This is a genomic window from Saccharothrix algeriensis (genome assembly GCF_016907655.1).
Classification (GTDB): domain Bacteria; phylum Actinomycetota; class Actinomycetes; order Mycobacteriales; family Pseudonocardiaceae; genus Actinosynnema; species Actinosynnema algeriense.
Map to the genome: position 1 here is coordinate 3182502 of NZ_JAFBCL010000001.1, position 113713 is coordinate 3296214.

The following is a 113713-nucleotide window of genomic DNA, read 5'->3' on the forward strand; positions in this document are numbered from 1 at the left end:
CGGGCCGTACGAGGTCCTCGCCGAGCACCCGTTCCTGGCCGGCACCGGCCTGACCGCCGGCTCGCGGTTCGGCCACACCGGGCGCAACGGCCCGGCGAGCGGCTGGGAGGTGGACGCCACGCCGCCCGGCCTGCCCGGCGCCCGGGTCGTCGCGAGCGGCGTGCAGGAGGGCGGCGCCGACATGGTGCACTTCACCAGGGGCAGCGGCTGGGCGTTCGCGGTGGGCTCGCTGACCTACGTCGGCGCGCTGGACGACCCGGTGGTGTCGCGGGTGCTGCGCAACGCCCTCACCGCCGCGCTCGCCTGAGCGCCCGACGACCGCGCCGGCCCGGTCCCCCGGGCCGCGCGGTCCGGTCAGCCCTCGACGCCGAACCCGCGCAGCATGTCGAGGGCGACCTTGAAGCTGCTCATGTCGATGACCTGGTCGGTCTCGAACTGCACGTCGAACTCGTCCTCGATGGCCGCGACGAGGGCCATGTGGCCGACCGAGTCCCACTCGTCGATGTCGCGGTACTTCAGGTTCTCGACGTCCGCGCCCTCGGGCAGGGACAGGGACTCGACGAAGACGTCACGCAAGCGGTCAGACAGCGCCATGGACTCTCGATCTCCGTTTCGCGGGGTCAGCGGGGTCAGTGGTCGAGCGGGGCGCGCTCGGCCCACGCCTTCAGCATGGCCGACAGGTCGGCGGGCAGCGCGTCCGCGGGCAGTTCGCCCTTGCCCTTGAGGAAGGGCTCCAGCGCCGCGATGGTCCGCTCGTCACAGCCCCGGCGGCTCAGCCCGACGGTGTTGATGCCCGCCGCGCGGGCCGGGTTGCCGACGGTGATGGTGAACGCGTCGACCTCCTTGCGCACGGCGGAGCCCATCCCGATCATCGCGCCGGGGCCGATCCGGCCGTGCTGGTGCACCACCGTGCTCATGCCGACGTTCACGTGCGACCACACCTCGGTGTGGCCGCCCAGCTGCACCGAGCAGGCCAGCACCACGTTGTCGCCGAGGGTCACGTCGTGCCCGACGTGGCTGCGCACCAGCAGGTAGCAGTCGTCGCCGACGGTGCTGGCGCGGTGGGTGCCCTGGTGCACGGTCACGTACTCGCGGATCCGGTTGCGGTCGCCGATCACCACGCCCTCGCCGGCCGACTCGCCCTCCCAGGCGACCGGGTGCGGCCCGCCCCGGTCCTCGGCGGGCGTGCCGATCGTGACGTGCGGGCCGATCCAGTTCCCGTCGCCGATCCGGCAGGGGCCGACGACGACCGAGTACGGGCCGATGACGTTGTCGTCGCCGAGCTCGACACCGTCGCCGATGATCGCGGTGGGGTGAATGCGGTTGGCCACGTGGTCCGTTCCTGCTGCGAGCGGTGGGTATCCGGTCCGCCACCCGGCGAGGGCCGGCCGCAGGCTCGGCGGGGGTCGGCGGGTAACGTGTGGCCCGCGTCAGGGCGGGACGACCAGTCACTGTACCCGACGCCGCCCAACGTCTCCGGAGCGAAAGACTGCCGCATGATCCCCATCACTGTCGTCGATGTAGCCGACGCGGAGCGCCTCGTCGTCGAGGTCCTGCGGTCGGGCTCCATCGCACAGGGCCCGATGGTCAAGCGCCTTGAGGACGCTTTCGCCGCCGTCACCGGCGTGCCGCACGCGATCGCCGTCAACAACGGCACGACCGCGCTGGTCGCGTCCCTCCAGGCCCTCGACCTCCAGCCCGGCGACGAGGTCATCACCTCGCCGTTCACCTTCGTCGCGACGCTCAACGCGATCCTCGAAGCCGGGGCCACGGCGCGGTTCGCCGACATCCGGTCGGACGACTTCAACCTCGACCCGGACTCCGTGGCGGCGCGGCTCACCGACCGGACCAAGGTCCTGATGCCGGTGCACCTGTACGGGCAGACCGCGGACATGGGCCGGCTGGAGCCGTTCGCGCGGGAGCACGGCCTGGCGCTGGTCGAGGACGCGGCGCAGGCCGTCGGCGCCACCTTCGAGGGCCGGGCGGCGGGCAGCTTCGGCACCGGTTGCTTCTCGCTGTACGCGACCAAGAACGTCACCACGGCCGAGGGCGGGATGATCACCACCTCGGACGACGCGCTGGCGGACCGGCTGCGGGTGCTGCGCAACCAGGGGATGCGCGCCCGCTACCAGTACGAGATGGCCGGCCACAACTACCGGCTGACCGACCTGCACGCGGCCGTGGGCATCCCGCAGCTGGAGAAGCTGGACAAGCGCACCGAGGCGCGGCAGCGCAACGCCGAGGCGCTGTCCCGGGGCCTGTCCGGCGTGGCGGGCCTCACCGTCCCGACCGTGCTGCCCGGCCGCACCCACGTGTGGCACCAGTACACCGTGCTGGTCGGCGACGACGCCCCGGTCACCCGGGACGAGCTGGCCGCGCGGCTGACCGAGCGGGGCATCGGCAACGGGATCTACTACCCGCGGGTCGTGTTCGACTACGACTGCTACCGCGACCACCCCGGGGTCGTCGCGGACGAGGCGCCGGTCGCCGAGCGGGTCGCCCGGCAGGCGCTGTCGCTGCCGGTGCACCCCAAGCTGACCGAGGGCGACGTGGACACCATCGTGGCGCAGGTGCGGGAGGTGTTCGGCGCGTGACGGCGAAGCACCGGGTCGCCCTGATCGGGACCGGCTCGATGGGCTCCCTGCACGCCAGGGTGCTGTCCCAGTCCGACCGCGCCGAGCTGGTCCGGGTGGTCGACCCGCGCGAGGACGCCGGCCGGGCGGTCGCCGAGCGGTTCGGCGCGGCGTGGACGCCGGAGATCGACTCGCTCGCGGACGTGGACGCCGTCGTCCTCGCGGCGGCCACCGAGGCGCACCACAAGCTCGCCCTGGAGGTGCTCGACCAGGCGACCCCGCTGCTGGTGGAGAAGCCGGTGTGCGACGACCTGGCGGCCAGCGAGGAGGTCGTCGCGCTGTCCGAGCGCCGGGACGTCCCGCTGATGTGCGGGCTGCTGGAGCGCTACAACCCGGCCGTGATGACGGCGCTGCAGCTGATCAGCGAACCGGTGCACGTGATGGCCCGGCGGCACGGCCCGTACGCGCCGCGGATCCGGACCGGGGTGTCCTGGGACCTGCTGGTGCACGACGTGGACATCGCGATCCAGTGCTTCAGCGGCGTCGAGCCGACCAGGGTCGCCTCCGGCGTGGGCTACTTCCACCCCGACTCGGTGCCGGGCGCGGAGGACAACGTCGAGACGGTGCTGACCTTCCCGACCGGGCTGGCCACGGTGTCGGCCAGCCGCATCGGCCAGCGCAAGGTGCGGTCGCTGGTGGTCTCGGAGATCGACCGCCTGATCGAGATCGACCTGCTGCGCCGGGACGTGACGATCTACCGGCACGTCTCGCACGACGCGGTCACGCCGGACGGCCTGGGCTACCGGCAGCAGACGGTGATCGAGATCCCGGAGCTGGTGTCGGCCCGCGAGCCCCTGGCCACCCAGCTCGACCGGTTCCTCGACCTGGTGGAGGGCCGGGTGGACGCGGCGCAGGAGCGCCGGTCGATCCTGCCCGCGCACCGCGTGGTCGCCCGCGTGCTGGAGACGGCCGCCGGCTGAGGGCCCGCGTGGCGCGAGAAGGGGGCGGGGCCGTCGCGGCCCCGCCCCCTCGCGTTCGTCCCCGACGCGTCAGCTGATCACGTCGTTGGTCTGCCAGCCCCAGCCCAGCAGGACCGGCGCCTGCAGGGTGGCCAGCGGGTTGGCCGGGTTCCACGTCGGCGCGTGCGGGTAGACCACCAGGTCGCCGTTGTGCCGGCGGCCCATCACGTCGGGGCGGCCGTCACCGTTGACCTCGGTCACGGTCACCGCGTTGAGGGTGTCCCAGCCGTAGCCCAGGTCCCACTGGTCGCCGAGCGGGTAGCCGTTCTCGTCCGGCGGGCCGTCCATGAACGAGAACACGCCGAGGGTGTCGGCGGGCTCCAGGTAGACGAGGTCCGGGACGCCGTCGAGGGTGATGTCGGCCAGGTTCATCTCGACCGTGTTGCGGACGCCCTCCAGGAGGGTGATCGGCGCCTTGAACGTGCTCACGCCGTTGTACGCGCCCGAGTGCTCGTACAGGTAGGCGTAGTTGCCGCCCCGGCCGCGCGCCACGATGTCGTCGTAGCCGTCACCGGTGAGGTCGCCGAACGCCACCAGGTCGTTGACGTTCCAGCCGTAGCCGACGACCGTGGGCGGCGCGAGCGTGGCGGTGCCGTTGAACACCCCGCTGTGCGGGTAGACCCGCATCGTGCCCTGCTGGTCGATGGAGACCACGTCGGCGTTGGTGTCGGCGTTGATCCGGCCCTGGCCGACCCAGCGGAACCCGCTCCAGCCGTAGTTGATCGCCACGGCCGGCTGGTAGGTGTAGATGCCCTGGAACGAGCGGCTGTGCGGGTACACCTTCAGCGTGCCGTCGTTGCCCTGGCGGGCCATGATGTCCGGCACGTAGTCGGTGGTGAAGTCGCCGCTGCGACCACCGCTGGTGGCCGACCGGTGGCCGACCTCGCCCGGCGCGGCCTTCGCCGGCCGGAAGTCGCCGACGACCCGGATGCCCTCCCCGGTGCCCGCCGGCTCCGCCGCGGCGGACGCGCCGGCCGACACCAGCGAGCCGGCCAGGGCCGCCGCCGTCGCGACGGCGAACAGGCGCAGCTTGTGCTGCATCAACAGTTCTCCTGCTTCTCTTCGCGCAGAGAAGGGTGCCGCCGCCGCGGGTGCGGCTGCGACAGTCAGGCCCCCCAAGACACCGCTTGGATAGTGCGACGCGAGATCATCCCCGCCCCCCGTGATCTATATAGCCGCGGGCCGCCTGATCGTTTCGCGAGCACTGCACATTTCTCCGGGGCGTGAGAACAACACGGTGGGTGACGAAATCCGCCACCCACCGTGTCCGCGAAGAAAACGGGTTTTCAGGGCTTGCGCTGCTCCGCCAGCCCGGCCAGTACTTCCAGGTGCTTGTTCAGCACGGCCTCCATGGTGAAGCACCGGTCGACGAGTTCCACCGCCGCCGCGGAGATGTGCTTCGACTCCTCGGGGTCGGTGATCGTCTCGATCAGCCGGTCCGCGATCGCCTTCGTGTCGCCGAGCGGCACGAGGTGCACGGTGTGCCGGTCGACCAGCTTGATGTCGAGGAAGTTGTCCTCGCGCACCGCGGCGACCACCGGCACGCCCGCCGCCATGCTCTCCAGGCTGGCCGTGCCGAAGCCGTAGCCCTGCATCTCGTGGCACTCGACCTGGGAGGCCGCCAGGTAGTGCGGGATGTCCGACTTGGGCACGGCGCCGGTGGTGATCACCGACTTCTCCACGCCCAGCTCGGCCGCGCGCTTGAGGAACGCGTCGAAGTACACCCCGCCCACGACCAGCAGCTTCGCGTCGGGCACCGCGCGCAGCACGGCCGGCATCGCCTCGACCAGCGCGAGCCGGTCGCGCAGCGGGATGACGTGCCCGGTCGAGAGGATGACCGGGTCGTCGCCCAGGCCGTGCCGCTCCCGGACCAGCCGGCCGTCGCCGCCGCGCACCCACTCCGGCTCGACGCCGACCGGGATCGGCACCATCCCGGAGATCGCCCGCTTGTACTTGCGCTTGATGTACTCGTCCATCTGGACGTCCATCACCACGTACGTGGGCTTGAACCGCCGCAGGAACGGGGCCACCACGAACCGGTCGAGCTGGTTGAACACCAGCTGGTAGAGCTTGCGCGGGCTCTGGAGCCGGGTGTGCACCGACAGCAGCGTGGGCACCTTGCGCTTGCGCGCCCACAGGCCGCTGAACCAGGTCAGGTCGAAGAACTGCCCGTGCTGGTGGATCACGTCGGGCTGGAACTCGTCCAGCACCCGGCCCAGCCGGCGCGGCAGCGACGGGCGCATGGTGAACGCGATGTCGAAGTTGATCGCCAGCCGGGTCTCCGGGAGCCGGAAGGCCGGGAAGCGGACCACCCGGACACCCTCGTGCACGGTGTCCATCGGCTCCTCGGCGTGCTCGGCGGTGAGCACCAGCACCTCGTGCCCCGCCGCCGCGTAGCCCTTCGCCAGCGCCTCCGACAGGTGCGCGCTGCCGCCGACGCGCGGCGGGTAGAAGTTGTTGACGACCGCAATCCTCATGCGCGTTCCCCAGCCTCGTGCCGAATGCGGACGTCCGGTCCGTCGATGTCCACCGTGCCGATCGGGCGGGCCGGCACCCCCGCCACCACCGTGCGTGCCGGCACGTCCCTCGTGACGACGGCGCCGGCCGCGACCACGGCCTCGTCACCGATCGTCACGCCCATCATGACCACCGCGTTCGCGCCGAGGAAGACCCGGTCCCCGATGGTGACCGGCGCCCGGTCCACGTTCGGGTAGGCCCGCCCCGACACGCAGCGCTTCATCGAGCTGTGCGTGTAGACCTGCACACCGCTGCTCACGTCGCACCCCGCGCCGATGCGCAGCCCACCGGACCCGTCGAGCACGGTGAACGCGCCGATCCAGGTGCCCGGCCCGATCTCCGGCTCACCGCCGATCCACGCGTGCCGGTTGTACGGGTTCGGCGGCAGCCCGTGCCACTCGTCGAGCCCGTCGGGCGCGGCCCCGGTCACGGTGCCGACGCGCGGACCAGCTCCGCCATGCCCTGCTCGACGGTGATGGTCGGCTCCCAGCCCAGCACCTCGCGGGCCCGGGTGATGTCCGCCGCCCGCCGCGAGACCAGCACGTCGCGCGGGTTGAACTGCGGCTCCACGTCCACGCCCACCGCGTCGATGAGGATCTTCGCGAGCTGCGCGACCGAGGTGTCCACCCCGGTGCCGATGTTGATCGGCAGGTTGGCCTGCTCGCTCTCCAGGGCCAGCACCACGGCCAGCGCCAGGTCGTGCACGTGCACGAAGTCCATCGACTGCTCGCCCTTGCCGTCGATGATCGGCGGCTGGCCCTTGCGCAGGCGCTGGATGAAGTGGTTGATCACCGAGGTGTAGTACGCCTCGATCTTCTGGCCGGGGCCGTACACGTTGAAGAACCGCAGCGCGTTCCAGGACAGGCCCTTCTGGCGCTGGTAGAAGCCCAGCAGGTCCTCGCCCGCCCGCTTGGTGATGCAGTACGGCGTCAGCGGCTGCAGCCGGTCGTCCTCGTGCATCGGCAGCCGCTCGGGCTCGCCGTAGACCGACGCGGTGGAGGCGAACACCAGGCGCTGCACGCCCTCGTCCGCGGCGGCGGCGAACACGTTGTGGTTGCCGGTCATGTTGATGTCGACCGACTCGTGCGGGTCGGCGACGCTCTTGTTGATCGACACGGTGGCGAAGTGGATCACGTGGGTGCAGCCGCGCATGGCCTCGCGGACCGCGCCGCCGTAGCGGACGTCCTTCTCGACCAGCTCGACGTTGCCGCCCGCGACCAGCTCGTTGACGCGCTCCCGGTCGCCGCGCGACATGTTGTCGAACAGGCGCACCTTGTAGCCGCGCTCCAGCAGCAGCGGGATGACGTGCATACCGATGAACCCGGCGCCACCGGTGAAGAGCACGGTGCGGTCGGACATGGCGGTTACTCCTTGAGCTAGGGGGACCTGGCTGCGGTGTCAGGCCAGTTCGGCGACGACCTCGCGGACCGCCTCGGCGGCCCGCTCGACCTGCTCGTCGGTGAGGTTCGCGTGCATCGGGATGGCCAGGTGCCGGCGGAAGACGTCCGCGGACACCGGGCAGGGCTCGGTGGCCCCGTAGATCGGCTGGACGTGCGAGGCGTACGTGCCGAAGTTGCACTGGACGCCGCGCTCGCGCAGCCGGAGCGCGACCTGGTCGCGGCTGATCGACGGGTCGATCGTGATGATGTAAGCCTGCCAGGGGTGCGTGCGGTCCGGCAGCACCACCGGCAGCTCGATGCCCTCGACGTCCTTGAGCAGCTCGCCGTAGCGCTCGGCGACGCGCGTGCGGGCCGCCAGCAGGTCGGGCAGCCGGTCGAGCTGGACGTTCATGATCGCCGCCTGCACGTCGGACAGCCGGTAGTTCCAGCCCAGCTCGTGGAACGACGGGATCGGCAGGGTGTTGCTGCCCTCCCGGCCGAGCGCGGGCTCGATGCCGTAGGTGTGCAGCTTGCGCGCCCGCGCGTCCCACTCGGCGTTGTCGGTGGTCAGCGCGCCGCCCTCGCCGGCGGTGATGCCCTTGCGCCCGTGGAAGCTGAAGGTGGCGATGTCGGCCAGGCTGCCCGCCGGGCGGCCCTGGTAGGTCGCGCCCGCCGAGCAGGCCGCGTCCTCGACCAGGAACAGGCCGTGCTTGTCGGCGATGGCCCGCAGCTCGGCGTAGTCGGCCGGCTGGCCCGCGAGGTCCACGGCCACGATGCCCTTGGTCCGCGGGGTGATGGCGGCCTCGACCGCGGCCGGGTCGACCGTCCAGGTGTCCGGGCGCACGTCGGCGAACACCGGCTTCGCGCCGGTGTAGAGCACCGCGTGGCCGGTGGCCGGGAACGTGTAGTCGCCAACGACGACCTCGTCGCCCGCCTGCGCGCCGAGCACGTGCAGCGCCAGGTGCAGCGCCGAGCCGCAGCTGCTGGTGGTCAGGGCGTGCGCGGTGCCGACCGCGCCGGCGAACCGCTCCTCGAACCGACGGCAGGTCGGTCCGGCGCCTGCCAGCCACCCGGACTTGAAGACCTCTGCGATGGCTGCCAGCTCCTCGTCGCCGACGGTGGGCTGACCAAGGATGATGGGCTCAGACATGACTCTCCCTGCGTGGACCGCGAACGAGTCTAATAGGTGCGTTTACCGGTCACGCCCACGGCCCCGTACGCTTCCGGCGACGAACCACCGGCTGGAGAAGACGAGGACGGCACGTGCGGCACATCGTGGTCATCGGCGGAGGCATCATCGGTCTGGCGACCGCCCACGAGCTGGCCGCGCGGGGTGATCGCGTCACGGTGCTGGAGAAGGAGTCCCGCTGGGGCGCCCACCAGACCGGGCACAACAGCAACGTCGTGCACGCCGGCCTCTACTACAAGCCGGGCTCGCTGAAGGCGCGGATGTCGGTGGCGGGCAACGCCTCGATCGTCGACTTCGCGCGGGAGAACGACGTCCCCGTCGAGGTCTGCGGCAAGCTCGTGGTCGCCACCTCCGAGGACGAGGTCCCGCGCCTGGAGGTGCTCGCCGAGCGCGCCGCGGCCAACGGCGTGCCGGCCAAGCGGATCACGCCGGAGGAGGCGCGCGAGCACGAGCCGGAGGTCGCCTGCGTCGCGGCCCTGCGGGTGGAGAGCACCGGCATCATCGACTTCCCGGCGGTGTGCGCGGCGCTGGTCCGCAAGCTCACCGCGCACGGGGCCGACCTGCGGCTGGACACCCCGGCGCTGGCCATCCGCGACGCGCGGACCGGCGGCGGCGTGGAGGTCGCCACCCCGCGGGGCGTCGTCCGGGCCGACGCGCTGGTGAACTGCGCGGGCCTGCACAGCGACCGGGTGGCCCGGCTGGCGGGCCTGCGGCCGAAGGCGACCATCGTCCCGTTCCGCGGCGAGTACTACGAGCTGCGGCCGGAGCGCGCGCACCTGGTGCGCGGCCTCATCTACCCGGTGCCCGACCCCACGCTGCCGTTCCTGGGCGTCCACCTGACCCGGATGCTCGACGGGAGCGTGCACGCGGGCCCCAACGCGGTCCTCGCGCTGCGCCGGGAGGGCTACCGGTGGCGGGACGTGTCGGCGGCCGACCTGGCCGAGGTCGCCCGCTTCCCCGGCTCCTGGAAGCTGGCCCGCCGGTTCGCCCGGACCGGTGTGGAGGAGGTGCTGCGCTCGTTCTCCCGCAAGCGGTTCGCCGCGAGCCTGGCCCGGCTCGTGCCCGCGGTGCGCGAGGAGGACCTGGTGCGCTCCGGGGCGGGCGTGCGGGCGCAGGCGATGCTGCCGGACGGCTCGCTGGTCGACGACTTCCTGATCGAGCACGCGCACCGGCAGGTGCACGTGCTCAACGCGCCGTCGCCGGCGGCGACCTGCTCGCTGGAGATCGGCAAGCAGGTCGCCGACCGGGTCGCCGAGCAGTTCTGAACCGGGCGGTCCTGAACGGGGCGGTCCTGAGTCGGGCGGTCCTGAACGGGGCGGCTCCGGGCCGGGCGGTCCGCGGCGGCGGGGCGGTGGCGACCACCCCGCCGCCGCGCCCCTAGCGCGGGGTCAGCACGTCCAGGCCCAGGAACGGGCGCAGCGCCTCCGGGACGGCGACCGACCCGTCCGCGCGCTGGTGGTTCTCCAGGATCGCGACGAGCCAGCGGGTGGTGGCCAGCGTGCCGTTGAGCGTGGCGGCGGTCTGCGGCCTGCCGTTGTCGTCCCGGTAGCGCACGTTCAGCCGGCGCGCCTGGAACGTGGTGCAGTTCGACGTGGAGGTCAGCTCCCGGTACGCCCGCTGGGTGGGGATCCACGCCTCGCAGTCGAACTTGCGGGCGGCGCTGGTGCCCAGGTCGCCGGCGGCGGTGTCGATCACCCGGTAGGGGACGTCGACCGCGGCGAGCATCTCCTCCTCCCAGGCCAGCAGCCGCGCGTGCTCGGCCTCGGCGTCCTCGGGGCGGACGTAGGAGAACATCTCCACCTTGTTGAACTGGTGGACGCGGATGATGCCGCGGGTGTCCTTGCCGTACGAGCCCGCCTCGCGGCGGTAGCACGACGACCAGCCCGCGTACCGGCGCTCGCCGTCGAGGATCTCGTCGGCGTGGTAGCCCGCCAGCGGCACCTCCGACGTGCCGACCAGGTACAGGTCGTCGTCGCGCAGCCGGTAGACCTCGCTCGCGTGCGCGCCGAGGAAGCCGGTGCCGGCCATGACCTCCGGCCGGACCAGCGTGGGCGTGATCATCAGCGTGAAGCCGGCGGCCGTCGCGCGGGCGACCGCCATGTTCAGCAGCGCCAGCTCCAGCTGCGCCAGCACGCCGGTGAGGAAGTAGAACCGCGAGCCGGACACCTTCGCGCCGCGCTCCATGTCGATGCCGCGCAGCCGCGTGCCCAGGTCCAGGTGGTCCAGCGGCTCGAAGTCGAACTCGCGCGGCTCGCCGACGTGCTTGAGCACGACGAAGTCGTCCTCGCCGCCGGGGGGCGCGTCGGGGTGCACCACGTTCGGCACGGCCCGGTGCAGCTCGTCCAGCTCGGCCTCGGTCCGCGCCTGCTCGGCCTCGGCCGCCTTGACCTCGGCGGCCAGCTCCTTGCCCTGGGCCAGCAGCGCGTCCCGCTCATGCCCGCGGGCCCGGCCGACCTGCTTGCCGAACGCCTTCTGCTCGCCGCGCAGCGCGTCCGCCCGCGCGATCGCCGCCCGGCGCCGCTCGTCGGCGGACAGCAGCGCGTCGACCACGGCCTCGTCCTCGCCACGCGCGCGCTGCGACGCGCGGACGGCTTCCGGGTTCTCGCGCAGGGCCTTGAGGTCAATCACGGGGCAAGAGCCTACCCATGCCGGTGCGCCCGCCCGCACGCGCGCGCACGGACCGGCCGGACGCGGCGGGGCCCCGACCCGGGCGCGACCGCCCGGACCGGGGCCCCGGTCGGTCAGCTGATCGCGACCGCGACCACCAGGCCGAGCGCGACGTGCGCGCTGGCGACCACGACGCTGGCCGGCGCGAACCGGTCCGACTCGATCAGCGAACCGATGTCCAGCCGGGTCACCCACTCCAGCAGCCGGACCGCCAGCACCTGCACGACGATGCCCGCGAAGCCGAAGATGAGCGCCGTCAGCAGGCCCTCGTCCAGCTTGCCCGCCGCGTTGTAGATCGCCACCACGACGATCAGCGCCATGCTGACCAGGCCGGCCGACGTCACGATGACCGCGTTCGGAGCACCCGCCCGCACCAGGCCCGACAGCTTGCCGGGCGTGGTGAAGTCGATGGCGTAGAAGCCGACGACCATCAGCACGAGGCCGACCACGGCGTACAGGGCGATCGCGCCGACGCCCCGGCCGATCGCGGAGCCGAAGCCCGGGTCCAACGCGAGTTCGCTGATCACTGCCACTCCATTCATTCGACAATCCGATGCGGGACGAACGCCGCGCCATCGTCGGTCACCAGGCCGACCGTCTCGCGGATGCCGAGCCCGGCCGCCGCGTCACCGACGACCCACGCGCCCAGCGCGGGCCGGTAGCCGTCGAACTCGGGCAGCGGGTCGAACAGCTGGTAGACGAAGCCTTCCTTGCCGTACACGCCGCCGGTCTGCGTCTCGTAGCCCGGCGCCACGATCTGGATGTTCGCGCCCTCGCGGCCCAGCCGGGGCTTGCGCACGTACTCGGTGAGCAGGCCGGGGTCGTCCAGGAAGGCGGGCAGCAGGTTCGGGTGCCCGGGGTACATCTCCCACAGCACCGCCAGCAGCGCCTTGTTGGACAGCAGCATCTTCCACAGCGGCTCGATCCAGAGCGTGCCGGGCAGGCTCTCCACCGCGAAGCGGCCGAACTGCTCGTCGGTCACCCACTCCCACGGGTAGAGCTTCACGACCGTGCCCATCGGGGCCTCTTCGAGGTCGACGAACCGCTTGAGCAGCGAGTCCCAGCCGATCTCCTCGATCGCGAGCCCGACCGTGTCCATGCCCGCCTCGGCCGCCGTCTCCTGCAGGTAGGCCACCGTGACGTGGTCCTCGCCCGACGGGTCGGCCGCCGACCAGGTGAAGTGCAGCTCGTTGGACGGCAGCCGGTCGCCGACCTCGGCCCACCGCTCGACCAGCTTCTCGTGGATCGAGTTCCACTGGTCGTCGTCCGGGTGGACGTCGGTCTTCCAGTTCCACTGGACGACCGACGCCTCCAGCAGCGACGTGGGGGTGTCGGCGTTGTACTCCAGCATCTTCGCCGGGCCGCGCCCGTCGTAGCGCAGGTCGAACCGCCCGTAGACGTGCGGGTCGCGCCGCTTCCACGACTCGGCGATCGCGGGCCACAGCCACTCCTGGATGCCGAAGTCGCGGTAGCGCTCGGTGAGCACCACGTTGTCGACGGCCTCCAGGCACATGCTGTGCAGCAGTTCGACGTCCGCCTCCAGGGACAGCACGTCGCTCATGTCGAACACGTAGTGCGCCGACTCGTCCCAGTACGGGCGGGGGCTGCCGTCGGCGGCCCTGGCCGGCGCGCCGAACACGAGCCCCTGCTCGGACACGGTGCGCTGCCAGTTCGGCCGGGGCGCGGAGGTCTCGCGACGCATCAGCCGCCCACGCCCTTGCTGTTGGAGACGCCGAAGCCGCCGCGCTGGATCGTCGTGCCGGACTTGGTGGTGACGTTTGCGCCCTTGGGGATCGTGTAGCTGCCGCCGCTGACCTTCTGGCCGACGGGCACGCTCGACCCGCCGTAGTGGTAGCGGTAGGAGGTGCCGCCGATGTAGATGAACCCGCCGCTGCTGTACCCGCCGTGGGAGCGCGCGTAGTTCTCGTCGCAGTACTGGTCGTCGACCACGACGCCGTCCTGCGTGCACTGGGCCTCGACGTCGTCGGGGCTGGCCGCGGCGTACCAGATGGCCACCACGCCCACGACGCCGACGGTGACGCCACCGCCGATCAGCAGCCGCTTGCGGAGCTTCCTCCGGCGGGCCTCCTCGGCCTCCTGCTCGAGCCGCTCCTGCCGCTTGCGCTCGGCGGCGGCCGTCCGCGCGCGCTGCTCGGCCAGGCTCGGCGGCCGGGGCTGCGTGACGCCCGGCTCCTGCCGCCGGATCTGCCCGCGCCTGCCACCGGCCTGCCCCGGCTGGTCGGGCCGCGCCGGTTCCCCGGCCCCGCCCGGCGCGCCCTGCGGTGGCGCGGGCGGCGGCGCGTACGGCGGCGGGGTCGCGCCCCCGCCGGGCGTCGGTCCACCGGCCCCGGCGGGGCCGCCGGTCCGGTCGTCACGGTCGTTTCGGTCGTTCTCAGTCATCAGCCACTCCCGGCGGGGACGGTACAGAGGTCGGCCGCCATTTGGGTGACGAGTGTCCCAAAAGCAACAGTCTCCACCCGCCCGAAGGGTTCCGGCGTCGGCCCAGGCATCATGGAGTGGATGTCGACGAGCGCCCGATGGTTTCGCCGTGGTGACCAACTGGTCATGCTCGGCGCGTTCGCCGGTGCCTTCGCACTGCTCGCGCTGAGCGCGTTCACGTCGTGGCCGATGGGCTCCAGCCCGGCCCCCTCGACCACGTCCGAGCAGGTCAACCCGGCTTACGAGGTGCAGGCGGGCGACTGCCTGGACTGGTCGGAGCGCGACCTCTCGGATGTGACGAAGGTCGACTGTGCCGCTCAGCACATGTTCGAGGTGACGGGCGCGGTGGACATCGGCGCGGCGTTCGGCCCGCAGGCGCCGTTCCCGACCGACGAGCAGTGGCAGGAGATCAGCCAGGAGCGCTGCGCGCAGCCCTCGCTGGACTACCTCGGGGGCCGGTTCGACCCGTTCGGCAAGTACACGGTCGGCCCGCTCAACCCCGGCGAGCGCCTGTGGGGCCGGGGCGAGCGGACCCTGCGCTGCGGGTTGCAGGTGGCGGGCCCGGCGGGCGGGCTGCTGCCCGCGTACGGGACGGCCCGCACCCAGGACCAGTCCGACGTCTACGACCCGGGCGTGTGCCTGGGCATCACCGAGGCGCGCGGCGTGGGCGACCCGGTGGACTGCGCGCAGCCGCACACGTTCGAGATCGTCGGGGTCGTCACCCTGCCGGCCGGCCCGTTCCCGGCGGTGGAGAAGCAGGACGAGGTCATGTCCGTCGAGTGCGCGCGGCTCGCGGCCGAGTACAGCGGCGGCGTTGACTTCCGGGCCAGGGGCCTGATCGTGGCCTGGGACACCAGGGCGCCGGAGAGCTGGGCGGCCGGCTCGCACCGGGCGAACTGCAAGGTGGGCGCCACCCCGGCCCCGGACAACACCGGGCTGACGGCGTGGGAGAAGAGCGTCCGCAACCCGAACGCGCCGCCCCTGACGACGGTCAACCCGCCCCAGACGACGGCCGTGCAGCAGGACGAGCCGACCGGGGCGCCGCTGCACTCGGCGTCCAACTCCGGCACGAGCCCGGCCACGACGTCGGCGTCGGTGTCGGGGACGACCACGACGACCACCACCGCCGCCGAGCCCCCGCCTTCGAGGTGATCCCGTGCCGGTGGAGATGTCCCGACAGCGGTTCGACGAACTCGTGGGCGAAGCCCTGGACCTGATACCGCCGGAGTTCGCAGCGGCGATGGACAACGTGGTGGTGCTGGTCGAGGACCGCCACCCGGAGGAGCCGGACCTGCTGGGCCTGTACCACGGGATCGCGCTGACCAGGCGGACGTCGGACTACGGCGGCGTCCTGCCGGACCGGGTGACGATCTACCGGGAGGCCATCCTGGACATCTGCCTGACGGAGGACGACGTGGTGGAGGAGGTCGCCATCACCGTCATCCACGAGGTCGCGCACCACTTCGGCATCGACGACGCGAAGCTGCACGAGCTGGGCTGGGGCTGAGCGGCGCGGGCCGCCCGCCTCCGAGCCGCCCGCCTCCGAGCCGCCCGCGCCGGTCCCGCCCGCGCCGGTCCCGCCCGCGCCGGTCCCGCCCGCCGGTCAGGCGAGCGCGTCCACCCTGGTCCACGACGTGCAGACCCAGCCGGTCCCGGGGTTCTCCAGCACCACCCGGCCGGTGTTGGGCAGCAGGCCCGCCTCGGCCAGCGCCGGCTGCACGTTGGTCGCCAGCGCCAGCGCCGCCATCCGCAGCGCGCCGCCGTGGCTGACCAGCACGAAGGTGTCCCCCGTCGCGTGGCGCGCGGCCACCCCGTCCACCGCGGCCACGAACCGGTCGACCACCTGCCGGCCGGTCTCCCCGCCGGGGATGGCGACGTCCAGGTCGCCCTCCGCCCACGACCGCACCACCGCGAGGAAGACCTCGAACGCCTCCCGGTCGTGCCGGCCCTCCAGGTCGCCGCAGAAGATCTCCTGGACCCCGTCCAGCACCTCGACGCCGAGCCCGAACGCGCGGGCCACCGGCGCGGCGGTCTGCTGCGCCCGCACGGCCGTGCTCGCGTACACCGCGCCCACCGCCTCGGCCTCGGCCAGCGCCGCCGCCAGCGCCGCCGCCTGCGCCTGCCCCGCCTCGGTCAGCGGCGGTCCCGGCGGCAGCGAGTCGAGCGCCATCTTCAGGTTCGACGCGGTCTCGCCGTGCCGCACCATGATCAGCTTCACGCCCCGCGCCCCTCCCGCACCGAGGCCACCCACTCGGCGGCGGCCACGAACCCCTCGTTGCCCGTCTGCGCGCCGCCCGCCTCCGCCTTGGGGTAGGAGCCCAGGAACCGGGTGTCCGGCGAGTGCCTGCGCAGCGCCGCCAGCGCGTCGGCCACGCGCGGTTCGGCGACGTGGCCGTCCAGGTCGACGTAGAACCGGTACTCGCCCAGCCGCCCCTTGGTGGGCCGCGACTCGATGCGCGTCAGGTTGATCCGCCGCAGCGCCAGCTCGGCCAGCAGCTCCGACAGCGCGCCCACCCGGTCGACCGCCGTCACCACGACCGACGTCCGGTCCTGGCCGGTGGGCGCCGGCAGCGGGCCCGGGCGGCGCAGCAGCAGGAAGCGGGTCTTGGCGTCGCGCACGTCGGCCACGTCGGTCGCCAGCACCTCCAGCGGGTAGTGCCGCACGGCGACCGGCGCGCTCACGGCCGCGTCGAACTCGCCCGCCAGCACGGACCGGGCCGCGGCGGCGGTGGACGTCGTCGCGACGACGTCGGCGGACGGCAGGTGCTCGGCGAGCCAGCGCCGCACCTGCGCGAGGGCGTGGGGGTGGCTGGCGACGGTCTTCGGCTCGGTCCCGCCGGGCCGCACCAGGACGCTGAACCGCACCGGCAGCACCGCCTCGGCGACGGCGACGAGCGGCCCGTCCTCGGCCAGCGCGTCCATGGTGGCGGGCACCGCGCCCTCGACCGAGTTCTCCACCGGCACGCACGCCGCGTCGGCCGCACCGCTCCTGGTCGCGGCCAGGGCGGCCGGCACGGTGTCGAACGGGACGAGGTCCTCCGCGCCGGCGAGCGAGCGCGCGGCCTGCTCGGTGAACGTTCCCTGCGGTCCGAAGTAGGCGAGCACGGCCGCAACGATACGAGGACCCCGCCGGCGGCCTTCCGCTGAGGCGAGGATCACCCGACGGACGGGTGCCCGCCCCCGTTCCACCGGACCCCCGTGTCCTGGAATGCTTGCGGGCGTGTCCGCCGATACGGAGGGTGGGATCAGCGCTCCGGCCGCTGTTCCGCGTCTGGTGCTCTGCGCCGTCGACGAGCCGCTCGCGACGGCCTGGCTGGGTGTCGCGGCCGGCCGGCACGGTGTCGAGGTGCACCGGGGCTCGGTGCTCGACATCGTGGCCGAGGCCGTGGTGAGCCCGGCGAACTCCTCGGGGTGGATGCGCGGGGGGATCGACGCCGTGTACGCCCGCGCGTTCCCGAACGTCGAGGCGCACGTGCGCAGCGCGGTCCTGGCGCTGCACGGCGGCGAGCTGCCGGTCGGCGAGGCGCTGGTCGTGCCGACCGGCGAGGTGCAGCCCGAGTGGCTGATCAGCGCGCCGACGATGCGCCGGCCCGGCGAGCACCTGCCGTCGGACACCGTGCACCCCTACCTGGCGGCGCGCGCCGTGCTGCGGCTGTGGCGGGACGGGCGGCTGGACGACGGGCGGCCGGTGCGCGAGGTGGTCCGCACGGTGGCCATGCCGGGGTTGGGGACGGGTGTGGGCGGCGTCGCTCCGGGGACCTGCGCCCGGCAGGTCGCCGCCGCCTGGGACGAGGTCTTCAGCTCGCTGCCCCGCCGGTGACCGCACTGGCGCGGAGAAAGTCCGTTATCCGGATCACACAGGTTGTGCACAGCTCTGTGGACAACCTGCCCGGTCCCTGTGGACAACTACCTCGGCGCGATCCATCGTTCCAGGTCCAGCTCGTCGGTGATGGGGATGCCGTACTCCCCGACGGACGGGATCTCCGGCTTGAGCCGGCGTGACTCGCGCACCGCGTCCGGCCGCAGCGCGGTGAGCCGGAACCCGCGCCGCTGGTAGAAGCGCAGGGCGTCGAGGTTGTCGTTCGTGGTGGTCAGCCGGACCCGGGAGCAGCCCAGCTGCCGGGCGCGCTGCACGGCCGCGTCGACCAGGGAGGTGCCGACGCCCCTGCCTCTTCGCAGCGCGTCGACCGTGACGATCTCCAGCAGGCCGTCGGAAGCGGCGTAGGTGAGCAGGCCGACGATCTGCTCCTGGTGCTCCACCAGGAAGCCGGGCAGGCTCGCGGGGAAGAACACCTGCCCGTGGGCGACGGCGGTGTGCGCGCCCCACAGCTCCAGCACCAGCCGGCCGACGACGATGCGGTCGGCTTCCTCGATCACGCGTACGAGCATGCCTTGCACTGTCTTGGCGTCCACGTGCGGCCGGTACCGGCATTCGCCCTATGGTTGGTTCGTGCCCGTGCGCGTGTTGCTGGTAGACGACCACGAAGTGGTCCGCAGGGGACTGCGCGAACTGCTCGACGACGAGGACGACATCACCGTGGTCGCCGAGGCGGGCGGGGTGGACGAGGCGTTCGTGCGGGCGACCGCGACGGGGCCCGACGTGGCGGTGGTGGACGTCCGGCTGCCCGACGGGACGGGCGTGGAGCTGTGCCGGCGGCTGCGGGACCTCGGTGTCCGGTGCCTGGTGCTGACCGCGTTCGACGACGAGGAGGCCCTGGTCGGGGCGATCATGGCGGGCGCGTCGGGCTACCTGCTCAAGCAGGTGCGCGGCCAGGACCTGGTGGTGGCGGTGCGGGAGGTCGCGGCGGGCCGGTCGCTGCTGGACCCGCAGACGACGGCCCGCGTGCTGGACCGGATGCGCCGCCCGCCGGAGGTGGACGTGCTCGACGCGCTGACCGAGCAGGAGCGGCGGGTGCTGGACCTGATCGGCGAGGGCATGACCAACCGGCAGATCGCGGAGCGGCTGTTCCTGGCGGAGAAGACGGTCAAGAACTACGTGACGTCGGTGCTGGCGAAGCTCGGCATGGAACGCCGCACCCAGGCCGCGGCCTGGGTGGCCCGCCGCTCCCGCTGACCGGCGCCGCTCCCGGCGGGCACCGCGCCGACCGGACACCGCTCCCGGTGGGCACCCGCGCCGACCGCCCGTGCCCCGGACCGCCCCTGCGTCACCCGCCCCGCGCCCCGACCACCGCCCTGCGCCGACCGCCTCGCACCGCCCGCCTCACACCGCCCGCCTCACGAGCGGGCCGCCTCGTGAGGTGGGCCGCCCGGTCCCCTGCGCCCGGTCCCCTGCGCCCGCTCCCCGGGCCCGTCACCGCAACGGCACGTGCCAGGTGATCGTCGTCCCCGTGCGCGGCGACGACGCCACCTCGCACCCGCCGCCGGCCGCGAGCGCCCGCTCCTCCAGGTGCCGCAGCCCGCGCCGCGCGACACCGCGCGGGATGCCGCACCCGTCGTCGGCGACCCGCAGCACCAGCCGCGCGGCGTCCTTCGCCACCCCGATCTCGACCTGCCGGGCCCCGGAGTGCCGCACCACGTTGGACAGCGCTTCCCGCAGCGCCGCCCGCGCGTGGTCGGCCAGCTCCGGCGGCACCTGGCCCAGGTCGCCGTCGATCCGCACCTCGGGCTCGAAGCCGAGCAGCTCCCCGGCGGTGTGCGCCTCGGCCAGCACCGAGCCGCGCAGGTCGGCGTCGCCCGGCTTGCCGGGGTCGGCGCTGCGCAGCGCCCGGACCGTCGCCCGCACCTCCGCCATGGTCTGGTCGAGCTGGTCGACCACGTCGGCCAGCCGCCTGGCCTCCCGGCCCTCCAGCCGCAGCCGCCGGTCCAGCAGGTCGAGCTGGACCCCGGTCGCGTAGAGCCGCTGGATGATCACGTCGTGCAGGTCGCGGGCGATCCGCTCGCGCTCCTCGTACACGGCGATCCGCTGCCGCGCGGTGAACCCCTCGGCGAGCACCACGGCGAGCCCGGCCTGCGCGGCGAACGCGGTCAGCACGTCCACGGTGTCCGGGCTGAACGGCGCGGCCCCCTTGCGCCGGTAGACGGCCAGCGCGCCGATCCGGCGCTCCCTCGTGCCGAACGGCGCGACCGCGAACGGCCCGTAGCCGCGCAGCGCCTTGGGCACGAACGGCGCGGTGCGCGGGTCGGTGGTGAAGTCGTCGGCGACCACCGGCACGCCGGTCCGGGCCGCGCGGGCGGCGGAGGAGCGGTCGGACAGCACGATCCCCACCGGGTCGTCGCCGCCGGAGGAGGCTTCGACGGTGAGCGTCCCGTCGTCGCCGGTGACCATGGCGAGCCCGAGGTCGGCCTCGGCCAGGGACACCGCGCGGCACACGACGAGCGGCAGCACGGCGTCCGGGTCGTCACCGGCCAGGGCGGCGGTGGTGATCTCGGTCGACGCGGCGAGCACCAGGGCGGGGTCCACGGCCGTCAACGGTAGGCCCCGACCCCGACCCCCCGCCGGGACACCTCCAGCACCAGGTCGGCCCGGGCGGCCTCGTCGGGCCGGTGGGTGATGTGCAGGACGGTCCGGTCCAGGCCGTCGACCAGGTCGAGCAGGTCGCGGGCGGAGGTCTCGTCCAGGTGGGCGGTCACCTCGTCGAGCAGGAGGAGGTCGGCGTCGTGCAGCAGCGCCCGGGCCAGCGCCACGCGCTGCGCCTCGCCGCCGCTGAGCAGCGACGGCCCGACCACCGCGGCCGGGTCGAGCGCCAGCCCGACCTGCGCGAGCACCTCGCGCATCCGGGCGTCGGTGGCGCGCGGGTCGCCGATGCGCAGGTTCTCGCGCAGCGTCGTGGAGACCAGCACCGGCTCCTGGGGGCACCAGGCGATCCGCCCCGGCCGCCGGACGACGCCGGCGGAGTGGTCGACGAAGCCCAGCAGCAGCGCGAACAGCGTCGACTTGCCCGCTCCGGACGGCCCGACGAGCGCGACCTTGGCCCCCGGCGGAACGCTCAGGCTGACGTCCTCCAGCACGGGCGCCGCCGCTCCCGGCCACCCGACCGTCACGTGCTCCAACTCCACCGCGCCCGCCGGCTCGGCCGGCGCCACGCCCACCGGGCCGCCACCCACCGGAACCCGCTCGGCCACCGCACCGGGCCGCGCCCCGCTCCTCTCAGCTCCACCGACCGAAATCGTCGGTGCCCTGTGCTTGGCTGGAATCGGGGGGTCCCCAGGCCCGGACGACCCCACGACCACCACCGCCCCGGACCCCGGAACACCCCTCTCAGCTCCACCGGCCGAAACCGTCGGTGCCTCGTGGTTGGCTGGAATCGGGGGGTCCCCAGGCCCGGACGAGGTGGCGCCGGGCGTGCTCGCGGAAGGCGCCGCGATGGCCGCGATCCGCCCGTGGGCCTCCCGCAGCGCCCCCCAGTGCTGCGCCGCCGCGGGCAGCGCGCCCAGCGACTCCGCCAGCGCCAGCGGCACCAGGCCGAGCAGCGGCACCAGCAGCGGGTCGACGCCGGCCGCCACCGCGGTGCACGCCACGACCGCCGCGCCCAGCGCCAGGTGCACGACCCCGGTCGCCGCGCCCGCGCCGAACGCCTGCCGCCGCGCCAGCCGGGCCAGCTCGGCGTCGTGCCGGGCCAGCTCGGCGCGCACCTCCCGGTCCGCCCCGAACGCGATCAGGTCCGGCGCGGCGGTGAGCAGCGTCAGCACCTCCTCGGACACCTCCCGCCGACCGCGGGCCAGGGCGGTGCTCGCCCGGCGTTCCGCCACGACCGCGACGAGCGGCGCGAGCGCCCCGCCGACCACCACCGCCACCCCCAGCGCGAGCCCCGCCCACGGCGACACCAGCGCCAGCAGCACGACGGCCGCCGCGGCGGTGCCGGCCGCGACCAGCGGCGGCTGCAGCACGCGCGGCACGAGGTCGCGGACGGTGTCCACGTCGTCCACCAGGCTGGTCAGGTCGGCGCGCCCCGGCCGCAGGCCGCGCCACAGCCGCACCCGCAGGCCCTCCGCGAACCGGAACGCCGCGTCGTGCGACACCAGCCGCTCCAGGTACCTCAGCACGCCCTTGGCCAGCGCGAACGTCCGCACCCCGACCACCAGCACGGACAGCGTGAGGATCGGCGGCTGGGTGGCGGCCTTCGCGATCAGCAGCGCCGCGAGCGCGGTCAGCGCGACACCGGCGGCCGAGGCGGCGACTCCCAGCGCCGCCCCGGCCACCACCCGGGCGGTCGGCCGGGGCGTCCGAGGCGCAGCCACCCCACCGACCTCCTGGTCCACGGTCACCGCCGGGACGGCGGTGTCGTCGGCCTCCGCGACGGTCCGGTGCGTGGCCAGCAGGACGCTCGCACCGCCGTCGGCGGCCCGCCGCACGGCGGCCATGACCTTGGCGGCGGTCGCGGGGTCCAGGTGGGCCGTGGGCTCGTCCAGCAGCAGGACCGTCGCGCCGTCCGCCACGCGGGTCAGCGCCCGCGCGACGGCCACCCGCTGGCGCTCGCCGGTGGACAGCTCCGCGACGGGCCGGTGCACCAGCCGGTCGGCGGCGACCGAGGCCAGCACCGCCAGGTCGACCCGGCCGGTGGTCAGCTCCAGCTCGTCGGCGACGGTCCGCCCGGCGAACGCGGGGCGCTGCGGCACCCACGCGATGGCGTCGCGGTCGACCACGACCTCCCCGCCGTCGGGTTCCACGAAGCCGAGCAGCACGTCGAACAGCGTCGACTTGCCCGCCCCGCTGGGCGCGTCGAGCCGGTGCACCTCGCCGGGCCGCACGAGCAGGCTGATGCCGTCGGGGGCGAACCGGCCGCGCCGCCGCACCCGCAGGTTGCGCACCTCGACGCCGACGATCCCCCCGGCGCCGCCCGCCGCGCCCGGCGTCCGGATGGTCATGCGCCCGATCGCCCGCGCACCGGCCGGCCGGGCCCCGCCGGGCCGGCGCGGCGCGGGCACCGGGACCTCCGCGACCCGCCGCACGGCCTCCACGCCGTCCTCGGACGCGTGGTGCGCCGCGCCCGCCGCCCGCAGCGGCAGGTAGCACTCGGGCGCGAGGATCAGCACGACCAGCCCGGCCAGCAGGGTCATCTCGCCCGACACCAGCCGCAGGCCGATGCCCACGGCGATCAGCGCCACCGACAGCGACGCCGCGATCTCCAGCACCAGCGCCGACAGGAACGCCACCCGCAGCGTCCCCATGGTCGCCCGGCGGTAGCGCTCGCCGAGGTCGCGCACCACCGCGGCCTGGCCCGCGGCCCGCCCGAACGCCGTCAGCACCGGCAGCGCCCGCACCAGCTCCGCCAGCCGCCCGGAGAGCCGCTCCAGCGCCGTGGCCGCCGCCGCGACCCGCGCCGAGGTGAACTTCCCGATCAGCACCGCGAACACCGGGATCAGCGGCAGGGTCACCGCGACCAGCACGGCCGAGGTCGGGTCGGTGACGAGGATCCACGCGCCGACCAGCACCGGCACGACGGCCGTCGTCACCAGCGCGGGCAGGTAGCGGGTGAAGTAGGCGTCCAGGGCGTCCAGGCCCCGGGTCGCGAGGACCGCCAGCTCGGCGGGCCCCCGCGCGGTGATCCACGCCGGGCCGAGGCCGAGCGCCCGGTCGAGGACGGCGGCGCGCAGCTCCTCCTTGGCGCCCGCCGCCGCGCGGGCCGCGACGGTCTCGGTGGCCCACGCCAGCGCCGCCCGCGCGCACACGGCGGCGGCCAGCGACCACAGCGGGCCGTCGGCCACCAGCGCGGACGCCAGGGCCACGGCCTGCCACACCAGCGCGCCCGCCGACAGCGCGGCGAGCCCGCCGCACAGGGTCAACGCCCGGCGCGCCGAAGGCGAGAGCGCCGGCAGCGCGCCGAGCGGACCCCTCCCCGGCTTCTTGGCGGAAGGGGCTCCGGGGACGTCCACGAGACGACAGTAGGTCCCGGCTACCCGCCCCGATCAGGTACGACGGTCCCGTCCGCGGCAGGACCTAGGTCCCGCACCGCCGTGGACCGTCCGGACGCGCGCGAAAGCCCCCGTGCGCGAAAGCCCCAGCGCGCCGAAGCCCCAGCGCGCCGAAGCCCCGTGCGCCAAAGCCCCCGTGCGCCGGAGACCCGGCACACGGGGGCACGCGCGGGCAACGCGCCTAAGGCACGTGCACCGACGGGATGTGCCGCGTGCCGATCCGCTTGCGGAACACCCAGTAGGTCCACCCCTGGTAGACCAGCACCGCCGGGGTGCCGAACGCCGCCACCCACGTCATCACGGTCAGCGTGTACGGGCTGGAGGCGGTGTTCGCCACGGTCAGCGTGAAAGCGGGGTCCAGGGTGGACGGCAGGACGTTCGGGTACAGCGCGCCGAACAGCGCCACCACCGAGCACGCCACCGCCACGCCCATCAGGGCGAACGCCTGCCCCTCGCGCCGCAGCGCCAGCCGCGCGTACGCGCCGAACGCCGCCAGCGCCACGCCGATCGCCGCCGCGTACGTCCAGGTCGTGCCGAACCGCAGCTGCACCAGCAGGAGCAGCACCACCAGCGGCAGCAGCGCGACCGGCGCGGCCCGCAGCGCCAGCGCGCGCGCCCGCTCCCGCACCTCGCCCTCGGTCTTCAGCGACAGGAACACCGCGCCGTGCACGAGCGCGTACCCGGCGATCGCCAGCGCCCCGAGCAGGCTCTCCGGCGTGACCGCCGCGAACGGCGACCCGACGCGGTCGCCGGCGGCGTCCAGCGGCAGCCCGAACACGGTCGTGGTCAGCACCAGCCCGACGCCGAGCGCCGCCACCCACGACCCGGTGAAGATCACCGCGTCCCACACCCGGCGCCACCGCGCCGAGTCCACCTTGCCGCGGTACTCGAACGCCACCCCGCGCCCGATCAGGGCCAGCAGGAACAGCGTCAGCGGCAGGTAGGCGGAGCTGAACAGCGAGGCGTACCAGCCGGGGAACGCGGCGAACGTCGCACCGCCCGCGACCAGCAGCCACACCTCGTTGCCGTCCCACACGGGGCCGATGGTGTTGATCAGCACCCGCCGCTCGGCCTCGTCCCGGCCGAGCACCGGCAGCAGCATCCCGACGCCGAAGTCGAACCCCTCCAGGAACAGGTAGCCCAGCCACAGCAGGGCGATCACGCAGAACCAGAACGTCTCCACGGCTCCCCCTCTCAGTAGGCGAACGACAGGACGTCGTCGTCGGTCCTGGCCTTGCCACCGGATCCACCGCCGGATCCACCGCCGGGCCCGTCACCGTGCCCGTCACCGGGCCCGTCCGGCCCCCGATCCGGCAGCACGCCCGCGACGCCGCCGCGGACGTACCGCCGGAGCAGGAACACCTCGACACCGGCCAGCACCCCGTAGACCAGCGTCAAGGCGACCAGCGACGTCAGCACCTCGCCCGGCGTCGAGTTCGAGACGGCCCGCGCGGTGAACATCCACACCCCGTCGACGCCGCTCGGGTTCGGCACCACCACGAAGGGCTGCCGCCCCATCTCGGTGAAGATCCAGCCGAAGCTGTTGCCCAGGAAGGGGGTCGCGATGCTGCCCAGCGCGAGCAGGCGGAACCACCGGCCGCGCGGCGTGCGCCCGCCCCGCGTCAGCCACAGCACCAGCACCCCGACCCCCGCCGAGATCGCGCCGAAGCCGATCATCAGCCGGAAGCCCCAGTAGGTGACCGGCAGCACCGGCACGTAGTCGATCGGCTTGCCCGACAGCTCGCCCAGCCGCTCGTCCACCGGGTAGTTGGTCCCGTACTTCTCCTGGTACAGCGGGACGAGGTCCTCGACGCCCTTGACCTCGGAGGTGAAGTCGTTGTGCGCCAGGAACGACAGCAGCGCGGGCACGGTGACGCTCTTGACGTTCTCGCAGTCCGGCCGCGACACGTCCCCGATCGCGAACACCGAGAAGCTCGCCGGCGACTCGGTGTGGCACAGGGCCTCGGCGGCGGCCATCTTCATCGGCTGCTGCTCGAACATCAGCTTGCCCTGGAGGTCGCCGCTGATCGCCAGCCCGGTGAACGCGACCACGCCCACCCACGTGCCCAGCTTCACCGACGCGCGCCACACCGGCTCCTCGGCCGACCGCCGCCACAGCTGCCAGGCGGCGAGGCCCACCAGGAACCCGGCGGCCACCGCGAACGCGCCGAAGATCGTGTGCGGGAAGGCGGCCAGCACGGTGCTGTTCCCCAGCACCGCCCAGATCGAGGTCAACCGCGGCCGGCCGTCGACCATCTCCACGCCCACCGGGTGCTGCATCCACGAGTTGGCGGCCAGGATGAAGTAGGCCGACGCGATGGTGGCCAGCGAGAACGCCCACGCGCACGCCAGGTGCACGCGGCGCGGCAGCCGGTCCCACCCGAAGATCCACAGGCCGAGGAACGTCGACTCGACGAAGAACGCGACCAGGCCCTCCATCGCGAGCGGCGCGCCGAACACGTCGCCGACGAACCGCGAGTAGGCGCTCCACGTCATGCCGAACTGGAACTCCTGCACGATGCCGGTGACCACGCCCATGGCGAAGTTGATCAGCAGCAGCTTGCCCCAGAACCTGGTCATCGCCAGGTACTTGCGGTCGCCCGTGCGCACCCAGGCCGTCTGCATCCCGGCGACCAGCAGCGACAGGCCGATCGTCAGCGGCACCATCAGGAAGTGGTAGACGGTGGTGATGCCGAACTGCCACCGCGCCAGGTCGAGGACGTCCACGGCACGAAGGTAGGTCCGGGCGCCCGCCCCGGCTCAGGTACGACGGTCCCGTGGGGCCCGGGACCAAGGTCCCCTCCCGGTCCGGCGGCGCGGGCCGGGGGCGCCCGCGGCGCGCGCCGCCCGCGGCGCTTCGGCGACCCGGAGCACGGGGCCTGCTCCGATCGGCCCCGCCCGCTGCGGCCGGCGTCACGTCGACCTGCGCCGATCCCGTCCACTAGCATCGGTCCCGCCAGAGGGGAGTAGTTCCCGCGACCGCGTCGTGCCGAGCGGTCCGGCGAGGTGATCGACATACTGATCCGCCCACGAGCGGATCCGGTCCCTCACCCGTCCCAGCGACGGGCGAACGAGACCTCCGGCCGGGCAGCGCGACACGCCCGGTCGGGGTCGTGCTGCCTCCGTCCGGGTTTCACGGACGTGGAGGTACCCCGTGGCACCGGAACTCATCGCCCTGGCAACGGCCTTCGGCGTCATCTTCCTGGCCGAACTGCCGGACAAGACGATGGTCGCCACCCTCGTCCTCACCACCCGCTACCGCGCCTGGCCGGTGTTCGCGGGCGTGACCGCCGCGTTCGCCGTGCAGTGCGTGGTGGCGGCGACGTTCGGCGGCGTGCTGACCCTCCTGCCCGACCGCCTGGTGGCGGGCGTGGTGGCCGTGCTGTTCGGCGTCGGCGCGTTCCTGCTGCTCAAGGAGAGCTTCGGGGGCGATGGCGACGCCGGCGGCACGGCCGCCGCGGCGACGGCGGTGTCGTTCCGGCGGGCGGCCCTGACCTCGTTCGGGGTCCTGTTCGCGGCCGAGTGGGGCGACGCGTCGCAGCTGGCCACCGCCGCCCTGTCCGCCCGCTACGGCGCCCCGGTGGCCGTGGGCCTGGGCGCGTTCCTGGCGCTGGTGGCGGTCGCCGGCATCGCGGTGCTGGTGGGCCGCAAGGTGGCCGGCCGCATCCCGACGCACCTGATCCAGCGGATCAGCGGGACGATCTTCGCGGTGTTCGCCGCGGTCGCGGCGTGGCAGGCGGTCGCCTAGCGACCGGCGACCCCGACCGCCCGCAGCACCCACCGGCCGGCACCCGCCCGCCGGCACCCCGCCGCCGGCGACCGCCCGCAGCGCCCACCCACAACACCCGCCGCCGGCGCCCACCCGCAGCACCGACCGCCGGCGCCCCGCCCGCAGCGCCGCCCGTCAGCACCGCCCGCAGCGCCGGCCGTCAGCACCGGCCGTCAGCGCAACGCCTCGGCGACCTCCTGAGCCGCCCGCAGCACCTGGGGCCCGACCACGTCACCGTCGAGCTTCTCCAGGGCCACCACGCCCACGCTGGCCCGCAGTCCGGGCACCCCGCGCACCGGCGCGGCGACGCCGAACGCGCCCGGCTGCAGCTCACCGGTCGAGTGGACCCACTGCCGGCCCTCCGCGGACAGCCCGATGGCCTTGCCCGCCGCGCCCCGGTGCACCGGGTGGCGCGAACCCACCCGGTAGGCGACGTGGTAGGCCGTCCAGGACGGCTCGACCACCGCCACGGCCTGCGCCTCCGCGCCGTCGGCCACGGTCAGGTGCGCGGTCGCGCCCACCTGCTCGGCCAGCGTCCGCAGGGCCGGCTGGGCGGCCAGGCGCAGCTGCGGCAGCACGTTGGCGGCCAGGCGCAGCACGCCCAGCCCCAACCGCACCTTCGACCCCTCGCGCCGCACGAGCCCGCGCGACTGCAGCGGCACGAGCAGCCGGTACACCGCCGCGCGCGACGCGCCGATCGCCGCCGCCAGCTCGCTGATCGACGGCGCCTCCGACTCCGCGTCCGCCACCGCCTGGAGCAGGGCCAGCCCCCGCTCCAGGGTCAGCGAGCTCTCCTTCGACCCGGCGGGCAGCGGGACTCGGCCGCGCGGGTCCGGTCTGGCCACCGGCGTCCCTACCTTTCCGACTCGGCGGGCGCGACCGTGCCGACCACCTCGGCCAGGCCGACGAGCGAGCCGTTCTCCCCGGGGGCGGTCGCGGTGATGCGCACCGTGTCGCCGTCCTCCAGGAACGCCCGCTCCTCGCCCGCCACCACGACCGGCTCCTTCCCGCCCCAGCTCAGCTCCAGGAACGAGCCGCGCTCGCGGGGGGACGGTCCGGACACGGTGCCCGAGGCGATCAGGTCGCCGGGTCGAACGGTAGCGCCGTTCGCCGACAGGTGCGCGAGTTGCTGCGCGAACGTCCACGACATCTCGCGGAACGGCGGCCGGGACACGACCTCGCCGTTCCACTCGACCTCGATCCGGACGTCGAGGCCCCACGGCTGCTCCTCGGCCAGGTAGGGCAGCACGTCGTTGCCCAGCGGCGGCGGCGTCACGCGGGCCACCGCGAACGCCTCCAGCGGCGTGATCCAGGCCGCGATCGAGGTCGCGAACGACTTGCCCAGGAACGGGCCCAGCGGCTGGTACTCCCACGCCTGGATGTCGCGCGCCGACCAGTCGTTGACCAGCGCCACGCCGAACACGTGGTCCACCGCCTGCGACGGGCTCAGCCGGGAGGCCACCGGGCCGCCGCACACGAAGCCGACCTCGGCCTCGATGTCCAGCCGCTGGGACGGCCCGAACACCGGGCCCGCCGAGGACCGCCGCTGCCCGTGCGGGCGCACGACGGGCGTGCCGGAGACGACGACCGTGCCCGCGCGGCCGTGGTAGCCGATCGGGATGTGGGTCCAGTTGGGCAGCAGCGGCTCGCCGTCGGGGCGGAAGATCCGGCCGACGTTCTCCGCGTGGTGGCGCGACGAGTAGAAGTCCACGTAGTCGGCCACCTCGAAGGGCAGCACCGCGCCGGCCGGCGACACCAGCGCCGCGCCGCGCGGCGCGGAGGTCGCGGTGACCAGCTCGAACAGCCGCGCCCGCAGCTCGCTCCACGCCGTGTGCCCGGCCGCCAGCAGCGGGTTCAGCGTCGGCGCGGACACCAGGTCGGCCAGCCGGCCGAAGTGGTCGGCGATCGGGCGCAGCGGCAGCGCCCGGTCGCCCACCCGCACCGCGATGCCCTCCGGCAGCACGCCGTAGGGCAGGGTCTGCGGCCCGAAGGGCGCGTCGGCGGTGAACGCCGGGTCATCGATCCAGGTCACAGCAGGCCCAGCTCTTCCAGGTCGGTGATGGGGTCGTCCAGCGAGCACGAGCCGTAGGAGGCGAACACCCCGCGCACGGCGTGCGAGGCTTGGTCGGACAGGCCGTCGGCCTCGGCGGCCAGCGCCTCGGCGTCGGAGGACGACAGCGCGCCGCGCACGTCGCCGCCGGACAGCGCCCGCGCGGTGGCCACGAGCAGGTTCAGGAACCCGTGGTGGGTGAACCCGGTCTCGGTGTCGGTGTAGCGGACGGCGTGGTGCAGCCCGGCGGTGGCCTTGAAGGCGACGCCGCCGCCCGAGACCACCGACAGGAAGTCGGCGACCTCGTCCACGCTCGGGAAGTTCTCCCTGGAGAGGCCGCCGCAGCGCAGCTTGGGCCAGCTGCCGTGCTCGATGACGCGGCGCACGCCGTCGAGCCACTCGGCCCCGCCGCGGCGCGGTTCCACGACGCGGATCACGTCCTCGGGCACGAACTCGGAGACGCGTTCCAGCCACACCTCGTCCACGTCGGACGGCGCGGGCATCTCGACCATGCGCAGCGCGAGCAGCTCGCTGCGTGATTCGACGATCGACACGGCTTTGGGCACACCACCCAGGCCGGTGTCGATGACCAGCGAGAGGGCGATCGGCTTGACCGGCTTCACCTTGATCAGCTCGGTGATCAGCTCGGCGAGACGGGACGCGGGGCACAGGAACAACCCCACCGCACCCGCCCAGTCCCCGACGCGTGCGTCGAGGTGACCGCGAACCGCGTCGGGCATCGTCGCGTTGCCCGGCGGGAACAGCGCGGCGTCGTCGACGAGCCTCGCGAGCAGGGGCGGAGTGCCGCGTGGACCGGGCGCACGGAGTTCGAAGGCGCTTGACACGGCTGACACGCTAGTGGCGTACCGGTCAATGAACAAAGATGTCCGACTACCGAACGCCCGGAGTGAACGATGGCGTACTACCGCCAGGTGGGTGAGATCCCCCGAAAGCGCCACACCCAGTTCCGCACCCCGGAAGGCGGGTTGTACGCGGAGGAGCTGATGGGCGTGGAGGGCTTCTCGGCCGACTCGGCCCTGCTCTACCACCGCCACCTGCCCACGGCGATCGTCGACGCCGTGACCGTCGAGGACACCAGGGGCGCCCTGACGCCGAACCTGCCGCTGAAGCCGCGCGCCTTCAAGACCCAGGACCTGACCTGGTCGGGCGACGTGGACGCGGTCACCGGCCGCCGCCGGCTGTTCGGCAACGCGGACGTGACGATCGGCTTCGTCGCCGCGAACGCGCCCAGCCCGCTCTACCGCAACGCCGCCGGCGACGAGCTGCTGTACGTGCAGACGGGCGAGGGCGTCGTGGAGACCATCTACGGCGCGCTCGCGGTCGGCGAGGGCGACTACGTGGTGCTGCCGACGTCCTGCACCTACCGCGTGGTGCCGTCCCGGCCGATGAACATCCTCGTGCTGGAGGCCACCGGGCACATCGGACCGCCGAAGCGCTACCTGTCGGCCAAGGGCCAGTTCCTGGAGCACTCGCCGTACTGCGAGCGCGACATCCGCGGGCCGTCCGAGCCGCTGCTGGTCGACGGGGAGGACGTCGAGGTCCTCGTGCGGCACCGCGCGGGCCTGACCAGGTTCACCTACGCCAACCACCCGTTCGACGTCGTGGGCTGGGACGGCTGCCTGTACCCGTGGGTGTTCCACATCCGCGACTTCGAGCCGATCACCGGCCGCGTGCACCAGCCGCCGCCGGTGCACCAGACGTTCGAGGGCCCCAACTTCGTGGTGTGCTCCTTCATGCCGCGCAAGGTCGACTACCACCCGCTGGCCGTGCCGGTGCCGTACAACCACGCCAACGTCGACTCCGACGAGCTGATGTTCTACGTGGGCGGCAACTACGAGGCCCGCAAGGGCTCCGGCATCGGCGTCGGGTCGCTGTCGCTGCACCCGTCGGGCTGCACGCACGGGCCGCAGCCGGGCGCGGTGGAGGCGTCGCTGGGCGCGGAAGCCTTCGACGAGACGGCGGTCATGGTCGACACGTTCCGCCCGCTGGACCTGGGCGAGGCCGCGCTCGCGGCGGAGGACCGCCGCTACGCGTGGTCGTGGGCCCGCAGGGGTCCCGACCTGGGGTGATCCGCTCCTTGTCGGTGCTCGCCGCTACCTTCGGCGGTCATGGACGCACAGGCGGTTCTGGGACTGGCCCCGGACGACCGGGTGGCGAGCAGCGCCGCCCGGTTGGCGGGGTCGTCCGGCTGGTCGGGGTCCGGCCGCAGCGCCGCGGCCCTGTGGGGGCTGTGCGCGGGCAGCGGCCGGACCCCTTATCGCGTCTGCGTCGACCTGGCCGACCGGGCGACGAAGTGCTCCTGCCCGTCCCGGAAGTTCCCGTGCAAGCACGCGCTGGCGCTGCAGCTGCGTGACGCGCGCGAGCCGCTGGCCCCCGGCGAGCCGCCCGACTGGGTGGCCGAGTGGCTGGGGCGGCGGCAGCGGGCCGAGGCGCCGGCCGACGCGTCGCCGGAGGCCGGGCTGCGCCGGGCCCGCGCGAAGGAGAAGACGGCCCGCGACCGGGCGGAGGCGGTGCGCGGCGGCGTGGCCGGCCTGGGCGACTGGCTGGCCGACGTCGCGGGCGCGGGCATCGCCGGGCTGCCCGCGCGGGACGCGGCCTGGTGGCGCGCCATCGGCGCGCGGATGGTCGACGCGCAGGCCAAGGGCCTGGCGTCGGCGGTGGAGGAGCTGCGGTCGGCGGTCGCCGCGGGCGGCCCGGGGTGGGCGCACGAGGCGGCCGACCGGCTGGGCGGGCTGCACCTGCTGGTGCGGCTGGCCGGCGGCGAGCCGGCCGCCGCGTCGGAGGTGGTGCGCCGTCGGCTCGGGTTCTCCGTCGCCGAGGAGGAGGTGCGGTCCGGGCCGGGCTGGTCGGACCGCTGGCTGCCGCTGCTGCGCCTGGAGACCGACGACGGCCTGGTGCGCACGGTCCGGCAGTGGGTGTGGGGCCGGGCGCACGGCTGGGTCGTGGCGGTGCGGCACGCGGGCGGCGGCGCGCGGCCCGTCCCGCCGCTGCCGCACGGCGTGGAGGTGCGGGGCGTGCTGCACCCGTACCCCGGCGCCGCGCCGCTCCGGGTGGCGGTGGGCGAGCCGGTGGCCGAGGTCCCGGCCGAGCCGGTGGCCGCGCCCGCGGACTGGCGGTCGGCGCTGGCGGGCGCGGCGGAGCGCCTGGTCGCCGACCCGTGGCTGCGCCTGCACCCGCTGGGGTGCGGTCCGGTGCGGCTGACGGCGGGCGCGGAGCACCTGGTGGACGGGACGGGGCGCGGCCTGCCGGTGCGCGCCGACCCGGCGCTGGACCAGGCGATCGCGATGACCGGCGGCGAGCCGTTCGACGCCTGGGGGCTGTGGGACGGCCGCGCGCTGCGGCTGGGCGCGGTCGCCGAGCCGGGCCACCCGCCGGAGGTCGTGGGATGACCACCCGCCGCACCGCTCCGGGCGCCACCCGCACCGGTCGGGGGGCCGCTCCCGCACACCACCGGGCCTGCCGGCCCACCGCGCCGGGCGCCGCCGCCGACCACCGCGAGGCAGCTCCGACGCGCCACCCCGCGCACCGGCCCACCACTCCGGGCGCCGCCGCCGCACACCACCGCACGACCACACCGGCGCACCACCACCCCCGCGCCACCACGCACCCCGACCCGCGCCACCCCCGACCCGACGCGCCGGTCACCGCGCACCACCGCCCGCACCACCCCCGACCCACCTCGCCAGGCACCACGCACCACCACCCGCGCCGCCCCCGACCTGCCGCGCCGGTCACCGCGCACCATTACCCCCGCACCGCCACGCCGGTCGCCACCCGCCCCGGAGGCGGCGCGCCGGCCACCGGGACCACCCCCGCCGACCACCGGGAGGCAGCGCCGTGAGCACCAGGACCGAGTGGGACGAGGCGGTGCAGGCCCTGCTCCTCGGCGCGCACCGCTCGGGCGTCGAGCCGGCCGAGCTGCTGGACCGCTGCGCGGCCCTGGGCGTCGCCGCGCACGCCGCCCGCCTGCCGCCCGTCGTCGACGCGCCGCCGCTGGCCCCGGCCCCCGCGGCCGCGGACCGGGTGGCCGACCGACCGGCCCGCGCCGTGCTGGCGCAGGTCCTCGCCCTGGACGACCAGATCCTGCTGACCGAGTGGTGCGGCGCGGCGGCCCGCGCGGGCCTGGTCGCCGCCCCCCGGGAGCTGCCGACCCTCCTCGGCCTCGCCACCACCCACCCCGGCCTGCGCCAGGCGGTCGCCGGGGTCCTCGGCGCGCGGGGCCGCTGGCTGGCCTCCGTGCGCCCCGGCTGGGCGTGGGCGGCCGAGGCCGCGGTCGCCGACCGCGTCGACCTGGAGGCGGCGCTGGACCTGCCCGGGGCGAGCCGGCTCGCCGCCCTGCGCCGCGCCCGCCTCGCCGACCCGGACGCCACCCGGCGCTTCCTCGCCGGGCAGTTCGCCGCCCAGCGCCGCGCGACCGACCGCCAGGCCCTGGTCGGCGCCCTGGAGGCCGGGCTGTCCCCGGCCGACGAGCCGCTGCTCGAACAGGCCCTGGACGACCGCGCGATCGGCGTGCACGACGAGGCGCTGCGGCTGCTGCGCGCGCTGCCCGGCTCCGGCCTCGCCGCGCGGGCCGCCGAGCGCCTGCACCGCGGCCTGTGGCTGACCGCCGACGGCTTCGACGTGCAGGACGACGAGCTGTGGACCGAGCCGGCCCCGGAGCCGGACGAGGCGCGCGACCTGATGCGCGACGGCTCGGAGACCGGCGTGGCCGGGCGGCTGCGGGGCGCGGCGGCCAGCGTCCCGCCCGCCCACTGGACGACCCGCCTGGGCGTCGACGACCGCGGCGCGGCCCGCGAGCTGGAGCGCGGCCCGTGGGCGTCGGCCCTGCTGCGGGGCGTGGCGCAGCGGCTGCGCTCGGCGGTGGACGCCACGCCGTGGGCGGTGGCCGCGACCCGCGCGCTGACCGGCATGGAGCAGCTGGACATGCTGGCCGCGCTGCCGCCGGACCTGGCCGCCCGGACCATCGCCGAGGTCTCCCGCGACTGGAACTACGACCTGCTCGACCACGCCTGCTCGCAGCTGCCGGGCCCGTGGTCCGCGCGGGCGACCGAGGACCTGCTGGACCGCTACGCCCGGACCCGCGACCCGAGGTGGCGGGCGGGCCGTCCGCCCGCCGTGCTGCTGGCGCGCGGCGACGCGGAGGTGCTGGGCGCGCACTGGTCCCGCATCACCGGGCGCTGGCCCGAGCACACCTCGGACCTCGACGTGCTCCGCCTGCGGATGCAGCTGCGCGACGCCTTCGCCACCCGACCGGAAGGACCACGACCGTGACCACCGAGACCGTGCTGCGCCCCGCCGCGGAGCAGCAGTACGCCGCCGAACTGGCGGCCCTGGCCGAGGCGGACGACCGCCCGCGCCCGCCGCGCTGGCGGATGTCGCCGCAGGCGGTGGTCCGCTACGTGCTGGGCGGCGCGCTCCCGGACGGCACCGTGATCACGCCCAAGTACGTGGGCGACCGCCGCCTGGTGGAGATCGCCGTCGGCACGCTGGTCACCGACCGCGCCCTGCTGCTGATCGGCGTGCCGGGCACCGCGAAGTCGTGGCTGTCGGAGCACATCGCGGCGGCGGTGAGCGGCGACTCGACGCGGGTCGTCCAGGGCACGGCGGGCACCGGCGAGGACGCCGTCCGCTACGGCTGGAACTACGCCCGGCTGATCGCGGAGGGCCCGAGCGAGGACGCGATCGTCCCCAGCCCGGTGATGACGGCGATGCGGCTGGGCGCGGTGGCCCGCGTCGAGGAGCTGACCCGGATGCCCGCCGAGGTGCAGGACTCGTTCATCACGATCCTGTCGGAGAAGGCGCTGCCGGTGCCGGAGCTGGGCATCCAGGTGCAGGCCGTGCCGGGCTTCACGGTCATCGCGACCGCCAACGACCGGGACCGGGGCGTCAACCAGATGTCCTCCGCCCTGGCCCGCCGGTTCAACACCGTCGTCCTGCCGCCGCCCGCCAGCGAGGACGACGAGGTGCGCATCGTCTCGACCCGCGCCGCGCAGCTGGGCCGCGCCCTGGAGCTGCCGGCCGAGCCGCCCGCGCTGGAGGAGGTGCGCCGGGTGGTGCGGATCTTCCGCGAGCTGCGCACCGGGACCACCGCCGACGGCCGCACCCAGCTCAAGCGGCCCAGCGGCAGCCTGTCCACGGCCGAGGCGATCTCCGTGATCACCAGCGGCATGGCGCTGGCCGGCCACTTCGGCGACGGCACGATCACCGCCGACGAGCTGGCGTCCGGGCTGCTCGGCGCGGTGGTCAAGGACCGCGTCTCGGACGCCGCCGCGTGGCAGGAGTACCTGGAGGCGGTCGTGAAGGAGCGCGCCGACTGGCGCGACCTGTACCGCGCGTGCCAGGACCGCTGATGGCCCGGGACCTGCCCGGGCGGGTGACGCTGCTCGGCATCCGCCACCACGGCCCCGGTTCGGCCCGCATGGTCGAGGCGACCCTGCGCCGCACCGCGCCGCGGCTGGTCCTGGTCGAGGGTCCGCCCGAGGGCGACGCGCTGCTGGCCCACGTCCCCGACCTGACGCCGCCCGTGGCGCTGCTGCTGCACGACGAGGCGGAGCCGGCGAGCGCGGCGTTCTGGCCGTTCGCCGCCTTCTCCCCGGAGTGGCGGGCGGTGGTGTGGGCGCACGCGAACGGGGTGCCGGTCCGGTTCTTCGACCTGGCCGCCGCCGCGACCCTGGCCGAGGAGCCGGGCGGGCGCGGCCGGGCGTCGCTGGACCCGCTGGGCACGCTCGCCGAGGCCGCGGGCTTCGACGACCCTGAGCGCTGGTGGGAGGACGTGGTCGAGCACCACACCGACCCGGCGGACCTGGCGGAGGCGGTCGCGGAGGCGATGACGGCGCTGCGCGAGGAGTTCGCCGACGAGGTGGACGACCGGACGCTGCTGCGCGAGGCGGCGATGCGGCAGAACCTGCGGCGGGCGCTCAAGGACACCGACGGGCCGATCGCGGTGGTCTGCGGCGCGTGGCACGTGCCCGCGCTGCGCGCCCTGCCGCCCGCGTCGGCCGACGCCGCGCTGCTGAGGGGCCTGCCGCGCAGGAAGGTCTCCGGCACCTGGGTGCCGTGGAGCCACGGCAAGCTGGCGACCGCGTCCGGCTACGGCGCGGGCGTCGCCTCGCCCGGCTGGTACGAGCACCTGTGGGAGTGCGCCGAGCGGGGCGACGCGGTGGCGCGCTGGTTCTCCCGCGCGTGCGCCGTGCTGCGCGCCGAGGACCTCCCGGCCTCCACCGCGAGCGCGGTGGAGGCGGTGCGCCTGGCCGACGCCCTGGCCGCCCTGCGCGGCCGGCCGTCGCCCGGCCTGTCGGAGGTGCTGGAGGCGGCGCGCGCCGTGCTGTGCGACGGCGGCCAGGCGCCGCTGGACCTCGTGCACGACCGGCTGGTGGTCGGCGAACGCCTCGGCGAGGTCGGCGCGGACGTCCCGACCTCCCCGCTGGCCGCGGACCTCGCCCGGCTGACCAGGCGGCTGCGGCTGCCGCCGAGCGCGACGCCCCGGCAGGTCCGCCTCGACCTGCGCAAGGACACCGACCGCGAGCGCTCCCGGCTCCTGCGCCGGCTGGAGGTCCTGGACGTCCCCTGGGGCACGCCGGACACCACCAGGACGATCGGCACGTTCGCCGAGGCGTGGCAGCTGCACTGGCGGCCGGAGTTCGCGGTCGCCCTGGCCTCCGCCGCCCGCCACGGCACCACGGTGGAGGCCGCGGCGGGGCGGGTCCTGGAGCTGCGCGCGGCCGGCGCGACGCGGGTGGTCGACGCCGCCGGGGCCCTGGGCCGCGCGGTGGGCTGCGAGATCCCGTCGGCCGTCGCCGCGGCCCGCGCGGCCCTGGACCGCTGCGCCGCGGCGGCGACCGACGCGCTGGAGCTGCTGTCCGCGCTGCCGGACCTGGCGACCACCGTCCGCTACGGGTCGGTGCGGGGCACCGACCCGGAGCTGCTGCGGGTGGCGCTGCACGGCCTGCTGAACCGGGGCGCGGTGGGCCTGCCGACGGCGTGCCGGAACGTGGACGACGACACGGCCGAACGCGCCGTCGCGGTCGTGGACGGCGCGGACGAGGCGGTGCGCCTGGCCGCCGACGACGCGCACCGCGAGACCTGGCGCCGGGCCCTGGAGTCGCTGGTGGCCATGCCGGGGGCGCACGGCCTGCCGACCGGCCGCGCGACCAGGCTGCTGTGGGAGTCCGGCGCGCTGGACTCCGACGCGGTGGCCGCCCGGCTGCACCGGGCGGTCGCCCCGACCGCCGGCGCGACCGCGTTCGTGGCGGGCTTCCTCCGGGGCTCGGCCGCGCTGCTCACCGCCGACCCGAAGCTGTTCGGCGTGGTGGACGACTGGCTGAGCGGCCTGCCCGCACCGGACTTCGAGGCCGCGCTCCCGCTGCTGCGCAAGGCGGTCGCGGAGTTCAGCCCACCGGAACGCCGGATGCTCGGCGACCGCGTCCGGGGCGCCGCCCGGGGCGCGGTCGCCGACGCCGACTGGGACGAGGACCTGGCCACCCGCCTGGCCGACCACGTCCGGGCCCTCCTGGCGGGCGCCCGCCCATGACCCGCCACCCGCCGCCCGGCCGGCGCGCCGCACCCCGGCGCCCGGCGCCGGGCCCGCCGGCCCGGCCCCACGCGACGCGCGAACACCCGACCATGCCCCACGCGACGCACGAGCACCCGGCTCGACCTCACACAACGCGCGAACACCCGACCGGGTCCCACGCGACGCGCGAACACCCGACCAGGCCGCAGGCGACGCGCGAACACCCGGCCCGCCCCCACACGACGCGCGAACACCCGACCGGGTCGCGGGCGACGCGCCGGCCCGCACCGCGGGCCCCGGGCCGGGGGCGCGGAGCCCCACCCCCGCCCGCCGGCCCCCGACCCCGACCGCGCCCCGGTGCGCGGACGAGCGCCGGGGGCTCCCCCGCCCCCACCCGCCACCGGACCGAGGAGACGCCGTGACCGAAGACCTCGAACGCCTCCGCCGCTGGCGCCTGCTGCTCGGCGGGGCGGCCGGCGACCTGGGCGGCCCCCTCGGTGAGGACGACCGCCGCCGCGACGCCGCCCTCACCGGCCTCTACGGCGGCGGCGCGCCGTCGGACGCCCCGGACGCCGGCGGCAAGCGCGGCGCCGGCCTCGGCGGCTCCTCGCCGGTCCTGCACCGGTGGCTGGGCGACATCCGCGCGTACTTCCCGACCTCCGTCGTCCAGGTCATGCAGCGCGACGCCGTCGACCGCCTGGGCCTGCGGCAGCTCCTGCTCGAACCGGAGCTGCTGGCCGGCGTCGAACCGGACATCGGCCTGGTGGGCACGCTGGTGTCGCTGTCCTCCGCCATCCCCGCCCGCACCAGGGAGACCGCGCGGGCGGTGGTGCGCAAGGTCGTGGAGGACATCGAGCGCAGGCTCGCCGACCGCCTCCTGGCCGCCGTGCACGGCGCGGTCGACCGCTCCCGGCGCACCAGCCGCCCCCGCCCGGCCGACGTGGACTGGGCCCGCACGATCCGCGCGAACCTCCGGCACTACCAGCCCGAGCAGCGCACGGTCGTCGTCCAGGACCTGGTCGGCAACACCCGCCGCAGCCGCGCCGCCGCGCTCAAGGACGTGGTCCTGCTGGTCGACCAGTCGGGGTCGATGGCCGAGTCGGTGGTCTACTCGGCGGTCCTGGGCGCGAGCCTCGCGTCGCTGCGCTCCGTCGACACCAGGCTGGTCGTGTTCGACACCGAGGTGGTCGACCTGACCGAGCAGCTGAAGGACCCGGTGGACCTGCTGTTCTCGACCCAGCTCGGCGGCGGCACGGACATCAACCGCGCGGTCGCGTACGGGCAGTCGCTGGTGCGCCGCCCGTCGGACACGGTCATGGTGCTGATCAGCGACCTGTACGAGGGCGGCGTGGCGCAGGAGCTGCAGCGGCGGGTCCGCGAGCTGGTGCGGAGCGGGGTCGCGGTCGTGGTCCTGCTGGCCCTGTCGGACAGCGGCACGCCCGCCTACGACCACGAGCTGGCGGCGAAGCTGTCCGAGCTGGGCGCGCCGGCGTTCGCGTGCACCCCGGACCGCTTCCCGGACCTGCTGGCGACGGCGCTGCGCAAGGAGGACGTCGCCGCCTGGGCGGAGCGCAACGACATCCCGGTCGGCCGCTGACCCGCGCCGGGCGCGCCGACGCCCGGTCCGCCGATCACCGCCGCCGGATCAGGACCACCGGATCAGGACCGCCGGGTCACCGCCGCCGGATCAGGACTGCCGGATCACCGCGCGGCGCCGCCCGGCCACCGCTACCGGATCACGACGCGGCCGAGGGTCAGGAACGGCGTGCCGCGGGTCAGCACGGCGGTCCGGCCGCGGTCGTCCGGCCCGGCCAGCCACAGCCGCCCGGTGCGCCGCACCTGCTCGCGCACGCGCTCGGGCATCTCCGGCAGCCGCAGGAACGTCCGGTCCGAGTCGGCGGTCTCCAGGAAAGCCTGCCGGCCCACCCGCGTCCTGCCGGGGACGAACGACACCGCCACCTGGTGCCAGGGGAACGCCCCGGCGAGGCGGCGCACCGCGCGCCTGCTGAAGAAGTGCCGCAGCCCCGGCGCCGCGAGTTCGACGCACAGCGGGGACAGCACGAACACCCAGTGGGAGCCGATCCGGAGCGACACCAGCCACAGCACGACGAACGACAGCAGCGCGAGCCCGATGAACCCCGCCGCGCGCTGGTCGGCGCGGGTAAGGCAGCGCTTGGTCCACTCCTCGCCCACCACTGCTCCCACACAACCAGAAGTTCCCGTCACCGACCCGGGTAGCCGGAGAGATGATCACCAAAACCGATCGGGGGGAATCTCACCCTCACCGCCGCCGCACCCGCGCCGGGAACAGCCGCGGCACGCCCCGGAACGTCACCACCGTGTTGCCCGCCCGGTCCGGCGCGACCAGCCACGCCCGCCGGTGCCGGCTGATCCGGCCGCGCACCAGCGGTCCGGCGCTGACGTCCAGCACCGCGGGCCGGGCGCCGTGCACGACGAGCAGCCCGTTGCGCCAGTGCACCCGCGCGTACTGCCACTCGCGGTCGGCCATCACCCGCGCGAGCGGTTGCCGGCGGGTCGACGCGAGCACCAGCACGGCGACCGACAGCACCAGCAGCACCGCGGGCAGCTCGGACGACACGTCGGCCAGGAACACCAGCGCCAGCTGGCCGAAGAACGCGAGCACGCCGAGGAGGACCCAGCCGAACGCCCGTCGACCCGCGGTCTCCAGGCAGTGCAGGGTCCACTCGTCGTCGAGAGCCGCTCCTCCGGTGGACGGCTCGTCGGGCACGGCCACGGCCACCTCCGCCCAGGCGGCACCCAGATTAGGACCGCGGGGGCCGCGCCGTCAGCGGGCGGGGGCGAACCGGTCCGTCGATCGTGGGACTTCCGCCCGTGCCCGCTCCAAGTTAGGCTCGCCTAACTAGAGGAGGTGAGCGGTGACCGAGAACCGTCGACCGCCCGCCCCGCACCCCGCGGAGCGCGCGCGCACCATCGCCGCCAGGGGCGGGCGCGCGGCCCTGCTGCCGTCGGACGGCACGGACGACCGGGTCGTCCCGGTGCTGCACCACGTGCACGCCGCGGGCGAGGTGACGCTGCTGCTGCCCGAGGAGCACCCGCTGGCCGCGGCGGCGGGCGGCGCCGAGATCACCGTCATGCTGGAGGTCGCCGACCACGCGCCCGTGCCGCTGCGCGAGCCGGTGCGCGGCCTGCTGTGGATCACCGGCTGGCTGCGCACCCTGAACGCGCGCGAAGCCCGCGCCGCGAGCCTGGAGGTGGCCGACGAGCGCCCGGACCCGCGCCTGCTGGACGTGGGCCACGGCGCGGCCGTGCTCCGGCTGTCCCCGGCGTCGCTGGTGGTGGCCGACGCCGAGGGCACGACGTCGCTGCGCCCGGAGCTGTTCGCCCAGGCCGACCCGGACCCGTTCCACCACCACGAGGACCACTGGCTGCGGCACCTGGAGCTGTCGCACCGGGACGTCGTGGGCCTGCTCGCCCAGCACCTGCCGGACGGGCTGCGCGGCGGCCACGTCCGGCCGCTGGGGCTGGACCGGTTCGGCCTGCGGCTGCGGGTGGAGACCGCCGACGAGGACCACGACGTGCGGATCGCGTTCTCCCACCCGGTGGCGACGCCGGGCGAACTGGCCGTGGAGCTGCGCCGGCTGATGGGCTGCCCGTTCCTCGCGCAGCGCTGACCCGGCGCCGCCCCGACCCACCGCCCACCCACGCCACCGCCCCGCGCCACCGCCGCCCCGACCCACCGTCCGTCGCGCGGCCGGCGCGGTTAACCTGCGCGAGTGATCGAGGAACCGGCCCACCGCGGGTACGTCGAGGGACCGGCCCGCCGCGGGTACCAGGTCGAGGTCCTGCTCGTCTTCGCCGTCACGCTGGGCCTGTCGGGGCTGCGCAGCCTGGTGCGGCTGCTGGACAGCCTGCTCAGGCCGCAGCCGCTGAACCAGCAGTCGGTGGCGATCAACGTGCCGCAGGCCCGGTTCGACCTGCTGGACCTGCTCGCGCAGCTGCTCGGGGTGGTGCAGCTGGCCGCGTGGGGCGGCCTGGGCCTGTACCTGCTGTGGCGCAGCGGCACGCGGCTGCGGGCGCTGGGCCTGGACCGGGCGCGGATCGGCCCCGACGCGCTGGGCAGCCTCGGGCTGGCCGCGGTGATCGGCATCCCCGGGCTGGCCTTCTACCTCGTCGCCTGGAAGCTGGGCCTCAACCTGGCCGTGCAGCCGTCCACCCTGGACGAGTCGTGGTGGCGCAGCGTCGTGCTGGTCCTGTCCGCCGCGGGCAACGCGTGGGCGGAGGAGGTGCTGGTCGTCGGTTACCTGATCACGCGCCTGCGGCAGCTCGGCTGGCGGGACGACACGGCCCTGGTCGCCAGCGCTGTCCTGCGCGGCTCCTACCACCTGTACCAGGGCTTCGGCGGGTTCGTCGGCAACGTCGTCATGGGCCTGGTGTTCGGCAAGGTCTGGCAGCGCACCAACCGGTTGTGGGTGCTCGTGATCGCGCACGCCCTGCTCGACGTGGTCGCGTTCGTCGGCTACACCGCGCTGCGCGGGACGGTGTCCTGGCTCCCCTGATCCTCCTCGCGGAGGACCACGGCTCAACCGACAGGCCGACGCGCGCGCGGACCTCCCCTTGCCAGCATGGGGCGCGCCGCCACGAAGAGGGGATCCACCGTGTCCACAACGCACAGACGCGTGCTCGGCCTGACCGCGGGCATCGCGGTCGCCGCAGCCCTGCTCGCCCCACCGGCCTCCGCCGGGACCACCGGGGTGCAGCTCACCACGCCGCCGCTGAGCGGCCGGCACCCGGTCGGGACGGTCGACCTGCACCTGGTGGACAGCCGCCAGGACCCGTGGCGGCCGGCCGACAAGCGCGAGCTGATGGTCACCGTCACCTACCCCGCCCACCGCGACGGGCCGCGGGCCACCTGGATGACGCCGGGCGTCGCGGGCGTGATCGACGGGGTGGCCTCCAGCCCCGACCTGCTCGACGTGCCGCGCGGCTCCGTCGACTGGGGTTCGGCCAAGCGCCGAGCCCGCACCGGCGCCACCGCCGAGCGCACCCGCGGCGGTTGGCCGGTCGTGCTGTTCTCGCACGGCCTCGGCGGTTCCAAGGAGCTGAACGCGGGCCTGACCGACGACCTGGCCAGCCGCGGCTACGTCGTCGCGTCCCTCTCGCACACGCACGAGGCCGCCGCCGTGGAGTTCCCCGACGGGCGCGTGGCGGTCGGCAGCGTCGACCCGGAGGACGCGGCGGCCCGCAAGACCGCGATCGACGCCAGGGTCGCCGACAGCCGGTTCGTGCTGGACCAGCTGACCCGGCTCGACCGGGGCGACAACCCCGACGCCGAGCGCGACCCGCTGCCGCGCGGGCTGGCGGGCTCGCTGGACCTGTCGCGGGTCGGCATGGCGGGCCACTCCTACGGCGGCTACACCGCGGGCGAGACGATGCACCACGACCGCCGGTTCGACGCGGGGGTCAACATCGACGGCGCGATGGGCTGGGGCGAGGTCGGCGAGGTGGTGGAGCACGGCCTGGACCGGCCGTTCATGCTGGTGGGCGGTGACTTCGTGGACCCGGGGACCGGCGGGAAGCTGGAGCACTCGCACGTCGACACCCGGCTGGACCCGACCTGGGGGCAGTTCTGGCCCAACCAGCGCGCCTGGAAGCGCGACCTGCACTTCGACCGGTCCACGCACTACAGCTTCACCGACCTGCAGTTCATCACCCCGCAGGTGCGGGCGCTGCTCAAGCCCGGCCGGGAGGAGGAGCTGGTCGGCCGAGTCGACGCGCGCCGCTCGCTGGCCGCGCAGCACGACTACCTCGCCGGTTTCTTCGACCTGCACCTGAAGCGCCGCGACCGCGGCCTGTTCGACCGCGGGCCCGCGCGGCACCCGGACACGAGGTTCATCGCCTGACCTGCGGCCCACCTAGGGTGGACCCATGCTGACCCTCGCCGACGAGCTGGCCCTGCTGGCCCACGACGACGACGGCGCCCGCCGGCTGGGCCGTCCAGCCCTGGACTACGGCCTGGCCGGCGCGGTGCTGGTCGAGCTGGCCATCGCGGGCCGGATCGACGTGGTCGACCGGCGGGTGGCGGCGCTGAGCACCGCGCGGATCGGCCACGACGTGCTGGACGAGGCGCTGACCCGGATCGCGGACGACCGGCTGCGCAAGCCCGAGGAGTGGGTCGAGCGGCTCGCCAAGGGCCTGGTCGACCGGGTGCTCGACGGCCTGGCCGAGGACGAGGTGCTGCGCCGGGAGCAGGACCGCGTGCTGTGGGTGTTCCCGCGCACCCGCTTCCCGTCGCCGGGCGGCGTCGAACCGCCGCTGGAGACCGAGGTGCGCCGCCGGCTGGTGGCGGCCGTCGCGACCGACGCCCCGGTGGACCCGCGCACGGCGGCCCTGTGCGGGCTGATCAAGGCGGTGCGGTTCGACCGCGAGGTGTTCGCCGGCCGGCCCCGCGACCGCGTGAAGGCCCGGCTGGAGGCCGTCACCGGGGGCGAGTGGGCCGCCGACGCGATCCGCGAGGCGATCGACCGGCTCCAGGCGGCCCTGACCACCGTCATGGTCACCGCGGTGGAGCCGACGGCCTCCGGCTAGGCCACCAGCAGGAAGCGCTCGGCCGTCCGCGCGGCGGCGGCGACCACGGCGCGGGCCGTCCCCGCCGAGTCGATCAGCCCCGGGTCGAGGTCGCGCGGCTCCACCGCCGAGTTCCCGGCGATCCGGCGGGACGGCTCGGCCAGCGCGCCGGCCAGCGCGCGCCACCCCGCCGCCTCGGCGGGCGGCCCGGTCGCCGCGCCCGCGAGCCGCTCGCCCAGCTCCCGCAGCCCGACGCCCGCGCCGCGCAGCACCCCGTCCCGCGCCGCGCTGCGCACCGCCCGCACGGTCCGCCGCACCCGTGGCACGTCCGCCGCCGGCGCGCGGATGATCCCGGCCGCGGCGACGCCCTCCCCGGCGCCGGCCGTCCCGATCACCGTCGTGTCCCCCTCGGTCACCACGACCCGCGCCGCGTGCCCGAACGAGCCCTCGTCCGCCCCGTGGAGCGTGTCGGAGTCCTGCACCCGGCAGCCGACCACGGCCGGCAGCCCCGCCGGCACCCCGCCGGCCACCACGACCACCCGACCGCCCAGCCGCGACAGCAGCCGCGCCGACACCGGGTCGGGCACCTCGGCGCACACCACGAGCAGGGCGAGGTCGTCCCCGTTCCCGAGCCGGTCCAGCGCCTCCAGCACCCGCTGCGGCAGCACGCCCGCGAACAGCAGCACCCGCGCGTCGGACAGCACCGCCTCCCGCCGCGCGCGGTCGGTCGCGAACCACGCGGAGGCGTAGCCCTGCTCGAACCGCAGCCCGGCGGTGAACTCGTGGTGCAGCCCGGGCCGCGGGTTCTCCCCGACCAGCACCGCGCCGCGCCACCCGGTCACCGCCACCACCCGGTCCACCACGTCGCCGATCTCCGCGCTCCCGGCGGCGGCCGACGCCAGCCGCGCCACGTCGGCCGGCTCCAGCGGGGCGGCCGCCCGGAGCAGCGCGTCCGCCGCGCCCGCCGCCGCTCGCACGCCGTGCAACAGCCGGACGGGGTCGTGCCCGTCCCGCATCGCCCCGATCAGCCGCGTGATCGCGCCCTGCGCCACCGCGACCGCCGACGCGCCGCCGTCCCCGCACGCCAGGTGCACCTCGGAGACCAGCTCGCGCACGTAGGCGGCGCCCAGCGAGTCGCGCGGGTCGTCCGGCCGGAACGCGGCGGCGATCGCGGCGGCGTCGGCCAGCTCCACCGGCCGCCCGTCCACCAGCACGACCGACCGCCTGCCCCACGGCCCGAGCGTCCGGCACACCGGCTCGGCCGCCGCCCGGAACCCGCGCGCCACCAGCAGCTGGCCGGGGGTGTAGGAGGCCGAGCGGCGCACCGCCGCGGGCGCCGACCCGCCCGCGCGGGCCAGCCGCAGCGGCGGGCCCGCGGACTGCGCGAAGAACTGCGGGGTCTGGTCCGAGCGGCGGGCGCGGACCTCCCGGAACGCGTACGAGAACAGCTCGTTGACGTCGACCCACCCGTCGCCGTCGAGGTCGGCCGCGCCGCCGGCCAGCCCCTCGATCACCACGTCGGTGAACAGCGACGCCCGCGGGGCCTCCAGCGACAGGGTGTCCTCCTCGAAGGCGTACTCGTAGGCGTTGGACGCGGTGAGCACCACGTAGCCCTCGCCCACGTCGTCCAGCACCGCCGACGAGGCGTCCTTGAACCCCTCCACGTACGCGCCGCTGAAGCAGCAGTCCAGCACCAGCACGCGCCCCGCCGCCCGGCAGTCCTCCAGCTGCTCGTTGAGGAACGACCGCGAGACCGCCGTCCCGGCGGGCCGGTCCTGCACGGTGTTGGTCGCCGCGAAGTACAGCCGCCGCGACGCCGTGGTCAGCCCGTGGCAGGAGAAGTACAGCAGCACCAGGTCGTCCGGCGCGCGCGCCGCCAGCACGTCCTCCACCGCCCGGCGGATCTCGTGGTCGGCGGCGTCGCGCAGCACCCGCACCCCGGCGAACCCGCCGACCTCCGGGTCCTCCAGCAGCGCCGCCAGCCGCTCCACGTCCTGCGACGGCGCGCGCAGCCGGTTCAGCCGGACGTCCTCGTACTCCCCGGTCGCGACCAGCAGCGCGTACCGGCCCACCTCACCCCTCGCCGGTCGGCGCGCCGTGCTTGGCCAGCCAGTCCGCGACCAGCGCGCGCTGGGTCCGGGCGTCACCGCCCTGCACGGTGATCGACTCCTCGCCGGACCTGATCACGACTTTGCGGGCGCTGCCGCGCTGCACGAACGCCGTGACCACGGACGCCACCGCCGCCGCGACGGCCGCGGGCACCGCGCCGTTGAGCAGCAGCTCCGAGATCGCCATGCCGGCGCCGCTCTTCGCGCCGGGCGGCGGCGCGGCGGGCGCGCGCCGGGCGTCCACCCGCGCGCCCCGCACCAGTTCCCCGATCAGCATGTCCGTCGCGACCGCGCCGTCCGGCGCGTCGACCGTCAAGTGGAACAAGCAGCCCTCCCCGGTAGGACTCCGATCATCCCAGCAGCGGCAAGGCCAGTCCACGCCACGACGCAACGTTTGACCGCCTGAACCCCCTTCTCCCTTAACGATTTACCGCATTAGGCCGTTCATGCGATCGAGTTGTGCTGAGCTAGGCCACTCAGAGCTGCATGTTTCGCTGAGCACGGGTTACCCTCGTTCACGTGACAGCGCACATCACCCGGACGGAGTCCCGCGACGGAGCGCCGGAGCCGGCGCCCCGCGTCGACAGCGAGGTCGGCCCCCTGCGCACGGTGCTGCTGCACCGGCCGGGCGCCGAGTTGAAGCGCCTGACGCCGCGCAACAACGACCAGCTGCTGTTCGACGGCGTGCCCTGGGTGGACCGGGCCCAGGAGGAGCACGACGCGTTCGCCGAGGTGCTCCGCGGCCGGGGCGTCGAGGTGCTGCTGCTGTCGGACCTGCTGGTGGCGGCCCTGGCGGACGACCGGGCGCGGATCGCCGGCGTCCACAGCGCGGTCAACGAGCGCCGGCTGGGCATCGACCTGGCCGACGTGCTGCGGTCGCACCTGTCGTCCATCGGCCCCGACCAGCTCGCGACCGCGCTGATGACCGGCATGACGTTCGAGGAGCTGCCGGCCGCCGAGGGCGCGTCGCTGGTGCGCAAGATGCACCACCCGCACGACTTCGCCGTCGACCCGCTGCCCAACCTGCTGTTCACCCGCGACTCGTCGGTCTGGGTGGGCGACCGGGTGGCGATCACCTCGCTCGCCCTGCCCGCCCGCGACCGCGAGACGGCCCTGACCGACCTCATCTACGCCTACCACCCGAGGTTCCGCAAGACCGGCCGCGCCTACGGCGCCCACTCCGCGCCCGTCGAGGGCGGCGACGTCCTGCTGCTCGCGCCCGGCGTGCTGGCGATCGGCGTCGGCGAGCGCACCACCCCGGCCGGCGCGGAGTCCTTCGCCCGCTCGGCCCTCAGCGACGGCCTGGCGCACACCGTCCTGGCGGTGCCGATCACCCAGGAGCGCGCCACCATGCACCTGGACACGGTGTGCACGATGGTCGACCGCGACGCGGTGGTGATGTACCCGGCGGTGCGCGACAACCTGTTCGCCTTCCCGGTCCGCTCGGACGGCGACGGCGGCGTCGTGGTGGCCGACCGCGCCCCGTTCCTGGACGCGGCGGCCGAGGCCATGGGCATCGACAAGCTGCGCGTGATCGACACCGGCCTGGACCCGGTCACCGCCGAGCGCGAGCAGTGGGACGACGGCAACAACACCCTCGCCGTCGGGCCCGGCCTCGTCGTCGCCTACGAGCGCAACGTCGAGACCAACGCGCGCCTGGAGGACGCCGGCGTCGAGGTGCTGCGGATCAGCGGCTCGGAACTGGGTTCCGGCCGGGGCGGCCCGCGGTGCATGTCGTGCCCGATCGACCGCGCCGCGCTGGTGTGACAGGAAAGGTTTGCCTCAACGCAGCTTAGGCAAACCATGCCATTATTAGCCTTACCTGCGGTGCATTCAGCAGCACTTCCGACTAATGTCCACGACATGGCCATCAACCTCAAGAAGATCCCTGCCCGCACGTCCAAGTTCCACGACCTGCTCCAGGCCCAGGTCCGGAACGAGCTGACCGCGTCCCAGCAGTACTTGGCCATCGCGGTGTGGTTCGACGGCAACGACCTGCCGCGCCTGGCGGCGCACTTCTACAAGCAGTCGCTGGAAGAGCGCAACCACGCCATGATGATCGTCCAGTACCTGATGGACAACGACCTGAAGGTCGCGATCCCGGGCGTGGACGAGGTCCGCAACGACTTCACCACCGCCCGCGAGCCGGTGGAGCTGGCCCTGGGCCAGGAGAAGGCCGTCACCGAGCAGGTCGTCGAGCTGGCCCGGACCGCCCGCGACGAGGGCGACTACCTCGGCGAGCAGTTCCTCCAGTGGTTCCTCAAGGAGCAGGTGGAGGAGGTGGCGTCGATGACCACGCTGCTGACCGTGATCGACCGCGCGGACGGCAACCTGTTCCACGTGGAGAACTTCCTCGTGCGCGAGGCCGTGGGCGAGGACGCCGACCCGACCGCGCCGCGCGCCGCCGGCGGCGCGCTGTAGGGCACCGCGCGCACGGGGGGCGGGCCGGTCGCCGGCCCGCCCCCCGGCGCATTCACCGGGCGGCGCCGGGAACGGCTCCCGGGCGATTCCTCAGAGCGCGCACGACAACTCCCGGCTGATTCCCATGCTCGTCAGCGTGTCCCCGGCGTTCATGAAGTGGAATTTGTACCGCACGTCACCGCCGACCGCCGCCGTGAATCCGTGCTGGTTCCACTCCACCCCGGGGTGCAGCCGCCGCATCCGGTCGCGGGAATCGCCGATGCGCAACCCGGCCGGGGTCCGCGCGCCCGCCTCGACCCGGATCTCGGCGGCCACGCCGCCGTCCACGCCGACCCACCCGCGGACGCGTTCCAGGGAGCGCACCGGGCACGAGGCCGTGGGCAGCTCGACGGCGCCCCCGACCTCCCCGGTGGCCTCCAGCTCGGCCAGGGTCATCCCCAGCCGGACGCGCCCGACGCCCTCCGGTCCCAGCACGGGCACGTCGTCCACCACCACGGTCTCCACCACGGTGGTCGGCGTCGGGCGCGGCAGGTCCTGCACCCGCCCCGCCGTGCACCCCGCCACGGCGGAGCACCCGGCCACCACCGTCAGGAGCACCGCGGGGACCACCCTCACGAACCTTCGGGACCGCACTCGCTCCCCACCCGCTCGATCCGCACCGCCGTCACCGACCCGCCCGCCACCGGGAACACGTACCGCCAGTCCTCGCCCATGAGCACCACCGCCCGGTCGCCCTCGACCGCCACGCCCGGGTAAGCCCGCCGCACCTCCTGGAGCGAGGACCCCGCGCCGATCCCCGAGGGCGTGTAGCCCAGCGGCGGCAACGTGATCCGCACGACGCCCGATCGGGGCGACACGATGACGGCGTCCCCGGCGTTGTCCTTGGTCGAGTAGGCGACGCACTTCCCCGCGTGGCCGGGCAGCACCAGGGCCCCGGTGGCCCGCGCCTCGGCGTCGGTCATCCCCAGCCGGAAGTTCGCGTGGGCCGGCGGCTCCAGCGCCTGCGGCCCCACCGACACGGTCACCGTCGCCGGGCCGGGCGGCGCGCCCGCCTCGGAGCCGGGGAGGCGCAGGCCGGCCGCCCCGACCGCGCCGCCGAGCAGCACCACCGCCGCCGCCGCGCCCGCCACCCCGACCCGGACCTGCCGCCGACGCCGCGCGCCGGCCACGATCCGGGTGTCCGCGCCGGGCCGCACCGGGAGGTCGAGCCGGTCGTCCCGGAACAGCTCCCGCAGCCGGTCATCCAAGTCCACCCGGCTCACCCCCCGCCTCCAGCCGCCGCCGCAAGGTCGCCATGGCCTTGCTGTTCTGGCTCTTCACCGTCCCGGTCGAGACGCCGAGCGCGTCGGCGATCTCCCGCTCGGAGAGCCCCTCGTAGAACCGGAGCACGACCACCGCGCGCTGCCGCGGCGGCAGCGCGCGCAGCGCCTGCCACAGCGGCTCGTGGTCCAGCCGGTCCTGGCCCGCCGCCGCGACGACGTCCGGGAGGTCGGCGACGAGGTGCTCGCGGCGGTGCCGCCGCCACCGGCTGATGTGGGCGTTGGCCATCGCCCGCCGCGCGTACGCGAGCGGGTCGACGCCCCGGCGCAGCACCGCGGCCCACCGGGCGCCGACCTTCTCCAGCACGGCCTGCACCAGGTCGGCCGCGTCGTGGGGGTTGCCGGTCAGCGCGTGGCCGTAGCGCAACAGGCCCGGCAGCGACATCCGGACGAACTCCCCGAAGTCGTCCCGCACATCCGCCCACCCGGCCGGCAAGACCGCCGTCACCCCGCTCCCCTTCCCGACGGGCCCCCGCGCGCCGTCGGTGGGTTCACGCCCGGAGCGGCCCCCCGGTTGCCCGGCCGGACATCACGGAACGGACAACGACCGGTCGCGCCGGTCCGGCGGCGTCACCGGCCCGGCGCCGCCGGGCGGTCAGAGCACGGGCAGCGGCCGGAACACCCCGTCGGCGTCGGGGGTGAACTCCTGCACCGCCACCACCGCGTCGGCCGGCACCGGGCCGTAGACGTGCGGGAACCAGGGCCCGGACTCGTCGCCGTCGCCCGGTTCCCACAGCACCGGCAGCCCCTCGGGGTCGATCATCAGCACCACCAGGTCGTGCCGCCCCGGGTAGAAGCGGTTCGCCGGCAGGTGCACGGTCCCGGGGTCCGAGCAGTGCACGAACCCGTCCGGGTCGAGCGGGATCGAACCCGACTCCCGGGCGCGGGCCCACTCTTCCCTGGACGAGATCCGGAACAGCATCTGCCACTCCCTGGGGACACGACGGCCGAGTTATCCACAGCCTCCTGTGGACAGACTGGGGGAAAATTGTGGACAACTCACCGCAGGGTGATCTGCCGCCCGCGCAGGCCGTCCCGGGACCGCCGCTCCGCCTCGGTCAGCGGCTCGTCGTCCAGGCTGCCCAGCGCGTCCAGCAGGCGCTTGCCCAGCGCCTCCGCCGGCCCGGCCCACTCGCTGGAGTGCTGCTCCCGGTCCAGGTCCCACACCGGCACCAGCAGCCCGTGCGCCCGGAACGACCCGGCGTAGCGCGAGCCCTCGCCCAGGTCCAGCTCACCGCGGACCGACAGCCGGGCCAGCGCCGCCAGCAGCGTCTCCTCGGGCTCCGGCCGCACCCACCGCAGGTGCGCCTTGTCGCCCGCGTCCACCCAGTACGCGGCCCGCACGCCGGGCGCGGACACCCGCTCGGTGGGCAGGATGGCGGCGTTCGCCCGCTCCAGGGACAGCGCCACGTCGCCGGTGGCCTCGTTCTCCGGCGGCATCCACCACGCGAAGTCGGTGTGCAGCTCGGGCTCGATGTCCGCGTCGACGTCCAGCAGGTCCTGCAGCCGACCCGGGTTCGCGCCGTCGTCGGGGCCCACCACGGGCAGCGCGTCACCGGTCTCCGCGGTCAGCGCCCACTGCACCGCCCGCGCCAGGTCCCGGCTGAGATCACCCGACCGGGTCTGCACCTGGAGCCCGACGAACGCCGTGCCGTCGGCCCGGACCAGCCCGGCGGCGGCCATCGGCAGCACCGAGGCGAGGGTGATCTCGCGCGGCGCGTCCTCCAGCGGCAGCCGGACCGTTGCCGACGGGACGAACTCGCGCAGCGCGATCAGCTCCGCCTCGGCGGCGAGCCCCTGGAACGGGCGGGAGACGATGACGTCCGCCGCTCCGCCGGCCGCGCCGTGGCAGGCTTTGTAGCGCTTGCCGGAGCCACACGGGCACGGCCGGCGCGGGTTGACGCCGTCGGTGGGCTTGTTCTTCACGGCCGTCCGCTTCGCCACCGCCGCCTCCTTCAAGTCAGGGCTGGTCGGGCGTCAAGTTAGCCCCCAGCACCCCGCGCGCCTGCGCCGGGTTGTTGGTCGCGAGGTAGCGCACGCCGCGCTCGGCGCACAGCGCGATGTCGGCGGGCTCGTCCACCGTCCAGCAGTAGGCGCCCGCGCCGCGCCCCGGGTGCCGCTTGAGCAGGCGCAGCCCCGGCCCGGCGAGGTCGGCGAACGGCGGCAGCCGCTCGGGCCAGGAGCGGCCGAGCAGCAGCACCGTCGGGACCCGCGGGGCCAGTGCCTTGAACCGGCGGACCGCCGACGCGGAGAACGACATCATCACCGCGTCCACGCCGCGCCCGGCCAGCGCGGCGGCCAGCCGCCGCTCCACCTCCGCACCCTGCCGCACGGGGTGCTTGGTCTCCACGAACAGCCGCACCCCGCTGCCGGCGACCAGCTCCAGCAGCTCGTCGAGGGTCAGCACCGGCGCGGGCACGCCGCCGTGCCAGCTGCCGAAGTCGTGCCGGCGCAGCTCGGCCAGGGTCAGCGCGCCGACCGCGCCGCTGCCGTCGCTGGTGCGGTCGACGGTGCGGTCGTGGACGCACACCAGGTGCCCGTCCCGGGTCAGCCGGACGTCGCACTCCACCCCGTCCGCGCCCTGGGCGATCGCCAGCTCGTACGCGGCGAGGGTGTGTTCGGGTCGGGCGTGCGACGCCCCGCGGTGAGCGACGAGTTCCGGTGGCACAAGGGGGGATGCTCCTGGTGGAGCACCGAACGGGTCAACCCGGCCACTCGTGGTCACGGCTCGTCCGACCCTTGCCGGAACAACACCGCGGCATTGGACGCGAGCCCTGCTCACCACCTACGGTCCGTGGCCGTGGCCCCCTTCGACCAGCACGACCCGGCCTTCGTCGCCGACCCGTACCCCACCTTCGCGGCGCTGCGCGCCGAGGCCGAGGTGCACCGGCACGAGGAGATGGGCGTCGCCCTGGCGGTGTCCCACGCGGCGGCCTCCGCCGTCCTGCGGCACCGCTCCCTGGGCCGCCTCTGGATCGACGCGCGGCCCGTCGAGCAGTTCACCGGCTTCAACCTCCTGCACCGCAACTCCCTGCTGGAGAACGAGCCGCCCACCCACGGCCGGCTGCGCCGCCTGGTCGCCGCCGCGTTCGGCCGCGGCCACGTCGAGCGCCTGCGCCCGTGGGTCGCCGCCCTGGCCGACCGGCTGGTCGACGGGCTGGTGGAGCGGGTCCGCGCCGAGGGCCGGGCCGACCTGCTCGCCCACGTGGCCGCGCCGCTGCCGGTGGAGGTCATCGCGGAGCTGCTGGGCGTGCCCGCCGGCGACCGCGCGCTGCTGCAGCCGTGGTCCAACGCCATCGTGAAGATGTACGAGTACGACCTCGCGCCGGACAAGCGGGCGGCGGCCGAGCGGGCGTCCACCGAGTTCGTCGCCTACCTGCGCGAGCTGGTCGCGCTGCGGCGCGCGGCGCCCGGCGACGACCTGGTGTCGGACCTGGTGGCCGTCACCGACACCGACGGCGGCAGGCTCAGCGAGGACGAGCTGGTCGCCACCGCGGTCCTGCTGCTCATGGCCGGCCACGAGGCGACGGTCAACGTCATCGGCAACGGCGTGAACGCCCTGCTGACCCACCGCGAGCAGTGGCAGCGCCTGGTGGCGGACCGGTCCCTCCTCCCCACGGCGGTCGAGGAGCTGATCCGCTTCGACTCACCCCTCCAGCTGTTCGAGCGCACCGCCACCGCGCCGGTGGAGATCGCGGGCTTCCGCGTCGAGCCGGGGCAGAGGATCGCCGCCCTGCTCGGCTCGGCCGCCCGCGACCCGCTCGCGTTCGAGCGGCCGGACGACCTGGACGTGGGCCGCGCCCCCAACCCGCACCTGGGGTTCGGCATGGGCATCCACTACTGCCTGGGCGCGCCCCTGGCCCGCATCGAGGTGCAGGCCGCCCTGTCGGCCCTGACGCGCAAGCTGCCCGGCGCCCACCTGGCCGCGCCGGCGCGCCGCCGCGCCGAGTTCGTCATCCGGGGCCTGCACGAGCTGCCGCTGACGGGCTGAACCCGCGCCCGGTCAGCGGTGGGCCCGGTACTTCCGGGGCAGCGGGAGGCCGCGCTCGGCCAGCACGGCGCGCAGCCGGTCCGGGTAGTCGGTGATGATCCCGTCCACGCCGTCGTCGATGAGCTTGCGCATGGTGGCGGGGTCGTTGACCGTCCACGGCACCACCTCGATCCCGCGCGCGTGCGCCTCGTCCACCAGGGCCTTGGTGGTGAAGGGCACGTAGCCGGGGTCGCCCACCGCGCCGTTCTGCGGGTTGCCGTGCACCGGCGAGAGCGCCGACGCGCCGAAGCTGCGCACCGCCTCGACGACGCTGCCCCCGAAGTCCGCCAGGTCCAGCCCGCCGGTCCACGGCGAGCCGGGGCGCAGGAACTCGGGCTGGGTCAGCGCGACCAGCGGCAGGCGGGGCTCCACCCGCCGCCACAGCATGAGCGTGCCCCAGTCGAACGACTGGATGGTCACGTTGCGGGCGAAGCCGGACCTGCGGACCTCCCGCGCGGTGACCGCCACGAACTGCTCGCGCGGCGCGGTCTCGTGCGGGGCGGCGGCCTCGACCTTGGTCTCGATGTTGAACCGCACGTCGTGCGCCCGGTACCGCCGGGCGAGCGCGAACACCTCGGCGAGCGTCGGCATCCGGGCGCCCGGCGACAGGGCCTGGTCCGGGTACTGCGCCCACCGCCGCGACCCGCAGTCCAGGGTGCGGACCTGGGCGAAGGTCAGGTCCTTGACGTAGCGGCCCGCGTAGGGGAAGGCCGGGTCGCCGGGGAACGCCGGGGCCGTGTCGACGCACTTGGCGGGGTTGGTCCGGCGGTCGTGGGTGACGACCTCGCGGCCGTCCCTGGTGATCTGCACGTCCAGTTCGAGCGTGGTCACCCCGACTTCCAGCGCCCTGGCGAACGCGGCGAGCGTGCTCTCGACCGTGAGCCCGATCCCGCCCCGGTGCGCCTGGAGGTCGAACCCGCGCTTCGGGCGCGCCTGCGCGACACCGGACGCCAGCAACGACAGCACGACAACCGCGACGAGTGCCCGCATGGCACCCCAGGCTGTCAGACCGCCCGGCCCGCCCCCAGCCCCGACGGGGGTACGCGAGGTGAACAGCCGGCGATCAGGAACCCAGGCCGCGCAGGAAGAGCGACCACCGGGCGGCCGGGAACGCGAGGAGGCCGGCGCCCGGGTTCTTGGAGTCCCGCACCGCCACGGCCGACCCGGCGACGGCGACCTCGACGCAGTTGGCGTTGCTCGCGCCGTTGCTCCGGCTGCTCTTGCGCCAAGTCGCACCGGAGAGGTCCACAATGGACACAGCCATCGCCTCTTTCACTCGGCCGGAATCCGCTCGATCAGGGCCACCGACCGCTCAGGGCCCAACGCCCGCGAGGCCAGGTGCTCGAACGTCAGTCTAGCTTCCTTGACCTCCGGCTCGTCCTCGATGTGCAGCGCACCGGTCAGGTACTCGATGTAGAGCACATCCGGCTCGGGAGCCTCGAAGGCCAACCGGGTGAAGGCGGTGACCATGCCGTCCAGGATCCCGGCTTCGTTGGGCACCACCTGCAAGGTCACGTTGGGCAGCTCGACCATCTCGCGCAGGTGCGCTAGTTGCTCGCGCATCACACCCGGGCTGCCCACCGCTGTGCGCAGCGCGGCCTCGTGGACGATCGCGTGCAGTCGTAGCGGGTGCTCCGGCTCGGTGAGCCGCTTCTGCCGGATCCGCCGGACCTTTATGTCGTTCTCCAGCCAACGCTTCGTGCGCTTCAGGCGGTGCGCCTCGAACATGGCGCGCATGTACGCCGTCGTCTGGAGCAGGCCGGGAATGATCATCGGCGACAGGTCGTAGACGTGGGTCGCCTCGGTTTCGACGTCGATGTAGCCCTGGTTCTCGATGCCGAAGGTGGTCCACCACCCCTTCTCCCGCGCCTTGATGGTCTGCTCGATCAAATCCGGGTCGAAGCAGTCGTAGACATCCATCATCGACTTGACCAGGTGGACGTCGACCAGCGTCTCACCCCTCTCCATCCGGTGGAGGGCGGACCTGGTCTTGAACAGCGCAGTGGCTGCCTCTTGGAGCGTCATGTGGGCGTCGGCGCGCATCTTCGCCAACTTCCGCCCCAGGCGGCGTCGGCGGAACGGTGGTTGTGTGGGCACAACACCATGATGCCAGTGGAAAATCGAAATGGGGGATTCCCGAGGTTGATCACCTCAAAGTGTGTACGTCCCGCCCGCACAGTGGGCGGCATGGAAGCGAACCTGTTCTCCCTCGTGTCCCAGGCGGACCCGTCGCGGGTCTTCGCGTGGGGCATGGAAGTCCTGGACGACGACCGCACCGCGGCCGTGATCTACCGCCGCGACCCCGACACCGGGCGCAGCCTCGTCGGCCGGCACGACTCCGCCGAAGCCGCCCTCCGCCGCTGGGGCCGGCGCGTGCCGCTGCGCCTCGTCTGGGAGTTCGACGGCGACCTCGGCGACCTCGGCGACGACCGCGACGACGTGTCACCCGTCACTTGAGCAACAGAACGGCGCCGGGCCGCGTGTAGTCAGTGCGCGCGGGCATGACGAGGAGCGGAGACCGGGATTGGGCGACACGGCGTCGTTCGACCAGTTCGTCCACGAGCACCAGCAGGCGCTGATCCGGTACGCCGTGCTGCTCTCGGGCAGCCGGGCGGACGCCGAGGACCTGGTGCAGGAGGTGCTGGTGCGGATCTACCAGCGGTGGGGCGAGCTGGCGGCTTCCACCGGGTCGCCGTACGCCTACGTCCGCCGGGCCGTCACCAACGAGCACCTGTCGTGGCGGCGGCGGTGGAGCACCCGGCACATCCGGTCGGTCGGGACCGACCTGCCCGAGGGCGAGCACCTCGACCGGCGGGACGAGCGCGACGAGCGGCTGTGGCGGCTGCTGGCGCAGCTGCCCCGGCAGCAGCGCGCGGCCGTGGTGCTGCGCTACTACGAGGACCTCACCGACGCGGAGATCGCCGAGGTCCTGGGCTGCCGGCTGCCGACGGTGCGGTCGCACGTCAGCCGCGGGCTGGCGGCCCTGAGGTCGGCGATCGGGATGCCGGAACGCGCGTGGAGGAGCCATGGGTGACTTCGAGGACGACCTGCGCCGCCTGCTCGCCGCCCGCGCCGACCGCGTCCACTCCCACCTGACGGGCCCGGCGATCCGGGCGCGCGCGGCGGCCCGCCCGCGGCGGGGCGCGCTGCGCCGGGGCGCGCCGCTGGTGTCGGCCGCCGCGGTGCTGGCGGTCGTGGCGGTGAGCCTGCTGCTGATCCCCCACGGCCCGCGTTCCTCCGAGCCGGGCCGGCCCGCGACGTCCGGCACGCCCACCACCACCGTGCCGGTCACGCCGACGACCGGCTCGCCGCCGGTGCTGTCGAGCACGACCAAACCGTCCATTCCGGACACCACGACCCTGGCCCCCACCACGACGCCGACCGGAGCGCGCCGCCCCGGCGCCGCCACGACGACCGAAGCGCACCGCAGCAGCACCTCCACGACGACCACCACGTGGCCCGGCGCGGAGTCGGCCGACATGTCGTCGTCGGTGCGCCGGAGCACCACGGGCGGCGGCGTGCCGACCACCACGCCGCGCGGCGGTGGCTGAGCCCCGGCGCGGTGCAACAGATCCGCGCCGGGCCGCGTGGGAATGGCGTGGAACCGCCGGGGTCGGCACGACCGCCGGCGGTCGTCAACGAGGAGGACCCCCATGCGTTTCCCCACCGTGCCGCGCTCCCGCCGCGGGCTCGTCGCAGCCGCCCTGTCGGTCGGCGTCCTGGCGGCGGGCGGCGTCACGATGACCGCCCTCGCCGCCCCGTCGACCGGCACGCCCGCCGTCGGCGGCAGCGTCGCGACGAGCCCGGACCGCGAGCCGAGCAGCACCGTGACGGGACCGCCGTCGACCACGAGGTCGAAGCCGCACGGCGGCACGACGACCAGCAGGCCGAGCAGCCCGGCGCCCAGCAGCACCGTCACGGGCAGCCCGGCGCCGAGCAGCACCGTGACGAGCAGCCCGGCGCCCAGCAGCACCGTGACGAGCAGCCCGGCGCCCAGCAGCACCGTGGCGACCAGCCCGGCGCCGAGCACCTCGGTCGAGGTGACGCGCACGACCCGGCCCGGCATCCCGTCCACCACGAGGACCGCGATCCCGACGACCCCGTCGGCGACCTCCACGACGTGGTCCCGGCCGAACGCGTGACCGACCCGGCGTGACACCGGTCCCCGGCGGCCGGGCGGCTGCCGGGGACGGCCCCGGCCGGCGGGGCCCCGGCTAGCGGGGCGAGGCGTGGGCGCGGACGGCGCGCAGCGCCGGTTCCGGCGCGTCCTTCACGCCCACCACCCGCATCCGCCGCAGCGCCTGCGCGGGCATCGGCAGCAGCGCGGCGGTGAGGCGGCGGACCAGCACGGCGGTCGTGAACGCCACGGCGGCGGCCAGCAGGTCCGACACGGCGTGCAGCAGGACGCCGTCGGCCAGGGCCTGCACGCCGGAGCGGAACGACCAGGCGAAGGTGAACAGCCCGAACAGCCCGGCCACCACCCACAGCCCCCACCACCACCGCACCAGGCGGGACGGCGACGGGCGGGCGTCGGCGGGCAGGCGCAGGGCCGCGTGCTCCAGCTCGGCCGCGACCGAGCCGGGCACCACCAGGTTCAGGCCCGGCACCAGCACGCCGACCAGCACCTCGGTGTCGGACCGGGACGGGGCGTAGCCGGCGGCCGATGCGGCGGCGGCGCGGGCGCGGCGCAGCCACAGCAGCGTCAGCACCAGGGCCGTGGCGGCGGCGACCAGCGCGACGGCCGACGACGAGCCCACCATGGCGTCGGAGACGTCCACGGTGCCCGCCGACAGCGCCCCGTAGCGGCTCGTCGCGAGCAGGGCGTAGCGCCAGACCTCGCTGCCCGCGGCCCACAGCGCCGTCAGGCCCGCGAGCCCCAGGGCGTGCGACGCGGCGCGGGCCTGGCGCTGGACCCGGTCGACGGCGTCGGCGGGCGCGCCGTCGGTCGCCACCGACGTCGGCCAGCGCCACGCCAGCAGCGGGAAGCCCCACCGCGGCGGCACCGGGTAGGACGGCGGGCCGGCGTACGGGCGGCGCGGGGCGGGCGGACGGGGGCGCGGCTGCGCCCCGGGCGGCGGGGACGCCACCCAGTCCACGCCCATCGGCCGCGGCGCCACGTCAGATGACCTCCGGCTCCGCGCCGTCGACCCCGCCGACCAGCGGCCGGCCGGCCGCGGCCCACACCTGCATCCCGCCGTCGACGTTCGTCGCGTCCCAGCCGTTGGCGTTGAGGTACTGCGTCACCCGCGCCGAGCGCCCGCCCGCCCGGCACACGACGTAGAACTCGCTGTCGCCGGGCAGCTCCTCCAGCCGCTGGGCCAGCTCGCTCATCGGGACGTGCAGCGCGCCCGGCGCGTGGCCGGCCGCCCACTCGTCGGCTTCGCGCACGTCGAGCAGGACTTTTCCGGCGGGCAGCTCCGCGGGCACCGCTGACACTTCAACGCTGGGAACGGTCACGCCCCCATGCTGCCACGCACCCCCGTGAGCGGGGGATGAAGGCCGGGCCGCCTCCCCCGGTCGACGGACGGGGAGGCGGCCCGGGCGGGGTGGCGCGACTAGTGCGCCGTGGCCTTCTCCGCGCCCACGCCGGTCAGGGCGCGGACCTCCATCTCGGCGTACTTGGCGTCGTCGCGCTCCTTGGACAGCACCGTGCCGAGGTAGCCCAGCAGGAACGACAGCGGGATGGACACGATGCCGGGGTTGTCCAGCGGGAACCAGTGGAAGTCGACGCCCTGGATCATCGACGGGCTCTTGCCGGTGGCGTCCACCGGCTTGCCGGACACCACCGGGGAGAACACGATCAGCACGATCGTGGACGCCAGGCCGCCGTAGATGCTCCACAGCGCGCCGGAGGTGTTGAACCGCTTCCAGAACAGCGAGTACAGGATGGTCGGCAGGTTCGCCGACGCCGCCACCGCGAACGCCAGCGCGACCAGGAAGGCGATGTTCTGGCCGTTGGCGAGGATGCCGCCGAGGATCGCCACGACGCCGATCACCACGGCCGTGATGCGGGCGACCCGCACCTCCTGCGCCTTGTCGTCCACCGCGCCCTTCTTGATCACGTTGGCGTAGATGTCGTGCGCGAAGGAGGCCGACGCGGTGATCGTCAGGCCGGCCACCACGGCGAGGATCGTCGCGAACGCCACCGCCGCGATGATGCCCAGCAGCACGGTGCCGCCCAGCGCGTAGGCCAGCGCGGGCGCGGCCGAGTTGACGCCGCCGGGCAGGCCCTTGATCACGTCCGGGCCGACCAGCGCGCCCGCGCCGTAGCCCAGGACCAGCGTGAACAGGTAGAAGATGCCGATCAGCCAGATCGCCCACACGACGGAGCGACGGGCCTCCTTCGCGGTCGGCACGGTGTAGAAGCGCATCAGGATGTGCGGCAGGCCCGCGGTGCCCAGGACCAGCGCGAGGGCGAGCGAGATGAAGTCGACCTTGCCCAGGCCCGTCTTGCCGTACTGCAGGCCGGGGTTGAGGATCGCCTCGCCGGTCCGGCCCGCCTTGGACACGGCGCTGTCGAGCAGCGAGGACAGGTTGAAGCCGAACTTGCCGAGCACCCAGGCGGTCATCAGCGCGGCGCCCGCGATGAGCAGCACGGCCTTGATGATCTGCACCCAGGTGGTGCCCTTCATGCCGCCGACCAGCACGTAGAAGATCATCAGCAGCCCGACGACGGCGATGACCAGCGCCTGGCCGGTCTTGTCCTTGATGTCGAGCAGCAGGGCGATCAGGCCGCCCGCGCCGGCCATCTGCGCCAGGAGGTAGAAGAACGACACGGCGAGCGTGGACGTGGCCGCCGCCGCGCGCACCGGGCGCTGCCGCATCCGGAAGCTCAGCACGTCGCCCATCGTGTACTTGCCGGTGTTCCGCAGCAGCTCGGCGACCAGCAGCAGCGCCACCAGCCAGGCCACCAGGAAGCCGATCGAGTACAGGAAGCCGTCGTAGCCGTTGACCGCGATGGCGCCCGCGATGCCCAGGAAGGACGCGGCGGACAGGTAGTCGCCGGAGATGGCGACGCCGTTCTGCGGGCCGGTGAACGCGTGGCCGGCGGCGTAGTAGTCGGAGGCCGTCCGGGTGTTGCGGCTGGCGCGGAACACCACGACCAGCGTCACGACGACGAACAGGGCGAAGATGCCGATGTTGAGCAGGGGGTTGCTGTTCACCGGTCGGCCCCCTCGACCTCGTGGCGGATGCGGTCGGCGATCGGGTCGAGCTTCCGGTTCGCGTGCCGGACGTACAGGGTGGTGATGACGAACGTCGACGCGAACTGGAGCAGGCCCAGCAGCAGGCCGACGTTGACGCTGCCGAACACCTTCGTGGACATGAAGCCGCGGGCGTAGTCCGCGAGGAGGACGTAGAGCACGTACCAGGCCAGGAAGAGCCCGGCCATGGGGAACACGAAGGTCCGCAGCCGGCGGCGCAGCTCGACGAAGTCGGGACCGGCCTGTACTTCAACCCAATCGGGGGTCGCTCCAACGGGGGTGGCGCCCCCTGACGCGTCTTCGGCAGTGCTCACGTTCCCCTCCTCGGACTTGTCGACGGTGTGAACGCCACGTAATCCCTCCTGGTGCGTTCGATACGCGCAGCACCGTAAGGAGACGTAGGTCACCCCTGAAAGACCCCGTCCGTGGACTTGCGCTCAACAGTCGGGTGATGCGATGAGCGGTAGGAATACTGAGACGAGCAGTCACCCGCTTGAGGTAGTGCGCCGTTCACCGGATCGAATGGTTTTCTGCCACACCTTCTTGTGCTGTCCTACCGCTCGCGGTCGGGGCGCGGGGCTGAACGGGTGGAGCGGGCCGCACCCGCGCCACCCGGCAGGGGCAGCGGGGTCACCGACCACCGGGCGCGACCGCGGCGATGGGCCGTGGCGAAGAACACACCGCGGGCGCGCGGATCGCCTTTCTTCCGCAGGAGGCGGGAAAGTTCCATCGCCGATCCATGGAATGCGCGCCGACCGCGGGTGATCCCGCGCGACGCCCGGTCAGGACCGCGGCTGGTCGCGCCGCTCGGCGAGCCGGGCCTTCTCCTCGGCGGTGCCGAACCGCTGCACGTCGCGGTCCCGCATGAACCCCAGCGGGTCGGGCGCGTGCAGGCGCAGCAGGATCCGGCTCACGTCCTCCGGCCGCCGCCGGGCGGTCAGCTTGCTGATCAGCACCATGGTCAGGAACGCCACCGGCACCGTGACCAGCGCGGGCTGCGCGAACACCGAGGGCGCCCACCACCCGGTGTAGGAGCTGACCACGGTCACCGCCTGCGACCCGATCACCAGCCCGCCGCCCACCACCAGCCCGGCGATCGCGCCCACCCAGGTCAGGCCGCGCCACCAGATCCCCAGCACCAGCAGCGGGCAGAACGTGGACGCCGCCAGCGCGAACGACATCGCCACCGTCAGCGAGGCGTCCGAGCGGGGCAGCACCAGCGCCAGCCCGATCGCCACCGCGCCGGTCAGCACCGTCGCCCACCGGAAGTCCCGGACCTTGCCCGGCAGGATGTCCGTCGACACCACCCCGGCGACGCTCACCAGCAGCCCCGACGACGTGGACAGGAACGCCGCGAACGCGCCGGCCGCCACGATCGCCCCCAGCACCTGCCCGAGCACGTTCGGCTGCATCGTGCTCGGCAGCAGCAGCACCGCCGCGTCCGTCTTGCCGGTCACCAGCAGCTCCGGCAGGTACTGGCGGGAGATGATGCCCAGCACCGTCGGGAAGATGTAGAACAGGCCCAGCAGGTACAGCACGTGCAGCGCCGTGCGGCGGGCCGCCTTGCCGTCCGGGTTCGTGTAGAACCGCACCAGCACGTGCGGCAGTCCCATGGTGCCCAGGAACGTCGCGAAGATCAGCGAGTAGGTCTCGAACAGCCCGCCGAGCCCGCCGGTCTGGGGTTCGAGCCACCGCTCGTTGTCCGTCGGCGAACCCTCCACCACCGGCACCGGCGACCCGGCCCCGAACCGCAGCTCGGTGTCCTTGGCGACGGTGTACGTGCCGGGCGTCCAGTACACCGCGCCGTCCGCGCGGGCGCCGTTGACCCGGCCGTCCGCCGTCAGCTCCATCGGCAGCGCGACCTGCACCCGCACCTCGTCCACCGTGGTGACGGCGACGTCCTCGTGGAACCGCAGCACGCCCTCGGCGTCCACCGCCGGACCCCGGTCCCCCGGGCCGGTCAGGAACACCGCGAACAGCACGAACGTCGGCGCGGCGATCGCGAACAGCTTGCCCCAGTACTGGAACGCCTGCACCAGCGTGATGGCGCGCATCCCGCCGCCCAGCACGTTCACCACGACGATCACCGTCACCGCCGCGCCGCCCAGCCACGCGGGCAGCCCGGTGATCGTGTTCAGCGTCAGGCCGGCCGACTGCAGCTGCGGCACCAGGTAGAGCACGCCGATGCAGATCACGAAGAACGTGCAGACCCGGCGCAGGTTCGTCGACCCCAGCCGCGCCTCGGCGAAGTCCGGCAGCGTGTACGCGCCCGACCGGCGCAGCGGCGCGGCCACGAACAGCATCATCGCCAGGTAGCCCGCGGTGAAGCCGATCGGGTACCAGAGCGCGTCGATGCCGTCCTTGAGCACCAGGCCCGCGACGCCCAGGAACGACGCGGCCGACAGGTACTCCCCGGAGATCGCCGCCGCGTTGCGGGTCGCCGGGATCGCCCGGCGCGCCACCAGGAAGTCCGGCGTGGTGTTGGCCCGGCGCGAACCCACGTAGCCCAGCAGGAACGTCATCGCCGCGACGACGACGACCAACCCCAGGCTCCAGAGGTTCTGGATCACCGGTCCACCGTGCTGACGAAGTCGTGCTCGTGGCGCTCCGCGAGTCTTCGGTAGGCGTAGCCCACGCCGTAGCACAGCGGGAACGGCAGGATGCCCAGCAGCAGCCACGGCAGCCGCACGCCCAGCAGCTCCACCTCGCCCAGCCCCGGCGCCAGGAAGAAGACCACCGGCAGCAGGGCGAGCAGCAGCAGCGTGCCGCCGCCGAGCAGGAACGCCGTGCGCAGCTGCTGCCGGATCAGGTCGCGGATCAGCTTCTCGCCGACGCTGGTCTGCTCCTCCAGCTCGATGATCGTGCGCAGCACCCGGCCCCGGCCGCGCGGGTCGGCCAGCACGACCCGGCGGCGGCGGTTCTTGCGCGTCGCCGCCGCCGGCCAGGCGTCCCGCTCCCCTGGCTGCGGCTGGTCGGGCTGCCCCGGCGGGCCGGAGTGCTTGCTCATCCCCAGCTGCTCTTGGGCGGGCGCACGATCCGCTCCTTCAGCTCGCGGGTGTGCCGCCGGCTGACCGGCAGCTCCTTCGCCGCCTCGCCCGAGCCGATCACCACCGCGTAGCCGTTCGACGTCATCCGCAGCTCGGTCACCAGCGGCAGCGCCACCAGGAACGAGCGGTGGATGCGCACGAAGCCCGCGTTCTCCCAGCGCTCCTCCAGCTGGGCCAGCGGGATGCGCACCAGGTGGCTCTGGCCGTCGCCGGTGTGCAGGCGCGCGTAGTCGCCCTGCGCCTCGACGTACCGGACGCTGGCCCTGGGCACGAGCTTGATGGTGCCACCCAGCTCGACCGGGATGACCTCGTCGTCGGTCGGCTCCTGCGGCGCGGGCTCCGGTGTCGCGGCGGGCGCCGCCGCGACCCGCTCGACCACGCGCGAGATCGCCTTGTTGATGCGGTCCTCGTTGATCGGCTTGGTCACGAAGTCCAGCGCGCCGACCTCGAAGGCCACGACGGCCTCGGAGTGCTCGACGCCGGTGACGAAGACCAGCGCGGGCGGGGCGCGGAAGGCGCCGAGCACGCGGGCGAGGTCCGTGCCGCTGAGCCCCGGCATGTTGATGTCGGCGAACACCGCGTCCACCGGCGGCAGGCCCGCGCGGGTGCGCTCCATGACGTCGGGGTCGTAGTCGCCCCGCAGGACGCGCAGGGCCTCCGCGGCGTCGAAGGCGGTGAGCACGCGGCGGATGTGCGGGCTGCTCTCGAGCAGGTACTTGATCTCGCTGAGACCGGGCGCCTCGTCGTCCACCGCCAGGACGAGGAGGCCGGTGTTGTCCTGGATACTCACTGTGCCGCGCATCTTGCCCATTTACGCCGGTCCGTGTCTACGCGGACCGGCCGGTGTCGACGCGACCGTGACCTCGACCGGGTGTCACAAGCCGAATCGCGACCAGCGCGCCCGCTCCTCCAGCGCCGCCAGCGCGGCCGGCAGGAAGTCGCCTGAACGGGTGGAACTCCCGGCGAGCCCGAGGCGGGCGAGCAGCGGTCGGCGGGGCTCGGCGACGGTGATCTCGGCGTCCGGGTACCGCTTGGCGACGACGGACCGCACCGTGCCGATCGCGTCCACCAGCCCGAGCTCGACGGCCCGCGCCCCGGTCCAGACCTCGCCGCTGAACAGGTCGGCGTCGGCGTGCAGCCGGTCGCCGCGCCGCTCCCGCACCCAGTCGACGAACTGCGCGTGCAGGTCGCCGTGCAGGCCCTTGAGCCACTCGACGTCCTCGGGCTTCTCGGGCTTGAACGGGTCGAGCCGGACCTTGTGCTCGCCGGCGGTGTAGACGCGGCGCTCGACGCCGTGGCGCTCCAGCAGCCCGTTGAGCCCGAACCCGGCGCTGACGACGCCGATCGAGCCGACCAGCGAGGTGCCGTGGGCGTAGATCTCGTCGGCGGCGCAGGCCAGCCAGTAGCCGCCGGACGCGGCGACGTCCTCGCAGAAGGCCAGCACCGGGACGCGCTTGCGGGCGGCCAGCTCGCGGACGCGCTCGGCGATCAGCGCGGACTGCGTCGGCGCGCCGCCCGGCGAGTTGACCAGGAGGGCGACGGCGACCAGGCGGTCGTGGTCGAACGCGCGGGTGAGGGCGCTCTCGACGTTCTGCGCGTTGATGGTGTTGCGGGCCATCGGCGTCGGCGTCGGCGTGATCACGCCGTGCAGGCGCACCGCCGCCACCACGGGCCCGCGCTCGGCGCGGTCGCTGACGATCTTGGGCAGGCGGGCCGCGATCTTGTCCGTCACGCTCATGGGTCGACCTTACGTGTGCCCGCGGGAACGGCGTGGCGGAGCTAACATCGGCCGGTGACGTTCAACCCGATCCGGTGGCTCGAACGCTACGTCGAGTGGTGGGACGACCGGGGCAGGCAGAACGCCGACGGCCCCGGCCCCATGCACGTCTACTGGATGTGGATCGTCTGGTCGATGTGCGCGGTGATGATCGTGGCGGTGCTGGCCATCGCCGCCGGCTGATCCCCGGCGCCAACCGACCCCCTGCTGCCCTGCGCTCCCGACTCCCCCACGTCACACCTCGGGCCGAACCCCACACCTCAGACCCCACCTCACGCCTCAGGCCGATCCCCGCACCTCGGGCCGACCCCACACCTCGAGCCGACCCCGCACCTCGAGCCGATCCCCACACTTCGGGCCCCACCACACGCCTCGGGCGAACCCCACACCCCCACACCTCGGGCCAATCCCGCACCTCGGGCCAATCCCGCACCTCAGGCGAACCCGTACCACGGGCGGATCCCGCACCCAGGGCTTCCGCTTCGCACCTCGGAACTCCTCAAGCCCCCGGCGCCGATCCCCGCCGTCCGGTCCCCCGGCTCTCAAGCCCCCGCCGCAGCCACCGCCGCCCGGCGGCTCCCCGATCCAAGCTCCACCCCGGCCCAGGCTCCTCGATTCGATCGCCGGCGGCTCTCCGAGCCTCGCTCGCCCCTCAGGGACCCGCTCGTCAGGGACCCGCTCGCCCTCGCCGCGGACGCCCAGCAGATCCCGATCGCCCCGCAGGCACCCGGCTTTCTCCGCTCAGCGCCCCCGCGTCCGTGTCCGGGTCCGCCGCCCCGCATGTTCGCCGCGCGCACCGCACCCTCCGCGCACCGCACCCACCGCATCCGACCGCCACGCACCATGCCCGCCGCACCTGTCCACCGCGCCGCGCCCGCCCCGCCATGCCGCCACGCGCCATGCCCGTCGCACCCGACCGCCACGCACCGCGCCCGTCCGCGACCGCGGATGCCCACCGCGCCCGTCCACCGCGCCGCGCCTGTCCACCGCGCCGCGCCCGCCCACGCCCGTCATGCCCGCCGCGCGCGGCACCCGTCCGCCGCGCACCATCACCAACCGCGCGCACGCCGCCACCAGCGCGCCCGAGTGCCTTGGCGCCTCGCCGTGGGGGCCGCTTCCTTACGTTTACGGCAACGAAGTCCCCGGCGGAAAAGTGCCGGGGCACACGTACCTCGATCAAGTGATCGCCCAGGGCGGTCAGGTGCGGATCGCGGGTTGTTCCGCCGTCTCCTCCAGCCTGGGCGGCACGAGGGGCAGGTTGGTGCGCACGCCCGGCGAGTACTTGGGCACCTTCAGGATGATCTTCATCCCGGCGTCCGGCGCGGTTTCGACGACCAGGGCGTAGTCGTCGCCGAACACCGCCCTCATCCGGTGGTTGATGTTGCCCAGGCCCACGTGCGCCCCGGTCTGGTGGGCGTCCTTCAAGTCCTCGAACAGCCGGTCCGGGTCCATGCCGACGCCGTCGTCCTCCACCGAGATCAGGGCCTCCGCCCCGTTGTCCTCGGCGAGGATCGTCAGCAGCCCGCCGCCCGGCTTCTTGGCCAGCCCGTGCCGCACCGCGTTCTCCACCAGCGGCTGCAGGACCAGGAACGGCAGCACCACCTGCAGCACCTCGGGCGCGATCTTCAGCCGCACGTTCAACCGGGGCCCGTAGCGGGCCTGCTCGATGGTCAGGTAGCGGTGGATGTTGGTCAGCTCGTCGGCCAGCGTCGTGAAGAACCCGTCGGTCCGGAACGAGTAGCGCGTGAACTCCGCGAACTCCTGCAGCAGCTCCCGCGCGTGCGACGGGTCGGTCCGGATGAGGGACGAGATCGTGTTCAGCGCGTTGTACACGAAGTGCGGCGAGATCTGCGCCCGCAGCGCCCGCACCTCCGCCTGCGCCAGGGCCTGCCGCGACTTCTGGAGCACCTCCAGCTCCAGCTGCGTCGAGACGAAGCGGGCGGTCTCCTCGGCCATCCGGATCTGCCGCTTGTTCGCCACCCCGCTCACCACGATCAGCGTCCCGGCGACCTCGGACTCGACCAGCAGCGGCACGATCACCGCCGAGTGCAGCGCGCACGGGCCGGGCAGCTCGCAGTCCAGCTTCCGGTGCTCGACGTGCTCCTTGTGGAACTCGCCGATGGCCCGCTCGATGTACGGGCGCAGGAATTCGTAGTGGTCGTTGGCGCCGCCGTCCCACGACAGCAGCGTCCCCTCGTGGTCGGTGATGCCCACCGCGACGCACCGCAGCATCTCGCGCAGGTGCGGTGTGGCCTTGTCCGCCGCGTCCTGCGTGAGCCCCTCCCGCAGGTCCGCCGACGCCTTGGACATCCGGTGCAGCATGTCCATCACGGCGTCTTCGACCGATGTGCTCACCCTGCGGGCGCGGCAGAGCATCACGAAGAGGCCGAGCACGGCCAGGGTCGCGATGACGCCGAGGACCGCGCGCTCGGTCAGAAGGTCACGCACGGCGTCCATGCTGTGCCGTGCGGTGCTCTCTCGGCAAGGGGTGGTCCTGGATCGGGTAGACATCCGATGAATTTGGGCGCAGAGTGTGCGCCGTGGAGAAGGTCGCGCTGTTCGCCACCTGCCTGACGGACACGCTGCACCCCGCCACGGCCCGCGCCACCACGCGGTTGCTGGAACGGCTCGGGTGCGGCGTCGACTTCCCGATGGACCAGACGTGCTGCGGACAGGCGCACTTCAACACCGGTTACCGCCAACACGCCACTGACCTGGCCAAACGCTTCCAGCGGGTGTTCCGGGGCTACGACGCGGTGGTGACGCCCTCGGGGTCGTGCGCGGCCATGGTGCGCGACGTCCACCCCCGGTTGGGCGCGGGGACGCCGCGCACCTACGAGCTGTCGGAGTTCCTGGTCGACGTCCTGAACTTGACCGATGTGGGTGCATACTTCCCCCATCGGGTGACTTATCACCCGACCTGCCACTCGCTGCGCGCGCTGGGCGTGGGCGGGAAGCCGCTGCAGCTGCTCCGGGCGGTGCGCGGGATCGACCTGGTCGAGCTGCCCCGCGCGGCCGAGTGCTGTGGTTTCGGCGGCACGTTCGCGCTCAAGAACGCCGACACCTCCACGGCGATGCTGGCCGACAAGATGCACTGCGTGCTCGGCACGGGCGCGGAGGTCCTCACCGCCGGCGACAACTCGTGCCTGATGCACATCGGCGGCGGCCTGTCCCGGCTGCGCGCCGGGGTGCGCCCGGTGCACCTGGCGGAGATCCTGGCGAGCACGGAGGAGGAGCCTTGGGCGCCCGCAACCCGGTGACCTGGCTGGGCAGCCCGGCGTTCCCGGAGGCGGCCCGCGCCGCGCTGGCCGACACCCAGCTGCGCCGCAACCTGCGCAACGCCACCACGACGATCCGGGGCCGCCGCGCCGAGGCCGTCGGCGAGCTGCCCGACTGGGAGGAGCTGCGCCGGGCCGGCGAGGCGATCAAGGACGAGGTGCTGCACCACCTGGACACCTACCTGGAACGGCTGGAGGCGGCCGTCGTGGCGCGCGGCGGCGTGGTGCACTGGGCCCGCGACGCCGCCGAGGCCAACGCGGTCGTGCGCGACCTCGTCGGGGACGCCGAGGAGGTCGTGAAGGTCAAGTCGATGGCCACCGCCGAGATCGGCCTGAACGAGGCCCTGGAGGCGGCCGGCGTGCGCGCGGTGGAGACCGACCTCGCCGAGCTGATCGTGCAGCTGGGCCACGACCGCCCGTCGCACATCCTGGTGCCCGCGATCCACCGCAACCGCGCGGAGATCCGCGCGATCTTCCGCTCGGCGGGCATCGAGGCCGACAGCGACGACCCGCGCGCCCTGGCCGAGGCGGCGCGGGCGCACCTGCGGCGCAAGTTCCTGTCCTGCGACGTGGCGATCTCCGGCGCGAACTTCGCCGTCGCCGACACCGGCTCGGTGGTGGTGCTGGAGTCCGAGGGCAACGGCCGGATGTGCCTGACGCTGCCCAAGAGGCTGATCACCGTGATGGGCATCGAGAAGGTCGTGCCCACCTGGCAGGACCTGGAGGTCTTCCTGCAGCTGCTGCCCCGCTCGTCCACGGCGGAGCGCATGAACCCCTACACCTCGGTGTGGACGGGGGTCGCGCCCGGCGACGGGCCGCAGGAGTTCCACCTGGTCCTGCTCGACAACGGGCGCTCCAGGACCCTCGCCGACCCGGTCGGCCGGCAGGCGCTGCGCTGCATCCGCTGCTCGGCGTGCCTGAACGCCTGCCCCGTCTACGAGCGGACCGGCGGCCGGTCCTACGGGTCGGTCTACCCGGGCCCGATCGGCGCCATCCTCACCCCGCAGCTGGTGGCCGACCCGCACGACGAGCAGGCCGCGTCGCTGCCCTTCGCGTCGTCGCTGTGCGGGGCGTGCTTCGAGGTGTGCCCGGTGCGGATCGACATCCCCGAGGTCCTGACGCACCTGCGCGCCGAGGTCGTGGCGGCCAGGGGCCGGGACGCCGAGTCGGTCGCGATGGCCGCCGCCGCGTGGGTCTTCGCCTCGCCCGAGCGCTACGAGCGCGCCCAGCGGCTCGGCTCGCTGGTCCGCTTCCTGGCCCGCGACGGCCGGCTGTCGCGGCTGCCCGGCCCCGGCGCGGCCTGGACGTCGTCCCGCGACGCCCCGGTGCCCGCCCGCGAGTCGTTCCGCCAGTGGTGGCGGAGGAACCGTGGCTGACGCCCGCGCGCGCATCCTGGCCGACGTCCGCGCGGCGCTGGCGGACCGCCCGCCGACGCCGCCCGTGCCGCGCGGCTACCGCCGGACCGGCGCCGCGTCGGTGGAGCTGCTGGCCGACCGGGTCGCGCACTACCGGGCCGCGGTGCGCGTCGTGGAGCCGGCCGGGCTGCTCCCGCTGCTCGGGGACGTGCTGGCGGGCAAGCGGGTGGTCGCGCCGGCGGACCTGCCGTGGGACGTGCCGGGCGTGACCTGGCTGCGCGACGACCCGCCGCTGGACGTGCGGCAGCTGGACGGGTCCGACGGCGTGCTGACCGGGTGCGCGGTGGCGATCGCCCAGACCGGGACGATCGTGCTGGACGCCGGGGCGGCGCAGGGCAGGCGCGCGCTGACCCTCCTGCCGGACCTGCACGTGTGCGTGGTGCGCGAGGACCAGGTCGTGGGCACGGTCCCGGAGGCCCTGGCCCGCCTGGACCCGACGCGCCCGCTCACGTTCGTCAGCGGCCCGTCGGCCACCAGCGACATCGAACTCGACCGCGTGGAGGGCGTGCACGGCCCGCGCTCGCTGGTCGTGGTGATCGTGCGGGCCGGCTGAGCCGCCGGGCCGGGCTACTTGAGCAGCCGCGACATCCGGCGGTCGGCGAGCGGCCGGCCGCCGGTCTGGCAGGTCGGGCAGTACTGGAGCGCCTTGTCCGCGAACGACACCTCGCGGACCGCGTCACCGCACACCGGGCACGGCAGGCCGGTGCGGCCGTGCACGCGCAGCCCCGACCGCTTCTCGCCCTTCAGCCGCGCCGCCGACTGGCCGACCGACCGCGCCACCGCGTCGGTCAGCACGCCGACCAGAGCCTCGTGCAGCCGGTCCAGCGCCTCGTCGGACAGCCTGCCGGCGGTCGCGTAGGGCGAGAGCCGGGCGGTGTGCAGGATCTCGTCGGAGTAGGCGTTCCCGATGCCCGCCACCAGGCCCTGGTCGGTCAGCGCCGTCTTTAGCCGCTCCGCGCGGCCCGCGAGCAGCCCGCCCAGCCGCTCCCGCGTCAGCGACAGCGCGTCCGGGCCCAGCCGGGCGATGCCCGGCACCTCGGCCGGGTCCGCGACGACCCACGCGGCGAGCCCCTTCCGGGTGCCCGCCTCGGTCAGGTCGAACCCCGGGCCCCCGCCGGGCGGGCCGAGGTGGACGCGCAGCGCCAGCGGGCCCCGGCCGGGCCTGGGCGGCGCGGCGGCGAGGGTGTCCGACCAGCGCAGCCAGCCCGCCCGCGCCAGGTGCACCACCAGGTGCAGCCCGTCGCAGTCCAGGTCCAGGTGCTTGCCGAACCGGGCGGCGGCCGTCACCGGGCGGCCCCGGAGGTCGGTCCACGGCGGTGTGAACGTCTTGAGGACCTGCGGCGACGCCACGTCGACCCGGTGCACGACACGTCCGACGGCGTGCGCGCGCAGGTGGTCGACCAGCGCCTCGACTTCGGGTAGCTCCGGCACCGGACCAGTGTCACCCGCGGCGGCGAACCGGTCGACCTCCGCCACCGCGCGCGACCACCCGGGCGGCGCACCGCGAGCCGTCGACCGGCGCCGGTTCAGTCGACCGGCTGCAGCGGCCCGTCGAGGTCCGGCAGCGAGTACATCTCGATCTTGCGCGCCACGTTGGCCACCTCGTTGCGCACGGTCAGGAACCCGCGCACCGAGCCGACCCACCGCTCCGGCGGCAGCTCGTCGGTCTTTTTCGACTCCGCCGCGACCAGCCACGGCCGGCGCACCGCCCACCGCGCCGGGAAGAACAGGAACACCAGCACCAGGGCGATGATCAGCCAGCCGGGCACGACGACCTGCTCGGGCGTCCACGCCACCAGGATCACGGCCATCGCGATGACGATGGCGAGCATCAGCACGCCGGGGCCCTGCCCGCCGCTCACGTCGTGCTCGAAGTCGGCGTCGGCCGACGGGTTGCGCCACTCGATCTGGCTGCGCACCGTCCACATCCGGCCGTCCGCGCCGCGCACCAGCCGCGTCATCACCGTCTCCTCAAGGCGTCGAGCGATCACTCCGCGCCTGCAACGCTACCGGCAAACCCCTGCGACCAGCGGGTGAACCCGCCGGTAGCGGGCGGTGATCAGGCGGGGTCCATGCAGGGCGGCGTCGGCCGCAGCGTCACCGTGGTGGGCGTGATCGTCGGCGTCGGCGCGACCGTGGTGCTGACCAGGGCGGTGTGCGACGGGGAGGTCGTCGCGGTGGTGGTCGCCGACGGCTCCTCCGCCGGGTCCCGCAGCGCCCGGTAGTCACCGGTGCGCGGGACCCCCGCGAACGACGGCGCGGACGAAGACGCGGACGAAGACGGCACGGCGGGCGGGGTCGGGACGACGGTCCGAGGGGGCTGCGCGACCACCGGGGGCCGCGCGCCGGTGAGGTGCACGTGCTGCGCCGGGGGCGGGGTCGGCGACGTCTCGCTGGTCGCCGTGCCGGTCGCGGTCGGCTCGGTGGAGCGCAGCGCCAGCACGGTCCCGCCGCGCGGCGCGTTCGGGTCGGGCTGGATCAGCCCGGGGCCGGGCCCGCCGGTGAACGTCCCGGCCAGCACCCCGAACAGGCCCACGGCCGCGGCGGACGCGGTGGCGGCGAACACCAGCTTCACCCGGCCGGACAGCCACGCGGCCTTGCCCAGCGCGGCCGGCGCGACCAGCGCGGTCGCGACCACCGGCACGGCGATGCCCGCCGCGTGCGCCCGCAGCGTCGAGCAGACCTCGGCCAGCTCGGCGTGCAGGGAGTTGCAGGACGAGCAGGTCCGCAGGTGCTTGCGGATGCGGCGGTGCTCCGCGCCCTGCACGCCGCCCGCCGTGTAGGTGCCCAGCTTGGCCACCACGGAGCTGCACGCGCGCGGCCCGGCGTCCTCCGCCAGGTGCGCCTGGAGGTAGGCGGCCCGCAGGCCCTCGCGGGCGCGGCGGGCCAGCGCGGCCATCGCGTTCGGGCTCAGGCCGAAGCTCGGCGCGACGGCGGCGGGCCGCTCGCCCTCCACCTCCACCTGCCACAGCACGCTGCGCCAGCGCTCCGGCAGGCTGGTGAACGCCCGCGAGATCAGCGCGTGCTCGGGGCGCGAGGCCGTCACGTCGGGGAACGGCTCGACCCGGCGGGACAGCTCCTCGTCCTCCACCGGCACGTCGCGCCGCCGCCCGCTCCACTCCCACGCCACCCGGCGCGCGACGGTCAGCAGGTAGGTCCGCACGTGGTCGGTCGGGCCGGTGCCGCGGCGGATGGCCTGCAGGACGCGGAAGAAGGCTTCGGCGGTGAGGTCGTCGGCCTCGGCGTGCTCGCGCACGTGCCGCAGGGCGAACCTGCGGACGGCGTCCGCGTGGCGGGAGAACAGCTCCCCGAACGCCGAGTCGTCGCCGGACCTGACCCTGGCGAGCAGTTCCCGGTCGAAATCGGCATCTCCGGCCATCCCGCCCGGCACCTCCCGCCCCGCCTCGTGGTCCGAGGTCAAGATGCCACAGCTGGATCGAACCGCCCCGAAGCGATAGCGACCCGATACCGAAGACCCTACGGACGGCGTGGGCCGTTCGGCGCAGCCGGGCGCGGTGCGCGCGGGGCCGGTCGCCGGCGCCGCCGGGTGACGGGGCGGTCACGGGAGGGCGTCGGCTGGTGGCGGTGGGCGCCCCGTTGGACCGTTCGACCGGTAGTGTCCTGGCACGTGGGCGATTGGCGCACAAGGGCTTCCGCCCTCCTCCCCGAGCTCGGCGCGGTCCTCGAGCGCGAGTCGTGGTCGTGCCACGTCTTCCTGTCGGAGCTGTGGCAGCTCGCCCTGGAGGCGCACCGGGACGGCGCGGAGGAGGTGCTGCGGCGGGTGTACGGGTTCGCGCACTGGTGCTTCCGGCAGCCCGAGCAGTTCCTGTCCAACGCCTCCGTCGTGAGCTTCTACGAGCACGTGTTCGACGAGTGGGAGCTGCGCGACGCGGTGGCGCCGTGGCTGCCCGCCGAGGTCGTGGACCGGGTGCGCCCGCTGTGGGAGTGGCGGTGGCCGGCGGAGCGGTTGTCCGAGGTCGACCGGCTGTTGGCGGGATCACCACCCCCCGGTCGCAACGCGGTTTGAGGCATCGGCTATAGTTCTTCGTGTCAGGCGGATGTAGCGCAGTTGGTAGCGCATCACCTTGCCAAGGTGAGGGTCGCGAGTTCGAGTCTCGTCATCCGCTCGGTGAAGAGGCCCCGGTGCACACCGGGGCCTTTTCGCATGTCAGGGATCCCACGTCGACATGGAGATTTCGCACATGGCCACCACCCGCAAGGCGACCACGCACTGGGAAGGCAACCTCCTGGAGGGCAGCGGCACCGTGTCGCTGGAGTCGTCCGGCATCGGCACGTACGCGGTGTCCTGGCCCTCCCGCGCAGAGGAGGCGAACGGCAAGACCAGCCCCGAGGAGCTGATCGCGGCGGCGCACTCGTCCTGCTACTCGATGGCGCTGTCGCACGGCCTGGCCCAGGCGGGCAACCCGCCCCAGCAGGTCGACACCTCCGCCGAGGTGACCTTCCAGCCGGGCACCGGCATCACCGGCATCCACCTCACCGTGCGGGCCGTCGTGCCGGGCCTGGACGAGGCGGGCTTCGCCGAGGCCGCCGAGAACGCCAAGCGGAACTGCCCGGTCAGCCAGGCGCTGGCGGGCACGACCATCACCCTCACCGCCGAGCTCGCGGGCGCGTGAACCCCGCGGGTGCCGGCCCGGCGGCGCGAGCGCCGGGCCGGCACCCGTGCCACGGCGGTCGCCGCGACCGCGAATCGGCGGCCTACCACGGCGGCGCGCACGACGACAACCACGACGACTCGGCCATGTGGGCTCATTTTCCGCCGATTCACCTGCCGATGACTTACGCTGCGTGGTTTGGCAAGATCAAGCCGTGACGTTCAGCCAGGAGCCTGACCAGCCCCCGCAGAGCAAGTTCCAGCCGAGCAACGACGCACCCACCCTCCGCATCAAGCCCGCCGGGTCCCCGGTGATCGCCCCCGCGAGCGCGGCACCGGCCGCGATCTCGGGAATCCTGACCACCGCGGCCATGCCGGTCCTCGCCGCGACCCCCGCCCTCTCCCCCGCCGCCACCGCGCTGAAGCCCGCACCCATCTCCGGACCCATTTCCGCGCCCATCTCCGGCGTCCTCGCCACCGCCGCCCCCGCCACCGCGGCCAAGCGCACCACGGCGGGCGACGTCCGCACCGCCCCGGCGGCCACCGTCCCGGCCCAGGCCCAGGCGCCCGCCCCGGCGGCGCCGAAGACGCCCGCGGACACGTCACCGGCCACGCCCGCCACCCCGGCCGCCGCACCGCCGACCACCGGCCGACCGGCCACCCTCGCGGCACCCGCGGACCCGGCGGCGCCCGCCACCCCCGCGGCACCCGCCGTCCCCGCGCCGTCCGCCACCCTCGCGCCGTCCGCCCTCCTCGCGGCGCCGGCGAGCCCGGCGGCGCCCACGTCCCTCACGGCGCCCACGTCCCTCACGGCGCCCACGGTCCTCACGGCGCCCACGGTCCTCACGGCGCCCACGGTCCTCACGGCGCCCGCGCCCTTCGCGGCACCCGCGAACCCGGCCGCACCGACCGTCATCGCGGCACCGGCGAACCCCGCCACCGCCGCACCGGCGATCCAGGACGCGCTCTCCCCGGCGTCCACCGCGGACGAGGCGACCAGGCCGGCGTTCCCCCCGGCCCCCTTCCACCCCGCGCCGGCCCCGACGACGGCGGTTCAGCCCACCCCGGCCCCGGCCGCGCCGCTCCAGCCCACGCCGACTCCGGCAGCCGCACCGGCACCGGCGGAACCGACGGGCGCGCAGCCGACCCCGCCCCGGCAGAAGAGCCGGCTGCGCCGCATCGCGCGCAGGATCGTCGGCCCGACGATCCTGACCAAGAGGAACTGACAGGCGGCCCCGCGCCGGGGGCCGCCCCCGGTCGCAAGTCGTCCGCCCGCCGCGGCCACTGCGGGAAGTGACGGCGCCGGTCACTTCACGGTGAACAGGACCACGTCGCCCGTTTCGGTCCGGGTCAGCGGGTAGCCGGTGGTCGGGCGGGCGGTGGTGGAGGCCCACGGGGTGCCCGCCGCGGCGGACTTCACCACCACGAGGGCGCGGATGCCGTGGCGGTCCAGCACGTCGATGCTGTGCGAGTCGGGGAAGCGCTTGGTCGCCTCGACCAGTTCCGCGTGGGCCGGGGGGAAGTTGCCGGAGTTGCCGTTCGCCAGCGTCGGCCACCCCCGCGTCGACCACAGCAGGTGGCGGAACTCGGCGGCCAGGTCCATCGGCACGACCACCATCGGCACGCGGACCTGCTCGAACACCTCCGCCAACCCCGGCGGCACGTCCGGCACGCGCGGGTGCGGTCGCACGGGCAGACCTTCGAGCAGGGTGAACGCCGCGGGCACGACCAGCGCCGCCGCCACCGGCGCCCGACGCCGCCCGCCCACCCGCCGGCCCAGCCCGGTCACCGCCCCTGCCGCCAGGAGCGACAGCAGCAGCACCGTCCACAGGACCAGCCGCCCCGGCGCGCGCAGCGCGTCCCAGCCCGGCAGGAACTCCCACAGCGGCCGGTACGTGTACGCGCCGCCCAGGACGCCCGCGCCGAGCGCCGGCACGGTCACCGCGACCGCCGCCACCGCGAGCACCACCCGCACCCGCACCGGCCACGCGCTGACGAACAGCCCGACGAACGCCGTCACCAGCAACGCCAACCCCGGGAACAGCAGGTTCTCCCACGGCGCGACCGGCGACAGGCCCGCCTGGTCGTCCAGCGCCGACCCGCCCCACAGCCACGACGAACCCGGCACGGCGAGCAGCCCGGCCGGCGGCGCGGACAGCGCCGACACCTCGCTCCACGGCCGGGTGAAGCCGTAGCGCTCGACCACCCGCAGGTACGGGACCGCCATCAGGGCCGTCACGGCCAGGAACACCGCGCCGCCGACCGCGTTCGCCAGGACGACCCGCCGACCGGACTCCCCCCGCCGCCGCAGCAGGAACAGGCAGACAACCGCCCCGACCCCCGCCATCAGGTAGAAGAACGGGATCCCGACGGCGAAGCCGAGGGTGATCTGCCACGCGCCGATCAGCCAGCCCGCCAGCACCCAACCGGGCCGGGCCGCCCGCGGTCGCGCGCCGGGGCGCAACGCGTACCCGTGGCCCCGGGCCAGGGCGAACAGGGCGAGCGCGATGCCGCCGGTGGACAGGACGTTGAGGTGCCCGCCGTGCGCCAGCCGCCACGGCGCCCACGCGGCCGCCGCGCCGGCCAGCGCCGCCGCCTGCCAGTTCCCGCCCAGCTGCCGGACCAGGAAGTACGCGCCGATGAACGCCAGCGCGCAGGCGAGGAGGTAGGCCGTGTTGTACCGCAGCACGGCCGCGTGCGGGCCGTCGCCGAACAGCAGGGCCAGCGGGGAGTAGCCGAGCAGCGAGTCGGAGAACGCGAAGGCGTCCTGCGCCGGGAAGAAGCTGTTCGCCGTCCAGAAGTCGCCGCCCCGGGTCAGGAAGCGGCGGTGCCAGGCGAGCTGCCAGGTCTGCAGCAGCGGGTCGCCCAGGTCGGCGGCGACGGTCGTCCGGGGGTGGCGGATCAGCGGCAGGTTGAACGCGGCGGCCAACGCGAACCCGAGCAGCACGACCAGGACGGGCTCCCGGCGCCACCACCGCGGGCGGGCGGGCGCGGCGGGCGCGGACCGCGCGGGGAGGGACTCGGTGATCAACGTTTCCTCCCCGGCGGGCCACGCCCGACGACCGGCGCTGCGGCGCAGCACGATACCCCGCAGCGATCATCAGGCGTTAGTCCGACCAGCCGTGCGCATTGCTCCACATGCAGCAGGAAACCGCACTGGTGCCGGGAGGGTGCGGAGGGGTGACGGCAACGACAGCATCACAAGTGCCGGATGCCCGAAACCCCCGCCGGGGCATAGGCCACAATGGCGGTCGCGTGCGACTTTGGAGGGGCGGATGGCCTGGCAAGAGGACCTGGCGGAGCTGGACAGGACGTTGGCGGAGGGTCGGATCAGCGCCGACGAGTACCGCAAGCGTCGTGACGAGCTCCTGGCTTCCGCCTCGGGCGCCGGCCCGCAGCAGCAGCAGCAGCAGCCCCAGCAGGGCAACGGCCCGTTCGGCGCGCCGTTCCGGTGGGAGGCGTCCCAGCCCGGACCGCCGAACCCGGAGGCGACGCAGGTCGTGAACACCGGCCAGCCGCCGGCGCCGCAGAACCCGAACCCGGACGCCACCCAGGTGGTCCCCGGCCGGCGCGGCGGCGACGCCGACCGCACCCAGTACGTGCGCCCGGTCGCGCCCCCGCCGAACCCGAACCCGAACCAGCTGCCGCCGCCGCCCCAGCAGGGCGGCTGGGGCGGCGGCCCGCCGGTCAACACGCCGCCGTGGGGCAACGACCAGGGCTTCGGCGTGGTCGGCGAGCAGTCGCCGAGCTGGATCGCCCAGGGTCCCGAGGTGTTCGACGAGAGCGGTGGCGGCGGCGGCAAGAAGTGGCTGGCGATCGTCGGCATCGTGGTGGTGCTGGCCCTGGTCGGCGGCGGCATCTGGTTCTTCACCGCCGGTTCGGGTGGCGGGCAGGCCGCGCAGACCACCGGTCAGACCGCCAGCGCCGCGCCGACCACGACGACCACCAAGCCCAAGGACGGCCTGGAGGTCGCGAAGCTGCCCGGCGTGTCGCAGGACCAGTCGGGCGTGAAGAACTTCGCCGACGTCGTGTCCGCGAAGCTCCTCACCGCCGACGAGAACGCGGCCTTCGAGGCGGCCGGCGCGGGGCGCTGCCGGCTCGGCGGCTCCGTGGTGACCGGCGGCTCGATCTTCACCCAGGTCCTGACGGTGCGCACGAACGGCGCGGTCGAGGCCAAGACCGCCCGGGACGCGCTGGGCGTGCTGCAGTCGAAGTTCAAGATGGAGCCCTACACCGGCACCGTGCCGACGGGCGTGACGGCGTTCCAGGTCGCCCCGAACGGCGAGAACCTCGGCGCGGTGCGCGCGCACTACGTGTCGAAGGACGTCGTGGTCCGCGTGCAGGTGGCGGGCAAGGACGCGGCGCAGATCGCGAAGACCTTCGACCAGGTGCTCAAGGACCAGCTCGAACAACTCGCCGCGGATGCCTGACCGGCGGGTCGCGGCGAGCACGGTAGTAGTCGGCGGCGGGCCGGGCGCGGCGAGCGCCCTGGCCCGCTCCTACCTGGACCACCACCCCGACCACGCCTTCGTCGTCCTGGTCGCGGACGCCTGGACCGCGCCCGGAGGGCCCGGGGGCGCGACCCCCGGCGCCGGACCGGTCGCACCGGGCCCGACGCCCGACGCCGCGCGCGAGCCGCGCTTCGCGCCGGGGCGGGTCACCGTCCTGGCCGCGGGCGACCTCGGGACGCCGGCCGACGAGTACTTCCTGATGGCGACCTGCGGCACCGCCGCCGAGCTGGTCCGGGCCGCCGCGCCGCTGCTGGTCCGCCGCCTGCTCGGCGCCCACGACCTCGTCGTGCACCTCGCGGCCGGCACCGCGGTCCGCGGGCCGCTGCCCGACTTCGGCGCCGGCCTCACGCTCGTGCCCCGGCTGCTGGCCCCGCTGCCCGACGACGGCCGCCACCCGCGGCACGTCGGCGGGTTCACCGAGAACTTCGTCGCGGTCGGCCGGGACGCCGCCGGGTTCGTCGACTTCTGGGCCGACCGCACCCGCGCCGACCTGCTCGCCGAGACCCCGCGGGGCTGGGCCGCCGACGCCGCCGCCCTGTTCGCCCACCACGTCGCGCGCGACCCCGGGCTCGGCGTGGCCGCCTGGAACCTGCACGAGCGCGAGCCCTCCGCCGCCCGGCTGGTCGACTTCACCGGCCACGACCCCGAGCAGCCCTGGCTGGCCGCCCGCGGCCACGACCGCGTCCTGCTGTCCGAGCACCCCGGCTGGCGGGAGGTCTACGCCGCCGCGCCGCGCACCGCCGCCCGCTCGGCGTTCGACGCGTTCGGGGCGGACGCCGAGCCGATCACCCCGGTGATGCGCGCGGTGGTCAGGGACGCCCTGCGCACCGCCGCCGAACCGGACCCGCTGGGCGCCCGCCCGGTGGACCCGCCGCCGCACCCGTTCGACGGCGACGGCGGCGCGTTCCGGGCCTGGCTCACCAGCCCGGCCACCCCCGCCGAGCGCGCCTCCGGGATGAACCGCCTGCTGCACGGCCTGTGGCGGTCCCGCGTCGACCTGCGCGTCGCGTTCCCCCACCCGCTCGACGCCGCCGACCCCGGTTTCCGCGACTGGTGCGCGCGGCACGGCGTCCACGAGGGCGTGCCGACCTGGGCGCTGCCCGCGCCGCCCCGCGGGGTCGCGCCGCCCACCGCCGCGTTCGGCGTCAACGTCGCCGGCTACCACACCGCCGAGCTGGGCATCGGCGAGATGGGCCGGGTCCTGCTCGGCGTGGTGGCGGCGGCCGGCATCCCGCACGTGTCGGTGGTGGAGGAGCAGTCGGTCCTGGGCACCGCCCGCACCGGGGTCGCCGCGCCGGCCTCGGTGGGCCGCCCGGTGCACCCGATCAGCCTGATCACGGTGAACGGCGACTTCACCCGCGCCCTGCTGGAGGCCGACCCGGAGGTGGGCCACGGCCGGTACCGGATCGGCCTGTGGGCGTGGGAGCTGGCGGAGTTCCCGCCCGCCATGCACCACTTCGACCAGGTCGACGAGGTGTGGACGGTCAGCGACTTCGTCCGCCGCGCCGTCGAGCCGCACTCGCCGGTGCCGGTGCGGACCGTGCCCGTGCCCGTGGTCGAGCGCGCCGCGGCGCACGACCGCCCCCGACGGCCGGGCGAGCCGACCGGCTTCCTGTTCGCGTTCGACTTCAACAGCACCGCCGGGCGCAAGAACCCGTACGGCGCGGTGACCGCGTTCCAGCGGGCGTTCCCCGGCCGGACCGACGTCGAGCTGGTCGTCAAGTCGACGAACGCCCACCTCCACACGGCCGCCGCCGAGCGGCTGCGGCTGATGGCCGCCGACGACCCGCGCATCACGCTGGTCGAGCGCTACCTGGGCGCGGACGAGCTGGCCGCGTTGTACGCGCGCAGCCACGCCTACGTGTCCCTGCACCGCAGCGAGGGCTTCGGGCTGACCGTGGCCGAGGCGATGATGCGGGGCCTCGCGGTGGTGTCCACCGACTACGGCGGCACCACCGAGTTCGTCACCGCCGACGTCGGCTGGCCAGTGCCGCACACCACGACCCGAGTCGGTCCGGGCTGGCCGCCGTACCAGCCGGACGCCCACTGGGCCGACCCCGACCTGGACGCCGCCGCGACCGCGCTGCGGGAGATCGCCGACGACCCGGTCGAGGCCCACCGCCGCGGCCTCGCCGCCCGCGAGCACCTGCTGCGCACGCGGTCGCCCGAGGCCACCGCCGCGTGGCTGCGCGAGCGGCTGGCCGAAGCCCACCGCACGTGGCTCGCGCGCACCGCGCCGCCGCGCCGGCCCCCGCTGGTCCGCGCCGCGCGCCGGGTGCTGGGCCCGGCGGCCGGCCCGATCCGCCACGCGCTGGGCCGGGTGGAAGCCATACTGGACCGGCGATGACCGCCCACGAGGAGCACCGCCCGGAGGCGGCCCGGCCCGTCCTCCCCCCGGTGCACGAGTCCCTGCTGCCCTCCGAGCACGCCCTGCACCGCCCCCGGCACGGTGCGACGCAGCGCCTCTCGCTGGTCTGCGCGGTGGTGTTCCTCACGCTGCCCGCCGTCGCGTTCGCGCTCGGCGTGCGCCCGCGCGAGTTCGAGAACCGGGCGCTGACGGAGTTCCCGGGCATCACGGAGATCAGCCGGCTCCAGGGCTGGGCCAGCGACCACCTGCCGCTGCGGGAGCAGGCGATCGCGCTCTACGACGGCATCAGCCGCGCCGTGTTCGGCGAGCCGCCCGCGCGGCCGAAGGCCGACCAGGGCGGGCCGCCGATCCCGACCGAGACGAGCAGGCAGCCCGGGCCCAAGCGCCCGCCGGTGCCGTTCCCGGACGTCGTGGAGGGCACGAGCAGCTGGCTGTACCTGGGCGAGGAGCTGTCCAGCCACTGCAACCAGGCGGTGCCCACCGACGAGGTGGTGCGGCGGCTGCGCGCCCTGCGCGACGGGGTGACCGCGTCCGGCCGCCGGTTCGTCGTGGTCGTCGCGCCGGACAAGGCGACGCTGTACCCCGAGCACCTGCCCGCCGACCTGCCCGGCCGGGAGTGCCACCGCGAGGTCGTCGACGAGTTCTGGGCGGCCGTGTCCGGCGAGGACTACGTGCTCGACGTGCGCGAGGACCTGGAGGACTGGGGCGAGCGGCTGGGCGCCCCCGTGTACGGGCCGGTCGACGCGCACTGGGGCGAGGAAGGCGGCGTGGTGATGGCCCGCCGGGTCGCCGAGGCGCTCCAGCCCGGCATCACCGCGTCGTGGCGGGTGGACGAGGGCCCGGCGTGGCAGGCGGCGGCCGACCTCCCGCCGCTGATCGGTCGCACCGGCACCACCACCGGCCTGTCCTACGCGATCCGCCCCGACGGCAGGACCAACCAGACCCGGGACGCGCCGCGCGAGTTCACCACCCCGGTGCGGCTGACCACGGCCACCGGGCCCGGCACCTACCAGCCCCGGGTGGGCTTGCTCGGCGACTCCTTCACCATCCGCAGCACCAAGTACCTGGGCAGCGCGTTCCGCGACGTGACGATCGCGCACCTGAGCGGGCTGGCGCCGGACCGCGGCCGGTCGCTGGGCCGGGTGCTGGGCGAGAACTCCGCCGTCGTGGTCGAGGTCGCCGAGCGCAGCCTGGTCAACGGGACCCTGGGCCTGCTCAACCCGGTCATCGTGGACAACCTGGTCGCGGAGCTGAAGGCCAGGCCGATCCGCTGAACGGCCGGTTGCGGCGATCGGCGCCGAGCGGTACCGCGCCTGCCCTAGACTTCGACCAGCCGCTCTGCCGGCGCCCCCGCCCGCACCCCTGTCGTTGGACGGTCCATGTCGCAAGCACGCCTGGCCGATGCCATCATCCGCCTGGAGAAGCACCGCAACCTCAACCTGCCGCTGCGCTCGCGGGACCTGCTCGGCAGGTTCCTGCTGCGCCTGCTGTGGAAGCGCCAGCTCAAGTGGCAGGTGGACTTCAACCTCGCGGTGCGCGACGCGGTCGACGCCCTCAGCCAGGGCGGCGGCAGCGCGGGCGGCGGCAGCGCGGGCGGGCGGGACGACGACCTGGCCGGCGAGGTGGAGAAGCTGCGCGCCGCCGACCAGAACATCATGGCCGGCCTCAACCAGCGGCTGTACGCGGCGATCGGCGGCATCCGCACCGAGGTGACCGACCTGCGGCTGCGGCTGGTCGACCGGGAGACGGCGGCCGACGACGTCGCGGACCGGCTGGACCGGATCGAGCGGCGGCTGGCCGAGCTGGACTCGGCCGCGCTGGACACCCGGCTGCGGCACGCGCAGCTCGACCTGTTCCTGGACCAGGCGCGGGCCACCGCGCCGCAGGTGGAGGTCACCGCCGCGCCGGACCGCTCGGCGGCGCTGGAGCTGCCGGTGGCGCACCTGCTCGACGGGCCGGTGGACCGCACGCGCACCGCGCGCGCCGCCCACCTGCCGGTGGTGCGGGCCGCGCACGGGCCGGTGCTGGACGTGGCGCCGGGCCGCGGCGAGTGGCTGGAGGTGCTGCGGTCGGCGGACGTGCCCGCGTCCGGCGCGTCGCCCAACCCGTTCGTCGTGAAGCACTGCGCCGAGCTGGGCCTGGCCGTGGCGGAGGCGGACCCGCTGGACGTGCTGGCGCGCACCGACAAGCGGTCGCTGGGCGCGGTGACGGCGTTCCGGTTCGCCGAGCGGCGGGACGCGGCGGCGCTGTCCCGGTTCTTCGACCTGGCGGGCCAGGCCCTCAAGCCGGGCGGCGTGCTGCTGCTGGAGACCGTCGACCCGGACGGGCCGGGCATGGCCGACTTTCACGTCGACCCGTTCGCGCGCCGGCCGGTGCACCCGACGTTCCTGCGGTTCCTGGCCGAGGTCGCCGGGTTCTCCCGGGTCGAGGTCCGCCACCCCGAGGCCGGCCCGCTGGACGGCGGGTCCGCGGCGTCGGGCGCGGACCCGGCGCGCGCCGGCCGGTACTACCTGCTCGCGTGGGTGTGACGATGCGGGTCGGCATGTGGAGCCCCCTGCCGCCCGAGCGCAGCGGGATCGCGGACTACACCTACGAGCTGCTCGGGCCGCTGGCCGACGAGGTGGCCGTGACGGCGGTGACCCGCTCGGCGCGGGCCACCGCGCCGGTGCCGCTGGTGGGCCCGGCCGAGGCGAGCGGGCTGCCGGTCTACCAGATGGGCAACCACGCGGGGGTCCACTCGTGGATCTACCGGCAGGCGCTGGCCGTGCCGGGCGTGGTCGTGCTGCACGACACCTCGCTGCTGGACTTCGCCCAGGGCTACCACGGCGGGCTGGGCTCGCCGGAGTTCTACGCGGAGGTCGCCTTCGCGCACGGCCCGATGTGGGGCGACCCGCAGGACCCGGCGCTGCTCGGCGGGTGGCCCGCGGTCGAGGCCGACGGGCCGCGGCACCTGGACGCGATGACGCTGACCATGGAGCGGCGGCTGGTGTCGGCCAGCCGCGGCGTCATCGTGCACGACCCGTACTCGGCCGACCGGCTGCGCGCGCGCTACCCCGGGCTGCCGGTGTCGGTGGTCAACTCCGGCGCGCCGGTCCGCGACGACGCCGACCGGGCCGCGGTGCGCTCCCGCTTCGGGTGGACCGACGACCACGTGGTGTTCGGCGTGTTCGGCGGCTTCAACCGGATCAAGCGCATCCTGGTCGTGGTGCTGGCGTTCGCGCAGGTCCGGCGGCGGTGGCCGAACGCCCGGCTGCTGATCGCGGGGCACGTGGACTACCCGGACGTGCTGGCCGACGTGGAGCTGGCGCTGGAGCAGTACGGGCTGCGGCACTCGGTGCGCATGGAGCTGAGCCCGGCCAAGGGCGACTTCGAGCGGCTGATCGGCGCGACCGACGCGGTGGTGAACCTGCGCTGGCCGACGGCGGGCGAGACCAGCGCGGTGATGATGCGGGCGTTCGGCGCGGGCCGGCCGGTGATCACCAGCGACCTGCCGCAGAACCGGCACTACGACGAGGCGTTCTGCTGGCGCGTGCCGACCGAGCCGCGCGCCGAGGCCGAGGCCCTGGCGGCGCTGCTGGAGCGGGTCGTCACCGAGCCGGGGGTGGCGCGGACGGCGGGCGGGCTGGCCCGCGACTGGGTGGCCCGGGCCGCGTCCTGGCCGGAGGTCGCCCGCCAGTACCGGGAAGCGCTGGAGGCCGCCGCCGACGGGGCCCACGCGCCGGAGGCCGTCGACGGGCCCGCGCGCAAGCCGGTGGAGGTGGTCGAGCGCTCGGCGCCGGGGGTGAACCTGTTCGCCGACACGCGGGCCACGACCGGGCTGTCCGAGTCGTTCCGGCGGGCCGGCACGGCGCTGCTGGGCACCGACGTGGGCCTGACCTACACGGAGTTCAACTCGCGGGCGCCGGTGCGGACCGTCACGCCGCCGCGCGCGCTGACCGAGCTGCGGGGCGGCAAGGACTACCCGGTCGACCTGTGGATGGTCAACCTCAACGAGTTCCAGCTGATCCCGGACGGCTCGCTCGACCGGTACACGATCGCGCTGTGGGCGTGGGAGCTGCCCGAGATCCTGGACTACACCCTGGTGCAGCTGCCCCGCCTGGACGAGCTGTGGGTGGTGTCGTCGTTCGTCGGCGACGCGTTCCGGACCGTCACCGACATCCCGATCACCGTGGTGCCCAACGTGGTGCCCGAGGTCGACGCCGCGCCGGACCGGGCGCGGTTCGGGCTGGCGGAGGACGCGTTCGTGGTCCTGTTCACGTTCAGCTCCTCCTCCAGCGACGCGCGGAAGAACCCGTGGGGCGTGATCGAGGCGTTCCGCCGGGCGTTCCCGCCGCACGAGCGCGGCGCCCGCGCGCACCTGGTGATCAAGGCGGTCGACCTGGACATCTTCCCGCTGATGGCGACGGCGCTGGCGGACGCGGTGGCGGCCGTCGGCGGCACGCTCATCGCCGAGGACCTGACCCGGTCGGAGATGGACTCGCTGCTCGCGTCGTGCGACGTCTACGCCTCGCTGCACCGCTCCGAGGGCTACGGGCTCGGCATGGCCGAGGCGATGGTGCTCGGCAAGCCGGTGGTGGCCACCGGCTACGGCGGCAACACCGACTTCATGCCGCCCGGCGCGGCGGCGACCGTCGGGTACGACATCAGGCCGATCACCGCACGGGACCACCGGTACGACAACCGGTTCGCCGACTGGTACCGGCCCGGCCAGCTGTGGGCGGAACCGGACGTGGCGCAGGCCGCCGCCTGGCTGCGCAGGCTGGCCGACAGCCCGGGGCTGCGGGCGCGGATGGGCGCGCGGGCCCGGGAGGCGATCCGCGCGCACAGCGGCGAGGAGGCGGTCGGCGCGGTGATGCGCGACCGCGTGCACCGGATCTACCGCGAGGGCCTGCACCTCGGCGGCGTCCACCGCAAGTAGTCGCACCTGGCGCGGGGGCGCCTCCCGTGAGGGGGGCGCCCCCGCGTTCCCGGTCGACGGCGTCCCGCGCACGGGCGAAGACGGCCCCGGATCAGCGGCGTCCCCGCACGGGCGAAGACGGCTCCCGGTCAGCGGCGTCCCGCGCACGGCGGCCCCGACCGGGCGGCCCCGACCGGGCGGCGACGGGCGCGCCGGCGGCGGTCCGCCGGGCGCGGCGTCCCGCGCTCAGCCGTGCTCCAGCTCCACCAGGCGCGCTTCCAGCGCCGCCACCCGGCGGTGGGCCCGGCCGAGCCGGCCCTGCGCCTCGTGCAGCGCGCCCCGCAGCTCCTCCAGGTGCGCGGCGTCCTTGACCCGCGCCTCCTGCGCCTCGCGCACCGCGTCCTCCAGCCGCCGGATGTAGCCGATCTCGGCCACCCGCACCGCGTGCCGGTCGGCGAACTCCGCCCGCACGTACTGGTCGAACACGTTCGCGGGCGCGGCGAGCACCGCCAGCGCCTCCGCGTCGTCGGCCGACGCGTAGAACCGGTTCAGCCCGTCGAACAGCGCGCACCGGTAGCCCGCCGCGAGCATCAGCGGCTCCCAGCCCTCGTGCGCCGGGGTCGGCGAGCCGGGCGCGGTGGCCTCCACCACGACGACGCGCGGCCGGTGGCGCGCCCAGTCCGCGCCCTCCAGGACGGCCTGCTCGCCGCCCTCCACGTCGACCTTGAGGAAGTCGACCGGCCCGGGGTGCTCGTCGAGGACGTCGGCGAGCGTGCGCACCTCGACCTCGACCTCCTCGACGGCCAGCTCCGCCCGGTAGGCGGCGGCGAGCGAGGCGTCCAGGGTGGACCAGCCGGACCGCTCCGGGACCAGGTGCAGCGTGGCGGAGCCGGCCCGCGCGCCGAGGGCGACGGCGAGCGTCACGTCCTGCGGCCTGGCCTCGCGCAGCCGGCGCGCCTGGTCCGGGATCGGCTCGACGTTGACGCCGCGCCAGCCCAGGTCGTAGAAGTGCTTGGTGACCGAGTCGTGGACCGCGTCGGCCGCGCCGACGTCCACGTACCGGCCGGTGGTCCGCCCGTGGAACAGCCGGGCCAGCACGACGTCCTCGCCGTTCTGCGCGTAGGAGATCACGACAGGCCGGCCTTGCGGGCTTCCGCCGCCAGGTCGCTGTCGACCATCATCGCGACCAGGCCCGCGAAGTCGACCTCCGGCTTCCAGCCGAGCTTCTCGCGCGCCTTGGAGGCGTCGCCGACCAGCAGGTCCACCTCGGCGGGGCGGAAGAACCTCGGGTCCTGGGTGACGTGGCGCTCCCAGTCCTCGATGCCCGCGTGGGCGAACGCGGCGGCCACGAAGTCGCGCACCCGGTGCGTCCGGCCGGTCGCGATGACGTAGTCGTCCGGCTCGTCCTGCTGCAGCATCTGCCACATGGCCTGCACGTAGTCGCCGGCGAAGCCCCAGTCGCGGCGCGGCTCCAGGTCGCCGAGCACCAGCGAGTCCTGCAGGCCGAGCTTGATCCGCGCCACCGCGTTGGTGATCTTGCGGGTGACGAACTCCATCCCGCGGCGCGGCGACTCGTGGTTGAACAGGATGCCCGAGCAGGCGTACAGGCCGTAGCTGTCGCGGTAGTTGACCGTGATGTCGTGGCCGAACACCTTGGCCACGCCGTAGGGCGAGCGCGGGTAGAACGGGGTGGTCTCGCGCTGCGGCGTCTCCCGGACCTTGCCGAACATCTCCGAGCTGGACGCCTGGTAGAACCGGATCGGGTTGTCGGTGCTGCCGCCCGCCATGCGGATGGCCTCCAACATGCGCAGCACGCCCAGGCCGGTGACGTTCGACGTCAGCTCGGCCTGCTTGAAGCTCAGCGCCACGAAGGAGATGGCCGCGAGGTTGTACACCTCGTCCGGTTGCGTCTGCTCGACCGCGCCGATCAGGCTCGTCAGGTCCTGGAGGTCGGCGGAGACCACCTCGACGAACGGCAGCTCCTGCTGCACCAGCTCCGCTCGCGGGTTGTGCTGGCCCTTGACCAGGCCGAAGACCTCGTAGCCCTTGCCGTGCAGGAGTTCGGCCAGGTACCGGCCGTCCTGCCCGGTGATACCGGTGATCAATGCACGCGCCACCGCGCAAGGATAGCCGCGGGGACGTGCCCGGCCTCACCCGATCCGGCAAGGCCGCCCCCGCCGGCGGTTGGTCCGGGCGATCACGGGCAACCCGTCGGCCGTGCGACGCGTCCTCCCCGATGACTTCCCGCCCCGACCGAGTGGAGACCCGGATGTGGCTTGCTGTGAGCCTGGTCACCTTGGGAGCGGTCGCATTTTCACTGCGCACCGTTCAGGTCCTGCGGTGCGCATCAAAAACACCCCGGGATCGCCGTTGCTTTGGCACAACGACTTCCACCTAGACCCTATGGGGGATTGTGCGGTTGCCGTACGATCCTTTTCGGGTCGCATGGGCGACCGGTACCTGCTAGGGGACCTCACAACAGAGGTAGGTGCGTCATGGATCTCGCACTGAGCAAGGTCATCGAGCTCCGCGAGAGCGGTTTCCAGTTCCTCCACCTGCGGGACGAGGGCGGGCAGCTCGACCGGATCATGGCCTTCAAGCAGCGCCGGGGCTTCATCGACTCGATCCTGTTCTGGTCCGAGACGGAGGCCCGCGCGGGGCGCCTGCCCGCGGTGCGGGACAGCACGCGGGCCGCGCAGGCGGTCTGGATCTACGAGGGCCCGCTCGTCGAGGCGGTCGACCGGCTGCTCGACCTGCCCGAGCCGGGCGCCCGCAACGCGCCGACGCTGATGAAGCGGACGGCCTCCGACCTGGCCGTCGTGACGACGCTGCCGTTCAAGCTGAAGCTGCCGCCGGGCGCCATCGCCTGACCTCCCCCGGCACCACCCCAGCCCCGCGCGAGTGCGCGGGGCTCGTCCGCGTGATCACCCTCCGTGCCATTCTTCGGGCCCTTCCTCGCTTTCCGTGACGAGAATATGCACCCTTGTCGAGGCCCCGGATAATGTGCGACCAATACCCGCAATACCACCCGTGGCCGGGGCTATAACAATTGCCCATACAGTCGGGTTATGGGCGTCGCGGGCGCATCGAACCCGATTCGCGAGCGAGCGCCACCGGTTGTGCCCGGTTCTGCACGGCCCGTTTCGCCATCACCCGGCTCACGCGCGCGGCGGCGGGGCCGACGGGCGGACGGGGGGCGGTCCCCGCCCGCGGCCGGCCGCCGCGTGACGCCCGGCGCGAGCCGCGTCGCCCCGCCCGGGGTGGGCGGCGGCCCCACCGGATCGGCGCCCTCGACCAGGAGCCGCCGCGCGCCGGCGCGCGGCGGCTCGACCACGTGCGCGACCGCCCCGCAGGCGGGCGGTCCCAGGCCGCCGGATCACCGGGCCGCAGGACCCGACGGCACGACACGGCCGAGCCACCGGGCCGGGTGAAGAACTCCACCCGGAGGGATTGACCGGCTTGATCCGGAGGCCGAACCGCGAAAGTTTCCGCCCATGCACTTCACGGACGACCGGCCCGCGGGCCGCCCGCCCCGGCGACGGGGCCGCGCCGGGTCCGGCTAGCGCACCGGGCGCGGCGCCCGCGCGAGCGGGCAGCGCCCCCACGATCCGGAACGGTCCCGGCCCCCTCCCCCTCGGGCCGGGGCCGTTCCAACCCCCGTCCGCGAGGTCCGGTCGCGCTCCGCGGGCGGCGCGCCGCGACTCGGCACGACCGGTCCGAGCGTGCCCTTGAGCGCCGCGACTCGGCACGACCGGCTCGGTCCCGCCCCGCTCGCCCCGGCGACGCGCCACGGCCTCGCGCGACCGGTCCGGCCCCACCTCGCGCAACCAGCCCGGCTCCGCTCCACGCGACCGGCCTGGCTCCACCTCACGCGACCAACCCGGCTCCGTCCCGCGCGACCGCCGGGATCAGCGGCCGACGGCGTAGCCCTGGTTCCCGCGCGGGTTGGCCGCGCCGCGCAGCAGGCCGTCCCGCGCGTCGCGGGCCACCGCCGACATCCGCCCCAGCGCCCACGGCCCGGGGACGAGCACCGAGTGCCCGCGCTCCCGCAGGTCCGCGATCGCCGCCTCGCCCAGCCGCGACTCCACCACCAGCTCGCCGGGCGTCCACCCGCGCGGGTAGAACGAGCTGGGGAACGCGTTGCTGTGCCACATCGGCGAGTCGATCGCCTCCTGGAGGTTCAGCCCGCCGACGGTGTGCGCCAGCCAGAACCCGAGCTGCCACTGGTCCTGCTGGTCGCCGCCGGGCGTGCCGAACGCCACCGCCGGCTGCCCGTCGCGCAGCGCCAGCGACGGCGACAGCGTGATCCGGGGCCGCTTGCCCGGCGCGAGCGAGTTGGGCAGGTCCTCGTCCAGCCAGAACATCTGCGCCCGGCTGCCCAGGCAGAACCCGAGCGACGGGATGGTCGGCGACGACTGCAGCCAGCCGCCCGACGGCGTGGCCGACACGAGGTTGCCCCAGCGGTCCACGACGTCGACGTGCACCGTGTCGCCCTTGACCGCGCCGGTCCGCGAGACGGTCGGTTCGCCGAGGGCGCCGCCGCCGCTGAGGTCGCCGGTGCGCGGACCGCCCGCGAGCACGTGCCGGGCCAGCCGCGGCGCCCGGCCGCCGGGCGAGCCCGGCCGCAGCTCCGCCGACGCCGTCGCGCCCACCAGCCCGCGCCTGGCCTCGGCGTACTCGCGCGACAGCAGCGCGTCCAGCGGCACGTCGCCGTCGGACGTGCCGCTGTCGCCGTACCAGGCTTCGCGGTCGGCGAACGCCAGCTTGGCGCACTCCACGGCCAGGTGGACGGTCTCCGCGGTCGGCACGCCGTCCGCGTAGGACAGCCGGTCCGCGAAGCCCTCCAGCAGCCGCAGCTGCTGCAGCAGCACCGGGCCCTGCGACCAGGCGCCGACCTTGGCGAGGGTCCAGTCGCCGAAGTCGGCGGTGACCGCGTCCTCGTAGGTCGCCCGCCAGTCGGCCATGTCCTGCCCGGTCAGCACGCCCGCGTGGGTGCGGCCCGAGTCGTCCCGGAACCCGGTCCGGCAGAACTGGTCCACCTGCGCGGCCACGAACCCCTGCGACCACGCCCGGCGCGCGGCCTCGATCTGCGCCTCGCGGTCGGCCCCGGCGGCCTCGCCGGCGGCCAGCAGCCACTCCCAGGTGTCGGCGAGCTTGGGGTTGCGGAACCGGGAGCCCTGCCGGGGCGCCCGGCCGCCCGGCAGCCACAGCGCCGCCGACGACGCCCAGTGCTCGCGGAACAGGTCGGCGACCGTCTCGATGGTCGCGGTCACCCGGTCCAGCACCGGGAAGCCGTCGCGGGCGTACCCGATGGCGAAGCCGAGGACGTCCCGCAGCGACTTGGTGCCGTGGTCGCGCAGGAGGGTCAGCCAGGCGTCCCACGCGCCGGGGACGGTCGCCGCCAGCAGCCCGCTGCCGGGCACCAGGTCCAGGCCGAGGTCCCGGTAGTGCGCGGTGGTCGCCCCGGCCGGCGCGACGCCCTGCCCGCACAGCACGCGCGGCGCGGCCCCGCCGGCGGTCGCGAACACGACGGGCACCTCGCCGCCGGGCCCGTTGAGGTGCGGTTCCACCACTTGCAGCACGAAGCCCGCCGCGACGGCGGCGTCGAAGGCGTTGCCGCCGTCCTCCAGCACCGCCATGCCCGCGCCGGAGGCGAGCCAGTGCGTGGAAGCGACCATCCCGTGGGTGCCGACGAGTTCCGGACGGGTAGTGAACACGCGGACAACCTACGTGGACGTCCCACCTTTCGTTAACCCGGCTAAGTGAATCGTGTCCTGATGGGCGGCGGCCCGCTCAGGCCGTCGGGGCGGCTTCCCGGCGCCCCGTGCCGCGCAGCTCCAGACCGGCCCGGCGCAGGGCGTCGGGATCCAGGTGGTTGCGGGTGTCGAGCACCACCGCGCCCGCCATCGCCCGCGCGACCCGCGCCCAGTCCAGGGTCCGGAACTCGGGCCACTCGGTGAGCACCACGACCGCATCGGCATCCCGAACCGCGGACAGCGCGTCGTCCACCACGGCCACGCCCACCAGCGGCTGCCGGACCTCGGGGTCGTAGGCGACCAGCTCCGCGCCCTCCAGCGCCAGCAGCTCGGCCACGGCCAGCGCGGGCGAGTCGCGCAGGTCGTTCGTCCCCGCCTTGAACGCCAGCCCGAGGACGCCGACGCGCGCGCCGGCCAGCGTCCCGCCGACCGCGTCCCGGACCTTGCCCACGACCCGCAGCTGCTGCCGCCGGTTGGTCTCGATGGTGGACTTCACCAGCGCGAAGTCCACGCCGACCGACTCCGCGATGCGCACCATGGCGTGGGTGTCCTTGGGCAGGCAGGACCCGCCCCAGCCCGGCCCCGGCCGCAGGAACGACTGGCCGATGCGCCGGTCGTGGCCCATGCCGGCGGTGACCGCCGACACGTCCGCGCCGACCAGCTCGCACAGCTCGGCGACCGCGTTGACGTAGGACAGCTTCATCGCCAGGAAGCAGTTGGCCGCGTACTTGACCATCTCGGCGCTCGCCGCGTCCATCAGCACGGTCGGCGCGCCCAGCTTCGCGAACAGCGCCGCGACCCGCTCGGCGGCCTGCGGCGAGTCCGCCCCGACCACGATCCGGTCCGGGTGCAGGAAGTCGCGCACGGCGCTGCCCTCGCGCAGGAACTCCGGGTTCGACACGACGGCGACGTCCTCGCGCCCGAGCAGCACCGCCACCCGCGCGGACGTGCCCACCGGGACGGTCGACTTGCACACCACGACCGTCCCGTAGGGCAGCACCTCGCGCAGGTCGCGGGCCACGGACTCGACCGCCGAGAGGTCGGCCGCGCCGCCCGCGCCCATCGGCGTCGGCAGGCACAGGAACACGACCTCGGCGTCCGCCACCGCCGCCCGCGCGCCCTCCACGAACGCCAGCCGCCCGGCCGCCTGGCCCTCCGCGACCAGCTCGGTCAGGCCGGGTTCGAGGATGTCGACCTGCCCGGCGCGCAGCCGGGCGACCTTCAGCGCGTCCACGTCCGCGCACACGACCCGGTGACCGAGCGAGGCCAGGCACGCCCCCGTCGTCAGGCCCACGTACCCCGTTCCCACGACCGCGATCCGTCGGACGAACATGACGCCACGGTCGCAGCCGAAGTTGGCCGCGGGTGGAACGGGAGTTGTATGCGGAGAGTGAGGAAGGTAGTCCCCTGGGGGGAGGCGGGAACACCACTCGCGGCGGACGCGGGACCACCGCCCGCACCGGCATCGTGGGGGGCGTGGAACTCGTCCTGATCATGCTGCTGTTCGCGGGTCTGGCCCTGCTGGCGGCCGTGCCGTTGGTCGCACTGCTGCACTTCTCCGACCACCGGTAGCTGAACGACCGTTAACCTCCTGACCCGGCAGTGTCGCTGGGCGATGGAGGGTGTGGCATGCAGATCGAGGGAACCGCGGCGATCGTCACCGGTGGCGCGTCCGGGCTGGGCAACGCGACCGCGCGGGCGCTGGCCGCCCGCGGCGCGGCGGTGTTCGCCCTGGACATCCGCGTGGACGACGCGGAGCCCGTGGCCGGTGTGACGTACCTGGCCGCCGACGTGACCTCCGAGGAGGACGTGCGGGCCGCGGTCGACGCCGCCGCCGCCGACCGGCCGCTGCGGATCGCCGTCAACTGCGCCGGCATCGGCCCGTCCGCCCGGACCGTCGGCAAGTCCGGCCCGCACCCGCTGGACCTGTACCGCAAGGTGATCGACGTCAACCTGGTCGGCACGTTCAACGTGCTGCGGCTCGCGGCGGCGGCGATGGGCCGCACCGAGCCGCTGGAGCACGGCCAGCGCGGGGTCGTGGTCAACACGGCGTCCATCGCCGCCTACGACGGCCAGATCGGCCAGGTCGCCTACGCCGCGTCCAAGGCGGCGGTCGTCGGCATGACGCTGCCGGCGGCGCGCGACCTGTCCTCGGTGGGCGTGCGGGTGATGACCATCGCCCCGGGCATCGTGGACACCCCGATGCTGGCCACCGTGTCCGAGGAGTTCCGGGCCGGGCTGGCGGCCGGCGTGCCGTTCCCCAAGCGCCTCGCGCTGCCCGACGAGTACGCGCGGCTCGCCGTGGCCGTCGTCGAGCACGACTACCTCAACGGCGAGGTCATCCGCATGGACGGCGCGCTGCGCATGGCCCCGCGCTGACCCCCGGCGGCGGGGGCCGCGCCGGCCCCGGCTAGAGGTCGCCGGCGAACGGCAGGGCGGCCATGGCGTCCGAGGTCATCCACTCGCGCAGCGCGTGGGTGGCCCGGACGTCGTCCTCGTTGTACTCCAGCAGCCGCCGCCGCTGCCCGGCCTCGGGCGGCGCGCCGTCCGCCCCGACCGCGTCGCGGTACCAGCGCATCGAGTTCTCGCCGCCCGCCTCCGGGTCGCGCCAGGTGAACCCGGCCACCGGCGCGATCGTCTTCAGGCCCTTGCCGTGGGCGCACAGGAACTGCTCCTGCACGATCCCGAACAGGTCGACCCACGAGTCCGACGAGATGAACTCCCGCACCTGCGCCGCGGTCGGGATGCCCGGCCGGCCCTTGAACCGCTCCGCCGAGCCGAGCAGCCACCGGTTCTCCGCCAGCTCGTTGTAGCAGTAGGCGCGGAAGGTCAGGCCGCGCTCCCCCGCCCGCCGCCGCACGCCGGACAGCCAGCCCCAGAACTCGGCGAACGACCGCGCCTCGTCGTCGCACGGCAGCGGGTCCCAGGTCGCGAACGCCCGGTAGCCGGGCTCCTCGCCGACGTCGGCCCCGGACAGCAGGCAGCCCCACAGGTACGCGCCGAGGTCGCCGAAGCTCTCCATGTCGACGTCGACCTCGACGTCGGCGCGCGGCACGTCCAGGCGCGGCGCGCGCCGCACCACCGCCAGGTCGCGCAGCCAGGCCCGCGCCAGGACCACCGCGTCGGGGTACGGCATCCCCACCAGCGGGAGCACCGGCTCCCCGAACGGCTCCAGCGCCGCCAGGTCGTCCACGGTGGCCACGCCCGCCTTGCGCAGCGCCACCGCGTCCTCGCCGCGCACCACCAGGCTCACGTCCCGCGCCGAGCGCAGGTCCACCTCGCACACCGGCCACCACGGGCAGCTGCGGCACTCGACGATCCGGGACGGCCGGGCCAGCGGGTCCGCGCCGGTCGCCGCCGCCGACGCCACCGCGAGCCGGTCGGAGAACCGCGAGTCGTACTCGCCCAGGGCGGTGCGCCCGCCGGGCCAGGTGGGCGCGTCCAGGTCGTGCCACACCACCACGTCGCCGTCCATCCCGACGACGCCGCCGTAGGAGCGGCCGGCGGCGGCGAGCCCGGCCGCCTGCAGCTGCCGCTGGGCGTGCGCCAGGCGCAGCTGGTCGCGCGGCTGGGGCCGCACCTTGCGCAGCGGGTCCACCCGCGCGCCGCCGGGCAGCGGGTCCGCCAGCGGCGACGTGCGCGCGCCCGCGCCCGGGTCGGTGACCTTGTGCCGCACCACCAGCACCGGCACGTACCCGGTGTCGGCCCGGACCAGCAGGTCGATCCCGCCGCGCCGCCCGCCGCGCTCGTCGCGGGGCAGCGCCGCGCCCCAGATGAACCGCGCGCCGGCCCGCATCGCGGCGGCCGTGGCGCGCTCCCGGTCCGCGCCGGGCACGTCCTGCGGCACCTCCAGCAGCTCCGAGCCGACGGCCCGCCCGAGGGCCGCCGCGACCGCGCGGCGGTGGTCGGTGGCGTCGGCCTTGCGCAGCCGGCCGGTCGGGTCCGGGGTCGCCTTCGGGGCGTCCCGCATGGCTGGATCGTGTTCGAGGTGCACCCGCCGCCGGCAACGAGTGACCACGCCGGCGTCCAGCTGCACCTGGGAAGTCACGGCAGAAGGGTATGCCGCCGCACCGGCGCTTGTGCCGGCAACCTGATGCACTGGAGTGGATCACCCGTGCAGGACCCCGCGCCGACCTCTAGGGTGCGGGCAGGAGGTGGCGCGACGATGGCACGCGAACGGGGCAAGCGCTTCACGCCGGGCAGGGCGAGGAACCTGGTGGGCGTGGCCAAGGTCGTCGCACCCGCGCTGATCCCGGTGGTCGCGCCGCTGGCGGCGCGCGCGGCGGCGCTGGTCGGCGACCGCTACGACCACTACCGGGCGCGCCGGCTGGGCGTGCCGGTGGACGAGCTGACGCGGTACTCGGGCCGGGGCGCCCGCCTGCACGCCCGCATCGTCGGGTTCGCCCAGGCGCTGGAGGAGCTGCGCGCGCAGGACCGCGCCTACGTGGAGGCCACCGAGTCCCGGCTCGGCAAGCTGGCGGCGGCGGTGCGCGCGTCCGAGCGGATGCCCACCGCCCGCCGCAAAGCCGCCCACCGCGCCGTGAGCACCGACCTGGACACCCTGGAAGCCGACTTGCTCTCCCGCCTGGGCGTCCCCCGCCCACCCCGGTAACCCCCACCCCACCCCCAGTACCCCCCACGGCCACCCCACCCCCACGGCCCCACTCCCCACGACCCCCACCCTCGGGCCACTCCAGTAGGCCCACCCGCGAGGCCGCGTCGGTAGGTCGCGACTCATTTTTTCGCGATCACGCTCTTCGATCGCGAAAAAATCAGTCGCGACCTACCGACTCCCCGGCGGCCGAGCCGCCGTCTGCGGAGCAGCGGCCATAAGTATTGAGTTCGCGAGCCAGCGCCACGCACAGGCCGACCATGACCAGCGCGAACGGCAGGGCGGCGATGATCGTCAGGTTCTGCAGCCCGGTCAGCGCGTCCGACCCGCCCACCAGCAGCATCACCGCCGCCATCGCGCCGGTCAGCACGCCCCAGAACACGACCACGCCCTTCGCGGGCACGATGGACCCGCGCTGCGACAGCGTGCCCATCACCACCGACGCCGCGTCCGCCCCGGACACGAAGAAGATCGCCACCAGCAGGATCACCACCACGCCGGCGACCGCCGCGAGCGGGAACCGGTCGAGCAGCGCGAACAGCTGGCCCTCCGGCGTGGACCGGCCGGCCAGGTCGGCCCCGTCGCGCTGCGCCTGGATCGCCGCGCCGCCGAACACGCAGAACCAGACCAGGCTCACCGCGCTGGGCACGCCGATCACCCCGGCCACGAACTGCCGGATGGTGCGGCCCCGGCTGATCCGGGCGATGAACATGCCGACGAACGGCGTCCACGAGATCCACCACGCCCAGTAGAAGATGGTCCACCCGGACAGCCACGCCTCCGCCGCGTCGCCGCCGGAGGCCGCGGTGCGCCCCGCCATGTCGGCCAGGTCGCGGAAGTAGTCGCCGATCGCGGCGGGCACGAGGTTGAGCACGAACACCGTCGGGCCGACCACGAACACGAACGCCGCGAGCACCACGGCCAGCACCATGTTGGTGTTGGACAGCCACTGGATGCCCCTGGCCACCCCGGACACGGCCGACGCGACGAACACCGCGGTCAGCACGGCGATGATCCCCACCAGGACGGCTTCGCCGGCGCTCCAGCCCACGGCCGACAGGCCGCTGCCGATCTGGAGCGCGCCGAGCCCGAGCGACGCGGCCGAGCCGAACAGGGTCGCGAAGATCGCCAGCACGTCGATCGCCCGGCCCGCGGGCCCGGCGGCGTGCCTGCCGAGCAGCGGCGCGAACGCCGCGCTGATGAGCTGGCTGCGCCCGCGCCGGAAGCTGCCGTAGGCGATGGCGAGCCCGACGACGGCGTAGATCGCCCACGGGTGCACGGTCCAGTGGAACAGGGTGGTGGCCATGGCGGTCTGGAGCGCCTCGTCGGTGCCGCCCGGCGCGGTGCCCGGCGGCGGCTCGACGAAGTGGGACAGCGGCTCGTTGACGCCGTAGAACATCAGGCCGATGCCCATGCCCGCGCTGAACATCATCGCGACCCAGGACACCGTCCGGAACTCGGGCCGCTCGTCGTCGCGGCCGAGCCGGACGCGGCCGTGGCGGCCGAGCCCGAGCCACAGCGCGAAGACCACGAACCCGGACGCGAGCAGCACGAACAGCCAGCCCAGGTTGGTGATGACCCAGCCCAGGGCGGTGCGGGAGGCGGCGGCGAGGGAGTCGGTCCCGAGCACGCCCCAGACGACGAAGACCAGCGCGACCACCGCCGCGACGCCGAAGACGTACGGGTCGGTGCGCCTCGCGAGATCGGCGTCCACCCCGTCGGAGCCCGGCTGCGGCTCGCCTGGCAGGGGCTGTTCGATGCGCCGGTGAGGGGTCGTCACGCCTAACCCTTACCTCCGTCCGGAGTAGGGCAAACCCCACTTCACCGACGGTGTCTCACACCTTCGGGCAAGGGTCTCCTACGCTGCGTGCATGACCAGACGTCCGGCGCCGACCCGCCTCGCGCGGGCCGCGCTGCTGGCCGTGACGTCCGCGGCGCTCAGCGTGGCCGCGCACGGGGCCGCCGGTGGCGACCCGACGGAGTTCGCGCCCGCGCTGCCGCTGACCGCGCTGACCGCCCTGGTCGGCACCGCCCTGGCCGACCGGGGGCGCAGCCCGTGGGCGATCCTGGCCGTGCTCGGCGCGGCGCAGGTCGGCCAGCACGCGCTGCTCAGCCTGGGCGACCACGTGGCCGACGGGCCGGGGCTGGGCTTCAGCCCGGTCGCCATGACCGCCGCCCACGTGGTGGCGGCGCTGCTCACCGGGCTGCTGCTGGCCCGCGCCGACAGCGCCCTGACGGTCGTGTCCACCGCGGTGTCGACCGCCGTGTCCCGACTGGTGCCGGTCCTGTGCGCCTTCGTCCCCACCGCGCACGCGACCCCCCCGCCGACGGCGCCACCGGGCCCGGACGCGCCGACCGCCGTGCTCCTGCGGCGGGTGAACGGTCGAAGGGGCCCGCCCCCGGTCCTGATCACCTGAAGGCAAGGCGACCCACACCCCCTCTGGTAGTTCAGGAGCGACAATTCCATGTCGACAAATCGTTTTGGCGTGCGCACCCTCGCCAAGGGCGGCGCCGTGCTGGCCGCCGCCGCGGTCCTCGCGCTGGGCACGGCGGGCCCGGCGTCCGCGCACGTCACCGCGTCCACCCCGAAGGACGCCGTGCAGGGCGGCTACACCAAGGTCACCCTGCGGGTGCCCAACGAGCGGCCCGAGAACGGCACCGTGAAGCTGGAGCTGACCCTGCCCGCGGAGTACCCGCTCGCGTCGGTCAGCACCCGGCCGACGCCCGGCTGGAAGGTCGAGGCGATCAAGGGCAAGCTCGACACCCCCGTGCAGGTCCACGGCCGCGAGGTCACCGAGGCGGTCCGCTCGGTCGTGTGGACGGCGGATCCCGGCGTCCGCATCGAGCCCGGCCAGTTCAACGAGTTCGACCTGTCCATCGGCCCGCTGCCGGACAACACCGACAAGCTGGTCCTGCCGACCAAGCAGACCTACGACAGCGGCGAGGTCGTCGACTGGAACACCCCGCCGCCCGCCGAGGGCGCCGAGGAGCCGCAGCACCCCGCGCCGGTGCTCAACCTGGTCCCGAAGAAGGACGGCGACGACCACCACGGCGAGAGCTCCGGCGCCGCGGAGGGCTCCGACGACCACGCGGCCCCGGCCGCGACCGACGACACCGCCCGCTGGCTGGGCGGCGCCGGGCTGGCCGTCGGCGCGCTCGGCCTCGGCCTCGCCGTCGGCGCGGTCCTGCGGTCGCGCCGCGCGACCGGCAAGCCGTCGGCATGAGGCGCGCGCTCACGCTCCTGCTGGCCTGCCTCCTGGCGGGCGGCGCGGCACTGGTCGCGGCCGGTCCCGCCCTGGCCCACAACGTGCTGGTCAGCAGCGACCCGAAGGACGGGCAGACCCTGGAGACGGGGCCGGCGCAGATCACGCTGACCTTCGACCAGCCGGTGCAGGCCGGTGAGAAGTTCAACACCATCACCGTCAAGGGCCCGGAGGACACCCGCTGGGAGGCCGACGGCGAGCCCACCGTCAAGGACAACTCGGTGACCTTCGCCGTGCGCCCCCTGGGACCGGCGGCCGAGTACAGCGTCGGCTACCGCATCCTGTCGGCGGACGGCCACTCCGTGACCGGGAACCTGAAGTTCACCACCACGAAGGCCGGCACCGGCACCCCGGCGCCGCCCACCACCGCCGCGCAGGCGTCCACCGACGGGGACGGCGGCGGGGTGCCGATCTGGGTCTGGATCGCGGGCGCGGTGGTGCTGCTCGGCGGCGGCGTGTACTTCGCGCTGCGCGGCGGGACCAAGGAGGCCGGCGGGCGATGACCGCGCACCCGACCACCACCCCCACCTCCCGGCCCTGGGTCGCCGGCGTCCTGCTCGCGGGCGGGGCGGCCGGCGTGTTCCTGGGCCTGGGGCTGTCGACCACGCCGGAAGCGGTCGGCGTGACCGAACCGGGTGTGGTGGTCGGGTTCGCCCAACCCCTGGTGCGGACCCTGCTCGACCTGTCCGCGACGGCGGTGGTGGGCCTGAGCCTGCTGCCCAAGCTGCTGGGCTTCGACCGGCCGCACCTGACCGAGCCGGTGCTGCGCCTCGCGCGGCCCGCCGCGGTGGTCGCCGCGGCGGTCTGGGCCCTCACCGCGCTGCTGTCGATCGTCATCCGGGCGTACGAGACGCGCCCGGACGTGGCCGTCACCCCGGGCTCGGTGGTCGACTACGTGCAGCGGGTCGGCGCGGGCCAGGGGCTGCTGTTCAGCGCGGTGTGCGCCCTGGCCTACCTGGGGATCGGCGCCCTGGCCGTCCGCCGGGGCGAGTCCGTGCCCGCCGAGCTGCGCGTCCTGGTCTCCATGTTCGGCCTGCTCCCGCTGCCGGTGACGGGCCACGCCTCGAACTGGGAGTACCACGACTACTCCATGATCTCGATGGAGCTGCACGTGCTGGGCGCGGCGGCGTGGACGGGCGGCCTGGGCGCGCTGGTCGTGCTGGTGGCCCACCGGCGCGGGCTGCTGGCGGAGGCGCTGCCGAAGTTCTCCCGGCTGGCGACGATCAGCCTGGTCCTGGTGTCGGTCACCGGCCTGTTCAACGGCGTGCTGGAACTGGCCCTCAACCCCGTGGTCGGGCTGCCCGGCTCGCTGTTCACCACGTCCTACGGGCTGATCCTGCTGGGCAAGGTCGGCTGCGCCGGGCTGCTGGCGCTGCTGGGCGCCGCCATCCGCTGGCGGCTGCTGCCGCACATCGCGCGGCACCGGGCGACGGCGATCGTGGGGTGGGCGGCGTTCGAGCTGGCCGTCATGGGGGTGGCCTTCGGCCTGGCGGTCGTCCTGTCCCGGGCCCCCGTCGCCTGAGCCGGCGCGGTGCGCCGCGGGCCGCCGACGCGAGGTGGTTCACCCGTTGGAGGAACACCGGCCGACTTGAGGCCCTGTCGGTGAGCGGACCGTCCGGTGCGGTGAACTGCGCCGAACGGATCAGTCGTTGATCAGCCTCGCCGTCGGGTCCGCGCGGAGCGCGGCCAGCCTGGCCACCGCCGCTCGACCGCGGCGGTCCAGCTCCTGCGCGTCGATCCAGCCGCGCGCGAAGCAGCGGTAGTCCCGGGCGAGCCCGACCAGCTCGGCCAGGTGGTCGGCGGAGCGCCGGCGGCGCTCCTCGCCGAGGGCCGCCAGCAGGGGCAGCCCGGCGTCCACGATCCCGTCCAGCACCCGCGCGGCCTCCAGCGCGCGCTTCGCGCGCCGACGCCGGGCGCCCACCAGCCGACCGATCACGCGCACCTCACCGCACCCCCGTGCACCCCGTCACCCCGTGAGTCGCGCCCGGCGGTCCGGGCGTTACCCGTTCGTTCCCCCACCGCACCGGGATCAGCGGTATGGGGTCCACGGCGTCGTGGTGTCGCCGGCGCGCAGGGCGGCCAGCCGTCGGCGCAGCTCACCGCGCACGTCGGGGTGGCTGCGCAGGATCGGCAGCACGCTGGTCGTCAGCTTCAGCTCCCGCACGTCCCGCAGCACCGCGAAGCCCGGCCACCGCGTGACGTCGAACCCGTACACCCGCGCCAGCTGCCGGTACCAGCGCACCGGGTGGCCGAAGCGCGCCACGCCCACCGGCAGGGTGCTCAGGTCCCACTCGCGGGGCCCGATGCTGGTCGAGTCGAAGTCGCAGAGCACCGGCCCGTCGGGGCTGGGGATCAGGTTGCCCAGGTGCGCGTCGCCGTGCAGCACGCCCTCCGGCAGGTCGGTCGGCAGGTCGGTCAGCCGCCGCTCCGCGGCGGCCACCCGCTCCTCCAGGAACTCGCGGTCCGAAGTGGACAGCTCCTCGGCGTCGGCGATGCGCCGGCGCACGTCGTCCAGCGGCGACCAGCGCGGCAGCTCGAACGGGGGCGGGGGCAGGGAGTGCAGGCGGCGCAGCAGCAGGCCCAGGTCGCGGCCGTCGACCGGCGGGCCGCCGGAGTCCACGGTGTGCCAGACCGTCGCCAGGTGCCCGCCCACGGCGAGCGGCTGCGGGAACCGCTCGACCAACCGCACCGCGGGCACCTCGTGGTCGGCCAGCCAGCGGGCGACCCGGACCACCTTCTCGGCCCGGTGCCCCAGGGCCATCGACCCGACGATCCGCACGACGACCCGGTCGGCCGGGAGGTCGAACACGGCGTTCGAGGTGAACTTCACCAGCCGGGCGCCGCGGTGCGTCAGGCCCAGCGGGGCGCACAGCCGCTCCAGCACGGCGGTCAGCGCGGCGGGGGTGAACCGGCCGTCCAGCGCGACTCCCGTGATCAGGCCGCGCTGTCGTTGCCGGTGAACTTGGCGACCCGTTCGGCCAGCTCACGCGCGTCGGGGTTGTTGCGGCGCTTCTCCGCCTCGTGCTGCAGCGGTCGCATCCGGTCCTTGGTGCGCACCGACTTCAGGCCCTCGGACAGGTCGATCGCCTGCCGGCCGACCTTCGCGCCGTGGTCGATGTCGCCCTCCAGCAGGTGGTTGATCGACAGCGAGGTCAGGTTGAACGACCGGCTGCGGCTCATGTCCTCGCCGTAGCCGCCGATGGCCTTGGACAGCGCCGGGATCGCGATCCGGGTGTACTTCGCGTCCACGGTCTGCGCCAGCTCGGTGTGGACCGTGCCGATCATCGCCGACAGGTCGTTGAGGTCGAAGAACTTGGCCCACGCCGGGGCCTCGGCGATGTTGGCCCGCGCGAACTCGTCGCGCGCCCGGCCGAGCAGCTTGAGCGCCTGGTTGTCGGAGCCCATCTTCGCGTAGGCCCAAGCCTCGTTCGCGCACAGGATGCCGACCGCCAGCTCCGAGCCGGAGTTCTGCGCGGCCAGCTGGCCCAGCTGGAACACCTTGAGCGCGTCGTCCGGCGCGTTCTGGTGCAGGTACACGCGGCCCATCCGGTACAGGATGTTCGCCACGAGCTCTTCCTTGCGGCCCTGCTTCGCGAGCCCCAGCGCCTGGCCGAAGTGGTTGCGCGCCGAGTCGTACAGGCCGGTGTCGAAGGAGGTCCAGCCGGCCAGGTTGTGCAGGTCCGCGAGGGCGACGTAGAGCCGCTCCTTCACCAGGTCCGTGGCGTTCGCGCCGAGCATCTGCTGCCCCCACGACAGCTGCGCGACGACGGCGTCGCGGCACGAGCCGCCGCCGTACTGGTAGTCCAGGGTGCGCAGCGCCCTGGTGGCCGCTTCGACCTGGCGGACGTCGGTCATGCCGATCCGGCCGGGGGCCGGTGTCTGCGCGGGCGACGAGGCCCAAGACCCGGAGTCCGTGCCGAACACGGCCGCGCCGACGGTGATGGCGGCGGCGTGCGCGAGGAACTTCCTTCGCTTCACCGACTCGTCCTCCTCAGACTGGGGTGCCTCCGCGGTCGCGGCCACCCGCACTGCCGTGGCCTCGTCGTAGGCGAGGCCCATGTATCCCCTGGGGACACCCAAGCCGGCGGCGATCCGGGCCAGGACGTCGTAGGCCATGACCTGACGACCCTTGAGGATCTCCGACACTTCGGACTGCGACTGGCCCGTGAGCGCCGCTATCTGGCGCTGGGACACGCCGTGGCGGCGGAGCAGCCGGTACACCGAGCTGATCTCCCGCTTGGCCAGCGCGTCCCGCATCTCCTGCTGGTCCCAGACGTCCGGCGTAACAGGAGAGCCTTGCGAACCGATGGTGTTCAATTGCGCCCCCTCACAGTCCCTTGGGCGTCAACCGCAGAGTAGGGGCACTCCCCCAAGTGCAGGAAGTGTCGATCGGCGAGGCTGATCGGCCCTGCCGAACTCCGCTGACCGCTTACCGTGGAACGACCACCGGCTAGCGCTATGACGTCCCGATCCGGGTTGAATCATCGCAATCTGGGATCCGGTAAGCGAGTGAGCACGGAGAGGAAATCGGAAGTGGACCTGATCGAGCGGGCGGTGACCACCACGGGTGGGTCGGCAGCGCGCGCCGTCGCCACGACCGCGCCCTCCCCGGCTCCGACGACTGTCCGGGAGTCGACCGACCTCGACTCCGGATGGCGCGGCTCTACCGGGCAGCGACGCTGGTGGCGGATCCGCTGCAGCGACGTGGTCGACCGGGAGCGCTGCCTCACCGTGCTGGTCGACCGGGGCCGCGTGGTCCTGGTCGGCCCGCCGGGTGAGACCGCGGTGCTCTCGGCGGACCAGCTCGGCCAACTCAGGTCCGCGCTACGCGAAGCCGCCGAGCAGGCGGAAAGGTGACGGTGACGTTTCGGTGGACGAGATCCTCGGACAAGTTCTTCGCAACGCGGTGTGGGAGCGGCTCGACCTGCTCACCGAGCTGGCCAACGAGGCCGACGCCCCGTCCCTGCTGTCGGTGGCCCGCTCCGAGCTGCCCCGGCTGACCGAGGGGTGGCGGGCGCTGCTGGCCGCGCACGAACCGGACGAGAAGGGCAACTGCCCCGAGTGCTCCGGTCGGTGGCGGCAGCAGAAGAGCCCGTGCTCGGTGTGGCGCGCCGCGTACGAACACCTGGTCGCGGGTGGTCTGGCCCCGCGCCCGGCTCGGCACCTGCGCTCGGCCCCGGTGACCCCTCCGGTCACCCGGACGCGCCGGGCGGCGGTGGCCAGAGCCCGCTGACGGGCGGTCCCGACCTGTCGTTCCCCCGACGCGACACGGTCGAGCACCCGCCTACTGGCCGGCGGTCCGGGACGTGCGAACCCCCGACCGCGACGAACGGACCGCCGGCCGGCTGACAACTCCATCCCCGAGACATCCGCGGGCCGGTGCTGTGCACCTTCCCTCCCCGACCGGCACCGGTCCGCGGGCACCACGTCGGCTCCCGATGCCTGCACCTCCCGCGCAGGCATCGGGAGCCGGTTCCACTCCCGGCCGTCGGCGGCGCACATCGGCAGCGCACTTCAGGGGCGCACGTCAGGGGAACACTTCGGCAGCGCACGTCAGCGGTGCACCCCGGTGCGCCAGGTCAGCCGGCCGGTCAGGCCCGGGAACAGCCGGCCCGCCACCTCGAAGACCTTGAGCTGCCAGGGGAACACCCGCTCGTCCCGGTCGTGCTCGACGACGTGCGCGATCTCGCGGGCCACCCGCTCCGGCGCGACGGTGGGGATCAGCCGGGCGATGCGCGGGATGCGCTCCTCCGCGCCCGGGTTGTTGGCGAAGTACCGGCTGCTCACCTTCCCGGGCACGACCTCGCTGACGCCCACGCCCGTGCCGCGCAGGTCCAGCCGCAGCGCGGCGGTCAGCCCGCGCAGCGCGTAGCGGGAGGCCGTGTACCCGGTCGCGCCGGGCCACGGCAGGCGGGACGCCGGCGAGTTCACGTTGACCACCCGCCCGGTGCCGCGGGCCCGCATGGCGGGCAGGAGCTCCCTGGTCAGGTGCAGCGCCGCGGTGAACGGCAGGGCCGTCATCGCCACCAGCTCGTCGGTCGGGGTGTCGTCCAGGAACAGCCACCGCCCCGCGCCGGCGTTGTTGACCAGCACGTCCGGCGGCCCGTGCTCCGCCAGCACCCGTGCGGCCAGCGCGCGGACCCCGTCGACGTCCGAGAGGTCGGCGGGCAGCGCGACCGAACGGCCGCCGGAACGCGAGGACCGCTCGACGAGCGCTCCGAGCGCTTCACCGCTGCGCGCCACGAGCAGGACAACCGCCCCGCGCCGGGCCAGTTCCAGCGCCGTCGCGGCGCCGATGCCCTGCGACGCGCCCGTGATCAAGACCGTCCGCCCTGCCAACCGCACGAGAACACCCTCCCGGACACCGATCGGATCGTCGTCGGCGCGAAGCGCCACGAACAGCGTCGCCGCCGCGGGGATGATCGCCAAGTCGCCTCCCACGATCGGCGAGCGGTCGACCGGGCCACCGGGGTGGCGGCCGACCGGCGAACGGCCGGTTGTCCCGGGGTGAACAGGCGATGGCGGCCCCGACCGACCCCCTCGGGGGCGCGGACGTCGGAGCGCCCCGGGGGACCGGTCGGACGGGGTCACGCGAGCCTCCCAGAACGTGAAATCTATTCGGATCCTAGGCGTGTTGCGCCGCCACCGGAAGTGGAGCGGTCCGGGAGCGGGCACTATGGAACTCCGCAACCCACCTCGCAGGAGTCGCCGTGACCAGTACGACCCCCCTGCGCCGCCAGCCGGTGCAGCAGCGCAGCGCCAAGCGCGTCGAGCGGATGCTCGAAGCGTGTGCCTCGCTCATCGAGGAGGTCGGCTACGACGGGGTGACAACGACGCTGATCGCGGAACGGGCGGGGGTCGCGGTCGGGTCGCTGTACCAGTTCTTCCCCGACAAGCGGGCCGTCGTCCAGGCGCTGACCCTGCGCAACCTGGAGAAGTTCATCCAGGCGGTGGACGCCCGCTTCTCCTCCACCACCCTGGACCACTGGTGGGACGCCGTGGACGTGATCTTCGACGTCTACGTGTCCATGCACCGCGAGGTGCCCGGCTTCAGCAAGCTGCACTTCGGCGACGTGGTCGACATGCGCCTGCTGGACGACCGCCGGGACAACAACACCGTCATCTCCGACCGCATCGCGGAGATGATCTCGTCCAGGTTCGACATCGCGCTGGACGACCTGCGGCTGCCCATCTCGATCGCCGTCGAGGCGGCGGACGGCGTGCTCAACCTGGCGTTCCGCCGCGACCCGGCGGGCGACCGGGAGATCCTGGCCGAGGCCGAGAACCTGGTCCGCGGCTACCTGTCCGCGCGCCTGCCCGGCTAGCCGAAGGACTTCCCCTCGCCCCGGTACGTGGGCACGGTCCGCACCACCGCGTCGCCCCGGACGAGGTGGTAGTGCGAGAACCGCTCGGCCGGCTCGCCGGCCTTGGCGTGGCGCAGCCACACCCGGTCGCCCAGCCGCAGCGCGTCGGCGGCGCGGCCCGCGACCGGCGTCTGCACCTCGCCCGCGCCCTCCAGCGGCAGCAGCCGCAGCCCCGCCGGCAGGTGCGGCGTCGGCCGGCGGTCGGGGGACGAGGGGCCGGACGCGACGTACCCGCCGGCGAACAGCGTCGCCACCCCCCGGCCCGGCCGGCGCACCACGGGCAGCGCGAACAGCACCGCGGGCCGGGGCCGGAACGCCCGGTACCCGTCGAACAGGGTCGGCCCGATCAGCCCCGACCCGGCCGCCAGCTCGGTGACCGACGGGTCCGCCCCGGTGCCCTCCAGGCTGCCGGTCCCGCCGCCGTTGACGAACTCGAGGTCGGCCACCCGCCGCACGGCGGCCACGGCGGCGCCCCGGCGCTCGACCAGCTCGGCCGCCGACCGCCGCTGCACCCACCGCAGCACGGCGCCGCGCACCGGCCGGCCGGGCGGCGCGTCGCCCAGCCCCGCGATCTGCCCCTCGTAGGCCATCACCCCGACGAGCCGGAACCCCGGCCGGTCGGCGATCCGCCCGGCCAGCGCGCGGGCGTCCCGCTCGGTGCGCACCGGCGAGCGGCGGGGGCCGACGTGCAGGCCGGGCACGGGCCGCCACGACACGTCCAGCTCCAGGCACACCCGCACCTCGGGGTGCCCGGCGCCCATGGCCGCCTCGATCAGCTCCAGGTGCGCCGGCGAGTCGACCACGACCGTGACCCGCCGCAGCGCCACCTCGTCCCGGGCGAGCGCCCGCAGCGCCCCGAAGTCCACCGTCGGGTAGGCCACCAGCAGGTCCTCGGACACGTCGGCCGAGGACAGCCACAGCGCCTCGGCCAGCGAGTAGCACATCACCCCGGCGTACCCGGGCCGCGCCAGGACGTCCTCCAGCAGGGCGCGGACCCGCACCGACTTGCTCGCCACCCGCACCGGCTTGCCGCCGGCCCGGCGCACGAGGTCGGCCGCGTTGTGGTCGAACGCGTCCAGGTCGACGATCGCGAGCGGAGGATCGAGGTCCTTCGTCGCGCCGTCGAGGCGGGCAAGGGGGTGCATGGCCTCACCGTACTTGAAAGGTGAAAGCGATTCACCTAACGTGCGTGGATCCCGTCACACCGGAGGTGGGCATGGGGACGTCGTGGACGAACTGGGCGCGCACCGCGTCCGCCGCCCCGCACCGGGTCGAGCACCCGACGAGCGCCGACGCGATCGCGGAGGCCGTCGCCGCCGCGCACCGCGTGCGACCGCGCGGCAGCGGCCACTCGTTCACCGACATCGCCGCCGCACCGCACGTCGCCCTCGACCTGGACGCGTGGACCGGCATCGCGGAGGTCTCCGGCCCACTGGTCACCGTCCGCGCCGGCACGACCCTGCGCAACCTCAACGCCCTGCTCGACGGCCTGGGCCTGGCGCTGCCCAACCTGGGCGACATCGACGCGCAGACGATCGCCGGGGCGATCTCCACCGGCACCCACGGCACCGGGGCCGGGCTCGGCGGCCTGCCCACCGCGGTGGTGGCCGTCGAGCTGGTCCTCGCCGACGGCGAGCTGGTCCGCTGCTCGGCCGAGGAGCGCCCGGAGCTGTTCGCCGCGGCCCGCGTCGGCCTGGGCGCGCTCGGCGTCATCAGCACCGTCACCCTGCGCTGCGTCCCCGCGTTCGTGCTGCACGCCCGCGAGTCGCCGGCCCGGCTGGACCGGGTGCTGGAGGAGTTCGACCACCTCGCGGCCGTCGACGACCACGTCGAGTTCCACTGGTTCCCGCACGGCGACCACGTGCTGCTCAAGCGCAACAACCGGGTGGACGACCGGCCCGCGCCGCTGTCGCGCCTGCGCCGCTTCTACGAGTACGAGGTCGTGGAGAACGGCGCGTTCGGCCTGGTCTGCCACCTCGCCCGCGCCGTGCCGCGCACCACCAGGGCGCTCAACCGGGTGTGCGGCACGCTCGTCTCCGAGCGCGTCTACCGGGACGTCTCGCACAGGGTCTTCGTCACGCCCCGCCGCGTCCGCTTCGTGGAGTCCGAGTACGCCGTGCCCCGCGCCGCGCTGCACGACGTGCTGCGCGAGCTGCGGGCGGTCGTCGGGCGGCTGGACCACGGCGTGATCGTCCCGGTGGAGGTCCGGGTCGCGCGGGGCGACGACATCTGGCTGTCCACCGCGCACGGCCGCGACACCGCCTACGTCGCGGTGCACCAGTACCTGGGGATGCCCTACCGGCGGTACTTCGACGCGTTCGAGCGGATCGCGGACGCCGTCGGCGGCCGGCCGCACTGGGGCAAGCTGCACGGGCAGGGCGCCGCCACCCTCGCGCCGCGCTACCCGCGCTTCGCCGACTTCCGCCGGGTGCGCGCCGAGGTCGACCCGACCGGCAAGTTCACCAACGACTACCTGGACCGGGTGCTCGGGCCGAACACCTCGGCGACCGGCGTGGACCCCGAGACCAGCTCGTAAGTTCGCCCGATCGTGGTCGGGTGGTCGAACAGCGCCACCACCACCGCCGCCACGTCGGCGCGGGGCACCGACCCGCGCAGCGGCGCCTCCGCCACGGTCACCAGCCCGGTGCCGGGCTCGTCGAGCAGCCGGCCGGGCCGCAGGACCGTCCAGTCCAGCGGGCGCGCCCGCAGGTCCTCCTCGGCCGCGCCCTTGGCGGCCAGGTAGGCGTCGAACACCTCGTCACCGGTCACCCGGCCGATGCCGCCCGAGCTGATCTGCACGAACCGGGACACGCCCGCGGCCTCGGCCGCCGCGGCGAACAGCGCCGACGCGCCCCGGTCCACGGTGTCCTTGCGGGCCGCGCCGCTGCCCGCACCCGCGCCGGCGGCGAACAGGGCGGCGTCCGCCCCGGCCACCGCCGCGGCGACCCGGTCGACGTCCGCCGACTCCAGGTCGCACAGCACCGGCTCGCCGCCCGCCGCGCGGACGTCGTCGAACTGGCCGGGGTCGCGCACCAGCGAGGTCACCCGGTCACCCCGGTCCGCCAGCAGCCCCGTCACCAGCAACGCGATCCTGCCGTGCCCACCCGCCACCGCCACTCGCATGGCACGACGGTAGTTCAGGACGCGGTGATCAGCAGCTGCTCGTAGACCAGCTCGTTCACCCAACGGGTGGTGGCGGTGTCCTCCACCGGCACGGTCTCGTTGCGGCCGGCGACGTCCGTGGACAGCTCGCGCTCCTCGTCGGCCAGCAGCACCGACACGCCGTACCGCCGCACGCGGGGCAGGCAGTTGGCCAGGTAGTCGTGGGTGAACGCGACCGACGACGGCAGCACGGCCGCCGCGTTGCCGAACCGGGCGAACGGCACCGCCGACGCCAGGGCGGTCCGCCAGTGCCGGGCCACCGCCAGCACGCCGACGATCCGCACGGCCGACGGCGGAACCCGGCCGTCCATCTCCGGCCACACCCAGGTCGACACGGTGGCGCGGTCGGGCTCGGGGCCCGCGCCCAGGCACACCCGCTCGGCGTGCGCGTCGGCCAGGAGCTCGGCGACCACGATGACCTTGCGGCCCATCAGCGACATCTCCGGGAGCACCACGCCGTGCCAACCGAGGCGGACGGCCGCGGCTGCCGCCAGCTCCTCCGCGGAGCCGGGCAGTTCCGGAACCGGGATCGCGATGGCCGACAGCGCCCGCGCGTGGCCGGTGTCCGCGATCCGTGCTGGTGTGCTGCTCACGCCAGGGCCTCCTCGGCAACCACGGCGGTGGGACCCGCCGCGTTTCGACTCGTGCTCTGCATAAGGCGTACCACCCGGGCACCTCGGCACCCCCCGGCTCAACCGCCCCCTGCGATCGGCGGCGCGGAGCGATCGGTGACCGGTCGATACGCGCTGCCAGGAATTCGGCCCGGCGATGCTGCCGTCCGGGTGACGCGCCGGGGCCCGGACACCTCGAAACCGTGCGCTGCGTGCTCAACCGACGCCTGCGCCGGCCCTGTGAGTGACCTGCGCCACCGCAAGACCCCCCACCGCACCGACCGCTCACCGCCCCAAACCGACCGACCGCCCACCGGTCGCCGCGCCACGGCGACCGATCGCCCGGCCGCCGGCGCGCGGACGGACGCGCGGTCGGGACCCGCGGCAGGGATCCACAGGGGACGCGGCGCGGGGAGGGGAGCCCCCGCCGCCGCACCGGAGCCGTCGACACCCCTGGCGCCGACGGGCCCACCGGCAACTGCGCAGGCCCGGCGGCCCGACCGGAATCGCCGCGCGTGGTCAGGTGCGGCCCTCCGCCGGGCAAGCCGGGCGGTTGCGGCGCGCACCGCTCCTCCGGGTGACGCCCGCACCGGCTGCGACGAAGCTCACCGCGCGCCGCCTGCCGCGTCACCGGACGAGGTGATGCGCGTCACCCGGTCGTCGGTGCGGCTCGGCCCGATCCGCGTTCGAGGCCGTCGAGCTGGTCGCGGACGCGCCGGGCGTCGGCGTCGCGACCCTGCTGCCGGTACAGCTCCAGCGCCTCCCGCCACGCCGCGCGGGCCCGGTCGGGCCGGCCCAGGGCGACGTGGGGGTGGCCGATCCGGTCGAGGGTGTCGGACAGCTCGTAGGTGTGGCCGACGGCGCGGACCAGGGCGATGGCGGGTTCGTAGCAGTCCCGCACGGCCCGCTCGTGGTGGCCGGTGAGGTGGTCGATCAGGCCCAGGCTGTCCAGGGTGGCCGCCTCGCCGGCGGGGTCCCGGTGCTCCCGGTACCGGGCGAGGGCGGCCTCGCAGTGCTCGCGGGCGGTGTCGTACCGGCGCAGGCGGGTGGCGTGCCAGCCCACGGCGTTGAGCGCCCAGGCTTCCCACACCGGGTTGTCGCCCAGGGCGCGGATGAGCTCCAGCGCCCGCAGGGCGTGCGCCAGGGCCTCGTCGTCCTGCCCCAGCCGCTCCCGGACCTCCGCGAGGGCGTGGTGGTTGTGGGCCAGGTGGAGGGTGTCGCCGTGGTGCTCGGCCAGGGCGATGGCCCGGTCCAGGTGCGCGACGGCCTCCTCGTGCCGCCCCAGGGCGGACTGCACGCCGCCGACGTTGCGGTGTGCCTGGATGCGGGCGGCGGGGTCCGGCAGGTGGGCGGCGGCCTCCAGCGCGGCCTGCCACACGCCCAGGCTCTCGCGCAGGTGCCCCCGC

General features: G+C 74.8%; 110 protein-coding genes and 1 tRNA gene (2 of these 111 only partly in view). 50 read left to right on the forward strand and 61 right to left on the reverse strand.

All coding sequences use genetic code 11. The features are described 5' to 3' along the window. Window positions 1–307 carry the final stretch of a N,N-dimethylformamidase beta subunit family domain-containing protein gene (locus tag JOE68_RS14410; RefSeq protein ID WP_204842855.1) on the forward strand. Its footprint begins 1682 nt before the window's first position, so only the last 307 of its 1989 coding nucleotides appear in the window; the start codon falls outside the window, past its left edge; its stop codon occupies window positions 305–307. Between the two features lie 47 nt (window positions 308–354). On the opposite strand, the gene JOE68_RS14415 is transcribed toward JOE68_RS14410, so the two are convergent. Further along, window positions 355–594 carry an acyl carrier protein gene (locus JOE68_RS14415; RefSeq protein ID WP_204842856.1) on the reverse strand — a complete coding sequence of 80 codons (240 nt, stop codon included), beginning with the start codon at window positions 592–594 and terminating at the stop codon, window positions 355–357. A 35-nt stretch (window positions 595–629) separates the two neighbouring features. Further along, window positions 630–1331, reverse strand: coding sequence for an acyl-ACP--UDP-N-acetylglucosamine O-acyltransferase family protein (locus JOE68_RS14420; RefSeq protein WP_204842857.1), 702 nt, complete (start codon window positions 1329–1331; stop codon window positions 630–632). Window positions 1332–1496: 165 nt separating this feature from the next. Between JOE68_RS14420 and JOE68_RS14425 the strand changes: the two genes are divergently transcribed. Continuing rightward, a complete protein-coding gene (locus JOE68_RS14425; RefSeq protein ID WP_204842858.1) occupies window positions 1497–2594 on the forward strand; it encodes a DegT/DnrJ/EryC1/StrS family aminotransferase in 1098 nt (365 codons plus the stop codon). Beyond that, window positions 2591–3553, forward strand: a complete 963-nt coding sequence (locus tag JOE68_RS14430; RefSeq protein ID WP_204842859.1) for a Gfo/Idh/MocA family protein — start codon at window positions 2591–2593, stop codon at window positions 3551–3553. The genes JOE68_RS14425 and JOE68_RS14430 overlap by 4 nt, the downstream gene beginning before the upstream one ends. Window positions 3554–3622: 69 nt before the next feature. On the opposite strand, the gene JOE68_RS14435 is transcribed toward JOE68_RS14430, so the two are convergent. From JOE68_RS14435 to JOE68_RS14455, 5 genes are all read right to left on the reverse strand, one after another. Beyond that, window positions 3623–4633: an FG-GAP repeat domain-containing protein gene (locus JOE68_RS14435; protein ID WP_204842860.1), complete on the reverse strand. Its 1011-nt coding sequence runs from the start codon at window positions 4631–4633 to the stop codon at window positions 3623–3625. Window positions 4634–4878: 245 nt separating this feature from the next. After that, a complete protein-coding gene (locus JOE68_RS14440; protein ID WP_204842861.1) occupies window positions 4879–6069 on the reverse strand; it encodes a glycosyltransferase family 4 protein in 1191 nt (396 codons plus the stop codon). Next, window positions 6066–6539, reverse strand: coding sequence for an acyltransferase (locus JOE68_RS31180; RefSeq protein WP_307819681.1), 474 nt, complete (start codon window positions 6537–6539; stop codon window positions 6066–6068). The genes JOE68_RS14440 and JOE68_RS31180 overlap by 4 nt, the downstream gene beginning before the upstream one ends. After that, a complete protein-coding gene (locus tag JOE68_RS14450; RefSeq protein WP_204842862.1) occupies window positions 6536–7468 on the reverse strand; it encodes an NAD-dependent epimerase/dehydratase family protein in 933 nt (310 codons plus the stop codon). Before JOE68_RS14450 ends, JOE68_RS31180 begins: the two co-directional genes overlap by 4 nt. 39 nt (window positions 7469–7507) lie before the next feature. Next, entirely contained in the window at window positions 7508–8638 is a 1131-nt protein-coding gene (locus JOE68_RS14455) for a DegT/DnrJ/EryC1/StrS family aminotransferase (protein WP_204842863.1), read from the reverse strand. Between the two features lie 32 nt (window positions 8639–8670). On the opposite strand from JOE68_RS14455, the gene lhgD reads away from it, so the two are divergent. Then, entirely contained in the window at window positions 8671–9942 is a 1272-nt protein-coding gene (gene lhgD, locus JOE68_RS14460) for an L-2-hydroxyglutarate dehydrogenase (RefSeq protein ID WP_372443358.1), read from the forward strand. A 112-nt stretch (window positions 9943–10054) separates the two neighbouring features. Here lhgD and serS read toward each other — a convergent pair whose 3' ends face one another. From serS to JOE68_RS14480, 4 genes are all read right to left on the reverse strand, one after another. Continuing rightward, window positions 10055–11305 carry a serine--tRNA ligase gene (gene serS, locus JOE68_RS14465; RefSeq protein WP_204842865.1) on the reverse strand — a complete coding sequence of 417 codons (1251 nt, stop codon included), beginning with the start codon at window positions 11303–11305 and terminating at the stop codon, window positions 10055–10057. A gap of 113 nt (window positions 11306–11418) precedes the next feature. Further along, a complete protein-coding gene (locus tag JOE68_RS14470; RefSeq protein WP_346038546.1) occupies window positions 11419–11871 on the reverse strand; it encodes a DUF350 domain-containing protein in 453 nt (150 codons plus the stop codon). A gap of 11 nt (window positions 11872–11882) precedes the next feature. Then, window positions 11883–13046 carry a glutathionylspermidine synthase family protein gene (locus tag JOE68_RS14475; protein WP_204842867.1) on the reverse strand — a complete coding sequence of 388 codons (1164 nt, stop codon included), beginning with the start codon at window positions 13044–13046 and terminating at the stop codon, window positions 11883–11885. Then, window positions 13046–13744: a hypothetical protein gene (locus tag JOE68_RS14480; protein ID WP_307819682.1), complete on the reverse strand. Its 699-nt coding sequence runs from the start codon at window positions 13742–13744 to the stop codon at window positions 13046–13048. Before JOE68_RS14480 ends, JOE68_RS14475 begins: the two co-directional genes overlap by 1 nt. A gap of 120 nt (window positions 13745–13864) precedes the next feature. Here JOE68_RS14480 and JOE68_RS14485 point away from each other — a divergent pair, with 120 nt between their 5' ends. Both JOE68_RS14485 and JOE68_RS14490 read left to right on the forward strand, forming a co-directional pair. After that, window positions 13865–14935, forward strand: a complete 1071-nt coding sequence (locus tag JOE68_RS14485) for a septum formation family protein (RefSeq protein ID WP_239562246.1) — start codon at window positions 13865–13867, stop codon at window positions 14933–14935. Between the two features lie 4 nt (window positions 14936–14939). Then, complete coding sequence (locus JOE68_RS14490) at window positions 14940–15290, forward strand: metallopeptidase family protein (RefSeq protein ID WP_204842868.1); 351 nt, start codon at window positions 14940–14942, stop codon at window positions 15288–15290. 96 nt (window positions 15291–15386) lie between these two features. Here the strand turns inward: JOE68_RS14490 and JOE68_RS14495 are convergent, their stop codons facing one another. After that, window positions 15387–16001 carry a histidine phosphatase family protein gene (locus tag JOE68_RS14495; protein ID WP_204842869.1) on the reverse strand — a complete coding sequence of 205 codons (615 nt, stop codon included), beginning with the start codon at window positions 15999–16001 and terminating at the stop codon, window positions 15387–15389. Then, window positions 15998–16888: a prephenate dehydratase gene (gene pheA, locus JOE68_RS14500; protein ID WP_204842870.1), complete on the reverse strand. Its 891-nt coding sequence runs from the start codon at window positions 16886–16888 to the stop codon at window positions 15998–16000. Before pheA ends, JOE68_RS14495 begins: the two co-directional genes overlap by 4 nt. 103 nt (window positions 16889–16991) lie before the next feature. Between pheA and JOE68_RS14505 the strand changes: the two genes are divergently transcribed. Further along, window positions 16992–17603, forward strand: coding sequence for a macro domain-containing protein (locus JOE68_RS14505; RefSeq protein ID WP_204842871.1), 612 nt, complete (start codon window positions 16992–16994; stop codon window positions 17601–17603). Between the two features lie 86 nt (window positions 17604–17689). On the opposite strand, the gene JOE68_RS14510 is transcribed toward JOE68_RS14505, so the two are convergent. Continuing rightward, window positions 17690–18172: a GNAT family N-acetyltransferase gene (locus JOE68_RS14510; protein ID WP_204842872.1), complete on the reverse strand. Its 483-nt coding sequence runs from the start codon at window positions 18170–18172 to the stop codon at window positions 17690–17692. Window positions 18173–18233: 61 nt separating this feature from the next. Between JOE68_RS14510 and JOE68_RS14515 the strand changes: the two genes are divergently transcribed. Further along, entirely contained in the window at window positions 18234–18857 is a 624-nt protein-coding gene (locus JOE68_RS14515) for a response regulator (RefSeq protein WP_204842873.1), read from the forward strand. Between the two features lie 237 nt (window positions 18858–19094). Here the strand turns inward: JOE68_RS14515 and JOE68_RS14520 are convergent, their stop codons facing one another. The 4 genes from JOE68_RS14520 to JOE68_RS14535 form a co-directional block, all read right to left on the reverse strand. Then, the gene (locus tag JOE68_RS14520; RefSeq protein WP_346038544.1) at window positions 19095–20204 is read right to left on the reverse strand and encodes a GAF domain-containing sensor histidine kinase; all 1110 of its coding nucleotides are present in this window, start codon (window positions 20202–20204) and stop codon (window positions 19095–19097) included. Between the two features lie 5 nt (window positions 20205–20209). Beyond that, the gene (gene cydD / locus JOE68_RS14525; protein ID WP_204842875.1) at window positions 20210–23617 is read right to left on the reverse strand and encodes a thiol reductant ABC exporter subunit CydD; all 3408 of its coding nucleotides are present in this window, start codon (window positions 23615–23617) and stop codon (window positions 20210–20212) included. A gap of 220 nt (window positions 23618–23837) precedes the next feature. Beyond that, the gene (cydB, locus tag JOE68_RS14530) at window positions 23838–24839 is read right to left on the reverse strand and encodes a cytochrome d ubiquinol oxidase subunit II (protein ID WP_204842876.1); all 1002 of its coding nucleotides are present in this window, start codon (window positions 24837–24839) and stop codon (window positions 23838–23840) included. An 11-nt stretch (window positions 24840–24850) separates the two neighbouring features. After that, window positions 24851–26383 (reverse strand): cytochrome ubiquinol oxidase subunit I, encoded by a 1533-nt coding sequence (locus JOE68_RS14535; protein ID WP_204842877.1) that lies wholly within the window; start codon window positions 26381–26383, stop codon window positions 24851–24853. Window positions 26384–26810: 427 nt separating this feature from the next. On the opposite strand from JOE68_RS14535, the gene JOE68_RS14540 reads away from it, so the two are divergent. After that, a complete protein-coding gene (locus JOE68_RS14540) occupies window positions 26811–27404 on the forward strand; it encodes a TMEM165/GDT1 family protein (RefSeq protein ID WP_204842878.1) in 594 nt (197 codons plus the stop codon). A gap of 194 nt (window positions 27405–27598) precedes the next feature. Here the strand turns inward: JOE68_RS14540 and JOE68_RS14545 are convergent, their stop codons facing one another. Genes JOE68_RS14545 through JOE68_RS14555 form a run of 3 tightly spaced genes read right to left on the reverse strand, consistent with a single transcriptional unit; the run spans window position 27599 to window position 30320 of the window. Then, the gene (locus tag JOE68_RS14545) at window positions 27599–28270 is read right to left on the reverse strand and encodes an IclR family transcriptional regulator (RefSeq protein ID WP_204842879.1); all 672 of its coding nucleotides are present in this window, start codon (window positions 28268–28270) and stop codon (window positions 27599–27601) included. A gap of 8 nt (window positions 28271–28278) precedes the next feature. Beyond that, on the reverse strand, window positions 28279–29457 hold the full coding sequence (locus tag JOE68_RS14550; protein ID WP_204842880.1) for a fumarylacetoacetate hydrolase family protein: 1179 nt from the start codon (window positions 29455–29457) through the stop codon (window positions 28279–28281). Then, complete coding sequence (locus tag JOE68_RS14555; protein WP_307819683.1) at window positions 29454–30320, reverse strand: hypothetical protein; 867 nt, start codon at window positions 30318–30320, stop codon at window positions 29454–29456. The genes JOE68_RS14550 and JOE68_RS14555 overlap by 4 nt, the downstream gene beginning before the upstream one ends. A 69-nt stretch (window positions 30321–30389) precedes the next feature. On the opposite strand from JOE68_RS14555, the gene JOE68_RS14560 reads away from it, so the two are divergent. The 6 genes from JOE68_RS14560 to JOE68_RS14585 all read left to right on the forward strand — a co-directional run bounded on the left by JOE68_RS14560 (window position 30390) and on the right by JOE68_RS14585 (window position 39605). Further along, window positions 30390–31565, forward strand: coding sequence for a homogentisate 1,2-dioxygenase (locus JOE68_RS14560; protein ID WP_204842881.1), 1176 nt, complete (start codon window positions 30390–30392; stop codon window positions 31563–31565). 39 nt (window positions 31566–31604) lie between these two features. Beyond that, window positions 31605–32885: an SWIM zinc finger family protein gene (locus JOE68_RS14565; RefSeq protein WP_204842882.1), complete on the forward strand. Its 1281-nt coding sequence runs from the start codon at window positions 31605–31607 to the stop codon at window positions 32883–32885. A gap of 448 nt (window positions 32886–33333) precedes the next feature. Next, complete coding sequence (locus tag JOE68_RS14570; RefSeq protein WP_204842883.1) at window positions 33334–34767, forward strand: DUF5691 domain-containing protein; 1434 nt, start codon at window positions 33334–33336, stop codon at window positions 34765–34767. Next, window positions 34764–35846, forward strand: a complete 1083-nt coding sequence (locus JOE68_RS14575; protein ID WP_204842884.1) for an ATP-binding protein — start codon at window positions 34764–34766, stop codon at window positions 35844–35846. The genes JOE68_RS14570 and JOE68_RS14575 overlap by 4 nt, the downstream gene beginning before the upstream one ends. Then, a complete protein-coding gene (locus tag JOE68_RS14580) occupies window positions 35846–38026 on the forward strand; it encodes a DUF5682 family protein (protein WP_204842885.1) in 2181 nt (726 codons plus the stop codon). Before JOE68_RS14575 ends, JOE68_RS14580 begins: the two co-directional genes overlap by 1 nt. A 400-nt stretch (window positions 38027–38426) precedes the next feature. Beyond that, window positions 38427–39605: a VWA domain-containing protein gene (locus tag JOE68_RS14585; protein WP_204842886.1), complete on the forward strand. Its 1179-nt coding sequence runs from the start codon at window positions 38427–38429 to the stop codon at window positions 39603–39605. Window positions 39606–39736: 131 nt separating this feature from the next. Here the strand turns inward: JOE68_RS14585 and JOE68_RS14590 are convergent, their stop codons facing one another. Both JOE68_RS14590 and JOE68_RS14595 read right to left on the reverse strand, forming a co-directional pair. Further along, entirely contained in the window at window positions 39737–40213 is a 477-nt protein-coding gene (locus JOE68_RS14590) for a hypothetical protein (protein ID WP_204842887.1), read from the reverse strand. 76 nt (window positions 40214–40289) lie between these two features. Then, a complete protein-coding gene (locus tag JOE68_RS14595) occupies window positions 40290–40763 on the reverse strand; it encodes a hypothetical protein (RefSeq protein WP_307819684.1) in 474 nt (157 codons plus the stop codon). Between the two features lie 142 nt (window positions 40764–40905). Between JOE68_RS14595 and JOE68_RS14600 the strand changes: the two genes are divergently transcribed. The 4 genes from JOE68_RS14600 (at window position 40906) to JOE68_RS14615 (ending at window position 44575) form a co-directional block, all read left to right on the forward strand. Then, a complete protein-coding gene (locus tag JOE68_RS14600; protein ID WP_204842888.1) occupies window positions 40906–41661 on the forward strand; it encodes a DUF2470 domain-containing protein in 756 nt (251 codons plus the stop codon). 102 nt (window positions 41662–41763) lie between these two features. Beyond that, on the forward strand, window positions 41764–42546 hold the full coding sequence (locus JOE68_RS14605) for a CPBP family intramembrane glutamic endopeptidase (protein WP_307819685.1): 783 nt from the start codon (window positions 41764–41766) through the stop codon (window positions 42544–42546). A gap of 99 nt (window positions 42547–42645) precedes the next feature. Further along, window positions 42646–43890, forward strand: coding sequence for an alpha/beta hydrolase family protein (locus JOE68_RS14610; protein ID WP_204842889.1), 1245 nt, complete (start codon window positions 42646–42648; stop codon window positions 43888–43890). Between the two features lie 25 nt (window positions 43891–43915). Beyond that, a complete protein-coding gene (locus tag JOE68_RS14615; RefSeq protein WP_204842890.1) occupies window positions 43916–44575 on the forward strand; it encodes a GOLPH3/VPS74 family protein in 660 nt (219 codons plus the stop codon). Here the strand turns inward: JOE68_RS14615 and JOE68_RS14620 are convergent. Both JOE68_RS14620 and JOE68_RS14625 read right to left on the reverse strand, forming a co-directional pair. Then, window positions 44572–46626, reverse strand: a complete 2055-nt coding sequence (locus tag JOE68_RS14620; RefSeq protein WP_204842891.1) for a caspase, EACC1-associated type — start codon at window positions 46624–46626, stop codon at window positions 44572–44574. The two genes, JOE68_RS14615 and JOE68_RS14620, sit on opposite strands and share 4 nt — an antisense overlap. Window position 46627: 1 nt before the next feature. Continuing rightward, window positions 46628–46987, reverse strand: coding sequence for a hypothetical protein (locus tag JOE68_RS14625; protein WP_204842892.1), 360 nt, complete (start codon window positions 46985–46987; stop codon window positions 46628–46630). A 194-nt stretch (window positions 46988–47181) separates the two neighbouring features. Here JOE68_RS14625 and JOE68_RS14630 point away from each other — a divergent pair, with 194 nt between their 5' ends. Both JOE68_RS14630 and JOE68_RS14635 read left to right on the forward strand, forming a co-directional pair. Next, a complete protein-coding gene (locus JOE68_RS14630; RefSeq protein ID WP_204842893.1) occupies window positions 47182–48429 on the forward strand; it encodes an arginine deiminase in 1248 nt (415 codons plus the stop codon). A 96-nt stretch (window positions 48430–48525) separates the two neighbouring features. After that, window positions 48526–49083 carry a ferritin gene (locus JOE68_RS14635; protein WP_204842894.1) on the forward strand — a complete coding sequence of 186 codons (558 nt, stop codon included), beginning with the start codon at window positions 48526–48528 and terminating at the stop codon, window positions 49081–49083. A 90-nt stretch (window positions 49084–49173) separates the two neighbouring features. Here the strand turns inward: JOE68_RS14635 and JOE68_RS14640 are convergent, their stop codons facing one another. From JOE68_RS14640 to JOE68_RS14665, 6 genes are all read right to left on the reverse strand, one after another. Continuing rightward, a complete protein-coding gene (locus JOE68_RS14640; protein ID WP_204842895.1) occupies window positions 49174–49692 on the reverse strand; it encodes a hypothetical protein in 519 nt (172 codons plus the stop codon). 2 nt (window positions 49693–49694) lie between these two features. Then, entirely contained in the window at window positions 49695–50336 is a 642-nt protein-coding gene (locus JOE68_RS14645; protein WP_204842896.1) for a hypothetical protein, read from the reverse strand. Beyond that, on the reverse strand, window positions 50323–50850 hold the full coding sequence (locus tag JOE68_RS14650) for a SigE family RNA polymerase sigma factor (RefSeq protein ID WP_204842897.1): 528 nt from the start codon (window positions 50848–50850) through the stop codon (window positions 50323–50325). The genes JOE68_RS14645 and JOE68_RS14650 overlap by 14 nt, the downstream gene beginning before the upstream one ends. A gap of 147 nt (window positions 50851–50997) precedes the next feature. Then, window positions 50998–51324, reverse strand: coding sequence for a DUF952 domain-containing protein (locus JOE68_RS14655; RefSeq protein ID WP_204842898.1), 327 nt, complete (start codon window positions 51322–51324; stop codon window positions 50998–51000). Window positions 51325–51401: 77 nt separating this feature from the next. Next, a complete protein-coding gene (locus tag JOE68_RS14660) occupies window positions 51402–52346 on the reverse strand; it encodes a DUF5926 family protein (protein WP_204842899.1) in 945 nt (314 codons plus the stop codon). A gap of 16 nt (window positions 52347–52362) precedes the next feature. After that, on the reverse strand, window positions 52363–53070 hold the full coding sequence (locus tag JOE68_RS14665) for a glycerophosphodiester phosphodiesterase (protein WP_204842900.1): 708 nt from the start codon (window positions 53068–53070) through the stop codon (window positions 52363–52365). A gap of 132 nt (window positions 53071–53202) precedes the next feature. Here JOE68_RS14665 and JOE68_RS14670 point away from each other — a divergent pair, with 132 nt between their 5' ends. Next, on the forward strand, window positions 53203–54393 hold the full coding sequence (locus tag JOE68_RS14670) for a cytochrome P450 (RefSeq protein ID WP_307819686.1): 1191 nt from the start codon (window positions 53203–53205) through the stop codon (window positions 54391–54393). A 12-nt stretch (window positions 54394–54405) separates the two neighbouring features. On the opposite strand, the gene JOE68_RS14675 is transcribed toward JOE68_RS14670, so the two are convergent. The 3 genes from JOE68_RS14675 to JOE68_RS14685 form a co-directional block, all read right to left on the reverse strand. Next, on the reverse strand, window positions 54406–55422 hold the full coding sequence (locus tag JOE68_RS14675) for a glycerophosphodiester phosphodiesterase (protein ID WP_204842902.1): 1017 nt from the start codon (window positions 55420–55422) through the stop codon (window positions 54406–54408). Between the two features lie 73 nt (window positions 55423–55495). Continuing rightward, window positions 55496–55696: a DUF397 domain-containing protein gene (locus tag JOE68_RS14680; RefSeq protein ID WP_204842903.1), complete on the reverse strand. Its 201-nt coding sequence runs from the start codon at window positions 55694–55696 to the stop codon at window positions 55496–55498. Between the two features lie 8 nt (window positions 55697–55704). Beyond that, entirely contained in the window at window positions 55705–56529 is an 825-nt protein-coding gene (locus JOE68_RS14685; protein WP_307819687.1) for a helix-turn-helix domain-containing protein, read from the reverse strand. 90 nt (window positions 56530–56619) lie between these two features. Here JOE68_RS14685 and JOE68_RS14690 point away from each other — a divergent pair, with 90 nt between their 5' ends. The 4 genes from JOE68_RS14690 to JOE68_RS14705 all read left to right on the forward strand — a co-directional run bounded on the left by JOE68_RS14690 (window position 56620) and on the right by JOE68_RS14705 (window position 58574). Continuing rightward, window positions 56620–56889: a hypothetical protein gene (locus JOE68_RS14690; RefSeq protein WP_204842904.1), complete on the forward strand. Its 270-nt coding sequence runs from the start codon at window positions 56620–56622 to the stop codon at window positions 56887–56889. Window positions 56890–56956: 67 nt separating this feature from the next. Continuing rightward, window positions 56957–57466, forward strand: a complete 510-nt coding sequence (locus tag JOE68_RS14695; protein WP_204842905.1) for a SigE family RNA polymerase sigma factor — start codon at window positions 56957–56959, stop codon at window positions 57464–57466. Continuing rightward, the gene (locus JOE68_RS14700) at window positions 57459–57983 is read left to right on the forward strand and encodes a hypothetical protein (protein WP_204842906.1); all 525 of its coding nucleotides are present in this window, start codon (window positions 57459–57461) and stop codon (window positions 57981–57983) included. The genes JOE68_RS14695 and JOE68_RS14700 overlap by 8 nt, the downstream gene beginning before the upstream one ends. 102 nt (window positions 57984–58085) lie before the next feature. Beyond that, entirely contained in the window at window positions 58086–58574 is a 489-nt protein-coding gene (locus JOE68_RS14705) for a hypothetical protein (RefSeq protein WP_204842907.1), read from the forward strand. 72 nt (window positions 58575–58646) lie between these two features. On the opposite strand, the gene JOE68_RS14710 is transcribed toward JOE68_RS14705, so the two are convergent. The 8 genes from JOE68_RS14710 to JOE68_RS14745 form a co-directional block, all read right to left on the reverse strand. After that, window positions 58647–59549 carry a DUF4328 domain-containing protein gene (locus JOE68_RS14710; RefSeq protein WP_204842908.1) on the reverse strand — a complete coding sequence of 301 codons (903 nt, stop codon included), beginning with the start codon at window positions 59547–59549 and terminating at the stop codon, window positions 58647–58649. 1 nt (window position 59550) lies between these two features. Next, window positions 59551–59859: a rhodanese-like domain-containing protein gene (locus tag JOE68_RS14715; protein ID WP_372443293.1), complete on the reverse strand. Its 309-nt coding sequence runs from the start codon at window positions 59857–59859 to the stop codon at window positions 59551–59553. 128 nt (window positions 59860–59987) lie between these two features. Continuing rightward, window positions 59988–61595: a monocarboxylic acid transporter gene (locus tag JOE68_RS14720; protein ID WP_204842910.1), complete on the reverse strand. Its 1608-nt coding sequence runs from the start codon at window positions 61593–61595 to the stop codon at window positions 59988–59990. Then, complete coding sequence (locus tag JOE68_RS14725) at window positions 61592–61948, reverse strand: DUF485 domain-containing protein (RefSeq protein ID WP_307819688.1); 357 nt, start codon at window positions 61946–61948, stop codon at window positions 61592–61594. Before JOE68_RS14725 ends, JOE68_RS14720 begins: the two co-directional genes overlap by 4 nt. Window positions 61949–62416: 468 nt before the next feature. Further along, entirely contained in the window at window positions 62417–64156 is a 1740-nt protein-coding gene (locus JOE68_RS14730) for a sodium/solute symporter (protein WP_239563890.1), read from the reverse strand. A 44-nt stretch (window positions 64157–64200) separates the two neighbouring features. After that, a complete protein-coding gene (locus tag JOE68_RS14735) occupies window positions 64201–64641 on the reverse strand; it encodes a hypothetical protein (RefSeq protein ID WP_204842913.1) in 441 nt (146 codons plus the stop codon). Continuing rightward, window positions 64638–65492 carry a LytR/AlgR family response regulator transcription factor gene (locus JOE68_RS14740; protein ID WP_204842914.1) on the reverse strand — a complete coding sequence of 285 codons (855 nt, stop codon included), beginning with the start codon at window positions 65490–65492 and terminating at the stop codon, window positions 64638–64640. Before JOE68_RS14740 ends, JOE68_RS14735 begins: the two co-directional genes overlap by 4 nt. Before the next feature lie 63 nt (window positions 65493–65555). Further along, a complete protein-coding gene (locus JOE68_RS14745) occupies window positions 65556–66419 on the reverse strand; it encodes a S49 family peptidase (protein ID WP_204842915.1) in 864 nt (287 codons plus the stop codon). A 54-nt stretch (window positions 66420–66473) separates the two neighbouring features. Between JOE68_RS14745 and JOE68_RS14750 the strand changes: the two genes are divergently transcribed. After that, window positions 66474–66641, forward strand: coding sequence for a hypothetical protein (locus JOE68_RS14750; protein ID WP_204842916.1), 168 nt, complete (start codon window positions 66474–66476; stop codon window positions 66639–66641). A 1014-nt stretch (window positions 66642–67655) separates the two neighbouring features. Here the strand turns inward: JOE68_RS14750 and JOE68_RS14755 are convergent. Then, entirely contained in the window at window positions 67656–68915 is a 1260-nt protein-coding gene (locus tag JOE68_RS14755) for a sensor histidine kinase (RefSeq protein ID WP_204842917.1), read from the reverse strand. Between the two features lie 83 nt (window positions 68916–68998). Between JOE68_RS14755 and JOE68_RS14760 the strand changes: the two genes are divergently transcribed. Genes JOE68_RS14760 through JOE68_RS14770 form a run of 3 tightly spaced genes read left to right on the forward strand, consistent with a single transcriptional unit; the run spans window position 68999 to window position 71704 of the window. Beyond that, a complete protein-coding gene (locus JOE68_RS14760; RefSeq protein WP_307819689.1) occupies window positions 68999–69718 on the forward strand; it encodes a (Fe-S)-binding protein in 720 nt (239 codons plus the stop codon). Then, window positions 69697–71112, forward strand: coding sequence for a LutB/LldF family L-lactate oxidation iron-sulfur protein (locus JOE68_RS14765; RefSeq protein WP_204842919.1), 1416 nt, complete (start codon window positions 69697–69699; stop codon window positions 71110–71112). Before JOE68_RS14760 ends, JOE68_RS14765 begins: the two co-directional genes overlap by 22 nt. Next, window positions 71105–71704: a LutC/YkgG family protein gene (locus tag JOE68_RS14770; RefSeq protein WP_204842920.1), complete on the forward strand. Its 600-nt coding sequence runs from the start codon at window positions 71105–71107 to the stop codon at window positions 71702–71704. The genes JOE68_RS14765 and JOE68_RS14770 overlap by 8 nt, the downstream gene beginning before the upstream one ends. A 14-nt stretch (window positions 71705–71718) precedes the next feature. Here the strand turns inward: JOE68_RS14770 and JOE68_RS14775 are convergent, their stop codons facing one another. The 3 genes from JOE68_RS14775 to JOE68_RS14785 all read right to left on the reverse strand — a co-directional run bounded on the left by JOE68_RS14775 (window position 71719) and on the right by JOE68_RS14785 (window position 74530). After that, a complete protein-coding gene (locus JOE68_RS14775) occupies window positions 71719–72582 on the reverse strand; it encodes an Fpg/Nei family DNA glycosylase (RefSeq protein WP_204842921.1) in 864 nt (287 codons plus the stop codon). Between the two features lie 95 nt (window positions 72583–72677). Continuing rightward, a complete protein-coding gene (locus tag JOE68_RS14780; protein ID WP_204842922.1) occupies window positions 72678–73112 on the reverse strand; it encodes a DUF983 domain-containing protein in 435 nt (144 codons plus the stop codon). Between the two features lie 98 nt (window positions 73113–73210). Beyond that, window positions 73211–74530 (reverse strand): sigma-70 family RNA polymerase sigma factor, encoded by a 1320-nt coding sequence (locus JOE68_RS14785; RefSeq protein ID WP_204842923.1) that lies wholly within the window; start codon window positions 74528–74530, stop codon window positions 73211–73213. A gap of 249 nt (window positions 74531–74779) precedes the next feature. Between JOE68_RS14785 and JOE68_RS14790 the strand changes: the two genes are divergently transcribed. From JOE68_RS14790 to JOE68_RS14805, 4 genes are all read left to right on the forward strand, one after another. After that, complete coding sequence (locus tag JOE68_RS14790) at window positions 74780–75178, forward strand: DUF7674 family protein (RefSeq protein ID WP_204842924.1); 399 nt, start codon at window positions 74780–74782, stop codon at window positions 75176–75178. Between the two features lie 27 nt (window positions 75179–75205). Then, window positions 75206–75278: transfer RNA gene (locus JOE68_RS14795), tRNA-Gly, on the forward strand. Between the two features lie 75 nt (window positions 75279–75353). Beyond that, window positions 75354–75785, forward strand: coding sequence for an OsmC family protein (locus JOE68_RS14800; protein WP_204846106.1), 432 nt, complete (start codon window positions 75354–75356; stop codon window positions 75783–75785). 193 nt (window positions 75786–75978) lie between these two features. Then, window positions 75979–76989: a hypothetical protein gene (locus JOE68_RS14805; protein WP_204842925.1), complete on the forward strand. Its 1011-nt coding sequence runs from the start codon at window positions 75979–75981 to the stop codon at window positions 76987–76989. An 80-nt stretch (window positions 76990–77069) separates the two neighbouring features. On the opposite strand, the gene JOE68_RS14810 is transcribed toward JOE68_RS14805, so the two are convergent. Then, the gene (locus JOE68_RS14810) at window positions 77070–78794 is read right to left on the reverse strand and encodes a hypothetical protein (protein ID WP_204842926.1); all 1725 of its coding nucleotides are present in this window, start codon (window positions 78792–78794) and stop codon (window positions 77070–77072) included. Between the two features lie 244 nt (window positions 78795–79038). Between JOE68_RS14810 and JOE68_RS14815 the strand changes: the two genes are divergently transcribed. The 5 genes from JOE68_RS14815 to JOE68_RS14835 all read left to right on the forward strand — a co-directional run bounded on the left by JOE68_RS14815 (window position 79039) and on the right by JOE68_RS14835 (window position 87560). Further along, window positions 79039–80193, forward strand: coding sequence for a hypothetical protein (locus tag JOE68_RS14815; RefSeq protein ID WP_204842927.1), 1155 nt, complete (start codon window positions 79039–79041; stop codon window positions 80191–80193). Beyond that, window positions 80186–82621, forward strand: coding sequence for a glycosyltransferase family 4 protein (locus JOE68_RS14820; protein WP_204842928.1), 2436 nt, complete (start codon window positions 80186–80188; stop codon window positions 82619–82621). The genes JOE68_RS14815 and JOE68_RS14820 overlap by 8 nt, the downstream gene beginning before the upstream one ends. Continuing rightward, window positions 82618–83916, forward strand: coding sequence for an alginate O-acetyltransferase AlgX-related protein (locus JOE68_RS14825; protein WP_204842929.1), 1299 nt, complete (start codon window positions 82618–82620; stop codon window positions 83914–83916). Before JOE68_RS14820 ends, JOE68_RS14825 begins: the two co-directional genes overlap by 4 nt. Window positions 83917–84021: 105 nt before the next feature. Continuing rightward, complete coding sequence (locus JOE68_RS14830) at window positions 84022–85170, forward strand: methyltransferase domain-containing protein (RefSeq protein ID WP_204842930.1); 1149 nt, start codon at window positions 84022–84024, stop codon at window positions 85168–85170. 2 nt (window positions 85171–85172) lie between these two features. Next, window positions 85173–87560: a glycosyltransferase family 4 protein gene (locus JOE68_RS14835; RefSeq protein WP_204846107.1), complete on the forward strand. Its 2388-nt coding sequence runs from the start codon at window positions 85173–85175 to the stop codon at window positions 87558–87560. A 225-nt stretch (window positions 87561–87785) separates the two neighbouring features. On the opposite strand, the gene JOE68_RS31820 is transcribed toward JOE68_RS14835, so the two are convergent. After that, complete coding sequence (locus JOE68_RS31820) at window positions 87786–88670, reverse strand: FkbM family methyltransferase (RefSeq protein WP_204842931.1); 885 nt, start codon at window positions 88668–88670, stop codon at window positions 87786–87788. Beyond that, entirely contained in the window at window positions 88667–89656 is a 990-nt protein-coding gene (gmd, locus tag JOE68_RS14845) for a GDP-mannose 4,6-dehydratase (protein WP_204842932.1), read from the reverse strand. The genes JOE68_RS31820 and gmd overlap by 4 nt, the downstream gene beginning before the upstream one ends. A 378-nt stretch (window positions 89657–90034) precedes the next feature. Here gmd and JOE68_RS14850 point away from each other — a divergent pair, with 378 nt between their 5' ends. Next, window positions 90035–90409, forward strand: a complete 375-nt coding sequence (locus JOE68_RS14850) for a hypothetical protein (protein ID WP_204842933.1) — start codon at window positions 90035–90037, stop codon at window positions 90407–90409. Window positions 90410–91447: 1038 nt separating this feature from the next. Here JOE68_RS14850 and JOE68_RS14855 read toward each other — a convergent pair. Both JOE68_RS14855 and JOE68_RS14860 read right to left on the reverse strand, forming a co-directional pair. Then, entirely contained in the window at window positions 91448–93256 is a 1809-nt protein-coding gene (locus JOE68_RS14855; RefSeq protein WP_204842934.1) for a gamma-glutamyltransferase family protein, read from the reverse strand. Between the two features lie 76 nt (window positions 93257–93332). Then, the gene (locus JOE68_RS14860) at window positions 93333–94628 is read right to left on the reverse strand and encodes a UDP-glucose dehydrogenase family protein (protein ID WP_204842935.1); all 1296 of its coding nucleotides are present in this window, start codon (window positions 94626–94628) and stop codon (window positions 93333–93335) included. A 296-nt stretch (window positions 94629–94924) separates the two neighbouring features. On the opposite strand from JOE68_RS14860, the gene JOE68_RS14865 reads away from it, so the two are divergent. Further along, window positions 94925–95674 (forward strand): SDR family NAD(P)-dependent oxidoreductase, encoded by a 750-nt coding sequence (locus JOE68_RS14865; RefSeq protein ID WP_204842936.1) that lies wholly within the window; start codon window positions 94925–94927, stop codon window positions 95672–95674. A 31-nt stretch (window positions 95675–95705) separates the two neighbouring features. Here JOE68_RS14865 and JOE68_RS14870 read toward each other — a convergent pair whose 3' ends face one another. After that, complete coding sequence (locus tag JOE68_RS14870; RefSeq protein ID WP_204842937.1) at window positions 95706–97343, reverse strand: TM0106 family RecB-like putative nuclease; 1638 nt, start codon at window positions 97341–97343, stop codon at window positions 95706–95708. Between the two features lie 117 nt (window positions 97344–97460). Between JOE68_RS14870 and JOE68_RS14875 the strand changes: the two genes are divergently transcribed. Then, the gene (locus tag JOE68_RS14875; RefSeq protein WP_204842938.1) at window positions 97461–97907 is read left to right on the forward strand and encodes a DUF6474 family protein; all 447 of its coding nucleotides are present in this window, start codon (window positions 97461–97463) and stop codon (window positions 97905–97907) included. 160 nt (window positions 97908–98067) lie between these two features. Here JOE68_RS14875 and JOE68_RS14880 read toward each other — a convergent pair whose 3' ends face one another. Beyond that, a complete protein-coding gene (locus JOE68_RS14880) occupies window positions 98068–99687 on the reverse strand; it encodes a BCCT family transporter (protein ID WP_204842939.1) in 1620 nt (539 codons plus the stop codon). Between the two features lie 91 nt (window positions 99688–99778). Between JOE68_RS14880 and JOE68_RS14885 the strand changes: the two genes are divergently transcribed. Genes JOE68_RS14885 through JOE68_RS14900 form a run of 4 tightly spaced genes read left to right on the forward strand, consistent with a single transcriptional unit; the run spans window position 99779 to window position 102692 of the window. Beyond that, entirely contained in the window at window positions 99779–100324 is a 546-nt protein-coding gene (locus JOE68_RS14885) for a hypothetical protein (RefSeq protein WP_204842940.1), read from the forward strand. Window positions 100325–100372: 48 nt separating this feature from the next. Continuing rightward, window positions 100373–101131: a YcnI family copper-binding membrane protein gene (locus JOE68_RS14890; protein ID WP_204842941.1), complete on the forward strand. Its 759-nt coding sequence runs from the start codon at window positions 100373–100375 to the stop codon at window positions 101129–101131. After that, complete coding sequence (locus JOE68_RS14895) at window positions 101128–101673, forward strand: copper resistance CopC family protein (RefSeq protein WP_204842942.1); 546 nt, start codon at window positions 101128–101130, stop codon at window positions 101671–101673. Before JOE68_RS14890 ends, JOE68_RS14895 begins: the two co-directional genes overlap by 4 nt. After that, window positions 101670–102692 (forward strand): CopD family protein, encoded by a 1023-nt coding sequence (locus tag JOE68_RS14900; protein ID WP_204842943.1) that lies wholly within the window; start codon window positions 101670–101672, stop codon window positions 102690–102692. The genes JOE68_RS14895 and JOE68_RS14900 overlap by 4 nt, the downstream gene beginning before the upstream one ends. Window positions 102693–102812: 120 nt before the next feature. On the opposite strand, the gene JOE68_RS14905 is transcribed toward JOE68_RS14900, so the two are convergent. From JOE68_RS14905 to JOE68_RS14915, 3 genes are all read right to left on the reverse strand, one after another. Then, window positions 102813–103112 (reverse strand): hypothetical protein, encoded by a 300-nt coding sequence (locus JOE68_RS14905; RefSeq protein WP_307819691.1) that lies wholly within the window; start codon window positions 103110–103112, stop codon window positions 102813–102815. Window positions 103113–103199: 87 nt separating this feature from the next. Next, entirely contained in the window at window positions 103200–104090 is an 891-nt protein-coding gene (locus JOE68_RS14910; protein WP_204846109.1) for an aminoglycoside phosphotransferase family protein, read from the reverse strand. 14 nt (window positions 104091–104104) lie between these two features. Then, the gene (locus JOE68_RS14915) at window positions 104105–105427 is read right to left on the reverse strand and encodes a helix-turn-helix domain-containing protein (protein WP_239563910.1); all 1323 of its coding nucleotides are present in this window, start codon (window positions 105425–105427) and stop codon (window positions 104105–104107) included. 276 nt (window positions 105428–105703) lie between these two features. Here JOE68_RS14915 and JOE68_RS14920 point away from each other — a divergent pair, with 276 nt between their 5' ends. Both JOE68_RS14920 and JOE68_RS14925 read left to right on the forward strand, forming a co-directional pair. Next, complete coding sequence (locus JOE68_RS14920) at window positions 105704–106027, forward strand: hypothetical protein (protein ID WP_346038534.1); 324 nt, start codon at window positions 105704–105706, stop codon at window positions 106025–106027. 13 nt (window positions 106028–106040) lie between these two features. Next, window positions 106041–106403, forward strand: a complete 363-nt coding sequence (locus JOE68_RS14925; protein WP_204842946.1) for a hypothetical protein — start codon at window positions 106041–106043, stop codon at window positions 106401–106403. Window positions 106404–106723: 320 nt separating this feature from the next. On the opposite strand, the gene JOE68_RS14930 is transcribed toward JOE68_RS14925, so the two are convergent. Next, window positions 106724–107599: an SDR family NAD(P)-dependent oxidoreductase gene (locus tag JOE68_RS14930; protein WP_239562248.1), complete on the reverse strand. Its 876-nt coding sequence runs from the start codon at window positions 107597–107599 to the stop codon at window positions 106724–106726. 281 nt (window positions 107600–107880) lie between these two features. On the opposite strand from JOE68_RS14930, the gene JOE68_RS14935 reads away from it, so the two are divergent. After that, window positions 107881–108495 (forward strand): TetR/AcrR family transcriptional regulator, encoded by a 615-nt coding sequence (locus tag JOE68_RS14935; RefSeq protein ID WP_204842947.1) that lies wholly within the window; start codon window positions 107881–107883, stop codon window positions 108493–108495. Here JOE68_RS14935 and JOE68_RS14940 read toward each other — a convergent pair. Further along, on the reverse strand, window positions 108492–109679 hold the full coding sequence (locus tag JOE68_RS14940; protein ID WP_204842948.1) for an amino acid deaminase/aldolase: 1188 nt from the start codon (window positions 109677–109679) through the stop codon (window positions 108492–108494). The two genes, JOE68_RS14935 and JOE68_RS14940, sit on opposite strands and share 4 nt — an antisense overlap. 71 nt (window positions 109680–109750) lie before the next feature. On the opposite strand from JOE68_RS14940, the gene JOE68_RS14945 reads away from it, so the two are divergent. Beyond that, window positions 109751–111070 (forward strand): D-arabinono-1,4-lactone oxidase, encoded by a 1320-nt coding sequence (locus JOE68_RS14945; protein WP_204846111.1) that lies wholly within the window; start codon window positions 109751–109753, stop codon window positions 111068–111070. On the opposite strand, the gene JOE68_RS14950 is transcribed toward JOE68_RS14945, so the two are convergent. From JOE68_RS14950 to JOE68_RS14960, 3 genes are all read right to left on the reverse strand, one after another. Continuing rightward, on the reverse strand, window positions 111004–111657 hold the full coding sequence (locus JOE68_RS14950) for an NAD(P)H-binding protein (protein ID WP_204842951.1): 654 nt from the start codon (window positions 111655–111657) through the stop codon (window positions 111004–111006). The two genes, JOE68_RS14945 and JOE68_RS14950, sit on opposite strands and share 67 nt — an antisense overlap. A 14-nt stretch (window positions 111658–111671) precedes the next feature. Beyond that, window positions 111672–112289, reverse strand: a complete 618-nt coding sequence (locus JOE68_RS14955) for a hypothetical protein (protein WP_204842953.1) — start codon at window positions 112287–112289, stop codon at window positions 111672–111674. A gap of 667 nt (window positions 112290–112956) precedes the next feature. Further along, window positions 112957–113713, reverse strand: partial view of an AfsR/SARP family transcriptional regulator gene (locus tag JOE68_RS14960; RefSeq protein ID WP_204842955.1) — the 3' portion only. It continues 2051 nt past the right edge of the window; 757 of the gene's 2808 nt are visible here — the last part of the coding sequence; its start codon lies off the right edge, out of view; its stop codon occupies window positions 112957–112959.

Excerpts from the sequence above, each read along its gene's own strand:
- JOE68_RS14675 (WP_204842902.1), bottom strand. The coding sequence starts at position 55,422 with ATGCGGGCACTCGTCGCGGTTGTCGTGCTGTCGTTGCTGGCGTCCGGT.
- JOE68_RS14885 (WP_204842940.1), top strand. The coding sequence starts at position 99,779 with ATGACCAGACGTCCGGCGCCGACCCGCCTCGCGCGGGCCGCGCTGCTG.
- JOE68_RS14890 (WP_204842941.1), top strand. The coding sequence starts at position 100,373 with ATGTCGACAAATCGTTTTGGCGTGCGCACCCTCGCCAAGGGCGGCGCC.
- JOE68_RS14510 (WP_204842872.1), bottom strand. The coding sequence starts at position 18,172 with ATGCTCGTACGCGTGATCGAGGAAGCCGACCGCATCGTCGTCGGCCGG.
- JOE68_RS14615 (WP_204842890.1), top strand. The coding sequence starts at position 43,916 with ATGCTGACCCTCGCCGACGAGCTGGCCCTGCTGGCCCACGACGACGAC.
- JOE68_RS14915 (WP_239563910.1), bottom strand. The coding sequence starts at position 105,427 with ATGCGGGACGCGCTGGCCAAGCGGGAGATCAGCTCGGTGTACCGGCTG.
- JOE68_RS14485 (WP_239562246.1), top strand. The coding sequence starts at position 13,865 with ATGTCGACGAGCGCCCGATGGTTTCGCCGTGGTGACCAACTGGTCATG.
- JOE68_RS14755 (WP_204842917.1), bottom strand. The coding sequence starts at position 68,915 with ATGGACGCCGTGCGTGACCTTCTGACCGAGCGCGCGGTCCTCGGCGTC.
- JOE68_RS14780 (WP_204842922.1), bottom strand. The coding sequence starts at position 73,112 with ATGACGCGGCTGGTGCGCGGCGCGGACGGCCGGATGTGGACGGTGCGC.
- JOE68_RS14940 (WP_204842948.1), bottom strand. The coding sequence starts at position 109,679 with ATGCACCCCCTTGCCCGCCTCGACGGCGCGACGAAGGACCTCGATCCT.
- JOE68_RS14825 (WP_204842929.1), top strand. The coding sequence starts at position 82,618 with ATGACCGCCCACGAGGAGCACCGCCCGGAGGCGGCCCGGCCCGTCCTC.
- JOE68_RS14580 (WP_204842885.1), top strand. The coding sequence starts at position 35,846 with ATGGCCCGGGACCTGCCCGGGCGGGTGACGCTGCTCGGCATCCGCCAC.
- JOE68_RS14735 (WP_204842913.1), bottom strand. The coding sequence starts at position 64,641 with ATGAGCAAGCACTCCGGCCCGCCGGGGCAGCCCGACCAGCCGCAGCCA.
- JOE68_RS14830 (WP_204842930.1), top strand. The coding sequence starts at position 84,022 with ATGTCGCAAGCACGCCTGGCCGATGCCATCATCCGCCTGGAGAAGCAC.
- JOE68_RS14945 (WP_204846111.1), top strand. The coding sequence starts at position 109,751 with ATGGGGACGTCGTGGACGAACTGGGCGCGCACCGCGTCCGCCGCCCCG.
- JOE68_RS14455 (WP_204842863.1), bottom strand. The coding sequence starts at position 8,638 with ATGTCTGAGCCCATCATCCTTGGTCAGCCCACCGTCGGCGACGAGGAG.
- JOE68_RS14950 (WP_204842951.1), bottom strand. The coding sequence starts at position 111,657 with ATGCGAGTGGCGGTGGCGGGTGGGCACGGCAGGATCGCGTTGCTGGTG.
- JOE68_RS14635 (WP_204842894.1), top strand. The coding sequence starts at position 48,526 with ATGGCCATCAACCTCAAGAAGATCCCTGCCCGCACGTCCAAGTTCCAC.
- JOE68_RS14415 (WP_204842856.1), bottom strand. The coding sequence starts at position 594 with ATGGCGCTGTCTGACCGCTTGCGTGACGTCTTCGTCGAGTCCCTGTCC.
- JOE68_RS14705 (WP_204842907.1), top strand. The coding sequence starts at position 58,086 with ATGCGTTTCCCCACCGTGCCGCGCTCCCGCCGCGGGCTCGTCGCAGCC.
- JOE68_RS14475 (WP_204842867.1), bottom strand. The coding sequence starts at position 13,046 with ATGCGTCGCGAGACCTCCGCGCCCCGGCCGAACTGGCAGCGCACCGTG.
- JOE68_RS14425 (WP_204842858.1), top strand. The coding sequence starts at position 1,497 with ATGATCCCCATCACTGTCGTCGATGTAGCCGACGCGGAGCGCCTCGTC.
- JOE68_RS14820 (WP_204842928.1), top strand. The coding sequence starts at position 80,186 with ATGCCTGACCGGCGGGTCGCGGCGAGCACGGTAGTAGTCGGCGGCGGG.
- JOE68_RS14700 (WP_204842906.1), top strand. The coding sequence starts at position 57,459 with ATGGGTGACTTCGAGGACGACCTGCGCCGCCTGCTCGCCGCCCGCGCC.
- JOE68_RS14505 (WP_204842871.1), top strand. The coding sequence starts at position 16,992 with ATGCTTGCGGGCGTGTCCGCCGATACGGAGGGTGGGATCAGCGCTCCG.
- JOE68_RS14690 (WP_204842904.1), top strand. The coding sequence starts at position 56,620 with ATGGAAGCGAACCTGTTCTCCCTCGTGTCCCAGGCGGACCCGTCGCGG.
- JOE68_RS14800 (WP_204846106.1), top strand. The coding sequence starts at position 75,354 with ATGGCCACCACCCGCAAGGCGACCACGCACTGGGAAGGCAACCTCCTG.
- JOE68_RS14565 (WP_204842882.1), top strand. The coding sequence starts at position 31,605 with ATGGACGCACAGGCGGTTCTGGGACTGGCCCCGGACGACCGGGTGGCG.
- JOE68_RS14680 (WP_204842903.1), bottom strand. The coding sequence starts at position 55,696 with ATGGCTGTGTCCATTGTGGACCTCTCCGGTGCGACTTGGCGCAAGAGC.
- JOE68_RS14875 (WP_204842938.1), top strand. The coding sequence starts at position 97,461 with ATGGCACGCGAACGGGGCAAGCGCTTCACGCCGGGCAGGGCGAGGAAC.
- JOE68_RS14655 (WP_204842898.1), bottom strand. The coding sequence starts at position 51,324 with ATGCTGTTCCGGATCTCGTCCAGGGAAGAGTGGGCCCGCGCCCGGGAG.
- JOE68_RS14560 (WP_204842881.1), top strand. The coding sequence starts at position 30,390 with ATGGCGTACTACCGCCAGGTGGGTGAGATCCCCCGAAAGCGCCACACC.
- JOE68_RS14435 (WP_204842860.1), bottom strand. The coding sequence starts at position 4,633 with ATGCAGCACAAGCTGCGCCTGTTCGCCGTCGCGACGGCGGCGGCCCTG.
- JOE68_RS14815 (WP_204842927.1), top strand. The coding sequence starts at position 79,039 with ATGGCCTGGCAAGAGGACCTGGCGGAGCTGGACAGGACGTTGGCGGAG.
- JOE68_RS14895 (WP_204842942.1), top strand. The coding sequence starts at position 101,128 with ATGAGGCGCGCGCTCACGCTCCTGCTGGCCTGCCTCCTGGCGGGCGGC.
- JOE68_RS14480 (WP_307819682.1), bottom strand. The coding sequence starts at position 13,744 with ATGACTGAGAACGACCGAAACGACCGTGACGACCGGACCGGCGGCCCC.
- JOE68_RS14865 (WP_204842936.1), top strand. The coding sequence starts at position 94,925 with ATGCAGATCGAGGGAACCGCGGCGATCGTCACCGGTGGCGCGTCCGGG.
- JOE68_RS14900 (WP_204842943.1), top strand. The coding sequence starts at position 101,670 with ATGACCGCGCACCCGACCACCACCCCCACCTCCCGGCCCTGGGTCGCC.
- JOE68_RS14835 (WP_204846107.1), top strand. The coding sequence starts at position 85,173 with ATGCGGGTCGGCATGTGGAGCCCCCTGCCGCCCGAGCGCAGCGGGATC.
- JOE68_RS14440 (WP_204842861.1), bottom strand. The coding sequence starts at position 6,069 with ATGAGGATTGCGGTCGTCAACAACTTCTACCCGCCGCGCGTCGGCGGC.
- JOE68_RS14785 (WP_204842923.1), bottom strand. The coding sequence starts at position 74,530 with ATGGCCGGAGATGCCGATTTCGACCGGGAACTGCTCGCCAGGGTCAGG.
- JOE68_RS14860 (WP_204842935.1), bottom strand. The coding sequence starts at position 94,628 with ATGTTCGTCCGACGGATCGCGGTCGTGGGAACGGGGTACGTGGGCCTG.
- JOE68_RS14850 (WP_204842933.1), top strand. The coding sequence starts at position 90,035 with ATGGATCTCGCACTGAGCAAGGTCATCGAGCTCCGCGAGAGCGGTTTC.
- JOE68_RS14730 (WP_239563890.1), bottom strand. The coding sequence starts at position 64,156 with ATGACGTTCCTGCTGGGCTACGTGGGTTCGCGCCGGGCCAACACCACG.
- JOE68_RS14740 (WP_204842914.1), bottom strand. The coding sequence starts at position 65,492 with ATGGGCAAGATGCGCGGCACAGTGAGTATCCAGGACAACACCGGCCTC.
- JOE68_RS14745 (WP_204842915.1), bottom strand. The coding sequence starts at position 66,419 with ATGAGCGTGACGGACAAGATCGCGGCCCGCCTGCCCAAGATCGTCAGC.
- JOE68_RS14450 (WP_204842862.1), bottom strand. The coding sequence starts at position 7,468 with ATGTCCGACCGCACCGTGCTCTTCACCGGTGGCGCCGGGTTCATCGGT.